Annotated in this window: 126 protein-coding genes (2 of these 126 only partly in view); 108 read left to right on the top strand and 18 right to left on the bottom strand. The window is 31.5% G+C overall.

Annotation, left to right across the window (positions count from 1 at the left end):
- Positions 1-1,386: the start of a SusC/RagA family TonB-linked outer membrane protein gene (locus SOM12_RS07915; RefSeq protein ID WP_320492997.1), read on the bottom strand. Its footprint begins 1,845 nt before the window's first position; only the first 1,386 of its 3,231 coding nucleotides appear in the window; the start codon lies at positions 1,384-1,386; its stop codon lies off the left edge, out of view.
- Between the two features lie 84 nt (positions 1,387-1,470).
- Complete coding sequence (locus SOM12_RS07920) at positions 1,471-3,168, bottom strand: hypothetical protein (protein WP_320492998.1); 1,698 nt, start codon at positions 3,166-3,168, stop codon at positions 1,471-1,473.
- A 182-nt stretch (positions 3,169-3,350) separates the two neighbouring features.
- Between SOM12_RS07920 and rpsL the strand changes: the two genes are divergently transcribed.
- The 37 genes from rpsL to ctlX all read left to right on the top strand — a co-directional run bounded on the left by rpsL (position 3,351) and on the right by ctlX (position 26,943).
- The gene (gene rpsL, locus SOM12_RS07925; RefSeq protein ID WP_007136570.1) at positions 3,351-3,734 is read left to right on the top strand and encodes a 30S ribosomal protein S12; all 384 of its coding nucleotides are present in this window, start codon (positions 3,351-3,353) and stop codon (positions 3,732-3,734) included.
- 24 nt (positions 3,735-3,758) lie between these two features.
- On the top strand, positions 3,759-4,235 hold the full coding sequence (gene rpsG, locus SOM12_RS07930; protein ID WP_017495022.1) for a 30S ribosomal protein S7: 477 nt from the start codon (positions 3,759-3,761) through the stop codon (positions 4,233-4,235).
- A gap of 11 nt (positions 4,236-4,246) precedes the next feature.
- Entirely contained in the window at positions 4,247-6,403 is a 2,157-nt protein-coding gene (fusA, locus tag SOM12_RS07935) for an elongation factor G (protein ID WP_095931501.1), read from the top strand.
- A gap of 10 nt (positions 6,404-6,413) precedes the next feature.
- Positions 6,414-6,719 carry a 30S ribosomal protein S10 gene (gene rpsJ / locus SOM12_RS07940; RefSeq protein ID WP_007803605.1) on the top strand — a complete coding sequence of 102 codons (306 nt, stop codon included), beginning with the start codon at positions 6,414-6,416 and terminating at the stop codon, positions 6,717-6,719.
- 404 nt (positions 6,720-7,123) lie between these two features.
- Positions 7,124-7,741 carry a 50S ribosomal protein L3 gene (gene rplC / locus SOM12_RS07945; RefSeq protein WP_095931500.1) on the top strand — a complete coding sequence of 206 codons (618 nt, stop codon included), beginning with the start codon at positions 7,124-7,126 and terminating at the stop codon, positions 7,739-7,741.
- Positions 7,741-8,370: a 50S ribosomal protein L4 gene (gene rplD / locus SOM12_RS07950; protein ID WP_111379744.1), complete on the top strand. Its 630-nt coding sequence runs from the start codon at positions 7,741-7,743 to the stop codon at positions 8,368-8,370. The genes rplC and rplD overlap by 1 nt, the downstream gene beginning before the upstream one ends.
- Positions 8,371-8,377: 7 nt before the next feature.
- On the top strand, positions 8,378-8,668 hold the full coding sequence (gene rplW, locus SOM12_RS07955) for a 50S ribosomal protein L23 (RefSeq protein WP_008464286.1): 291 nt from the start codon (positions 8,378-8,380) through the stop codon (positions 8,666-8,668).
- Between the two features lie 9 nt (positions 8,669-8,677).
- A complete protein-coding gene (gene rplB, locus SOM12_RS07960; RefSeq protein ID WP_008464287.1) occupies positions 8,678-9,502 on the top strand; it encodes a 50S ribosomal protein L2 in 825 nt (274 codons plus the stop codon).
- Positions 9,503-9,508: 6 nt separating this feature from the next.
- Positions 9,509-9,787, top strand: coding sequence for a 30S ribosomal protein S19 (rpsS, locus tag SOM12_RS07965; RefSeq protein WP_008464288.1), 279 nt, complete (start codon positions 9,509-9,511; stop codon positions 9,785-9,787).
- A gap of 8 nt (positions 9,788-9,795) precedes the next feature.
- Positions 9,796-10,209 carry a 50S ribosomal protein L22 gene (gene rplV / locus SOM12_RS07970; RefSeq protein WP_007803631.1) on the top strand — a complete coding sequence of 138 codons (414 nt, stop codon included), beginning with the start codon at positions 9,796-9,798 and terminating at the stop codon, positions 10,207-10,209.
- A 5-nt stretch (positions 10,210-10,214) separates the two neighbouring features.
- Positions 10,215-10,973 carry a 30S ribosomal protein S3 gene (rpsC, locus tag SOM12_RS07975; RefSeq protein ID WP_008464292.1) on the top strand — a complete coding sequence of 253 codons (759 nt, stop codon included), beginning with the start codon at positions 10,215-10,217 and terminating at the stop codon, positions 10,971-10,973.
- A 19-nt stretch (positions 10,974-10,992) separates the two neighbouring features.
- Positions 10,993-11,418, top strand: coding sequence for a 50S ribosomal protein L16 (rplP, locus tag SOM12_RS07980; RefSeq protein ID WP_008464295.1), 426 nt, complete (start codon positions 10,993-10,995; stop codon positions 11,416-11,418).
- Between the two features lie 12 nt (positions 11,419-11,430).
- Positions 11,431-11,622, top strand: a complete 192-nt coding sequence (gene rpmC / locus SOM12_RS07985) for a 50S ribosomal protein L29 (protein ID WP_008464297.1) — start codon at positions 11,431-11,433, stop codon at positions 11,620-11,622.
- Positions 11,623-11,639: 17 nt separating this feature from the next.
- Positions 11,640-11,900, top strand: a complete 261-nt coding sequence (gene rpsQ, locus SOM12_RS07990) for a 30S ribosomal protein S17 (protein WP_012022485.1) — start codon at positions 11,640-11,642, stop codon at positions 11,898-11,900.
- 2 nt (positions 11,901-11,902) lie between these two features.
- Positions 11,903-12,271: a 50S ribosomal protein L14 gene (rplN, locus tag SOM12_RS07995; protein ID WP_007803649.1), complete on the top strand. Its 369-nt coding sequence runs from the start codon at positions 11,903-11,905 to the stop codon at positions 12,269-12,271.
- A gap of 11 nt (positions 12,272-12,282) precedes the next feature.
- Positions 12,283-12,597, top strand: coding sequence for a 50S ribosomal protein L24 (gene rplX, locus SOM12_RS08000; RefSeq protein WP_026727873.1), 315 nt, complete (start codon positions 12,283-12,285; stop codon positions 12,595-12,597).
- 2 nt (positions 12,598-12,599) lie between these two features.
- Positions 12,600-13,151 (top strand): 50S ribosomal protein L5, encoded by a 552-nt coding sequence (gene rplE / locus SOM12_RS08005; RefSeq protein ID WP_012022484.1) that lies wholly within the window; start codon positions 12,600-12,602, stop codon positions 13,149-13,151.
- A 3-nt stretch (positions 13,152-13,154) separates the two neighbouring features.
- Positions 13,155-13,424: a 30S ribosomal protein S14 gene (gene rpsN, locus SOM12_RS08010; RefSeq protein WP_008464305.1), complete on the top strand. Its 270-nt coding sequence runs from the start codon at positions 13,155-13,157 to the stop codon at positions 13,422-13,424.
- Positions 13,425-13,529: 105 nt separating this feature from the next.
- On the top strand, positions 13,530-13,928 hold the full coding sequence (gene rpsH / locus SOM12_RS08015; protein ID WP_008464306.1) for a 30S ribosomal protein S8: 399 nt from the start codon (positions 13,530-13,532) through the stop codon (positions 13,926-13,928).
- Between the two features lie 19 nt (positions 13,929-13,947).
- Positions 13,948-14,490 carry a 50S ribosomal protein L6 gene (gene rplF / locus SOM12_RS08020; RefSeq protein ID WP_248728271.1) on the top strand — a complete coding sequence of 181 codons (543 nt, stop codon included), beginning with the start codon at positions 13,948-13,950 and terminating at the stop codon, positions 14,488-14,490.
- An 11-nt stretch (positions 14,491-14,501) separates the two neighbouring features.
- Complete coding sequence (gene rplR / locus SOM12_RS08025; RefSeq protein WP_035650451.1) at positions 14,502-14,852, top strand: 50S ribosomal protein L18; 351 nt, start codon at positions 14,502-14,504, stop codon at positions 14,850-14,852.
- Positions 14,853-14,855: 3 nt separating this feature from the next.
- Positions 14,856-15,380, top strand: a complete 525-nt coding sequence (rpsE, locus tag SOM12_RS08030; protein WP_085949269.1) for a 30S ribosomal protein S5 — start codon at positions 14,856-14,858, stop codon at positions 15,378-15,380.
- 11 nt (positions 15,381-15,391) lie between these two features.
- Entirely contained in the window at positions 15,392-15,574 is a 183-nt protein-coding gene (gene rpmD, locus SOM12_RS08035) for a 50S ribosomal protein L30 (RefSeq protein ID WP_008464315.1), read from the top strand.
- 11 nt (positions 15,575-15,585) lie between these two features.
- A complete protein-coding gene (gene rplO, locus SOM12_RS08040) occupies positions 15,586-16,038 on the top strand; it encodes a 50S ribosomal protein L15 (RefSeq protein ID WP_095931496.1) in 453 nt (150 codons plus the stop codon).
- 13 nt (positions 16,039-16,051) lie between these two features.
- Positions 16,052-17,398: a preprotein translocase subunit SecY gene (gene secY, locus SOM12_RS08045; protein WP_007803669.1), complete on the top strand. Its 1,347-nt coding sequence runs from the start codon at positions 16,052-16,054 to the stop codon at positions 17,396-17,398.
- 7 nt (positions 17,399-17,405) lie between these two features.
- On the top strand, positions 17,406-17,621 hold the full coding sequence (gene infA, locus SOM12_RS08050) for a translation initiation factor IF-1 (RefSeq protein WP_007136545.1): 216 nt from the start codon (positions 17,406-17,408) through the stop codon (positions 17,619-17,621).
- Positions 17,622-17,633: 12 nt separating this feature from the next.
- Positions 17,634-17,750: a type B 50S ribosomal protein L36 gene (gene ykgO / locus SOM12_RS08055; RefSeq protein WP_002987490.1), complete on the top strand. Its 117-nt coding sequence runs from the start codon at positions 17,634-17,636 to the stop codon at positions 17,748-17,750.
- A gap of 2 nt (positions 17,751-17,752) precedes the next feature.
- Positions 17,753-18,127, top strand: a complete 375-nt coding sequence (rpsM, locus tag SOM12_RS08060) for a 30S ribosomal protein S13 (RefSeq protein ID WP_008464322.1) — start codon at positions 17,753-17,755, stop codon at positions 18,125-18,127.
- 8 nt (positions 18,128-18,135) lie between these two features.
- Entirely contained in the window at positions 18,136-18,519 is a 384-nt protein-coding gene (rpsK, locus tag SOM12_RS08065; protein ID WP_026727866.1) for a 30S ribosomal protein S11, read from the top strand.
- Between the two features lie 91 nt (positions 18,520-18,610).
- Positions 18,611-19,216 carry a 30S ribosomal protein S4 gene (gene rpsD, locus SOM12_RS08070; protein ID WP_095931494.1) on the top strand — a complete coding sequence of 202 codons (606 nt, stop codon included), beginning with the start codon at positions 18,611-18,613 and terminating at the stop codon, positions 19,214-19,216.
- Between the two features lie 21 nt (positions 19,217-19,237).
- Positions 19,238-20,230 (top strand): DNA-directed RNA polymerase subunit alpha, encoded by a 993-nt coding sequence (locus SOM12_RS08075; RefSeq protein WP_008464329.1) that lies wholly within the window; start codon positions 19,238-19,240, stop codon positions 20,228-20,230.
- A 62-nt stretch (positions 20,231-20,292) separates the two neighbouring features.
- Complete coding sequence (gene rplQ, locus SOM12_RS08080) at positions 20,293-20,781, top strand: 50S ribosomal protein L17 (RefSeq protein ID WP_017495007.1); 489 nt, start codon at positions 20,293-20,295, stop codon at positions 20,779-20,781.
- 240 nt (positions 20,782-21,021) lie between these two features.
- A complete protein-coding gene (gene carA, locus SOM12_RS08085) occupies positions 21,022-22,131 on the top strand; it encodes a glutamine-hydrolyzing carbamoyl-phosphate synthase small subunit (RefSeq protein ID WP_320493016.1) in 1,110 nt (369 codons plus the stop codon).
- A 111-nt stretch (positions 22,132-22,242) separates the two neighbouring features.
- Positions 22,243-23,535, top strand: a complete 1,293-nt coding sequence (gene eno / locus SOM12_RS08090; protein WP_095931491.1) for a phosphopyruvate hydratase — start codon at positions 22,243-22,245, stop codon at positions 23,533-23,535.
- A gap of 153 nt (positions 23,536-23,688) precedes the next feature.
- Positions 23,689-24,966, top strand: coding sequence for a citrate synthase (locus SOM12_RS08095; RefSeq protein ID WP_095931490.1), 1,278 nt, complete (start codon positions 23,689-23,691; stop codon positions 24,964-24,966).
- A gap of 62 nt (positions 24,967-25,028) precedes the next feature.
- The gene (locus SOM12_RS08100) at positions 25,029-25,943 is read left to right on the top strand and encodes a dimethylarginine dimethylaminohydrolase family protein (RefSeq protein ID WP_320493018.1); all 915 of its coding nucleotides are present in this window, start codon (positions 25,029-25,031) and stop codon (positions 25,941-25,943) included.
- A 64-nt stretch (positions 25,944-26,007) separates the two neighbouring features.
- A complete protein-coding gene (ctlX, locus tag SOM12_RS08105) occupies positions 26,008-26,943 on the top strand; it encodes a citrulline utilization hydrolase CtlX (RefSeq protein ID WP_320493019.1) in 936 nt (311 codons plus the stop codon).
- Between the two features lie 75 nt (positions 26,944-27,018).
- Here ctlX and SOM12_RS08110 read toward each other — a convergent pair whose 3' ends face one another.
- Complete coding sequence (locus SOM12_RS08110; RefSeq protein ID WP_095931487.1) at positions 27,019-27,645, bottom strand: MarC family NAAT transporter; 627 nt, start codon at positions 27,643-27,645, stop codon at positions 27,019-27,021.
- Between the two features lie 152 nt (positions 27,646-27,797).
- Between SOM12_RS08110 and SOM12_RS08115 the strand changes: the two genes are divergently transcribed.
- The 60 genes from SOM12_RS08115 to SOM12_RS08410 all read left to right on the top strand — a co-directional run bounded on the left by SOM12_RS08115 (position 27,798) and on the right by SOM12_RS08410 (position 91,570).
- Complete coding sequence (locus SOM12_RS08115) at positions 27,798-28,163, top strand: CoA-binding protein (RefSeq protein WP_095931486.1); 366 nt, start codon at positions 27,798-27,800, stop codon at positions 28,161-28,163.
- 130 nt (positions 28,164-28,293) lie between these two features.
- A complete protein-coding gene (gene recR / locus SOM12_RS08120; protein WP_095931485.1) occupies positions 28,294-28,914 on the top strand; it encodes a recombination mediator RecR in 621 nt (206 codons plus the stop codon).
- A gap of 70 nt (positions 28,915-28,984) precedes the next feature.
- Complete coding sequence (locus SOM12_RS08125; RefSeq protein ID WP_095931484.1) at positions 28,985-29,776, top strand: polysaccharide biosynthesis/export family protein; 792 nt, start codon at positions 28,985-28,987, stop codon at positions 29,774-29,776.
- Between the two features lie 16 nt (positions 29,777-29,792).
- Positions 29,793-32,240: a polysaccharide biosynthesis tyrosine autokinase gene (locus SOM12_RS08130; RefSeq protein ID WP_320493020.1), complete on the top strand. Its 2,448-nt coding sequence runs from the start codon at positions 29,793-29,795 to the stop codon at positions 32,238-32,240.
- A gap of 10 nt (positions 32,241-32,250) precedes the next feature.
- Complete coding sequence (locus tag SOM12_RS08135; RefSeq protein ID WP_095931482.1) at positions 32,251-33,234, top strand: SDR family oxidoreductase; 984 nt, start codon at positions 32,251-32,253, stop codon at positions 33,232-33,234.
- A gap of 27 nt (positions 33,235-33,261) precedes the next feature.
- Positions 33,262-34,653: a UDP-glucose 6-dehydrogenase gene (locus SOM12_RS08140; RefSeq protein ID WP_095931481.1), complete on the top strand. Its 1,392-nt coding sequence runs from the start codon at positions 33,262-33,264 to the stop codon at positions 34,651-34,653.
- Positions 34,654-34,717: 64 nt separating this feature from the next.
- Complete coding sequence (locus SOM12_RS08145) at positions 34,718-35,182, top strand: UpxY family transcription antiterminator (protein WP_095931480.1); 465 nt, start codon at positions 34,718-34,720, stop codon at positions 35,180-35,182.
- A gap of 283 nt (positions 35,183-35,465) precedes the next feature.
- Positions 35,466-36,755: a nucleotide sugar dehydrogenase gene (locus tag SOM12_RS08150; RefSeq protein WP_172426951.1), complete on the top strand. Its 1,290-nt coding sequence runs from the start codon at positions 35,466-35,468 to the stop codon at positions 36,753-36,755.
- A gap of 24 nt (positions 36,756-36,779) precedes the next feature.
- On the top strand, positions 36,780-37,787 hold the full coding sequence (locus tag SOM12_RS08155) for a mannose-1-phosphate guanylyltransferase (protein WP_095931479.1): 1,008 nt from the start codon (positions 36,780-36,782) through the stop codon (positions 37,785-37,787).
- A gap of 15 nt (positions 37,788-37,802) precedes the next feature.
- Positions 37,803-38,849 carry a dTDP-glucose 4,6-dehydratase gene (gene rfbB, locus SOM12_RS08160; protein ID WP_095931478.1) on the top strand — a complete coding sequence of 349 codons (1,047 nt, stop codon included), beginning with the start codon at positions 37,803-37,805 and terminating at the stop codon, positions 38,847-38,849.
- A gap of 48 nt (positions 38,850-38,897) precedes the next feature.
- The gene (locus tag SOM12_RS08165; RefSeq protein ID WP_320493021.1) at positions 38,898-41,375 is read left to right on the top strand and encodes an SLBB domain-containing protein; all 2,478 of its coding nucleotides are present in this window, start codon (positions 38,898-38,900) and stop codon (positions 41,373-41,375) included.
- A gap of 6 nt (positions 41,376-41,381) precedes the next feature.
- Entirely contained in the window at positions 41,382-42,458 is a 1,077-nt protein-coding gene (locus SOM12_RS08170; protein ID WP_095931476.1) for a Wzz/FepE/Etk N-terminal domain-containing protein, read from the top strand.
- A 15-nt stretch (positions 42,459-42,473) separates the two neighbouring features.
- Positions 42,474-42,875 (top strand): sugar 3,4-ketoisomerase, encoded by a 402-nt coding sequence (locus SOM12_RS08175; protein ID WP_095931475.1) that lies wholly within the window; start codon positions 42,474-42,476, stop codon positions 42,873-42,875.
- Complete coding sequence (locus SOM12_RS08180) at positions 42,868-43,290, top strand: sugar 3,4-ketoisomerase (protein WP_095931474.1); 423 nt, start codon at positions 42,868-42,870, stop codon at positions 43,288-43,290. Before SOM12_RS08175 ends, SOM12_RS08180 begins: the two co-directional genes overlap by 8 nt.
- Positions 43,271-43,813 (top strand): acyltransferase, encoded by a 543-nt coding sequence (locus SOM12_RS08185; protein WP_172426950.1) that lies wholly within the window; start codon positions 43,271-43,273, stop codon positions 43,811-43,813. The genes SOM12_RS08180 and SOM12_RS08185 overlap by 20 nt, the downstream gene beginning before the upstream one ends.
- Positions 43,810-44,919, top strand: a complete 1,110-nt coding sequence (locus SOM12_RS08190) for a DegT/DnrJ/EryC1/StrS family aminotransferase (protein ID WP_095931472.1) — start codon at positions 43,810-43,812, stop codon at positions 44,917-44,919. Before SOM12_RS08185 ends, SOM12_RS08190 begins: the two co-directional genes overlap by 4 nt.
- Before the next feature lie 83 nt (positions 44,920-45,002).
- The gene (locus SOM12_RS08195; protein ID WP_095931471.1) at positions 45,003-45,596 is read left to right on the top strand and encodes an acyltransferase; all 594 of its coding nucleotides are present in this window, start codon (positions 45,003-45,005) and stop codon (positions 45,594-45,596) included.
- Positions 45,597-45,685: 89 nt separating this feature from the next.
- Positions 45,686-47,167, top strand: a complete 1,482-nt coding sequence (locus tag SOM12_RS08200; protein ID WP_095931470.1) for an oligosaccharide flippase family protein — start codon at positions 45,686-45,688, stop codon at positions 47,165-47,167.
- The gene (locus SOM12_RS08205; RefSeq protein ID WP_095931469.1) at positions 47,167-48,120 is read left to right on the top strand and encodes a glycosyltransferase family 2 protein; all 954 of its coding nucleotides are present in this window, start codon (positions 47,167-47,169) and stop codon (positions 48,118-48,120) included. The genes SOM12_RS08200 and SOM12_RS08205 overlap by 1 nt, the downstream gene beginning before the upstream one ends.
- Before the next feature lies 1 nt (position 48,121).
- Positions 48,122-49,252, top strand: coding sequence for a glycosyltransferase family 4 protein (locus SOM12_RS08210; protein WP_095931468.1), 1,131 nt, complete (start codon positions 48,122-48,124; stop codon positions 49,250-49,252).
- A 10-nt stretch (positions 49,253-49,262) separates the two neighbouring features.
- Positions 49,263-50,153, top strand: a complete 891-nt coding sequence (locus SOM12_RS08215) for a glycosyltransferase family 2 protein (protein ID WP_095931467.1) — start codon at positions 49,263-49,265, stop codon at positions 50,151-50,153.
- A gap of 77 nt (positions 50,154-50,230) precedes the next feature.
- On the top strand, positions 50,231-51,313 hold the full coding sequence (locus tag SOM12_RS08220; protein WP_172426949.1) for an EpsG family protein: 1,083 nt from the start codon (positions 50,231-50,233) through the stop codon (positions 51,311-51,313).
- A gap of 15 nt (positions 51,314-51,328) precedes the next feature.
- A complete protein-coding gene (locus SOM12_RS08225) occupies positions 51,329-52,498 on the top strand; it encodes a hypothetical protein (protein WP_095931465.1) in 1,170 nt (389 codons plus the stop codon).
- Positions 52,495-53,286 (top strand): glycosyltransferase family 2 protein, encoded by a 792-nt coding sequence (locus tag SOM12_RS08230; protein WP_095931464.1) that lies wholly within the window; start codon positions 52,495-52,497, stop codon positions 53,284-53,286. The genes SOM12_RS08225 and SOM12_RS08230 overlap by 4 nt, the downstream gene beginning before the upstream one ends.
- Positions 53,283-54,647: a hypothetical protein gene (locus SOM12_RS08235; RefSeq protein ID WP_095931463.1), complete on the top strand. Its 1,365-nt coding sequence runs from the start codon at positions 53,283-53,285 to the stop codon at positions 54,645-54,647. Before SOM12_RS08230 ends, SOM12_RS08235 begins: the two co-directional genes overlap by 4 nt.
- A 117-nt stretch (positions 54,648-54,764) precedes the next feature.
- Positions 54,765-55,871, top strand: coding sequence for a glycosyltransferase (locus SOM12_RS08240; protein WP_095931462.1), 1,107 nt, complete (start codon positions 54,765-54,767; stop codon positions 55,869-55,871).
- Complete coding sequence (locus SOM12_RS08245; RefSeq protein WP_095931461.1) at positions 55,864-56,763, top strand: NAD-dependent epimerase/dehydratase family protein; 900 nt, start codon at positions 55,864-55,866, stop codon at positions 56,761-56,763. Before SOM12_RS08240 ends, SOM12_RS08245 begins: the two co-directional genes overlap by 8 nt.
- 3 nt (positions 56,764-56,766) lie before the next feature.
- Entirely contained in the window at positions 56,767-57,717 is a 951-nt protein-coding gene (locus tag SOM12_RS08250; RefSeq protein ID WP_320493022.1) for a glycosyltransferase family 4 protein, read from the top strand.
- 9 nt (positions 57,718-57,726) lie between these two features.
- The gene (locus tag SOM12_RS08255) at positions 57,727-58,158 is read left to right on the top strand and encodes a WxcM-like domain-containing protein (RefSeq protein WP_095931459.1); all 432 of its coding nucleotides are present in this window, start codon (positions 57,727-57,729) and stop codon (positions 58,156-58,158) included.
- A complete protein-coding gene (locus SOM12_RS08260) occupies positions 58,148-59,275 on the top strand; it encodes a DegT/DnrJ/EryC1/StrS family aminotransferase (RefSeq protein ID WP_095931458.1) in 1,128 nt (375 codons plus the stop codon). The genes SOM12_RS08255 and SOM12_RS08260 overlap by 11 nt, the downstream gene beginning before the upstream one ends.
- A gap of 14 nt (positions 59,276-59,289) precedes the next feature.
- Positions 59,290-59,838, top strand: coding sequence for a dTDP-4-dehydrorhamnose 3,5-epimerase (rfbC, locus tag SOM12_RS08265; RefSeq protein ID WP_095931457.1), 549 nt, complete (start codon positions 59,290-59,292; stop codon positions 59,836-59,838).
- The gene (gene rfbD, locus SOM12_RS08270; protein ID WP_320493023.1) at positions 59,838-60,683 is read left to right on the top strand and encodes a dTDP-4-dehydrorhamnose reductase; all 846 of its coding nucleotides are present in this window, start codon (positions 59,838-59,840) and stop codon (positions 60,681-60,683) included. Before rfbC ends, rfbD begins: the two co-directional genes overlap by 1 nt.
- 97 nt (positions 60,684-60,780) lie before the next feature.
- On the top strand, positions 60,781-61,665 hold the full coding sequence (gene rfbA / locus SOM12_RS08275) for a glucose-1-phosphate thymidylyltransferase RfbA (protein ID WP_320493024.1): 885 nt from the start codon (positions 60,781-60,783) through the stop codon (positions 61,663-61,665).
- Positions 61,666-61,749: 84 nt separating this feature from the next.
- Positions 61,750-63,717 carry a nucleoside-diphosphate sugar epimerase/dehydratase gene (locus SOM12_RS08280; protein ID WP_320493025.1) on the top strand — a complete coding sequence of 656 codons (1,968 nt, stop codon included), beginning with the start codon at positions 61,750-61,752 and terminating at the stop codon, positions 63,715-63,717.
- Positions 63,718-63,848: 131 nt separating this feature from the next.
- The gene (locus SOM12_RS08285; protein ID WP_320493026.1) at positions 63,849-64,712 is read left to right on the top strand and encodes an ABC transporter permease; all 864 of its coding nucleotides are present in this window, start codon (positions 63,849-63,851) and stop codon (positions 64,710-64,712) included.
- Entirely contained in the window at positions 64,713-65,993 is a 1,281-nt protein-coding gene (locus tag SOM12_RS08290; RefSeq protein ID WP_320493027.1) for an ABC transporter ATP-binding protein, read from the top strand.
- A gap of 2 nt (positions 65,994-65,995) precedes the next feature.
- Positions 65,996-66,802: a class I SAM-dependent methyltransferase gene (locus SOM12_RS08295; protein ID WP_320493028.1), complete on the top strand. Its 807-nt coding sequence runs from the start codon at positions 65,996-65,998 to the stop codon at positions 66,800-66,802.
- Between the two features lie 14 nt (positions 66,803-66,816).
- On the top strand, positions 66,817-67,740 hold the full coding sequence (locus tag SOM12_RS08300) for a glycosyltransferase family 2 protein (protein WP_320493030.1): 924 nt from the start codon (positions 66,817-66,819) through the stop codon (positions 67,738-67,740).
- Positions 67,741-67,743: 3 nt separating this feature from the next.
- Entirely contained in the window at positions 67,744-68,565 is an 822-nt protein-coding gene (locus tag SOM12_RS08305) for a hypothetical protein (RefSeq protein ID WP_320493031.1), read from the top strand.
- Between the two features lie 9 nt (positions 68,566-68,574).
- On the top strand, positions 68,575-69,468 hold the full coding sequence (locus tag SOM12_RS08310) for a glycosyltransferase family 2 protein (protein WP_320493032.1): 894 nt from the start codon (positions 68,575-68,577) through the stop codon (positions 69,466-69,468).
- Positions 69,469-69,683: 215 nt separating this feature from the next.
- Positions 69,684-70,706, top strand: coding sequence for a glycosyltransferase family A protein (locus SOM12_RS08315; protein ID WP_320493033.1), 1,023 nt, complete (start codon positions 69,684-69,686; stop codon positions 70,704-70,706).
- Positions 70,703-71,503 (top strand): hypothetical protein, encoded by an 801-nt coding sequence (locus tag SOM12_RS08320; RefSeq protein ID WP_320493034.1) that lies wholly within the window; start codon positions 70,703-70,705, stop codon positions 71,501-71,503. Before SOM12_RS08315 ends, SOM12_RS08320 begins: the two co-directional genes overlap by 4 nt.
- Complete coding sequence (locus SOM12_RS08325; RefSeq protein WP_320493035.1) at positions 71,455-72,576, top strand: glycosyltransferase family A protein; 1,122 nt, start codon at positions 71,455-71,457, stop codon at positions 72,574-72,576. The genes SOM12_RS08320 and SOM12_RS08325 overlap by 49 nt, the downstream gene beginning before the upstream one ends.
- A 29-nt stretch (positions 72,577-72,605) precedes the next feature.
- Entirely contained in the window at positions 72,606-73,700 is a 1,095-nt protein-coding gene (locus SOM12_RS08330; RefSeq protein WP_320493036.1) for a glycosyltransferase family 4 protein, read from the top strand.
- Positions 73,700-74,371, top strand: coding sequence for an acylneuraminate cytidylyltransferase family protein (locus tag SOM12_RS08335; protein ID WP_320493037.1), 672 nt, complete (start codon positions 73,700-73,702; stop codon positions 74,369-74,371). Before SOM12_RS08330 ends, SOM12_RS08335 begins: the two co-directional genes overlap by 1 nt.
- Complete coding sequence (locus SOM12_RS08340) at positions 74,355-75,455, top strand: acyltransferase (protein WP_320493038.1); 1,101 nt, start codon at positions 74,355-74,357, stop codon at positions 75,453-75,455. Before SOM12_RS08335 ends, SOM12_RS08340 begins: the two co-directional genes overlap by 17 nt.
- A gap of 24 nt (positions 75,456-75,479) precedes the next feature.
- Positions 75,480-76,520, top strand: coding sequence for an N-acetylneuraminate synthase (gene neuB / locus SOM12_RS08345; RefSeq protein WP_320493039.1), 1,041 nt, complete (start codon positions 75,480-75,482; stop codon positions 76,518-76,520).
- Positions 76,520-77,179 (top strand): TylF/MycF/NovP-related O-methyltransferase, encoded by a 660-nt coding sequence (locus SOM12_RS08350; protein WP_320493040.1) that lies wholly within the window; start codon positions 76,520-76,522, stop codon positions 77,177-77,179. The genes neuB and SOM12_RS08350 overlap by 1 nt, the downstream gene beginning before the upstream one ends.
- Entirely contained in the window at positions 77,176-78,297 is a 1,122-nt protein-coding gene (gene neuC / locus SOM12_RS08355; RefSeq protein WP_320493041.1) for a UDP-N-acetylglucosamine 2-epimerase, read from the top strand. The genes SOM12_RS08350 and neuC overlap by 4 nt, the downstream gene beginning before the upstream one ends.
- On the top strand, positions 78,297-79,691 hold the full coding sequence (locus tag SOM12_RS08360) for a UDP-glycosyltransferase (protein WP_320493042.1): 1,395 nt from the start codon (positions 78,297-78,299) through the stop codon (positions 79,689-79,691). The genes neuC and SOM12_RS08360 overlap by 1 nt, the downstream gene beginning before the upstream one ends.
- A 24-nt stretch (positions 79,692-79,715) precedes the next feature.
- Complete coding sequence (locus SOM12_RS08365) at positions 79,716-81,149, top strand: MBOAT family O-acyltransferase (RefSeq protein ID WP_320493043.1); 1,434 nt, start codon at positions 79,716-79,718, stop codon at positions 81,147-81,149.
- Positions 81,149-82,030 (top strand): hypothetical protein, encoded by an 882-nt coding sequence (locus SOM12_RS08370; protein ID WP_320493044.1) that lies wholly within the window; start codon positions 81,149-81,151, stop codon positions 82,028-82,030. The genes SOM12_RS08365 and SOM12_RS08370 overlap by 1 nt, the downstream gene beginning before the upstream one ends.
- Before the next feature lie 2 nt (positions 82,031-82,032).
- The gene (locus tag SOM12_RS08375) at positions 82,033-83,196 is read left to right on the top strand and encodes a glycosyltransferase family 4 protein (RefSeq protein WP_320493045.1); all 1,164 of its coding nucleotides are present in this window, start codon (positions 82,033-82,035) and stop codon (positions 83,194-83,196) included.
- Positions 83,193-84,737 carry a glycosyltransferase family 2 protein gene (locus tag SOM12_RS08380; protein ID WP_320493047.1) on the top strand — a complete coding sequence of 515 codons (1,545 nt, stop codon included), beginning with the start codon at positions 83,193-83,195 and terminating at the stop codon, positions 84,735-84,737. The genes SOM12_RS08375 and SOM12_RS08380 overlap by 4 nt, the downstream gene beginning before the upstream one ends.
- Positions 84,734-85,738 carry a glycosyltransferase family 2 protein gene (locus tag SOM12_RS08385; protein WP_320493048.1) on the top strand — a complete coding sequence of 335 codons (1,005 nt, stop codon included), beginning with the start codon at positions 84,734-84,736 and terminating at the stop codon, positions 85,736-85,738. Before SOM12_RS08380 ends, SOM12_RS08385 begins: the two co-directional genes overlap by 4 nt.
- 5 nt (positions 85,739-85,743) lie before the next feature.
- Entirely contained in the window at positions 85,744-86,541 is a 798-nt protein-coding gene (locus SOM12_RS08390) for a hypothetical protein (protein ID WP_320493049.1), read from the top strand.
- Positions 86,542-86,556: 15 nt separating this feature from the next.
- Positions 86,557-87,675: a glycosyltransferase gene (locus SOM12_RS08395; protein WP_320493050.1), complete on the top strand. Its 1,119-nt coding sequence runs from the start codon at positions 86,557-86,559 to the stop codon at positions 87,673-87,675.
- A complete protein-coding gene (locus SOM12_RS08400; RefSeq protein ID WP_320493051.1) occupies positions 87,672-88,760 on the top strand; it encodes a glycosyltransferase in 1,089 nt (362 codons plus the stop codon). Before SOM12_RS08395 ends, SOM12_RS08400 begins: the two co-directional genes overlap by 4 nt.
- 10 nt (positions 88,761-88,770) lie before the next feature.
- Complete coding sequence (locus tag SOM12_RS08405) at positions 88,771-90,111, top strand: O-antigen ligase family protein (RefSeq protein ID WP_320493052.1); 1,341 nt, start codon at positions 88,771-88,773, stop codon at positions 90,109-90,111.
- Positions 90,112-90,175: 64 nt separating this feature from the next.
- Complete coding sequence (locus SOM12_RS08410; RefSeq protein WP_320493313.1) at positions 90,176-91,570, top strand: sugar transferase; 1,395 nt, start codon at positions 90,176-90,178, stop codon at positions 91,568-91,570.
- A gap of 6 nt (positions 91,571-91,576) precedes the next feature.
- Here the strand turns inward: SOM12_RS08410 and SOM12_RS08415 are convergent, their stop codons facing one another.
- A complete protein-coding gene (locus SOM12_RS08415) occupies positions 91,577-92,713 on the bottom strand; it encodes a DUF4105 domain-containing protein (protein WP_095929364.1) in 1,137 nt (378 codons plus the stop codon).
- Positions 92,714-92,748: 35 nt separating this feature from the next.
- Positions 92,749-93,732: a PorV/PorQ family protein gene (locus SOM12_RS08420; protein ID WP_095929557.1), complete on the bottom strand. Its 984-nt coding sequence runs from the start codon at positions 93,730-93,732 to the stop codon at positions 92,749-92,751.
- 276 nt (positions 93,733-94,008) lie between these two features.
- Here SOM12_RS08420 and SOM12_RS08425 point away from each other — a divergent pair, with 276 nt between their 5' ends.
- On the top strand, positions 94,009-94,725 hold the full coding sequence (locus SOM12_RS08425; protein WP_095929365.1) for a CDP-alcohol phosphatidyltransferase family protein: 717 nt from the start codon (positions 94,009-94,011) through the stop codon (positions 94,723-94,725).
- 9 nt (positions 94,726-94,734) lie between these two features.
- Positions 94,735-95,589 (top strand): glycoside hydrolase family 25 protein, encoded by an 855-nt coding sequence (locus tag SOM12_RS08430; protein WP_095929366.1) that lies wholly within the window; start codon positions 94,735-94,737, stop codon positions 95,587-95,589.
- Positions 95,590-95,686: 97 nt separating this feature from the next.
- Here SOM12_RS08430 and SOM12_RS08435 read toward each other — a convergent pair whose 3' ends face one another.
- From SOM12_RS08435 to SOM12_RS08455, 5 genes are all read right to left on the bottom strand, one after another.
- Positions 95,687-95,908 (bottom strand): DUF5808 domain-containing protein, encoded by a 222-nt coding sequence (locus tag SOM12_RS08435; protein WP_095929367.1) that lies wholly within the window; start codon positions 95,906-95,908, stop codon positions 95,687-95,689.
- Positions 95,909-95,993: 85 nt separating this feature from the next.
- Positions 95,994-96,734 (bottom strand): LPS export ABC transporter ATP-binding protein, encoded by a 741-nt coding sequence (gene lptB / locus SOM12_RS08440; protein WP_029272155.1) that lies wholly within the window; start codon positions 96,732-96,734, stop codon positions 95,994-95,996.
- Positions 96,735-96,873: 139 nt separating this feature from the next.
- A complete protein-coding gene (locus SOM12_RS08445; RefSeq protein WP_320493054.1) occupies positions 96,874-97,224 on the bottom strand; it encodes a carboxymuconolactone decarboxylase family protein in 351 nt (116 codons plus the stop codon).
- A complete protein-coding gene (gene tatC / locus SOM12_RS08450; protein ID WP_095929369.1) occupies positions 97,217-98,032 on the bottom strand; it encodes a twin-arginine translocase subunit TatC in 816 nt (271 codons plus the stop codon). The genes SOM12_RS08445 and tatC overlap by 8 nt, the downstream gene beginning before the upstream one ends.
- The gene (locus SOM12_RS08455) at positions 98,032-98,997 is read right to left on the bottom strand and encodes a KpsF/GutQ family sugar-phosphate isomerase (protein ID WP_320493055.1); all 966 of its coding nucleotides are present in this window, start codon (positions 98,995-98,997) and stop codon (positions 98,032-98,034) included. Before SOM12_RS08455 ends, tatC begins: the two co-directional genes overlap by 1 nt.
- An 86-nt stretch (positions 98,998-99,083) precedes the next feature.
- Here SOM12_RS08455 and SOM12_RS08460 point away from each other — a divergent pair, with 86 nt between their 5' ends.
- The gene (locus SOM12_RS08460) at positions 99,084-101,279 is read left to right on the top strand and encodes an ATP-dependent DNA helicase RecQ (protein WP_320493056.1); all 2,196 of its coding nucleotides are present in this window, start codon (positions 99,084-99,086) and stop codon (positions 101,277-101,279) included.
- Positions 101,280-101,392: 113 nt separating this feature from the next.
- Here the strand turns inward: SOM12_RS08460 and SOM12_RS08465 are convergent, their stop codons facing one another.
- Positions 101,393-101,632: a hypothetical protein gene (locus SOM12_RS08465; protein WP_095929371.1), complete on the bottom strand. Its 240-nt coding sequence runs from the start codon at positions 101,630-101,632 to the stop codon at positions 101,393-101,395.
- Positions 101,633-101,876: 244 nt separating this feature from the next.
- On the opposite strand from SOM12_RS08465, the gene SOM12_RS08470 reads away from it, so the two are divergent.
- From SOM12_RS08470 to SOM12_RS08485, 4 genes are all read left to right on the top strand, one after another.
- Complete coding sequence (locus SOM12_RS08470) at positions 101,877-102,302, top strand: hypothetical protein (protein WP_320493057.1); 426 nt, start codon at positions 101,877-101,879, stop codon at positions 102,300-102,302.
- A gap of 25 nt (positions 102,303-102,327) precedes the next feature.
- Positions 102,328-103,887, top strand: a complete 1,560-nt coding sequence (locus tag SOM12_RS08475; protein ID WP_320493059.1) for an NAD(P)/FAD-dependent oxidoreductase — start codon at positions 102,328-102,330, stop codon at positions 103,885-103,887.
- A gap of 74 nt (positions 103,888-103,961) precedes the next feature.
- Positions 103,962-104,663 (top strand): SMI1/KNR4 family protein, encoded by a 702-nt coding sequence (locus SOM12_RS08480; RefSeq protein WP_320493060.1) that lies wholly within the window; start codon positions 103,962-103,964, stop codon positions 104,661-104,663.
- 20 nt (positions 104,664-104,683) lie between these two features.
- Entirely contained in the window at positions 104,684-105,769 is a 1,086-nt protein-coding gene (locus SOM12_RS08485; protein ID WP_320493061.1) for a DUF6630 family protein, read from the top strand.
- 132 nt (positions 105,770-105,901) lie between these two features.
- Here the strand turns inward: SOM12_RS08485 and SOM12_RS08490 are convergent, their stop codons facing one another.
- Positions 105,902-106,861, bottom strand: coding sequence for a quinone oxidoreductase (locus SOM12_RS08490; RefSeq protein WP_320493062.1), 960 nt, complete (start codon positions 106,859-106,861; stop codon positions 105,902-105,904).
- 176 nt (positions 106,862-107,037) lie between these two features.
- Entirely contained in the window at positions 107,038-108,450 is a 1,413-nt protein-coding gene (locus SOM12_RS08495) for an aminopeptidase P N-terminal domain-containing protein (RefSeq protein WP_320493063.1), read from the bottom strand.
- A gap of 261 nt (positions 108,451-108,711) precedes the next feature.
- On the opposite strand from SOM12_RS08495, the gene SOM12_RS08500 reads away from it, so the two are divergent.
- Positions 108,712-109,149 (top strand): META domain-containing protein, encoded by a 438-nt coding sequence (locus tag SOM12_RS08500; RefSeq protein WP_320493064.1) that lies wholly within the window; start codon positions 108,712-108,714, stop codon positions 109,147-109,149.
- 60 nt (positions 109,150-109,209) lie between these two features.
- On the opposite strand, the gene SOM12_RS08505 is transcribed toward SOM12_RS08500, so the two are convergent.
- The 5 genes from SOM12_RS08505 to msrB form a co-directional block, all read right to left on the bottom strand.
- A complete protein-coding gene (locus SOM12_RS08505) occupies positions 109,210-110,460 on the bottom strand; it encodes an RNA polymerase sigma factor (protein WP_320493065.1) in 1,251 nt (416 codons plus the stop codon).
- 63 nt (positions 110,461-110,523) lie between these two features.
- On the bottom strand, positions 110,524-110,862 hold the full coding sequence (locus SOM12_RS08510) for a YciI family protein (RefSeq protein WP_073408983.1): 339 nt from the start codon (positions 110,860-110,862) through the stop codon (positions 110,524-110,526).
- Positions 110,863-110,943: 81 nt separating this feature from the next.
- Positions 110,944-111,396 (bottom strand): carboxymuconolactone decarboxylase family protein, encoded by a 453-nt coding sequence (locus tag SOM12_RS08515; protein ID WP_095929380.1) that lies wholly within the window; start codon positions 111,394-111,396, stop codon positions 110,944-110,946.
- Between the two features lie 183 nt (positions 111,397-111,579).
- Positions 111,580-112,185, bottom strand: a complete 606-nt coding sequence (gene msrA, locus SOM12_RS08520; RefSeq protein ID WP_320493069.1) for a peptide-methionine (S)-S-oxide reductase MsrA — start codon at positions 112,183-112,185, stop codon at positions 111,580-111,582.
- Between the two features lie 7 nt (positions 112,186-112,192).
- The gene (msrB, locus tag SOM12_RS08525; RefSeq protein ID WP_320493070.1) at positions 112,193-112,747 is read right to left on the bottom strand and encodes a peptide-methionine (R)-S-oxide reductase MsrB; all 555 of its coding nucleotides are present in this window, start codon (positions 112,745-112,747) and stop codon (positions 112,193-112,195) included.
- A gap of 295 nt (positions 112,748-113,042) precedes the next feature.
- On the opposite strand from msrB, the gene idi reads away from it, so the two are divergent.
- The 3 genes in view from idi to SOM12_RS08540 are tightly spaced (at most 20 nt apart) and all read left to right on the top strand, a layout consistent with a single transcriptional unit that may run on beyond the window.
- On the top strand, positions 113,043-113,570 hold the full coding sequence (idi, locus tag SOM12_RS08530; protein WP_073408979.1) for an isopentenyl-diphosphate Delta-isomerase: 528 nt from the start codon (positions 113,043-113,045) through the stop codon (positions 113,568-113,570).
- 20 nt (positions 113,571-113,590) lie between these two features.
- Entirely contained in the window at positions 113,591-114,001 is a 411-nt protein-coding gene (locus SOM12_RS08535; RefSeq protein ID WP_066033610.1) for a 6-carboxytetrahydropterin synthase, read from the top strand.
- 3 nt (positions 114,002-114,004) lie between these two features.
- Positions 114,005-114,211 carry the start of a peroxiredoxin gene (locus tag SOM12_RS08540; RefSeq protein ID WP_250837373.1) on the top strand. 252 nt of this gene lie beyond the right edge of the window, so only the first 207 of its 459 coding nucleotides appear in the window; its start codon is at positions 114,005-114,007; its stop codon lies beyond the right edge, outside the window.

The raw sequence follows: 114,211 nt of genomic DNA on the forward strand, positions 1-114,211 counted from the left end.
TTGTCCGTTTACGTTGTATGCGTCTTTTAAGTCTCTAACGTCAACGTTAGTTTGCCACCATTGTCTGAAACCAGTTAAGATGTTATCTCCATAACCTGTACTGTTTCTACCTACTGTAGATTGGTCAGAGAATGTGAAGAATGCAGTTGTTTTAATTTTATCTGATAAGTTTCTTGAGAAACTACCATTGATAATATTTCTGTTTAATCTACTGTTTGGTAAAATTCCAGATTCATTGTTGTTAGTGTAGCTAAAGTTGTAAGATCCTTTTTCGTCTCCACCACTTAAACCAATGTTGTTAACTGTGCTGAAAGATTTTTGGAAGAATTTACCAGGATCATTAGCAGCAGCAACCCATGGAGTAGCTTTACCATAATTAGCGTTACCTGGAGCAAAAGCAGTCCATTGGAACACGTTTAAACTTGGGTCGAAAGCATTACCGAAAGATGAATCGGCAGTCATATCAACAACTTGATCAGGAATACCGTCTCCGTTAGCATCTGCTGTGTAGAAACTATCGTTTGGTCCTGAATAACCATTAGCTCCGTAACCTTTTTGGTACTTAATGAAAGTATCTTTGTCATAAGAACCCATAGAAGTTGTAGAACTGAAACTTACTCCTAAAGCGCTGTTTTTCTTACCTTTTTTAGTAGTAATCATAATCGCACCATTCGCAGCCTGGCTACCATATAATGCAGTTGCAGCAGCACCTTTAAGTACTGTAATAGATTCAATGTTGTTTGGGTCAATATCAGAAGCAGAGTTACCAAAGTCAAAACCTTGTCTTCCGCTTTTTGCTGATGCTGAGTTTAAGTTATCATTGCTAATAGCAACACCATCAACAACCATTAATGCTTGGTTGTTTCCAGTTAAACTTTTTGATCCACGAAGTACGATGTTAGTAGATCCACCAAAGTTAGAGTTAGTTTTAACCTCTAAACCTGCAACTTTACCTGATAAGTTGTTTAGGAAGTTGTTTGTTGGTGTTGAGTTAACTGTTTTTTCATCAAGTTTTTGTGATGAGTAACCTAAAGATTTTTTCTCTCTTTTGATACCTAAAGCTGTTGTTACTACAACTGCTTCAAGTTCTTGTGCATCACCTGATAATTTAACATTAACTACAGATGAGCTTGCAGCTACTTCTTGGGTTTTCATTCCAATGTAGCTAAATACCAAAACTTGGCTTGAAGATGCTTTAATAGAATATTTTCCATCAAAATCAGTTTGTGTTCCAGTTTTGCTTCCTTTCACTAATACACTTACCCCCGGTAAAGGCATACCTGTATTATCGGAAACTGTTCCTGAAACAGCTCTTTCTTGCGCAAATGTCAATTGCGCAACTAGTGCTAATAAAAGCACTAAGAATCCATTGAACTTTAGTTTCATTTTTAAATATTTTGAATTAGTATCGCAAAACTCTTAATAATTTGTTAACTTTCCTAATAAAAAAAAATTTTTTTTTGGTAAACCCTAAAATTTAACATTATAACATATGTTTACGATAGTGTTATATAATTGTATTTCCTGCTGATTTTGCTGTCCATTCGTGAGAATAATTCGTAAAATTCCATTTTTTGTTTCTATTCCCACACCTATGCCGATTCCTATTAAATTCTTAATTTTTTTAGGATTTGAAATATTGGTTAAGTCTTGATATATAGCATAATCAGCTATAGAATGGATGTATGCGCTTTTTGAAAACATATATCTGTATTCTGTAAGAAATGCAGAATAAAAATTTGCCTGTAAACTGTTTTCTGAAAATCCTCTTATTGAATTCATTCCTCCAAATCGAAATAATTCATTAGTAATATAATTTTTACTGTCTAAATAGCCGCTTTGAGAATTTATGTTAATGAAATTCTTGTTATTAAGTTCGAAATTGTACGCGGCATTTACATTTATATAAAATTGTTTGCTAGGATCTGCTGTTTCAAGATCATTATTTGTTTCTCTTTTTCCAAGGCCTAGTATCGAACTTAAAAATGCTTTTCCAGGCATGAGGCTATTGGAGTCTGTTTTTTTGTATTCGTATGTTGAAGTAAAGTAGGAATTGTTGAAATCACTAATAGTAGAATTATTGATGTTTTGAATATCGCTTGATTCGGTAGATTGGTAGCCAAGGTAGATCTTAGAATTGTAATTTAAATAGTAGCCAAGATTGATGTCTGTTTTAGTGTTCTGAAATGTGCTGTCTTGCTTGAAGATGTTTAATTGCGCTTTTATTCCGAGAGGTAATTGAAATAGATAGGGGATTTCAAGTTTTGTGTTGAAGGTTTTTTGTTGGTTTCCGTCGCTTTTCCAATAAAGAGAAAATTTTTCGCCAGCTCGTAATATGTTTGTTAGTGAAATGTCTAAATAGCCATTTAGAATTAACTTTTTGTTTTCATCATTTGAGAAGCCAATATATCCATCAAAGTTATTGGCTTTTCTTTTGTCAAGATAAGTGTATATTTTGGTCGAATCTGAAGTGAATAAGATTTCGGGATACTTGGGCTGTGAAACAAATTCAAAACTATTAATATCGTCATAAAGTTTTTTGACGGTTTCTTGATTAAAAGTTTTGTTTAGGTATTTTTTGTTTAATTGTTTAAGTGCTCCTTTTGGAAAATAGTCTTTTAAAGAAGGATTCGTGTAATTTACAATAATGGAATTTAAGGTTCTTTTTTTTTCGGAATCAAAATTTAAGTCGGCGTAAATTATTGAATTCTTTTTTTTGATGTTTTCAAGTTTGATTTTAGAAAATGCAAATCCTGCCTTTTCGTTGTCTGATATTTCTTGGTTTAAGAAATTTTCAAGTTCTGTATAGGGTATGATTATGGTATCTTTTGCTGTTTTTTTTGAGTTATAAAAAAAACTATTTATACCTATATATATATGTATCTCTTTTATTCTAGTTTGCAAGTCCATTAAAACAGTGTAAGTGCTATCATTTACTTTTTTATTTTCTAATGTTTTAGCGCTTATATAACCTTGTTTTGCGAGTCTGTTTGTTACTGTTGAAATCTCGTTGTTTAGTGATTTTATATTTGGATGTTTTTTTGTGTAGAGTATGGAGTCAATAGTTTGGCTTTGTTTTTTGTTTATTCCATTTATATTAAGGTAGAAAGATTGCGCAAAACAATTTGATGATAGGAGTAAAATGAGTATGTAATATAATTGTTTCAAAAGCAATTGTTTTGTTAGTTAAATGTAAAGCAAATATCTAATGTTTCTTTGTGAAATCATAGATATAAATAATGTTGTTGAAAATTAATGATTTAACGTTTGTATAGTGAAAATTATTTTATACATTTGCAACCCCGTAAAAAGCGGGAATTTAATAAACATAATAATTTTTAGTATTAATTATGCCAACAATTCAACAATTAGTAAGAACAGGAAGAACTCAGATCACTAAGAAGAGTAAATCGGTTGCTTTAGATTCTTGTCCTCAAAGAAGAGGGGTTTGTACGCGTGTTTACACTACTACACCAAAAAAACCAAACTCTGCAATGCGTAAAGTTGCGCGTGTACGTTTGACAAATGGTAATGAGGTGAATGCTTACATCCCAGGAGAAGGACATAATCTACAAGAGCACTCGATAGTATTAGTGCGAGGTGGAAGGGTAAAAGATTTACCAGGTGTTAGATATCATATCGTTCGCGGAGCTCTTGATACGTCAGGTGTTGCAGGAAGAACGCAAAGAAGATCTAAGTACGGTGCTAAACGCCCAAAAGAAGCAAAAAAGTAATTTAAAAACTTTTAAGAAAAAGACATGAGAAAAAGAGCGGCAAAGAAAAGACCACTTTTACCGGATCCAAGGTTTAATGACCAATTAGTAACACGTTTTGTGAATAACTTAATGTGGGATGGTAAGAAATCTACAGCTTTTAAAGTATTTTATGATGCTATTGATATCATCGAATCTAAAAAGCAAAATGATGAGAAAACTTCATTAGAGATCTGGAAAGATGCTTTAACAAACGTTATGCCTCACGTAGAAGTACGTAGCCGTAGAGTTGGTGGAGCTACATTCCAAATCCCAATGCAAATTCGTCCAGACAGAAAAATTTCTATGGCAATGAAGTGGTTAATACTTTATTCAAGAAGAAGAAATGAAAAATCTATGGCACAACGTTTAGCTTCAGAGTGTTTAGCTGCTGCTAAAGAAGAAGGTGCTGCAGTTAAGAAAAGAATGGATACTCACAAAATGGCAGAAGCTAACAAAGCATTCTCTCATTTTAGATTTTAATTCGTAAAGAAATGGCTAGAGATTTAAAATATACAAGAAATATCGGAATCGCTGCTCACATTGATGCTGGTAAAACAACAACAACTGAGCGTATTCTTTTTTATACTGGAAAGTCACACAAAATTGGTGAGGTGCACGATGGTGCTGCAACAATGGACTGGATGGCTCAAGAGCAAGAAAGAGGTATTACAATTACTTCTGCTGCTACAACTTGTACTTGGAATTTTCCAACTGTACAAGGTAAAGTTATTCCAGAATCATTACCATACCACTTTAATATTATTGATACTCCTGGACACGTTGACTTTACTGTAGAGGTAAACCGTTCTTTGCGTGTACTTGATGGTTTGGTTTTCTTATTTAGTGCTGTTGATGGTGTTGAGCCTCAATCAGAAACTAACTGGAGACTTGCTGATCAGTATAGAGTTCCTCGTATGGGATTCGTAAATAAAATGGACCGTCAAGGTGCTAACTTTTTAGCTGTATGCGGACAGGTTAAAGATATGTTGAAATCGAATGCGGTTGCAATTACTTTGCCTATTGGTGATGAAGCAGATTTTAAAGGTATTGTTGACTTAGTTAAAAATCAAGCTATCGTATGGCATGATGAAACTCAAGGAGCTACTTTTGATATCGTTGATATCCCAGCTGATATGGTTGACGAAGTAAGACAATATCGTTCTATTCTTATCGAAGAGATTGCAACTTATGATGAAAATCTTTTGGATAAATACATGGAAGATGAAAACTCTATTACAGAGGAAGAAATCAACAATGCATTAAGAGCGGCTACTATTGATATGGCAATCATTCCTATGCTTGCTGGTTCTTCTTTCAAAAATAAAGGAGTTCAGTTCATGTTAGATGCTGTTTGTAAATATTTACCGTCTCCATTAGATAAAGAAGGTATTGAGGGAATTCATCCTGATGACGCTGATTTATTAGAGGAAGATCAAACGAAAATTTTACGTAAGCCAGATGTTAAAGAGCCATTCGCTGCTTTAGCATTTAAAATTGCTACTGATCCATTCGTTGGACGTTTAGCTTTCTTCCGTGCATATTCTGGGCGTTTAGATGCTGGTTCTTATGTTTTAAATACTCGTTCTGGTAATAAAGAAAGAATTTCTCGTATTTACCAAATGCACGCTAATAAACAAAATCCAATCGAATTTATTGAGGCTGGAGATATTGGTGCTGCTGTTGGATTTAAAGATATTAAAACAGGAGATACTCTTTGTGATGAAAAGAATCCAATTGTATTGGAGTCTATGAAATTCCCTGATCCAGTAATTGGTATTGCTATTGAGCCAAAAACAAAAGCTGACGTTGATAAAATGGGTATGGCTTTAGCTAAATTAGCTGAAGAGGATCCAACATTTACAGTTAGAACTGATGAGGCTTCTGGTCAAACTATTATTTCGGGTATGGGTGAGCTTCACTTAGATATCTTAGTAGATCGTATGAAACGTGAATTTAAAGTTGAAGTGAACCAAGGTGAGCCTCAAGTTGAATACAAAGAAGCGTTTACAAGATCTGCAACACATAGAGAGACTTACAAGAAGCAATCTGGAGGTCGTGGTAAATTCGGTGATATCGTATTTACAATCGAGCCTGCTGATGAAGTTGATGGTAAAGTTCCAGTTGGATTACAATTTATCAATGCTGTAAAAGGTGGTAACGTTCCTAAAGAATATATCCCTGCTGTTGAAAAAGGATTTAGAGAAGCTATGAAAACTGGTCCATTAGCGGGTTATGCTGTGGATAGTTTAAAAGTTACTTTAACTGATGGATCTTTCCACCCTGTGGATTCTGATGCATTATCTTTTGAATTAGCTGCAAGAATGGGTTATAAAGAATCTGGACGTGCTGCTGGAGCTGTTATTCTTGAGCCAATCATGAAAATCGAAGTTATTACTCCAGAAGAAAACATGGGTGATATCGTAGGTGACTTGAACCGTCGTAGAGGTCAGGTTAATGATATGGGTGATAGAAATGGTGCTAAAACGATTAAAGCTGATGTGCCTTTATCAGAAATGTTTGGTTATGTAACTACATTGAGAACATTATCTTCTGGTAGAGCAACTTCAACAATGGAGTTTTCTCACTATGCAGAAACACCTTCTAATATTTCAGAAGAGGTAATCAAAAAAGCAAAAGGTAACGCTTAATTTTAAGAAAATGAGTCAAAAAATCAGAATAAAACTAAAATCTTACGATCACATGTTAGTAGATAAATCTGCTGAAAAGATCGTAAAAACAGTAAAAACTACTGGAGCGGTTGTAACAGGTCCAATTCCGTTGCCAACTCACAAAAAACTTTTCACTGTGTTGCGTTCTCCGCACGTTAACAAAAAAGCGAGAGAGCAATTTGAAGTAATGTCATACAAGAGATTGATTGATATTTATTCATCTTCATCTAAAACTATTGATGCTTTAATGAAACTTGAATTGCCAAGTGGAGTTGAAGTAGAGATTAAAGTATAATTTTTTTATATTTTTTTATATAAAAAGCGAGGCATTTTTTGTCTCGCTTTTTTTGTTTTAAAAAGTTGTTTTTAGGTTGTGAAATTTATTTATTTTTTATTTATAAAAATTTTTACTTTTTTGTAAAAGCCTTTGTTTTAAAGGGGTGCGAGTTTTTTTTGTTGTGATTTTATTAATTAATTGTTATGATTGGGTTGCTTGAAGATTGAAAAAATAGACTCAAATTTTGTTATAATTAAGGTCGGTTTTGGTATTGTTTTGGAGCTTGGATTTTGATTATGAGCGATTTAATTTTTACAACTGTTTGGTATATTCGTTTTTAATGTCTACTTTTGCACTCCCTGTTTGGAAATTTCTGTTATTTTCAAATTGAAGGGAATTTTAGTAATTAATAATTAATATTTATGTCTGGGTTAATTGGTAAGAAAATCGGCATGACTAGTATCTTTGATGAAAACGGGAAAAATATTCCTTGTACAGTAATCGAAGCTGGCCCATGCGTTGTTACCCAAGTCAGAACCAAAGAGGTTGACGGGTATGAAGCGTTGCAACTTGGTTTCGATGACAAAAACGAGAAACATTCTACTAAAGCTGCTTTAGGGCACTTTAAAAAAGCTGGAACTGTTGCTAAGAAAAAAGTCGTTGAATTTCAGGATTTTGCAACTGAACAAAAATTAGGAGATCTTGTAGATGTTACTATTTTTGCAGAAGGAGAATTTGTGGATGTACAAGGTGTGTCTAAAGGTAAAGGTTTCCAAGGTGTTGTTAAACGTCACGGTTTTGGTGGTGTTGGACAAGCTACTCATGGTCAGCACAACCGTTTAAGAGCGCCAGGTTCTGTAGGAGCTTCTTCTTATCCATCTAGAGTATTCAAAGGAATGCGTATGGCTGGAAGAATGGGAGGAGAAAATGTAAAAATTCAAAACCTTAGAGTTTTAAAAGTAGTTGCTGATAAGAATCTACTTGTTGTTAAAGGATGCGTTCCTGGGCACAAAAACTCTTATGTAATCATTCAGAAGTAATGGAAGTAAAAGTATTAGATTTCAACGGAAAAGATACTGGTAGAAAAGTTCAACTTTCTGATTCAGTATTCGCAATTGAGCCAAACAATCACGCAGTATATCTTGATGTTAAGCAATATCTTGCTAATCAAAGACAAGGCACTCATAAAGCTAAAGAAAGAGCTGAAGTAACTGGAAGTACGCGTAAGATTAAAAAACAAAAAGGAACTGGTACTGCGCGTGCAGGAAGTGTTAAGAATCCATTGTTTAAAGGTGGTGGAACAGTTTTCGGACCAAGACCAAGAAGTTATTCATTCAAATTGAATAAAGGCTTAAAGAGATTGGCTAGAAAATCAGCTTTCTCAATCAAAGCAAAAGAGTCAAATATCGTAGTTTTAGAAGACTTTAATTTTGAAGCGCCAAACACTAAAAATTTCATTAACGTTTTGAAAGCTTTAGGGTTAGAGAATAAAAAATCTTTATTTGTGTTGGGTGAGTCAAATAAAAATGTATATTTGTCGTCACGTAATTTAAAGGCTTCAAACGTCGTAACTAGCTCAGAATTAAGCACTTACGCAATATTAAACGCTAATAATTTAGTGCTTTTGGAAGGTTCTTTAGAGTTAATTGAAGAAAATTTAAGTAAATAATAGGAATATGAGCATTATTATTAGACCTATAGTAACGGAAAAAGTAACCAAAGAAAGTGAAGTTCTAAACCGCTTTGGATTCGTTGTTAACAAAAAAGCAAACAAAGTTGAGATTAAGAAAGCTGTTGAAGCTGCTTATGGAGTAACTATCGTTTCTGTTAACACAATGAATGTGAGACCAGATAGATCTACTAAATACACTAAAAGTGGTTTAATCAGTGGAAAGACAAATGCTTATAAAAAAGCAATTGTACAAGTACAAGAAGGAGAAACAATTGATTTTTACAACAATATCTAAGATAGAAAAATGTCAGTAAGAAAATTAAAACCTATTACCCCGGGTCAGCGATTTAGAGTTGTGAATGGTTATGACGCTATTACAACTGATAAGCCGGAACGCTCATTGATAGCGCCGATAAAAAACTCAGGAGGTAGAAATAGTCAAGGAAAGATGACCATGCGTTATACGGGTGGTGGTCACAAGCAGAGATATCGTATTATTGATTTCAAAAGAACTAAAGATGGAATTCCAGCTACAGTGAAATCAATTGAATATGATCCAAATCGTACTGCATTTATCGCTTTATTAGCTTACGCTGATGGAGAGAAAACTTATATTATCGCACAAAATGGATTGAAAGTTGGTCAGAAATTAGTTTCTGGACCAGAGTCTCAACCAGAAATCGGTAATACATTACCTTTAAGCAGAATTCCTCTTGGAACTGTTATATCTTGTATTGAGTTACGTCCAGGACAAGGAGCGGTTATCGCTCGTTCAGCTGGAACTTTTGCTCAGTTAATGGCAAGAGACGGGAAATATGCAACAATTAAAATGCCTTCTGGTGAGACAAGATTAATCTTGTTAACTTGTTCGGCTACAATTGGAGCTGTTTCTAACTCTGATCACCAATTAGTTGTATCTGGAAAAGCAGGTAGAACAAGATGGTTAGGAAGAAGACCTAGAACTAGACCAGTAGCGATGAACCCAGTTGATCACCCTATGGGAGGTGGTGAAGGACGTTCTTCTGGAGGGCACCCACGTTCAAGAAACGGATTGCCAGCTAAAGGTTACAGAACTCGTTCTAAGAAAAACCCGAGTAACAAGTATATCGTAGAACGTAGAAAGAAATAATAAGATATGGCACGTTCATTAAAAAAAGGACCTTTCGTTCATTATAAATTAGACAAGAAAGTTCAAGAAAACGTAGAAAGTGGTAAAAATGCAGTTGTTAAGACTTGGTCTAGAGCTTCAATGATTACTCCAGATTTCGTTGGACAAACTATCGCAGTTCATAACGGTCGTCAATTTGTACCAGTTTACGTAACAGAAAACATGGTAGGTCACAAATTAGGAGAGTTTTCGCCAACTAGATCTTTTAGAGGTCATGCTGGAGCAAAAAATAAAGGTAAAAAATAAAAGAAGCAATGGGAGTTCGTAAAAGAGAAACAGCAGATGCGAGAAAAGAGGCTAATAAGTCTATCGCTTTCGCAAAATTGAATAACTGCCCTACTTCACCTAGAAAAATGCGCTTAGTAGCGGACTTGGTAAGAGGTCAGAAGGTAGAAAGAGCACTTAACATTTTAAGATTCAGTTCTAAAGAAGCTTCAAGAAAATTAGAAAAACTATTATTGTCTGCAATCAATAACTGGGAGCAAAAAAATAGTGAAGGTAATTTAGAAGAGGCTGGATTATTTGTTAAAGAGATCAGAGTAGATGGTGGAATGATGTTAAAAAGACTTCGTCCAGCTCCACAAGGTCGTGCACACAGAATAAGAAAACGTTCTAATCACGTAACAATCGTGCTTGGAGCTATCAATAACACACAAAGCAATTCTTAAGCAGCATGGGACAAAAGACAAATCCAATTGGAAATAGACTTGGTATCATCAGAGGATGGGACTCAAACTGGTATGGTGGAAATGATTACGGTGATAAACTTGCCGAAGATCACAAAATCAGAAAGTATATCCACGCTCGTTTATCAAAAGCTAGTGTATCAAAAGTAATCATCGAGAGAACTTTGAAACTTGTAACCGTTACTATCACTACTGCTAGACCTGGTATCATTATCGGAAAAGGTGGGCAAGAGGTAGACAAGTTAAAAGAAGAACTTAAGAAAGTTACTGACAAAGAGGTTCAAATCAACATCTTTGAAATCAAAAGACCTGAGTTAGATGCTTATCTTGTGGCGACAAGCATCGCTCGTCAAATCGAAAGCCGTATTTCTTACAGACGTGCAATCAAAATGGCTATTGCTGCTTCTATGCGTATGAACGCTGAAGGTATCAAAGTTTTGATTTCTGGTCGTTTGAATGGTGCTGAGATGGCGCGTTCGGAAGGTTTCAAAGAAGGTAGAATTCCTCTATCAACTTTCAGAGCTGACATTGATTATGCACTTGCTGAAGCTCACACTACTTACGGTAGAATGGGGATCAAAGTGTGGATCATGAAAGGTGAAGTTTACGGTAAGAGAGAACTTTCTCCACTTGCTGGAATGGACAAAAAACAATCTGGTACAGGTGGTGGAAAAGGTGGAGATGCTCCTAGAGGCAAATCTAACTTTAACAAAGGTGGAAAACCAGACGCTCGTAAAAGAAAGTAAATTTTTAAACTAAAGAAAAATGTTACAGCCTAAAAGAACAAAATACCGTAAGGTACAAAAAGGTAGAATGAAAGGTAACTCTCAAAGAGGGCATGAACTTTCAAATGGAATGTTTGGTATTAAATCTGTACATGAAGATGGAATGTTCTTAACTTCTCGTCAAATCGAAGCTGCACGTATCGCTGCAACTCGTTACATGAAAAGAGAGGGACAATTATGGATTAAAATTTTCCCAGACAAACCTATTACTAAGAAACCTCTTGAAGTACGTATGGGTAAAGGTAAAGGAGCAGTTGAGTATTGGGCTGCTGTTGTTAAACCAGGAAGAATTATGTTTGAAGTTGGAGGAGTTCCATTGTCAGTTGCAAAAGAGGCTTTACGTCTTGCAGCTCAAAAACTTCCAGTAAAAACTAAGTTCGTCGTTGCTAGAGATTTCGAAGCATAATTTATATTTATTATGAAACAATCAGAAATAAAAGATCTTTCTGCAGCGGAGTTGCAAGAAAAGCTTAGTCAAACTAAGAAAGTATATGCTGACCTAAAAATGGCTCACGCAATCTCTCCAATTGCTAACCCACTTCAAATTAGAAGCGTTAGAAGAACAGTTGCAAGATTAGCTACAGAGTTAACTAAAAGAGAGTTACAATAATTGTATTCTGCTGAAAGATGGAAGAAAAAAGAAATTTAAGAAAAGAAAGAATAGGTGTTGTTACTTCAAATAAGATGGATAAATCTATCGTTATTTCGGAAGTAAGAAAAGTAAAACACCCATTATACGGTAAGTTCGTGTTGAAAACTAAGAAATATGTTGCACACGACGAAACAAACGACTGTAACATTGGAGATACTGTAAGAATTAGCGAAACGCGTCCTTTAAGTAAAACAAAATGTTGGAGATTAGTTGAAATCTTAGAAAGAGCTAAATAATTATGGTACAACAAGAATCAAGACTAAAAGTAGCAGATAACACGGGAGCTAAAGAAGTTTTAACTATTCGTGTTTTAGGAGGTACTAAAAGAAGATATGCCTCTGTTGGTGACAAAATTGTAGTTTCTATCAAAGATGCAACTCCAAACGGAAACGTGAAAAAAGGAGCTGTTTCAACTGCAGTTGTTGTGCGTACTAAAAAAGAAGTGAGAAGAGCTGATGGTTCTTATATCCGTTTCGATGACAATGCATGTGTTCTTTTGAACGCTGCAGGGGAAATGAGAGGAACTCGTGTTTTTGGTCCGGTAGCAAGAGAACTTCGTGAAAAACAATTCATGAAAATTGTATCATTAGCACCAGAAGTGCTTTAATTCGTTTTAAGATGATAAAGCTAAAAATAAAATCAGGAGATATCGTAAGAGTTATTGCTGGAGACCATAAAGGGGCTGAAGGTAAAGTTTTACGTGTTTACCGTGAAAAAAACAAAGCGATCGTTGAAGGTGTAAACATGGTTTCTAAACATACTAAACCAAGTGCTAAAAACCCTCAAGGTGGTATCGTTAAGAAAGAAGCTTCTATTCAAATTTCTAACATTGCTTTAATTGATCCTAAAACTAAGGAGACAACTAGAGTAGGTATTAGAGTAGAAGGAGATAAGAAAGTAAGATTTTCAAAAAAATCTAATCAAGTACTATAGTAATGGCATATACACCTAGACTAAAAGAAGAATATAAGAGTAGAGTAATCTCTGCTCTTAAAGAAGAGTTCGGATATACAAACGTGATGCAAGTTCCTAAACTTGAGAAAATCGTTTTGAGCCGTGGAGTTGGTGCAGCTGTATCTGATAAAAAACTTATTGACTATGCAGTTGATGAGTTAACAAAGATCACTGGACAAAAAGCAGTTTCTACAATCTCTAAGAAAGACGTTGCGTCTTTCAAATTGAGAAAAGGAATGCCTATTGGAGCAAAAGTTACTTTACGTGGAGAAAGAATGTATGAGTTTTTAGATAGACTTATCACTTCTGCTTTACCACGTGTTAGAGATTTTGGTGGTATTAAAGCTACTGGATTCGACGGAAGAGGTAACTACAATCTTGGAGTTTTAGAGCAAATCATTTTCCCAGAAATTGATATTGACAAAGTAAACAAAATTTCAGGAATGGATATTACTTTTGTTACTACTGCAAAAACAGACAAGGAAGCAAAGTCATTATTGGCTGAATTAGGATTACCTTTTAAAAAGAATTAAGACATGGCTAAAGAATCAATGAAAGCCCGCGAGGTGAAAAGAGAGAAAACGGTAGCTAAGTATGCTGAAAAGAGAAAAGCTTTATTAGAAGCTGGAGACTATGAAGGTTTACAAAGATTACCTAAAAATGCTTCACCAGTTCGTTTACACAACCGTTGTAAGTTAACAGGTAGACCTAGAGGTTACATCCGTCAATTCGGTATTTCACGTGTAACTTTCCGTGAAATGGCTAACAATGGATTAATTCCTGGTGTTAAAAAAGCATCTTGGTAATTTGGCAATAAGTTATTACTTTTGCAAACCAAAAAATAATTTTTAATTGATTAAAGGTTCGGGAGATGAGTATCTCCCGAAAACCATAATCGCAATCAAATACATATGTATACAGATCCTATTGCAGATTATTTGACTAGAGTTCGTAACGCTGTGGCTGCAAACCACAAAGTTGTTGAAATTCCAGCATCTAATCTTAAAAAAGAGATAACTAAGATCTTATTTGATCAAGGTTATATCTTAAGTTACAAATTTGAGCAGAACACAGTTCAAGGTTCTATCAAAATTGCTTTGAAGTATGATAAAGATACTAAAGAGCCTGTAATCAAAGATATCCAAAGAATTAGTAAACCTGGTTTACGTAAGTACGCAGGTGCTGCCAAATTACCTAGAATCCTTAACGGATTAGGAATTGCTATTGTTTCTACATCAAAAGGTTTGATGACAGGAAAACAAGCTAAGCAATTAAATGTAGGTGGTGAAGTAATTTGTTACGTATACTAATTTTAAACACTAGATAAAGATGTCAAGAATAGGTAAAAGCCCAATTGTAATCCCTGCTGGTGTAACTGTTGAAGTTAAAGACGGTATAATTACAGTAAAAGGAAAAAGAGGTCAACTAGTACAAGAGTTTTCGGACGTAAATGTAACTGTTGAAGGCGATCAAGTTTTAGTTGAAAGATCGTCTGATCATAAAGACCATAGAGCAAAACACGGATTATTTAGATCTTTGATCAATAATATGATTGTTGGTGTATCTGAAGGTTTCACAAAAGAACTAGAATTAGTTGGAGTAGGTTATAGAGCTTCAAACCAAGGTCAAAAATTAGATTTAGCTCTTGGATATTCTCACAATATTGTTTTAGAAATTGCTCCAGAAGTATCTTTAGAAACAGTATCTGAAAAAGGTAAGAACCCTATCGTAAAATTAACATCGTTTGATAAACAACTTTTAGGTCAAGTAGCTGCGAAAATCAGAGGTTTCCGTAAGCCTGAACCATACAAAGGAAAAGGTGTTAAATTTGTGGGTGAAGTATTAAGAAGAAAAGCAGGTAAATCAGCTTAAAATATAAGATTATGTCATTAACAAAATCTGAAAGAAGACAGAGAATTAAATTCAGAATTAGAAAATCGGTTAGTGGTTCTGCTGCAAGACCTAGACTTTCTGTTTTTAGAAGTAATAAAGAAATTTACGCTCAAATTATTGATGATGTAAATGGAGTTACTATCTTAGCTGCATCTTCTAGAGAAAAAGAAATAGGAAAAGGTACTAACGTTGAAGTAGCTGCTGCTGTGGGAAAACTAGTTGCAGAGAAAGCGTTAAAAGCTGGGATTGATACCATCACTTTTGATAGAGGTGGATATTTATATCACGGGCGTATTAAATCATTAGCAGAAGGCGCAAGAGCCGCTGGACTTAAATTCTAATATATTATGTCTAAATACAAAAATGTAGAATTGGTAAAACCTAGTGGTCTTGAATTAAAAGATCGTCTAGTTAGTGTTAATCGTGTTACTAAAGTTACAAAAGGTGGTAGAGCTTTCGGTTTTTCTGCTATTGTAGTTGTAGGTGATGAAAATGGAGTAGTTGGTCATGGATTAGGAAAATCTAAAGACGTTTCTGAAGCAATTGCGAAAGCAGTAGAAGATGCTAAGAAAAATTTAGTTAGAATTCCTTTGAATGGACAATCTGTTCCTCACGAACAAAAAGGTAAATTTGGTGGTGCACGCGTATTCTTAATTCCAGCGTCTCATGGTACTGGAGTTATTGCTGGTGGAGCTGTTCGTTCAGTTCTTGAGTCAGTAGGTATTCACGATGTATTGTCTAAATCTCAAGGATCATCAAATCCACATAACGTAGTAAAAGCAACTTTTGATGCTTTATTGCAAATGAGAAGCGCTCATACTGTTGCAAAACAAAGAGGTGTTTCTTTAGAGAAAGTTTTTAAAGGTTAATTCAGGAAATTATGGCTAAATTATTAGTAAAACAAGTAAGAAGCAAAATCAACTGTCCTCTTTCTCAAAAGAGAGGGTTGGAAGCTTTAGGTCTACGTAAAATTGGACAAGTTGTGGAGCATGAGTCAAATCCTGCTATCCTTGGGATGATAAACAAAGTTAAACACTTAGTTTCTGTTGAAGAAGCTAAATAACAAATACTGTTATGAATTTAAGTAACTTACAACCTGCTGAGGGATCTACACACAATCAAAATAAAAGATTAGGTAGAGGAGAAGGTTCTGGAAAAGGTGGTACCGCTGCACGTGGACACAAAGGAGCAAAATCTCGTTCTGGTTATTCTAAAAAGATTGGTTTTGAAGGAGGGCAAATGCCACTTCAAAGACGTGTACCTAAGTTTGGTTTCAAAAACATCAATCGTAAAGAATACGAAGGTGTTAATTTAGATACTCTTCAATTATTAGTTGATAACGGTGCAATTACTGATTCTGTTTCTATGACAGAGTTCGTAGCAAATCGTCTAGCTACTAAAAATGAAATCGTTAAGATTTTAGGTAGAGGAGAATTGAAAGCAAAATTAAAAGTAACTGCCCACAAATTTACTGCTACTGCAAAAGCTGCTATCGAAGCTGCTGGTGGAGAAGCTGTAACTATATAACTTATCTATTAAGATGAAGAAATTTATTGAATCAATAAGTAATGTTTGGAAAATCGAAGAACTAAAGAATAGAATCTTAATTACATTAGGATTGCTTTTAGTATATCGTTTTGGAGCACACGTTACGCTTCCTGGAATTGACGCAACGCAATTGACTGGTTTAGCGGGACAAACTAAAAATGGTCTAGGATCTATTCTAGACATGTTCACCGGGGGTGCTTTCTCTAAGGCTTCAGTTTTTGCCTTAGGTATCATGCCTTATATTTCTGCGTCTATTGTTGTTCAGTTGATGGGGATTGCGATTCCATATTTACAAAAACTTCAAAATGATGGGGAAAGTGGTAGAAAAAAGATTAATCAAATCACTCGTTGGTTGACAATCGCTATCACATTGGTTCAAGGTCCAACTTATATCTATAATTTATACAGAACATTGCCTAGTAATGCATTTTTGCTAGGCTTTAATTCTCCTGAATTTTTGTTCTCGTCTGTTATCATTTTAGTTACTGGTACAATTTTTGCTATGTGGCTGGGTGAGAAAATTACAGATAAAGGTATTGGAAATGGTATTTCATTGTTAATTATGGTTGGTATTTTAGCTCGTTTACCGCAAGCTTTTATCCAAGAGTTTACAACTCGTGTTACCAATAACAATGGAGGTCCAATGTTATTAGTTATTGAAATTATTGTGTGGTTATTAGTTATCATTTCTTGTGTATTGCTTACAATGGCAGTACGTAGAATCCCTGTTCAGTATGCTCGTCGTACGACTACAGGAGATTACGAGCAAGATTTGGCAGGAGGTAATAGACAATGGATTCCTCTTAAGCTTAATGCTTCAGGAGTTATGCCAATTATTTTTGCTCAGGCAATTATGTTTATTCCTGCGGCTGTAGCTGGATTGTCTAAATCAGATACATCACAATCTATTGTTGGTGCATTTAGTAATATGTTTGGTTTCTGGTATAATTTTGTTTTTGCAACTTTAATTATTGTATTTACATTCTTTTATACTGCGATCACTGTACCTACTAACAAAATGGCTGATGATTTAAAGAGAAGCGGTGGTTTTATTCCTGGAGTTCGTCCAGGAGCAGAAACTTCTGATTTCCTTGATAAAGTGATGTCTTTAATAACTTTCCCAGGATCTTTATTCCTTGCTTTGATTGCTGTGTTCCCAGCTATTGTTGTAAGTATTATGGATGTACAACAATCTTGGGCAATGTTTTTTGGAGGTACCTCATTAATAATTATGGTTGGAGTTGCAATAGATACTATTCAACAAATCAATTCATACTTGTTAAACAAACATTATGATGGTTTAATGAAGACTGGTAAAAATAGAAAAGCGGTAGCTTAATATATTTATGGCAAAACAATCAGCAATAGAACAAGACGGATCAATCATTGAAGCATTATCAAATGCGATGTTCCGTGTAGAGTTAGAAAATGGACATATTGTAATTGCTCATATTTCTGGTAAAATGCGAATGCATTACATCAAATTATTACCTGGTGATAAAGTGAAACTAGAAATGAGTCCTTACGATTTGTCAAAAGCAAGAATTACTTATCGATATTAAAGGATATTCACTATGAAAGTTAGAGCATCAGTAAAAAAGAGAAGTGCCGAGTGCATTATCGTGCGTAGAAAAGGGAGACTGTACGTAATAAACAAAAAGAATCCTAGATTTAAACAAAGACAAGGATAATTATGGCAAGAATAGCAGGGGTAGATATCCCAAAAAACAAAAGAGGTGTTATTGCACTTACCTACATCTTCGGATTAGGAAAAAGTAGAGCTATCGAGATTTTGGAAAAAGCTCAAGTTAGCCAAGATAAAAAAGTTCAAGATTGGAATGATGATGAAATCGGAGCAATTCGTGAAGCTGTTTCATTTTACAAAATTGAAGGAGAATTACGTTCTGAAATTTCTTTAAACATTAAACGTTTAATGGATATCGGATGTTACAGAGGTATTCGTCATAGATCTGGTCTTCCATTAAGAGGACAAAGAACTAAAAACAACTCAAGAACAAGAAAAGGTAAAAGAAAAACTGTTGCTAACAAGAAAAAAGCAACTAAATAATAAGTAATATGGCTAAAGCAACTGCAAAAAAACGTAAAGTTATCGTTGAATCAACGGGTGAGGCTCATATTTCTGCCACTTTTAATAACATTATTATTTCTTTGACTAATAAGAAAGGTGAAGTTATCTCTTGGTCTTCAGCTGGTAAAATGGGTTTCAGAGGTTCTAAAAAGAACACTCCTTATGCAGCTCAAATGGCAGCAGAAGATTGCGCTAAAGTAGCACTTGAGGCAGGACTTAAAAAAGTGAAAGTTTATGTAAAAGGACCAGGTAACGGACGTGAGTCTGCTATCCGTTCTATTCATAACGGTGGAATTGAAGTTACAGAGATTATTGATGTTACTCCAATGCCACACAACGGATGTCGTCCTCCAAAAAGACGTAGAGTTTAATTTTTTATTTTTATAGTATAAACAAGGTAGAACATAGATTATCGAAGGATTAGACCTGAATTCATAATTTCTACCTTAAATTTTTTTTAAAATGGCAAGATATACTGGTCCTAAAACCAAAATCGCTCGTAAATTTGGCGAGGCAATCTTCGGAGATGATAAATCTTTCGAAAAAAGAAATTACCCACCTGGACAACACGGGATGGCTAAAAAAAGAGGAAAAAAATCTGAGTACGCTGTTCAGTTAATGGAAAAGCAAAAAGCTAAATATTCTTATGGAATTTTAGAAAAACAATTCAGAAATTTATTCGAAAAAGCATCAGCGACTAAAGGAGTAACTGGTGAAGTTTTATTACAATTATGTGAAGCAAGATTAGATAATGTTGTTTTTAGAATGGGAATTGCTCCATCTAGAAGAGGTGCGCGTCAAATCGTTTCTCACAGACACGTTACTGTAAATGGAGAGGTTGTTAATATTCCTTCTTACCACCTTAAGCCTGGTGATAAAGTTGCAGTTCGTGAAAAATCTAAATCTTTAGAAGCTATCGAACGTTCTTTATCAAATTCAAGTCATGTTTATGAATGGATTACTTGGAACAATGATCTTAAAGAAGGAACTTTCGTTTCTGTACCTGCGAGACTTCAAATTCCAGAAAACATTAAAGAACAATTAATCGTAGAGTTGTACAACAAATAATAATTGACTTAGTCGAAATTTATGGCAATATTTAATTTTCAAAAGCCCGATAAAGTTATCATGATCGATTCAACCGATTTTGAAGGTAAATTTGAGTTTAGACCTTTAGAACCTGGTTACGGATTGACAGTTGGTAATGCACTTAGAAGAGTTTTGCTTTCAGCGTTAGAAGGTTATGCAATTACATCTGTTCGTATCGAAGGTGTAGATCATGAGTTTTCTACTATTTCAGGTGTTGTTGAGGATGTTACCGAAATTATCCTTAATCTAAAACAAGTACGTTTCAAACGTCAGATTGAAGATATCGATAATGAATCAGTTACTATTTCTGTTTCTGGTAAAGATCAATTGACAGCAGGTGATTTTCAAAAATTTATCTCAGGTTTTCAAGTTTTGAATCCAGACCTTGTTATCTGTAATTTAGATTCTAAAATCAAATTGAACTTCGATTTAACAATCGAAAAAGGTAGAGGATACGTTCCTGCTGAAGAGAACAAAAAACAGAATGCTGCAATTGGAACAATTTTTACAGATTCTATTTTTACTCCGGTAAAAAATGTAAAATATGCAATCGAAAATTTCCGTGTAGAGCAAAAAACAGATTACGAAAAATTAGTTTTTGAAATTAAAACTGATGGATCTATTAATCCAAAAGATGCTCTTACTGAAGCTGCTAAAGTTTTAATTCACCATTTCATGTTGTTTTCTGATGAAAGAATTACACTTGAGGCTGACGAAATTGCACAAACAGAATCGTATGATGAAGAGTCATTGCATATGAGACAATTGCTTAAAACTAAGCTTGTTGATATGGATTTATCTGTGAGAGCATTAAATTGCTTGAAAGCGGCTGAAGTTGATACACTTGGTGATTTAGTATCGTTCAATAAAAATGACCTAATGAAATTCCGTAATTTTGGTAAAAAATCTTTAACTGAACTTGATGAACTTGTTGCAGTGAAGAATTTAACTTTCGGAATGGATTTAGCTAAATACAAATTAGATAAAGAATAATTTACTTCATATTTTGCTCTCCATAGTGGATTGTAGCAAGATGAAGATAAAAAAAACACGTCATGAGACACGGAAAAAAATTCAACCACTTAAGCAGACAGACTGGACATAGAAAAGCTATGTTGGCTAATATGGCTTGTTCTCTTATTGAGCACAAACGTATTAACACTACTGTTGCTAAAGCTAAAGCGCTTAAACAATTCGTTGAGCCTTTAATCACTAAATCAAAAGAAGATACGACTCACAATCGTCGTATTGTTTTTGCATACTTACGTAGCAAATATGCTGTAACTGATTTGTTCAGAGATGTGGCTGCTAAAGTTGGAGACCGTCCAGGTGGATACACTCGTATCATTAAAGTTGGAAATCGTTTGGGAGATAATGCTGATATGGCAATGATCGAACTTGTAGATTTCAATGAACTTTACAATGGAGGTAAAAAAGAAGTTAAAAAAGCAAAAAGCCGTCGTGGTGGTAAAGCTAAAAAAGCTGAGGGTACTCCTGAGGCTCCTGCTGCTGAATCAGAAACGACTACTGAAGCTTCTGAATAATTATGAAAGTAATGATTCTATAGAAATCAAGGATAAGCTAATTTTTAGTTTATCCTTTTTTTTTGATTTTTTTTAAAGAGTAAAATTTAACTTATTTCAACGCCTTGGTTTTATTTTTATGAATGAAATTTTTAAAATATCTTGGCAGCGCTCTTTTAAAGAAGTAAATTTGCAAAATATCTAATTACAAATGAAATATTAAAGTTTCATAAGACGATTAAAAACAATACAAATTAAAGAATGAAATACACAACACGACAAAGCGCCATTTTATTACTTAGCGATGGAACTATTTTTCATGGTAAATCTATTGGTATCAGCGGTAAAACTTTTGGTGAAGTTTGTTTTAATACTGGAATGACTGGATATCAGGAGATTTTTACAGATCCTTCTTATTTTGGTCAAATTATGGTTGCGACTAATCCGCATATTGGTAATTATGGTGTTAATGATTTAGAAGTTGAATCAGACAGCATTAAAATTGCAGGTTTGGTTTGTAAAAACTTTAGCTTTAATTATTCAAGAGAAGGAGCTTCTGGAAGTTTAGAAGATTACTTTATTAAGCAAAACCTAATTTGTATTTCGGATGTTGATACAAGAGCTCTTGTAAGTTACATTCGTGATAATGGGGCAATGAATGCAGTAATTTGTACAGATGGAACTTCAATTGAAGATTTGAAAAAGGAATTAGCCGATGTTCCAAATATGGAAGGTTTAGAGCTTGCTTCTAAAGTATCTACAACTGAGCCGTATTTTGTTGGAGATGAAAATGCAACTTATAAAATTTCGGCACTTGATCTTGGAATTAAAAAGAATATTTTAAGAAATCTTGCTAAGAGAGATTGCTACATTAAAGTTTTTCCGTACAACTCAACTTATGAGGATTTAAATTCGTTTAATCCAGATGGGTTTTTCTTGTCAAATGGACCTGGGGATCCAGATCCTTTATTTGGTGCGATAGAAGTAGCAAAGAAAATTCTTGCTGAAGATAGACCTTTATTCGGGATCTGTTTGGGGCATCAAGTAATTGGTTTGGCTAATGGAGTTGAAACTTATAAGATGTTTAATGGACACCGAGGGATTAACCACCCAGTAAAAAATCTTATTACAGGTAAAGGTGAAATAACATCTCAAAACCACGGTTTTGCTGTTAAGAGAGAGCAATTGGAAAATCATCCAGAATTACAAATTACTCATGTTCACTTGAATGATGGTACTGTGGCAGGAATGAGGATGAAGAATAAAAATTGTTTCTCAGTTCAGTATCACCCAGAAGCTAGTCCAGGACCACACGATTCGTCATATTTGTTTGACCAATTTGTAGAGAATATTAAAAGCGACAAAGCCTAAAACGATGTAGTTAATAAATAAAGGTGTTTAATGACTACAATGCGTTTATAGTATTAAATATTTTTATAATTTCGAAAAAAAAATATAATTTATTAATAAAAAACAAAAATAATGAGTATTATAATTAAAGTTCACGCAAGACAAATTCTTGATTCTAGAGGTAATCCTACTATTGAAGTAGATGTAGTAACTGAAAATGGAGTTTTAGGTAGAGCTGCTGTTCCATCTGGAGCATCAACTGGAGAACACGAAGCTGTTGAATTACGTGATGGAGGTAAAGCTTATCTAGGTAAAGGTGTTTTGAATGCAGTGAACAATGTAAATACTGTTATTGCTGAAGAATTAGTGGGAACTTCTGTTTTCGAACAAAACACAATTGACCAATTAATGATTGATTTAGATGGAACTCCAAATAAATCTAAATTAGGAGCTAATGCTATTTTAGGAGTTTCTTTAGCTGCGGCAAAAGCTGCTGCTAATGAACTTGGATTGCCATTATACAGATACGTAGGTGGTGTTTCTGCTAATACGTTACCAGTTCCAATGATGAACATCATCAACGGTGGTTCTCACTCTGATGCGCCTATCGCGTTCCAAGAGTTTATGATTTTCCCAGTAAAAGCAACTTCTTTTACGCATTCTATGCAAATGGGAACTGAAATTTTCCACAGTTTGAAGAAAGTTTTACACGATAGAGGTTTGAGTACTGCTGTAGGTGACGAAGGTGGTTTTGCTCCAAACTTAGCTGGTGGTACTGAAGATGCATTAGATACAATTAAATTGGCTGTTGAAAAAGCAGGTTATTCTTTCGGTGACGAAATTATGATCGCTCTTGACTGTGCTGCTTCTGAGTTTTATGTAAACGGTAAATACGATTATACTAAATTTGAAGGTGAAACTGGAAAAATCAGAACTTCTGAGGAGCAGGCTGATTACTTAGCTGAACTTGCTGCTAAATATCCAATTATTTCTATCGAAGATGGTATGTACGAAGATGATTGGAATGGATGGAAATATTTGACTGAAAAAATTGGTGACAAAGTGCAATTAGTAGGTGATGATTTGTTTGTTACTAATGTTGAGCGTTTGTCTACAGGAATCCAAAAAGGAATTGCTAACTCTATCTTGGTAAAAGTAAACCAAATTGGAACTTTAACTGAAACTATTGCAGCTGTAAACATGGCGAAAAATGCTGGTTACACATCTGTAATGTCTCACCGTTCTGGAGAAACTGAAGATAACACAATTGCTGACTTAGCTGTTGCTTTAAACTGTGGTCAAATTAAAACTGGTTCTGCTTCTCGTTCAGATCGTATGGCAAAATACAATCAATTATTACGAATTGAAGAAGAATTAGGAAGCACTGCTTATTTTCCAGGTTTAAATGCTTTCAAGATTAAATAATCATAAGAGATATATTAAGATAAACCATTCATTTTTTAATGAATGGTTTTTTTTTGGAGTTTTAACAAATTCATAGCAGTATTCTTTTTTTAATTAGTCTTAAATTCATTAGATTTGATAAATTATTATTTAAAGAATTATTTCCAGTATATTATGTCAAAAATAGCTACATTAGAAATAGATGGTAAAAAGATTGAGCTTCCAGTAATCACAGGAAGCGAAAACGAATCAGCTATCGATATTAACAAATTACGTGATTTAACAGGTTTTATTACCCTTGATCCAGGTTATAAAAATTCAGGGTCTTGTACAAGCGAAATCACTTTCCTAGATGGAGAAGAAGGAATTTTGCGTTACAGAGGATACTCGATCGAAGATCTTGCAGAAAAAGCTAATTTCTTAGAAGTATCTTATCTTTTGATTTTTGGTGAATTGCCTACAGCTTCACAATTAGAAGATTTTGAAAATGGTATAAAAAAGCATTCTTTGGTAAACGAAGAAATGAAAAATATCATTGATGGTTTTCCTAAAACGGCTCACCCAATGGGAGTGCTATCTGCTTTGACTAGTGCTTTAACGGCATTCAATCCTAAAGCAGTTAATGTTGATAATGAAAAAGAAATGTACGAGGCTATTTGTAAAACAATGGCAAAATTTCTTGTAATTGCTACATGGACTTATAGAAAATCTATGGGTTATCCTTTAAACTATTACGATAATACAAAAGGATATGTAGAAAGCTTTATGCAATTAATGTTTAAATTGCCTACTGGTCCTTATGCTGCAAATCCAGTAATCGTAAATGCTTTAGATAAATTATTTATTCTTCACGCAGATCATGAGCAAAACTGTTCTACATCTACTGTTAGAATGGTAGGTTCTTCTCACGCAGGTTTATTTGCTTCAGTTTCTGCAGGAGTTTCTGCTTTATGGGGGCCACTTCACGGTGGAGCAAACCAGGCTGTACTTGAAATGCTTGAAGAAATTAATAAAGATGGCGGAGATACAGATAAATTCTTAGCAAAAGCAAAAGACAAAAATGATCCTTTCCGTTTAATGGGATTCGGACACAGAGTTTATAAAAACTTTGATCCAAGAGCTAAAATTATCAAAAAAGCAGCAACAGAAGTACTAGAGACTTTAGGTGTTGAAGATCCGATTTTAGATATCGCAAGAAAATTAGAAAAAGCTGCTCTTGAAGATGAATACTTCAAAGCAAGAAACTTATATCCAAACGTTGATTTCTACTCTGGAATTATCTACAGAGCTCTAGGAATTCCAACAGATATGTTTACTGTTATGTTTGCAATTGGAAGACTACCAGGTTGGATTGCGCAATGGAAAGAAATGCGTGAAAACAAAGAACCAATTGGAAGACCAAGACAAATTTATACAGGACATCCTTTACGAGAGTTTAAGTCTAATAAATAAAAAACGAAAGCTTCACTTAACTGTGAAGCTTTTTTTATATTTGCTCAAAATACAATAGAGTTATGTTGCAATTAAATGTAAAGAACGAAACGTCTCGACTTCGTGCTGTAGTTTTGGGTTCTGCTGTTCATAATGGACCAACTCCAACTATAGAAGAGGCTTATGATCCTAAATCATTGGAACATATTAAGGCGGGAACTTATCCTTTAGAAAAAGATATGGTTGCTGAAATGGATGCTTTTAATGCTGTTTTTCAGAAATATGATGTTACAGTTTATCGTCCGGAAATGATTGAAAACTACAATCAGATTTTTGCACGAGATATTGGATTCGTAATTGATGATATCTTTGTGAAATCGAATATTCTTCCAGATAGAGAACGCGAATTAGATGCTATTCAATATGTAATTGATCAGATAGATCCATTAAAAGTAGTTCGCCCTCCAGAAGAAGTTCATATTGAAGGAGGAGATGTGATGCTTTGGAATGATCATATTTTTATCGGAACTTATAAAGGAAGTGATTATAAAGACTACATTACAGCAAGAACCAATATGCATGGTGTAAGCTATATCAAATCGTTATTTCCTAATAAGATTGTAAAAGAATTTGATTTGGTAAAATCTAAATTAGAAGCAAGAGATAATGCGCTGCATTTAGATTGTTGTTTTCAGCCTGTTGGAAAAAATAAAGGTATTATTTATAAAAGAGGTTTTCGAGAGGAGGCAGATTATCTTTATTTAGTAAAGCTTTTCGGAAAAGAAAATCTATTTCATATTGAAAGAAACGAAATGTATAATATGTTTTCGAATGTATTTTCAATTGATGAAAATGTGGTGGTTTCTGAAAAGAATTTTACGAGATTGAATAATTGGCTTCGTGAAAATGGTTTTACTGTTGAAGAAATTCCATATGCTGAAATTTCAAAGCAAGAAGGTTTGTTGAGATGTTCAACGCTTCCATTAATAAGAGACTAAAAAAAAACAATTTTAAATTTCAGTCTTCTAGAAAAACTTGAAACTTGAAACAAAAAAATAAAGAATGATACAGACTACTAATGCTATCGTGATGATTCGCCCAGTTGCATTCAGGATGAATGAACAGACGGCTGTAAATAATTATTATCAAAAAGTATTAGACGGACTTTTACCAAGTACCGTTAATGCTAAAGCGCAACAGGAGTTTGATGCTTTTGTTGAAAAATTAAGAACGGTTGGGGTAGATGTTACTGTTGTTGATGACAATTTAGAGACTGATACTCCTGATAGTATTTTTCCAAACAATTGGGTTTCATTTCATGAAAATGGAGATGTGGCCCTTTATCCGATGTTTGCTGAAAATCGTCGTCAAGAACGTCGTGAAGATATTTTGGATACTTTGGAAGAAAAAGGATTCGAAATTTCTAATATCATGGATTATACTTCAGCAGAAGAAGATGGCATTTTCTTAGAAGGAACAGGAAGTTTGTTGTTAGATAGAGCTAATGGAAAAGCATATTGCGCGTTATCTCCAAGAGCAGACGAAGAATTGTTTATAGAGTTCTGTGAAGATTTTGATTATGCTCCTGTTATTTTTGAAGCTTTTCAAACGGTTGATGGCGAGCGTAAACTAATTTATCATACTAATGTAATGATGTGTTTAGGTGAAACTTTTGCTGTTATTTGTGCAGATTCTATCGATGATAAGAAAGAACGAAAAATGGTTCTGGATAATCTTAAACAAGATCAAAAGGAAGTTATTTTAATAACAGAAGACCAAGTGAATAATTTTGCAGGAAATATGTTAGAAGTTCGCGGAAAAGATGATAAGAGATATATTGTTATGAGTGCTTCTGCACACCAGATCTTAACTCCAAAACAGATTGCTCAATTGGAAAATCATGCAGAAATCTTAAGCTCAAGCCTTGATACAATTGAAGCTTGTGGCGGAGGAAGTGCAAGATGTATGATGGCTGAAGTTTTCTTGCCGAGAAGTTAAAATAAAAGATCTAATAAAAGAAAGGGATAAAATCATACTTGATTTTATCCCTTTCTTTTTAAAAACATTTTGGAGTTAAAAATTTCCTTTTATAATATTTACTATAGCACTTACTATGTATTGAATTCCGATAGAAATAACGATAAAACCAACAATTCTTGAAATAGCGACAATTCCAGATGCTCCTAAAATTCTAGCTAAATAATGAGCGCTTTTTAAAATAGCAAAAATCGCTACAGCAATTGCTAGAATCGCTAATGATGAAATTATAATTTCGTTTATTTCATGATGCTCTTGATAAAAAGCAATTAAAAGAGACATCGATCCAGGGCCAGCAAGCATTGGTATTGCTAAAGGTGTTAATGCAATATCATTTCTGTGTTGCGCTTCATTTTCAATTTTTTTATTGATTCCTCGTTTCTTGTTGAATTTTCCAGAAAGTAAAGAAAAACCAGAATTTACAATTACAATTCCGCCCGCAATTCTTAAGGCGTCTATGCTGATTCCGAAAAAAGTTAAAACATATTGGCCAATGAAATAAGAAACCAATAATATGATGAAAACATTGATTGCGGTCCAAAGAGAGATTCGTGATCTTTCTTTTTGAGAGTCGTGTTGTGTTAATCCGACAAAAATAGGTACAGTTCCAATTGGGTTTAGCACTGAGAACAAGGCAGCAAATAAGTAAATAAATAATTCCATATTATATTGATTGGTTGAAGTAAATGTAATTATTTTTTGATGTTTTTATGTGAAATTATGTTATAATAATGTTTTTATTGCTGTTTATTCTGAATCAAAGACATGAAGTTAAATCGTTCTTTTTGATTACTTTTGCAGTCTAAACAAAAACAATGAAAAATAAAAAAACATTAGTCATAGGAGCATCTACAAATCCAGAACGTTATTCTTATAGAGCAGTAAATATGCTGGCAGGAAAAGGACATTCTGTTTTAGCAATCGGACAAAAAGCAGGAGAAGTTGCTGGAGTAAAAATTCAAACTAAAGCGATACCAGTTAAAAATATTGATACCATCACTTTGTATTTAAATCCTATTCGTCAGAGAGATTATTATAATTATATTATTGAGTCACATCCTAAACGAGTGATTTTTAATCCAGGAACAGAAAACCCAGAGTTGTACCAATTACTAGAATTAAATGATATTCAAGTAGAGGTAGCTTGTACATTAGTTTTGTTGGCTACAAATCAATACTAAAATATTATTTGTCACTTTCATTTTAACATTGAAAAGAAAGGTGTTTCGTAATAAATTCTCGTTAGTGTTAAGCTTTGAATTTAATGGCTGTAATGTAGGCTAAACCATTAAAAGTATTACTTTTGTCGTCATGGAATTTTCATCAAAATTAATTGAAAAAGCGGTAAACGAAATGTCGCAATTACCTGGTATAGGTAAGCGTACGGCACTTCGATTAGTTCTTCATTTATTAAAACAACCTAAAGAACAAACAGCTTTTTTGTCTCAAGCATTATTGAAAATGCGTGAGGATATTAAGTTTTGTGAAAGTTGCCATAATATTTCTGATACTAAAATGTGCGAGATTTGCGCTAATCCAGTTAGAAATCATGAAACAATATGTATTGTAGAAGATATTAGAGATGTTATGGCAATAGAAAATACAGGGCAATTTAGAGGAATATATCATGTGCTTGGAGGTAAAATTTCACCTATTGAAGGAGTAGGCCCAAATCAGTTAAATATTTCTAGCTTAGTAACAAAAGTAAAATCTGGAAATGTAGCGGAGATTATTTTTGCGTTAAGCTCAACTATGGAAGGAGATACAACGAATTTTTATATCTATAAACAAATTGCAGATTCTGATATTATAATTTCGACAATTGCGAGAGGAATATCGGTTGGAGATGAATTAGAATATGCAGACGAAATAACACTTGGACGAAGCATCTTGCATAGAGTTCCTTTTGAAAAAACATTTAAAAACAATTAACTAAACCCCAAATAGCGATTATGTTTTTCTTGATATTAAAGGAAAAGATCTTTGCGAAAACATTGAACGAATGACAAAAAACAGTTTTTTTCTATTTTTATTAATCTCTACATTATTTACCTCGTGCATTCCAATCAAAGATTTGGTTTACCTTCAGGATAAAAATGATTCAGGAGAACAAGCAGCGATTGTAGCAGTAGAATCAAAACCATATAGATTGCAAGTGCATGATGTTTTAAAAGTTAATATAAAGGCAATAGACTCAAAATTAGTCTCTATTTTTAATACAACTGAAGGCGAAACTGGTCAGGCAGGCAAGAGCGAAGCTAGTTTGTACTTTGATGGATTTACAGTTGACGATCACGGAAATATAAGAATGCCAATTCTTGGAGAAATTAATGTAATTGGATATACTCTTGAAGAGACAAGAATAAAAATCGAAAAGAAATTACTGGAAGAATATTTTAAAAGCGAAGCAAATATTTTTGTAACAGTAAAACTAGCGGGTTTTAGATATACAATTAATGGAGAGGTTGGAAGTACAGGTACAAAAACATTATTTAAAGATAATGTAAATATTTTAGAAGCTGTTGCAAATGCTGGAGATATTACAACAGTCGGTAATAGAAAAGAAGTAACCATAATTCGTCAGAGTCCAACTGGTGTTCAACTGCATGAGATTGATCTTACAGATGTGAACGTAATGAAATCACCTTATTATTATTTACAGCCAAATGATTATATCTATGTAAAACCATTGAGGCAAAAAACATGGGGAACGGGTCAAACGGGGATACAGTCAATAGGAACAATAATCACATTATTGTCTTTGGCAACAACAGTTTATTTAATTATAAAGTAAAAAATAGGTTTTTAAAATGTTAGACATTAAAGATTTTGCCATTTTTGAAAATCATTCTCATTTTGATTTTAAAGGGTTTCTGTTGAAAATTGCAAGTTACTGGAAATGGTTTCTTGTAAGTTTGATTATTACATTCACTATTGCTTACCAGATAAATATTCGTAAAGAAAAAATTTACGGAATGCAAACCATGATTTCTATTAAAGAAGAAAGCAATCCTTTTTTTACATCAAACACCAGTTTGGTATTCAATTGGGGAGGAGTTTCGGATCAGGTAAATGGTATTTCTACAATTTTGCAATCAAGATCTCATAATGAACTAGTCGTAGATAAACTTCAATTTTATATTAATTACTTAGAGCAGGGGAAATACAATTTAATTGATTCTTATGGAGCGGTACCATTCTACGTCGATATTGACAAAACAAAGGGACAGCTTGCAAATACATTAATTAATATAAAATTTTTAAGCGAAAATGAGTATCAAATTCAGATACCATTTGAAGTTAATTCTGTTTCGTTAATTACTTATAGCAATAATTCTTATGGCAAGACGTCAGTACAACCCACAACTTTTATTAAAAAATACAAAGTAGGAGAACGTGTTAATCTTCCATTTTTAGATTGGAAACTTCAAATAGTAGATAATCCAGGTTTTTATAAAGGTAAAGAATACTTTGTAAGATTTAATGATTTTGATGGAACTGTATCTCAATACAAAGGCATAAATGTAGATGCTGGAAAAAGTGCGGGGTCGTTGTTGACTTTGTCAATGCAAGGAACAAATAAAGCAAGAATGGTTGATTATTTGAATGCTACCGTAAGGATGCTTATGAAATTGCAATTAGATGGTAAAAACCAATTTGCAACAAACACTATTAGATTTATTGATAGTACTCTTGTTGCAATGGAATCTCAGCTTAAAGAGACTGGTAACGAATTAAAATCTTTTCAAAAAGATAAAAATATTTACCAAATAGAAGATGGTGGCTCAAGGGTTTCAGAAAAGATAATGAATTTTGATGTTGAAAAAGATCAAGTTACTAGAAAAATAGCTTATTATAATTCGTTAAGATCATATTTAAATAGTAGCGACGACTATTCTAGGTTACCAGCACCTTCTGTTGCTGGAATTGAAGATCCTAATGTTGTTGCTAATGTTTCCAAACTTATAGCTCTTTCTACTCAAAGATCAGAAATGGCTTATGCTGTGAAAAGTGAAAAAATATTTAAAGATTTTGATAATCAAATGGCTGCGGTAAAAAATGTTCTTCAAGAAAATATTGTTACGGCTAAGTCTTCTTTAGTTTATGATTTATCTTTGTTAAATGCCAAAATTGGCCAAGCAGAAAGCACTGTTAAAAAACTTCCTGCTGAACAACAGGAATTACTGAAGATTAAAAGAAAATATGATTTGAACGACAATATCTATACAGAGTTTCTTCAAAAGAGAAATGAAGCAGAAATTGTAAGAGCATCTAACCTATCAGATATTCATTTTATTGATCCTGCAAAGGATATTGGTGGAGGTTTAATTGGGCCTAAGACTTCTGTAAACTATGTAATGGCTTTGTTCTTAGGGATTTTAATTCCTTTGTTGTTTGTTTTGTTAATCTTCTTTATTAATAATTCAATTCAGAATGGTGATGACATTAGTAAACTAACTCAAATCCCATTGCTCGGAGTGATTGGTATTAATAAAGACTCAGGAAGCTTAGCGGTTTTTGATAAACCAAAATCTGCTCTTTCAGAATCATTTAGGGGCTTACGTTCTTCACTTCAGTTTTTATATAAAAAACAAAAAGTTGACGGATCAAAAACCTTAATGATTACTTCTTCAATTAGTGGAGAAGGAAAAACATTCTGTTCTATAAATATTGCTACAGTTTTTGCTTTAAGCGAGAAAAAAACAGTAATAGTTGGTTTGGATTTAAGAAAACCAAGATTGGCAGATGAATTTCAATTAAAATCATCTCTAGGAGTTGTCAATTATTTAATAAGACAAAATAATTTAGAAGAAATTACTAATCAGACGCCAATCCCTAATTTAGATATAATACTTTCAGGGCCAATTCCCCCAAATCCTTCTGAGTTAATTTTAAGTGATGCGATGAAAGAATTGATTGATGAACTTAAGCAAAAATATGATTATATAGTTTTGGATACTCCACCAGTTGGTTTAGTAGCAGATTCATTGGAATTAGTTCAGTTTGCAGATGTAGTATTGTATATTGTAAGACAAAATTATACTAAGAAAGATATGATAACGTTGTTGAATACTAGGCTTAAACGTGGAGAGTTGAGCAACGTGAGTATTGTATTAAATGGTTATGAAAATAAAGCAAAATACGGTAGTGGCTACGGATATGGTTACGGATATGGAGCTTATTCGAATGGTTATCATGAAGAGGATGTTAAAGATGGATTTTGGAAAGCATTTTTAAACCGAATTAGAAAAAAATAAACTTTGACAAATGGAAAGCAGGGTAAAGAATACAATTTTGATTACAGGAGGAGCTGGATTTATAGGTTCAAATTTGACTGAGTATTTTTTAGGCTTAGGCTATAAGATCGTTTGTATGGATAATTTTTCTACAGGCCATCGTTATAATTTAAAAGATTTTTTAAATAATCCTGATTTTAAGTTAATCGAAGGCGATATCCGAAATTTAACTGATTGTAGTTTAGCTGTTGAAGGAGTAGATTATGTTTTACATCAAGCTGCTTTAGGTTCTGTTCCTAGGTCGATAAAAGATCCAATTACGACTAATGATGTAAATGTTTCGGGTTTTTTAAATATGCTTACAGCAGCACGCGATGCTAAAGTAAAACGATTTGTTTATGCTGCGAGTTCTTCTACTTATGGAGACTCTCAAGGATTACCCAAAGTAGAAGATGTTATAGGAAAACCATTGTCTCCTTATGCAATTACAAAATATGTGAATGAGCTTTATGCGGAAATTTTTAGCAAGACATATGGATTAGAAACAATCGGACTTCGTTATTTTAATGTTTTTGGAAGAAAGCAAGACCCTAATGGAGCTTATGCGGCTGTAATTCCAAAGTTTGTAAAGCAATTTATGAGCCACGAGAGTCCAATAATTAATGGAGACGGAAATTATTCTCGTGATTTTACTTACATAGACAATGTAATTCAAATGAATGAGTTGGCTATGACTTGTCAAAATTTAGAAGCAATTAATACTATTTATAATACTGCATTTGGAGACAGAAATACTTTAAATGACTTAGTTGGATATTTAAAAGAATATTTATCAGACTTTGATCCAAAAATAAAGGATGTTCCAGTTATTTATGGCGAAAATCGAGCAGGAGACATTCCGCATTCTCTAGCAAGTATCGAAAAAGCAAAAAGAAATCTCGGTTATAATCCAAAGTATTCTTTGCAAGACGGGTTAAAAGAAGCTGTTGAATGGTATTGGAATAATTTAAAATAAATTTAAGATCAAGATAAAATAGATCAAATGAAAATTACAAAAATTTGCTGCATTGGTGCAGGATATGTTGGAGGGCCAACAATGGCAGTGATTGCTCAAAAATGTCCTCATATTCAGGTTACGGTTGTTGATTTAAATGAACAAAGAATAGCAGATTGGAATGATCCGAATCCTGAAAATATTCCAATATATGAACCTGGACTTTCTGAAATTGTAGCAGAAGCAAGAAGCAGAAATTTGTTTTTTTCTACAGATGTAGATAAAGCGATAGATGAAGCTCAAATGATATTTATTTCTGTAAATACACCAACCAAGACTTATGGAAAAGGAAAAGGAATGGCAGCAGATTTAAAATATATCGAATTATGTGCTAGACAAATTGCAAGGGTTGCAAAACAAAATAAAATTGTAGTCGAGAAGTCAACTTTACCAGTGAGAACCGCTGAGGCCATTAAAAGTATATTGGATAATACAGGAAATGGTGTTCAATTTCAAATTTTATCTAATCCAGAGTTTTTAGCAGAAGGAACTGCAGTTACAGATTTATTAAACCCTGATCGAATTTTGATTGGTGGAGATAAAACTCAAGAAGGTGAAGAGGCAATTAATTCCTTAGTAGAAGTTTATTCAAATTGGGTAAGCAAAGATCGAATTTTGACAACAAATGTTTGGTCGTCTGAATTGTCTAAACTAACCGCAAATGCATTTTTAGCACAACGTATTTCTTCAATAAACGCGATGTCGGAACTTTGCGAGAAAACGGGAGCAAATGTAAATGAGGTAGCTAAAGCGATCGGTATGGATAGTAGAATTGGTCCTAAATTTTTGAAAGCTTCTGTAGGATTTGGAGGTTCTTGTTTCCAAAAAGACATATTGAATTTAGTATATATAGCAAAATCATACGGATTAAATGAGGTTGCAGATTATTGGGAGCAAGTGATTATTATGAATGATCATCAAAAAAGAAGATTTTCAAATAAAATTGTTCAGACTTTATATAATACAGTAGCCGATAAAAAAATTACTTTTTTAGGTTGGGCTTTTAAAAAAGACACAAATGATACAAGAGAGTCTGCAGCAATTTATGTTGCTGATGATTTAATAAATGAACAAGCCAAAATCTCCGTTTTTGATCCGAAGGTTTCTAAAACTAAAATGCTAAGTGACTTAGATTATTTAGAAACGAGAGCAAGTGAAAATAATCTTGACGCACTAAGTGTTTTTGATAATGCTTATGAGGCATGTAAAGACGCACATGCGATTGCAATTTTAACAGAGTGGGATGAGTTTACAACTTATGATTGGAAAAGGATTTACGATTCTATGCATAAGCCAGCTTTTATATTTGATGGAAGAAATATTTTAAATGCCAAACAATTAGAATCAATTGGATTCGTTTATAATGGTATTGGAGCATAAATTGGTTTTGTATTTGTAGAATTAAATGGAGTGGAATATGTTGCTTCATCCTAAATAAAAAAAAATGAATTGGTATGTTGTTTATACAAAACCGAAATGGGAAAAGAAAGTAGCAGATAAACTTAATCAGCTTGGAATAGAATGTTATTGTCCATTGATTACTCAAATAAAACAGTGGTCAGACAGGAAGAAGAAAATTGAAACGCCTCTTTTTAATTCCTACGTTTTTGTTCAGTTATCCGATTCAGATCGTAACTTAGTTTTTCAAGTACAAGGAGTAGTTAGGTATTTGTTTTGGTTAGGAAAGCCAGCAATTGTAAAAGATCAAGAAATTGAAATTATTAGAACAAGTTTAAAATCCCCGAATCTAAAGGATGTTTCAGTTTCGACTATTCAGGTTGGAGATAAAATTAAATTAGAGTCCGGTGCGTTTATCAATCAAGATGCAATTGTTCAGGAAGTTTCTAATAATTATTATGTGCTGGTGCTTGAAGCTTTAGGGTGTGTCTTGAAAATAAAATATAAATAACAGCGTTATCCAATAAAAAGTTAACAGAAGAGAAGTCTTTTTTTAGATTTTTTTCTTCTGTTTTTTTTATAAAGTAATTATTTACAGCCTGATTAATAACACATTGTGGGTAAGCGTTTTTTTATTAACAATTTGTTTTTGAGTATTACGGGAAACCGTATTGATTAACTAGAGTTATTATACTATATTTGCGCGAAAATGATTAATTTAGGCATCTGAGTCAGATATTGTGACTTGGAACGGCGAAGCCGTGAATTTTTAAAAGCCTAAAGAAATTAAAAAGATGGAGCTAGAAAAAAATATTAAAATTGCAGTTATTGGTTTGGGCTATGTCGGTTTGCCACTGGCTCGATTGTTTGCAACAAAATATTCTGTAATTGGTTTTGATATAAATGAATCGAGGGTTAGTTCTCTGAAATCAGGAACAGATACAACATTAGAAGTAGAGGATGATGTTTTACAAAGCGTTTTAATAAATAAAACCGATGAAAAAGAAGGACTATATTGTACTACCTCTATAGCGGATATTGCTGAATGTAATTATTATATAGTAACAGTTCCTACACCAGTAGACAAAAACAATAGACCAGATTTAACTCCTCTTTATAAGTCGAGCGAAACAGTTGGTAAAGTTTTAAAAAAAGGAGATATAGTTATTTACGAATCAACTGTCTATCCAGGAGTAACAGAAGAACAATGTGTGCCAGTTTTAGAACAGGTGTCTGGTTTAAAGTTTAATGAAGATTTTTTTGCAGGATATTCTCCAGAAAGAATTAATCCTGGAGACAAGGAACATACAGTTGAAAAAATTTTAAAAGTAACATCAGGCTCAACACCAGAAATAGGTTTAAAAGTTGATGCTTTATATAAGTCTGTAATTACTGCTGGAACCCATTTAGCTCCAACAATAAAAGTAGCGGAAGCGGCTAAAGTTATTGAAAACTCTCAGCGAGACATTAACATTGCTTTTGTTAACGAATTAGCTAAGATATTCAACTTAATGAATATCGATACTCAAGAAGTATTAGAAGCGGCATCTACAAAATGGAATTTTTTGCCATTTAAACCAGGACTTGTCGGCGGACATTGTATTGGTGTAGATCCTTATTACTTAGCACAAAGAGCACAGGAGTTTGGTTATCATCCTGAAATAATTTTGGCAGGAAGACGCTTGAACGATAGCATGGGCGAATATGTGGCTTCACAAATAGTGAAGTTAATGATAAAAAAAGGTATTTCGGTTAATGGAGCTGAGCTGTTAATGCTTGGTATTACTTTCAAAGAAAATTGCCCAGACGTTAGAAATACAAAAATTGTCGATGTTATAAAAGCATTAAAAGATTACGGAATAGTGGTTACTATTTTTGATCCTTTAGCTAATAATGACGAAGTTAATAAAGAATATAAGCTGGAGACTATTAACTCTCTGCCTGAAAAAGAATTTGATGCATTAGTATTAGGAGTAGCTCATTCAGAGTTTCTTCAAATAGATTTTTCAAGTTTGCAAAAAGAAAAAAGTTTAATTTATGATGTAAAAGGAGTTTTAGGATCTTTGGCAGACAACAGACTTTAGATCTCCTTTTTTATTTAAGAGTATATGAGTTCAGATAAAACGATAACGCACGTAATACTTACTGGAGGAGTTGGAAGTAGACTTTGGCCACTTTCTCGTAAAAGTAGACCAAAACAATATCTTGAAATATTTGATGGTAAATCTTTATTTGAAATGACAGTTAAACGAAACAGTCATTTAGCAAATAAAGTAATGGTAGTTGGGAATGTTGATAATCATCATTTGAGTGGCAAAGTGATGGAAAAAACAAGTACTTCTTACATAAATATTATTGAGGCAACGCCAAGAAATACGGCTGCGGCGATAGCTTTTGCTGCATTTGCATCTGAACCTAATGATATTTTAATAATTACTCCGTCAGATCACATAATAGATCAGATGGAGAATTATAATCAGGCTATCAACGAGGCGGTTACAAAAGCTAATGATGGTTTTATTGTAACTTTTGGGGTTATTCCAACTAAACCAGAAACAGGTTATGGTTATATAGAAGCAGAGGGGGACAATGTAATTTCTTTCCGTGAAAAGCCAAATGAAACTACAGCAAAGGAGTTTATTGCAAAAGGCAATTTTTTATGGAATAGTGGAATGTTTTGTTTTAAAGCAAGTGTGCTTTTAGAGGAGTTGAAAAAATTCCAGCCCGATGTTTATGAAAAATCAAAAACAGTATGGGAGGGAAGTAATGATGGATTTTTAAATTTTGACTTATCTATGGAAATTCCTTCTATCAGTATTGATTATGCAGTAATGGAGCGTAGTAAAAAGATTAAAGTTGTTCCTGCTTCGTTTTCATGGTCAGATTTAGGCTCATTTGAATCAGTATATGATTATTTATATTCTAAAGGACATTCAACAGATTCTAACGGCAACATGGTTATTGGATGTGATAAGCATACCACTTTTCTTGGTTTGAAAAATACTATTTTTGTCTATACAGAAACGGCTAATTTAATTTTGCAAAAAGAAAATTCACAAGATGTAAAAGATATATATAACGAATTGGAAAAACAAAATTCCGATTTATTAAATTAATAAAAAGCATTTAAAATGAAAAAAATTTTAATAACTGGCGGTGCTGGATTTATTGGTTCTCATGTAGTAAGACGTTTTGTAAACAAATATCCGGAATATCAAATTTTTAATTTGGATGCTTTAACCTACGCAGGAAATCTGGAGAACATAAAAGACATTGAGGATAAACCAAATTATACCTTTATTAAAGGAGATATAGTTGATGAAAGTTTTATAAATGACCTTTTTAAAAAACATGAATTTGAAGGAGTTTTACATTTAGCTGCTGAATCACATGTTGATCGCTCGATAGAAGACCCATTAGCATTTGTAAAAACTAATGTTATCGGAACTATGAATTTATTAAATGCGGCTAAAAATCAGTGGAAGGGCAATAATGAAGGAAAAAGATTTTATCATATCAGTACAGATGAAGTGTATGGTTCATTAGGAGCTGAAGGTTTATTTAAAGAAACTACTTCTTATGATCCAAACTCCCCTTATTCCGCCTCAAAGGCTAGTTCAGACCATTTTGTAAGAGCGTATGGAGAAACTTACGGACTTCCATATGTTTTAACTAACTGTTCGAATAATTACGGTTCATTTCATTTCCCCGAAAAGTTAATCCCATTATTTATAAACAATATAATTAATAGTAAACCTCTTCCTGTATATGGAGACGGAAATTACACTCGTGATTGGCTTTTTGTGGAGGATCATGCCATTGCCATAGATTTAGTTTTTCACGAAGGAAAAAATCATGAGACCTATAATATTGGAGGTTTTAATGAATGGAAAAATATTGATTTAGTAAAGCTTCTTTGTAAAATTATGGATCAAAAATTGGGTCGTGAAGCTGGAGATTCTGAAAACTTGATTACTTATGTAAAAGACAGGCCGGGTCATGATTTAAGATATGCAATCGATGCATCTAAAATCAATACAGAATTAGGATGGAAACCTTCGGTTACTTTTGAAGAAGGATTAGAAAAAACTATAAATTGGTATCTTAATAATAAAGAATGGCTTCAAAATGTTACTTCAGGAGCCTATAAAGAGTATTATCAAAAACAATATTCATAAAAAGTATACTTACAATAAATATATCGAAGATAATTTTTCCTGTAAATTATGAAAAAAATAATATACGTTCTTACATTTTCTTTTGCATTAATAACATTTAATGCAACTGCACAAGATTTAATGAAATCCAAAGATTTAAGTTCTGTAAGAGTAGATTACTTATCAGATGATGATTTGACAAAAATTAGCGCTCAGTTAAAAAGTAATAACACAACTATTGAGCAAGTTGAATCAATGGCACTTTCAAAAGGTATGAACCAAGCAGAGTTTAATAAACTTAAGATTAAGCTTAATGATTATGAAAAGAAAAATTCAAAAGATGGTGGAAAAGATAAAAATAAGGATAGTAAATTAAAAGCAGGTGATAAGGATTCAGAGTTTGGCAGAAAACAGGAAAAAATTAAAAATGAGAAGATAAAAGATTCTTTGAATGCATTAATTTTTGGATCAGAACTCTTTGATAATCCTACTTTAAATTTTGAACCAGATTTGAATTTGGCAACTCCTATGAATTACATTCTCGGTCCTGGTGATGAATTGCAAATAAGCGTTTATGGTGTTCAAGAATATAATGCTAATGTACCAGTAAGTGTTGAAGGCAAAATAAATATTGATTATGTTGGGCAAATTTCAGTTTCAGGAATGTCTATAGAAGCGGCAACACAAAAAATAAAAGCGGCTGTTGCTAGAGTTTACAGTACCGTTCGCTCTGGGCAATCTCAAGTTAGCATTAGTTTAGGAAAAATACGGACTATAAAAGTTACCATTGTTGGAGGTAAACAGCCAGGGAATTATTCTATTTCTTCGCTAGCAACTGTTTATAATGCTTTACATTTAGCTGGTGGGCCAGGAAAGAATGGGAGTTATAGAAATATTGAATTGATACGAAACAATAAGGTTTACAGGAATATTGACATTTATAGATTTTTAGTTAAAGGAGATCAATCTGATAATGTTACCTTAAAAGAAAATGATGTAATTAGAATTCCTGCATATACACAAAGAGTAACTGTAGAAGGTGAAGTAAAAAGACCAGGGATTTTTGAAATGAAAAATGGCGAAAAATTCTCAGACTTATTGAATTTTGCATCTGGCTTTAATGAATTTGCTTATACTGCTTCAGTAAATGTATTGCAAAAGACAGGAAAAGAATTTAAAGTCCACGATATAAATGAAAGTGAATATAATTCCTATCAACCTCAATCCGGAGATGTTTTTAGAATTACTAAGATTATAAATCGATTTGAAAATCGTATCAAGATTGAAGGGGCTGTTTTTAGACCAGATTATTATTCTTTTACAGAAGGGATGAGGATTTCAGATCTTGTGACAAGAGCAGAAGGATTAAAAGAAGATGCTTATAGTAAAAGAGCAAGAATTATTCGTTTAAGAACAGATTTAACAACAGAAATTGTTAATTTAGATTTAGGAGCCGCTTTGTCAGGTGATTTAAATGAAGATATTGAACTAAAAAGAGAAGATATAGTGACGGTATATTCTATATTAGATTTTAGAGAAGAATATAAAGTAACTATAGATGGGGAAGTAAAAAATCCTGGAGAGTATGAATATTTTGAAAATTTAACTTTAAATGATTTAGTGGTTCAAGTAGGTGGCTTAACTGGTTCTGCTTCAAAAAGAGTTGAAATTGCTAGAATGATTAAGTCTGATGCTATTGATGATGCTGACCCTAAACGTGTAGAATTAGTGGAACTGGAAATAACCGCAGACAATAATGAACAAGTTAAAAATTTTGTTTTAAAACCTTTTGATGTTATTAATATTCGTAGAATGGCAGTTTATGAAAAACCCGAAATGGTTAAAGTTAGTGGGGCTGTTACTTATCCTGGTAAATATGTATTGGCTAATAAAAAAGAGAAGGTTTACAATGTGGTGATGAGAGCAGGAGGTTTAACATCAATTGCAAATTTAGATGGTATGAAAATCAAAAGGCCAATCAAGGAAGAACAGATTGAGCAACTAGAAAGTATAAATCTTAACTACGATAAGAAAGAAACTTCTGAAGAGGGAGTTGATTTAAAGACAAAAGATACTCTCAAGTCTAGATTGTCAAAAAGACTTAGAGATGATTTAAAATATACTACAATTCCTGTAAATTGGGTGAAAATCGTTAAAGATAAAAATCATTATTCTAATGTTACATTATTTCCTGGAGATGAAATAGAAGTTGCTGTCTATAATGAAGGAGTAAAAGTTACAGGAAATGTATTATTGACATCTGAAATTCCATATAGAAATGGAAAAGGATTTAAATATTATATAAATTCTGTTGGGGGAGTAGATAGTAAAGGATGGAAAAGAAAGGCATATATAATATATCCCAACGGAAAAGCAGCAGTGACAAGTTCTTTTTTATTTTTTAGGTCTTATCCGAAAGTAGAGCCAGATTCGCAAATTGTTGTACCAGAAAAGCCTGAAAAGAGAAAGATGAGTGCAGGTGAATGGGCTGGTCTTGGGACAGCATTTGCCAGCTTGGCATTATTAATTGTAACTGCTTTTAAATAAATTTTGATGGAAAATACGGCGACAGAAAGTGATGAGCTCTTGTTTAAGGATGTGTTAGAAAAAGTGAAACAACTTATAGTTTATTTTTTTAATCATTGGAAAATAATTTTTATTGCAGGCTTTATAGGAGGGGGACTAGGGATAGTCTACTCATATATTAAAAAGCCTATTTATACGGCAACATTATCTTATGTTTTAGAGGATGAAAACTCAAATGGCGGGTTAGGTGGTGCATTAAGTTTGGCAGGAACTTTAGGTTTAGGCGTTGGAAGTAATGGAGGAGGAGGAGTTTTTTCAGGATCAAACTTAACAGAATTATTTAAATCTCGTAATATGGTTGAAAAAACCTTATTAATGCCAGTCAAAGTGGAAGGGAAAGAAATTTCGTTAGCTGAGATGTATATTCAAATTAATAAATGGCGTGATGTTTGGAATACACAGCCTAAGTATAAAACTATTCAGTTTCTACCAACTAGTGATCGCAAAAAATTTACAAGAGTTCAGGATAGTATCTTGGGAGTAATTTATAGCAATTTATCAAAAAGTTCTTTATCAATAGAGCAAAAAGATAAAAAAACTGCAATTACATCCATTGAAGTTGCTTCTGGAAATGAATTATTTTCCTTTTACTTTTGTGAAGCACTTGCTAAACAGGTTGGTAAATTTTACATTGAGACCAAGAGCAAAAAAGCTCGTACCAATATGGAGATTTTATATCGGCAAACTGATTCTATTAGAAGAGAATTAAATGGCGCGATACATGGTATGGCTGTAGCCAATGATAATACATTTATGTTAAATCCTGCACATAATGTTCAACGTGCACCATCTTCTCGCAGACAGGTAGATATTCAGACTAACACAGCAATTCTTGCTGAGTTAGTAAAACAATCGGAATTAGCTAAAATTACGCTGAGAAAAGAAACACCTTTAATCCAGGTAATCGATAGACCAATTTTGCCTTTACCCAAAGAAAAATTTGGGAAAACAAAGGGATTGCTAATTGGTGGATTTTTAGCTGTATTTATTAGTTTAATTTTTTTATTATTTAAGAAACTATTTTCTGAAGGGACTTTCAAGTAGCCCCATGCTTATATTATGAAACCATTTATTATTGATTTTCCTAAGATACATGACCCAAGAGGAAATCTTACCTTTCTACAAGGATTGCAACAGATTCCATTTGAGATCAAAAGAACATTTTGGACATATGATGTTCCTGGTGGCGAAGTACGAGGCGGTCATGCATATAATTCTCAAAAAGAAGTGATTATTGCTTTAAGTGGAAGTTTCGATGTTATAATTACTAACAAGGATGGTATAACGGAAAAGTTTTCTCTTAATAGAAGTTATTATGGCTTGTATTTACCAGCAAAAACATGGAGGCATATTGAAAATTTTTCAACAAACTCGCTTGCATTACATATTTCTAGCGAATCATTTTCAAAAGAAGATTATATTAGAGATTTTGAAGAATTTAAAATTTTGAAAGATGTATAATGTATCAGATTGTAAAATAATTGATTTGTCTCAAGTACATAACGACGCTGGTAATATTACAGTTTTAGAGAACAATATAAATATTCCTTTTGCTATAAAGAGAATTTATTATTTATATGATGTCCCTAAAAAGGCAGACAGAGGTGGACACGGACATTATGAGTTGCAACAATATATTGTTGCAGCAAGTGGTTCATTTACATTCGTGCTAGATGATGGTGTCAGTAAGAAAGATTTTTTTTTAAATGATCCATCAAAAGCATTGCATATCCAGCCTGGAATTTGGAGAGAGATTAAAGATTTTTCTAGTGGTTCAATATGTTTAGTTCTAGCTTCACATGAGTATAGTGAATCTGATTATATAAGAGATTACAAAGAATATTTAAAATATAGAAATGATACACCCATTATCTGATGTTAAGTCTACCAACATAGGTATTGATACTGACATATGGCAATTTGTAATTGTGTTAAAAGAAGCTGTAATTGGCAGTAGATGTAATATAAATTGCAATGTTTTGATTGAAAATGACGTATTTATTGGAGATGATGTTACAGTAAAACCAGGAGTGCAAATTTGGGATGGTATCTATATCGGTAATAAAGTAATGATAGGGCCTAATGTAACTTTTACAAATGACAGAATTCCAATTTCAAAAAATAAAAATTACAAAAATGAGAAAACAATAGTTGAAGATTATGTTTCAATTGGTGCAAATTCAACAATTTTATGTGGTATTAAAATAGGTTATAAAACTTTAATAGGGGCGGGAAGTGTATTAACAAAAAGTACTTCTCCATATACTGTATGGTACGGAAATCCAGCAAAGCATACAGGTTATATTACAGACGATTCAATTTTACTAAATTTGAACTTAGTAGATCGCTGTACTGGTGAAGAATATTATTTAGATGGATTTAGACCAATTAGAAAATGATTAAATTTTTAGATTTACAAAAAGTTAATGCCCAATATAGTGATGAACTAAAATCTGTTGCGGCTGAGGTAATTGATAGTGGATGGTATTTATTAGGCGACAGAGTACAAGAATTTGAAAATTCTTTAAAAGATTTTCAAGATGGAGGAAATGTAGTTGCTGTTGCAAATGGTTTAGATGCATTACGTCTTATTTTCAAAGCCTATATAGAATTAGGTATTATGAATGAAGGAGACGAAGTAATTGTTCCTGCAAATACCTACATTGCTTCAGTACTAGCGATTACTGATAATAATTTGGTTCCTGTTTTAGTTGAGCCAAATTTGGAAACCTATAATTTAGATATAGATTTAGTAGAAAGTAAAATTACTTCAAAAACTAAAGCTATTATGGTTGTTCATCTGTATGGAAGGGTTTGTTGGAGTACGGAATTAGAAAATATAGCTAAAAAATATAGCATAAAAATTATTGAAGACAATGCTCAGGCAATTGGTGCAAAATGGAATGGTATAAAAACTGGGAATTTAGGGGATGCTGCTGGATTTAGCTTTTACCCAGGCAAAAATTTGGGTGCATTGGGAGATTCGGGTGCAGTTACGACTAAAAATCCTGAGTTAGCTGAAGTGATACGTACATTGGCGAATTATGGTTCTGCACAAAAATATGTAAATCAGTATCAAGGATTAAACAGTCGTATGGATGAAATACAAGCTGCTTTTTTAACTGTTAAGTTAAAACATTTAGAAAATGAAGCTAAAATTCGTAGAGAAGTGGCATTTGAATATATTAGAAACATTGATAATAAAAGTGTAATTTTGCCAAATTATAATGAATATGAAGAACATGTATGGCATCTTTTTGTTATTCGTGTAAAAAATAGAGATGAACTGTATTCGTATTTGACTGAAAACGGTGTTCAAACATTAATTCATTATCCTATCCCAATTTATAAACAAGAGTGTTACAATTACATGTCGAATATTTCTTTACCAATAACAGAAATTATTCATAATGAAGTTTTGAGCTTACCTATTAGTTCTGTTATTACAAAACAAGAAATTTCAAAAATTGTAGAGCTTTTAAATTCTTATAATAGAATACCTTGATTAAGAAACTTAAAATAATTTTATCAAATCCTTTTTTGATATGTAGATTTATTATATGTAAAATAAAATCTATTTACTATTCTATGTATATAGATGAAGGTAGTAAGGGAAAAATTATTATAAATAATCCTCATATCTCTTTAAAAATTAAAAAAAGTCAAGGATCGAAATTAATATTAAATGGTGATGTTTTTATTAATTCTCACATTGGTGGCACAAATCCAATTATTATCACTTTAGGAGTTAATTCAACTTTAAAGATTGATGGTGATTTTATAATTGGAAATGGTGTCAAATTGATTTTAAGTGATGAGGCCTTTTTATATTTGGGAGGTAAAGATATTGAGTCAGGTTCTGGAATAACAGCAGATTCCGTAATAATGTGTTATAAAGATATTAGAATAGGTAAAGATTTTTTATGTGCTTGGAATGTCTTCATCACCGATTCTGATTGGCATACAATAGAAAATAAACAACATTATGAAAATGTGACTATTGGTAATCATGTTTGGATCGCGAATAATAGTAGTGTTTTAAAAGGCTCTACAATTTGTGATAATTCAATAGTTGCAAGTTTAACCAAAATTAGTAATAAATCATATCCTCCTAATTCAATGTTAGCAGGAATACCTGCTAATATTGTAAAATCAAACATATCTTGGTCAAGAGATATTTGATATATATCACAAATGAGGAATTTGTATTGCAAAACTTACGACCAATGCAAATCATTTTGAAAGCAAAGAAATTCAGTTTGAGTTTTTAGATGAATAATAAAGAAGAAGAAAAGGATGCCCTTAAAGCGACAGGGACAGTTGGAGGAGCTCAAGTTATTAATATATTGATTTCTCTTTTGAGAACTAAAGTCATTGCCTTAATTTTAGGCACTTTTGGAGTTGGGGTAGTTGGAATATTAACTACAGCGACAGACATGATAAGAAACTTTGCAAGTCTAGGTCTTCCATTCAGTGGTGTAAGAGATATTTCAATAGCAAATGCCAAAAAAGATGATTTAGAAATTTCAAGGATTGTTAAAGTATTCAATAAATGGATTTTTATTTCAGCCCTTGTTGGAAGTATTATTACTGTAATATTTTGTCTGCCATTAAGCAGGTTCTTATTTAATAATGATATTTATACTGTTGGAATAGGGTTTTTATCGGTTTCAGTTTTTTTTTCTACATTGGCTGCAGGTTATCAGTCGGTTATGCAAGGTAAAAGAGCTGTTTTATTGATGTCTAAAGCGACTATTGTCGCGAATTTTTTTGGCTCTTTGGTCTCGGTATTATTTTATCTTGTTTTAAAAGATAAAGGAATAGTTCCTTCACTTATCTTAATGGCATTAGTTAATTTTTTAGTTATCTATTTCTTTTATAAAAAATTACGAATTCCAAAATATAAAAAGATTTCAGTTATAGAATCATGGAGTACTGCAAAAGTGATGATTCGGATAGGATTTTTTACTATAATAGTCAGTATTGTTGAGCAATTTGTAAGTCTAGGCTTAAGAGCTTTTTTGTCTAATAAATCGGGAATAGACGGGGTTGGACTTTTTACAGCTGCAAATACAATTGCAACAATGTATCTGTCAATTGTGTTAAACTCTATGGCGAGTGATTACTACCCAAAATTATCTTCAATACATGATGATAATCATAAGTTAGGCGCAACTGTTAACAATCAACTTTATATTGTTCTATTATTGGCATCACCTATTATTATTGGTATGGTTGGGTTTGCGGAAGTAGCGATTAAGATTTTATATTCAAGTAAATTTTTAGGAGCTGTTTCAGTACTAAAATGGCAGATAATTGGAGATTTCTTTAAAATTATTGCTTGGCCATTTGGATTTGTTTTTTTAGCAAAAGGCCTAGGTAAACTCTTTGTTTTTAGTAATGTTTCTTATACGATTATTTATATTGCAAGTGTATATTTAAGTTGGGACAAATTTGGGTTTTTATCAATAGGATTATCTTTTTTCATTGCTCAGTTTTTTTTGATGGTTTTTATATGTCTATATAGTAATTTTCGATTTGGTATAAATATTTCTTCTAAAAACATAAAAGTTGTAATTGTAATGTTTTTTCTTTTAGCAGTTTCCTTTTGTTCTCATGAATATTTTACAGGACCTTTACGTTTAATGATTTCTGTTATTGCATTGATTTTTTCTATTATCTACTCTATATATAATTTAAGTTTAATAATGGATGTAAAAATGCTTATAAGCAGAATAATAAGAAGAAAATAATGTCAACAAAACCTCTTATATCAGTTGTTATACTTTGTTATAACCAAGAAGCTACAATAGCACGTACAATTGAAAGCGTATTACAGCAAGAAACAAACTATAGCTTTGAAATAATTATTGGAGAAGATGCATCCCCAAATGATAACACACGACTAATTTGTAAACAATATGCGGAAAAGTATCCTGATATTATTCACCTTATGGATAAACAACCAAATAAAGGTCTGTTGAAAAATTATATTGATTGCATACAGAAGAGTAGGGGTAGATATTTAGGAGTTTGCGCTGGTGACGATTGGTGGCATAATCCTCATAAACTGGAAATGCAGGTTCAATTTTTAGAAAAAGACAATAGTTTTGGATTAGTTTTTACTGATTATAGAATAGTGAATGTAAATAATAATGTTGAAGTTTTTACAAGTTCAAAGCCAATTATTGTTGACGAAAAAAAGATGTATTTAAATTTACTAAAAGGTAATTTTATTTCAGCGGGAACAGTAATTTTTAGAAAAGAAATTTTCTCTAAATATATAAACTTTGATAAGTTTATATCACTTGGTTTTGTAATGGAAGATTATCCTATGTGGTTAGAGATGATACAACATACAAAGTTCAAATATATACCTGTAGAAACCATAACTTATACTGTAGCAGAAGGATCTCTAAGCAACAATAAAAGCAACTACGAGAAAACTGAAAAATTTGAGAATGCAGTGTTCGATATAAAAAAGCACTTTTTAAGCAAATATTCAACTAATGATATTACTGTTAAAAAACTTCAAGAATTGCACCATAATTTTTTAGCAACTAATTTTATTAAGGAAGGACATTTTGAGAGAGCTAAATATCATTCGAATTTCTTAGTTAGAACAGGACTCAAGGGGTTTGTGAAATTTTTAATATGTAATACTCCTTTCGTCAAATTGTATTCAAATTATCTTAATAAAAGTTAAAATGGATAGAGATATTAGATTTTTGACCATTTTTACTCCTTGCGAAAATATCCATCTAATTAAAGACATTGGTATGATTCCATATGTTCTTTATAAAGAATTTAATTATAATTCTACTGTAGCAAGTTATAATAACGGTGAGTATCCATACCTACAAACAGATGTTAAAGGATTAAAACAAGTCTTTATAAAAAAAGTTTTTAAGAGTGAGTTCCTAAATTCGTTAAATTTCATACTTTTTAACTTTAGAAAATTTGATATTTTACAGGTTTATCATTTTTCACTAAAACATGTCTTATTGTTGTATGCGTTTAAGATTCTCAATTTTAGAAATAAAAAAGCGAGAGTTTTTCTGAAGATGGATGTGAATGATTCAATTAAAGATTGGAAATTTACTTTTATAAAAAGAAAAATTTATAAATTTCTTCTAGAAAAAATTGATTTACTTAGTTTAGAAAGTAAGAAACTTAATGATTTTGCTTTAAACAATAATATTTTTGGGAACAAAATTAAATATATCCCTAACGGCTTTTATGATTATGGAATAAGGAAAGATATCAAATATGCCAATAAGGAGAATTTAATTATAACAGTTGGTCGTATTGGATCATTTGAAAAAAATAATGAAGTGCTTCTTGAAGGTTTCAAAGAATTTTCTAAATTAAATGATAAATGGAAACTTGAAATTATAGGTCCAATTGAGGAAAGTTTTATAGCTTATATTAATAGTTTCATGAAAAATAATCCAAGTCTAAAAGATAAAGTTTCGTTCACAGGAGCGATTTCTGATCGAAAAGCTTTAGATGATAAATATAAAAAAGCAAAGATCTTTGTATTGACATCAATCTCGGAAGGTTTTCCATTAGTATTTCTTGAAGCTATTAAGTCTGGATGCATAATTGTATCTACTGATTTAAATACTGCTCACGATGTTACTGATGATGGAAGATTAGGTAGTATTTTTCCCATTGGTGATCATGTTGAGTTATCGAAAATTCTAAATGAAAAGGCATGTGACGAACAAAAGTTGTCTGAAGATTGCTTATCCATTCAAAACTTTGCTTACGAAAATTTTTATTGGAAAAATATTTGTCATAATATAATCACATTAATGCATTGCAAAACTAATTAAGAAATTGTAAATGAATGTTTCAATTATAATAGTAAATTATAATACTAAGGATTTGTTATCTAATTGTATTGGATCAATTTACAGTAATACAAAAGATGTCGACTTTGAAATCATCATTGTCGATAATGCTTCAATAGATGGCTCACAGGAGCTTATAAAAGAAAAATTTCCTGAAGTTGTTCTTATTGAGTCAGAAGTAAATTTAGGCTTTGGAAAAGCTAATAATTTAGGAGCAGAATTTGCTAAGGGTGATTACTTATTTCTTTTGAATTCCGACACTATTTTGCAAAATAATGCAGTTTTTTACTTTTTAGATTTTTATAAAAAAAATAATAATTTAAATATAGGATGTCTGGGAGGTATGTTAGTTGATGAAAATGGAGAAATTATTCATTCAGCAGAGCAGTTCCCTTTAAAAAGGACGGTAATATTTAAGATAATAAATAATTATTTATCTAAATTATTTAAATATCCATATAAATTGGATATTATAAAATTTGATAATAATCGATATGTTGAAGTAGATTACATCACTGGAGCTGACCTTTTTTTGACAAAGGAACTATTTTTAAAAGCCGGAAAATTCGATCCAGTTTTTTTTATGTACTTTGAAGAAACAGATTTGCAACTACAGATACATAAATTAGGATTAAAGCGTTATTTAATTAAAGAGCCCAAGATAATACATCTCGAAGGAGCAAGTGTTGCTGAAGAAGATTTTTCAGCAAAGAAAAGAATGATGATCAACGATGGGATGTTTAAATACTTCAAAAAGAATTCTTTTATCTTAAGTTATTATTTATTTAGGTTTGTCTATTTAATTGTGAGGTTACCTATTTTATTAGATAAGAGATTAACACTAAAAGAAAAATCGCAGTTTTTTTTCTCATTGGTTAGTTAAATTACGTAAACTGATTTAACTAAATATTGTTTGAAGTTTAAAATAATTAAGCATTGGGGATCTACATAATTTTATTTTTGATACTAGTCACTCTAAGTTTTACTGATTACGTTCGCTTTGATAAAAACCAAAGGAAAATATTTTTGGTAACAGGGGCGTGTGTATTTTTCCTAATTTTCTGGGCATTTGCCAGTTTAAGATGGGAATGCGGTACAGATTGGGAATCTTATTTTGATACATTCTATTATTTTTCTGATGCCCATACTGTAAATTTTGAACCAGGCTATATTGTTTTAGCGGGTCAAATTAGGCAATACACATCAAATTACACTGTTTTTCTTACTATTTTTTCCTTTTTATGTTTGACTTTTAAATTTTCCTATTTCTATAAATTTCATAAAGAGTTCTTTTTTACACTTATTTTATTATATTTTTGCTATTACTTTGCTGATATATTTGCAGTACGTCAAAATTTGGCAATTTCTTTGACATTATTTAGTACCATTTTTATTATAAGAAGACAACCTTTTTATTTTGCTTTATTTGTAATATTAGCATCATCAATTCACTATTCTTCAATACTATATTTTTTGGCTTATTATATTTATTGGACTAAAATCAGTGACAAAACTTTTTATTACTTAGTAGCATTTTGTGTAGCATTAGGATTAATTGGAATAGGCACATTAATTTTAGACTTAGTGTTAAGAGTTTTAGGAATTGATGGTTTTATAGGAGCAAAAATAAATAATTATCTTAATGAAGATAGTGAAGTATTGAATACAACTAATAATCCAATTGTAATGTATTTACTTGGTGTCACAAAGAGACTCTTATTTATACCTTTTTTTATTTTCGTAAAAAATAGATCCAAAGGCAACTTTTTGTACTTTCAAGGTTATTTTAACCTTTATATGATAGGGAATTTGACATATTTTGTTTTTGCAAAAGATTTGGCTGTATTTGCAAGAGCATCTGTTCCTTTTCTTTTCTTTGAAATTTTTTTAATAGGATATTCGCTGTCTTTCTTTAAAACTAGAAAAATGATGTTATTAACGGTATTTGCCGTAGTTATTTTTTTCTCTTGGACTAGATTTAATGCTTTAGTTAATTCCTATTACAATCTTTATGTGCCTTATAATTCAATTTTTAATAAATAAGCAAACTATTTTTCAATGAAAAATACAATAATAATAAGTGAAGTGTCTCATATAGGAGAGATTCATTTTCAGGTAAATAGTTGTTTTATTGAAATGATTACGAAAAGTAATCCATCAAGTAAGGTTATGTTTGTTGCCGAAAAAAAGCATGTTAGTGCGGTAAGATTTAATTTGGAATTATCGAATATACAAAATTTGGAATATTTACCATTTGAAGGATTTTATAATGAAGAAAAATTTAAGTGGAGATCCAGAATTATTGGAGAATGTAAACAAATCCTGAAAATTTTTAAACTCGCAGCATTACATAAAAATGAGTTATTTATATGGACATGTTTGTTTCCAACAGGACACCTTTTTTTAAATATTCTTCTACTTTTTAAAAAAAACACCAAACACATTATAATTTTGCATGGTGAGCTAGAATTATTGAAAGGAAAAAGAAAATCTGAAATTTTCTTAGGTATTATTCTTAAACTAGCATTTTTCTTAAGCAGTAAAAAAAATAAATACATAGTACTTGGAGATAATATTAAAAAAAGTTTAAAGGGCTTATTAAGTAATTCCACATTAGATAAAACATATTCTATATTACATCCATATAATTTTTGTGTAAATAAAGAAAATCTGATTAATAAAGAAGATTATAATGGATTAAACATCGGCGCGATTGGAACACAAATGTTATCAAAAAATTCTAATTGCATTTATGATTTAGGAGAATATTTTAAAAGTGAAGTTATTAATAATAAAATTAATTTGCTCACAATTGGAAAAGTACTTCCTGAACTAAAAAAATATCAAAATGGCTTTGTTAGAAATTTATATTCAGATTCTTTCGTTTCACAGCAAAAGTTTGAATTAGAAATATCAAAACTAGATTTTGTAATTTTTTTCTATGACAATAATTCTTACAAACTGTGCGCAAGCGGAGCCATTTTTGAAGCAATTAGGTTGGAAGTGCCAATAATATCTATCAAGAATGACTTTTTTGTGTGGTTATTTGAGAGTTTCGGCGAATTTGGGTTTCTATGCGATGATCTGAATGAGATCAAGCATGTTATTAGTGAATTGAATCATCAAAATTATAAGAAAAAAAATGAAGAATTTAAGAATAATATGAGACAATTTAAGATTGATAATAATTTAAGTAAGATCTCTTTAAAGCTTGAAGCAATTTTATGAAAAATATTGTCACAATTTCTGCTGTCGTTCCTATTTATAATTCACAGAAAACGATTGCTAAATGTTTAGAATCTATCTTAAGCCAAACAGAAAATGTTAACGAAATTATTATTGTTGATGATGGCAGTGTGGATAGATCTGTAGCTATTGCTAACGAAGTGTTAAAATCTGTACATGGTATAATGATAGTTTTAGTAGAACAAGAAAATGCCGGGCCTTCAGCAGCTAGAAATAAAGGTGTTTCATTGGCGACTAGTAGTCATATTGCTTTTTTGGATAGTGATGATATATGGTCACCTGATCATATTAGAAATGTTAAAGAATTTTTTCAAGAAAATGATAGTTTCAAAATCGTGGCAACAAAATATTTAGGCGCGCCGATAAGTTATGTAGGTGAAATTTTTTTGAAAAAAATGCTTTATAAAAACTATTTCCTAACTCCTTGTGTTGTTTTAAAAAAAGATGTATTTTTTGAAGTAGGCGGCTTTAATGAAGAAATGAGTTTTGCTGAGGATTATTTTTTGTGGCTCAGTATAATTTCTAATAATAGAGGTTATTTATTAGATTATGTTGGAGCAGCAAATGTTGATGATAAAAAGGTTTTTGGACAGAATGGATTATCATCAAACTTGCGACTAATGCATGAAGGGGTTTTACAATGTTATAAAAATCTCTATTCAAATAAATTAATAAACTATAAAACTTATATAAAAATTATTTTTTTTGAAAAAATTAAATACTTGAGAAGAATTATTATAAGTTGTGTTGTTAAAAATGAGTTATCATGAATATTAGACTTTTTATATTATTTGGTTTATTATGCTCATCGATTTTAATATTTAGTTTTACATCTCAAAAGGATGTTTTTTTTGAGGATAAAATATCTGTACTTGATTTTGGTGCGCGAGGTGATGGAATGACAGATGACTCAGATGCTTTTGAAAATGCAATTATATATTGTATTAAAAATCAAAAAACATTATATATCCCAAAGACTCAACAAACCTATAATTTGAATAAAACTATTCGAGTGGAGTTACTAAAAGGTGAAAAAATTAAAATTATATCAAATAAAGCAACAATTACTCCAAAAATCACTGATACAAGGAGTGCGTATAAATTAACTCCTTTTAAAGAACATGTTTTTATTTCTATAGGAAGGAAAATAAATTCAATCTATAAACCTGAAGAGCCTACTGAAAATATAGGGACACAAATATTCATTTCAGGATTAGTAATAGACGGAATTCAACAGGAAGTTACTAAAAATGTACACTCATTTGATGATGATATATATATTGCGGCACAATTTGTATCTGAAAAAGTAATTGTGGAAAATTGTGTTTTTAGAAATATAAATGGTTATGGTTTGAGAATTCATGATGTTTTAAATAGCAATATTAAAAACTGCAAATTCATAAATGTTGGAGGTAGAGGTTATACCCAATTCGCAAATAAAGTTGATATGGACGGATTTGGAGACGCCATTTATCATGCAAAAGTTAATTCGAATGCGAAAATAGTAATTAAGGATTGTTTTTTCGAAGGGAAAATTACTAATAATAAAAGGAGTAGATCGGCGTTGACATTCGAGTATTCGACTTTTCCATATGACGTTTCTATTAGTAACGTAAATATTTCGGGCTATGCAAAGTGTCTCCATATCGAAGAAACTGCTAAAACAATTTTTAGATTAAAGAATGTAAAATTTGAAGACTTTAATTTTGCTATCGCAAATGTTCTTAATGACTCTTCAATAATTTATTTACAGAATGCAATTGTAAAAGTAGGATTTAACGATGGCAATGATAATGGTGATGCGTTAGCATTTTTAAATTATCATAGCACTGCTAAAATATATGTAAGTGATTCTGAATTAGATTTTAACGGAAGAGAAAAAGCATATCAGAGTGCAGTTGGATTAGTGAAAGTTGAAAGATCAACAATTAATGGCAACAATACTAATTTTTTCTTTGCTGACGGCAATACTATTTTCTCATATTGTAAATTTATAAATTTTGGCGGGCACGAAATGTCTTTTTTTTCTAATGATAAAAGCTTAAAATATAAAATTGAAAATTCAAAGTTTATAGGGAACTCGAGAAAAGATATAAGTGCAAAATATGTTAAATTAGAAATTAATAATTAATTTTATTCTAAAAAGCATTTTTTTAAATAAATATTGGAATTTTAAAATAATCTTTTAATAAGTAAATTGCTAGAACTATAAATACTAGCAGACATTTTATACAACTTAGTTTAATTTATGAAAATTCTCCAAATTGTAAAATATTATGATCCATGTCAAGGAGGTATGGAAAGTGTAGTTAAAAATTTAGTTGAAGGTGTAGTTGATTGTTCCGACGAAATTAATTTTACAGTTTACTCGAATAATCATGTGAAAAGTTTTACTCGAGTAAAAAAAATATTCGGTAAAATCATTGTTCTTAAAGAAATAACACCTCTTTTTCTTAAAAGTCAACCTCTGAATTTGAGATATCCAGCATTAAAGAAACTAATAGCAGAAAATGATATCATTCATCATCATTACCCATTTCCTACTATGGAAGTAAGCTTATTAAGATATCTTAAGAAGTGCCAAAATAAAAAATTAATCATTACTTGGCATGCCAATATAAAAAATTCTCGGTGGAGCTGGATCGAGAAATTTTACAACCCTATGATTAAAAAAATATTGGATAGGGCAGATTGTATTATTGTAACTTCTCCACAACTTTTTGAAGCTTCTAATATTTTAAAAGATTATAAAGATAAAATAAAGGTCATTCCTTTGAGTTTTGACCCAAAGTATAAGATTTCAGCTGGTAAAAAAATGCCTGAAAATAGAAATTTCGAACTACTTTTTGTTGGTAAGTTGAGAAAGTATAAAGGGGTTGAATATTTGATTGAAGCTATTCAAAATTTGCCTGTAGGACTCACCATTGTAGGGAATGGTGAAGAACTAGAAATTTTGAAAGAAAAAGTAAATTCTGTGAGCTTACAGGATAAGGTTCGTTTTATTACTAATGCTTCTGATGAAGAATTGTCACAAATTTATCAAGCTTCGGATTTATTTGTTCTCCCATCAATTAATGAAGCAGAAGCATTTGGAGTTGTACAATTGGAAGCTATGGCAAATGGTCTTCCTGTTATAAATACAAATTTAAATTCAGGAGTGCCTTTCGTATCATTAAATGATTTTTCGGGTATTACAGTAGAACCAAAATGTTCTAAAAGTTTAAAATGTGCGATTGAGAGAATAATAGTTAATAAAGAATTATATGAGCTTTTTTCTTCAAATGCAATTCAAAGAGTAGGATTGTTTACGCGTAAAAAAATGTCTGAATCATATTTAGAGGTGTACAATGCTTAGAGTCATAATTACTGGTAAATCGGGGTTTGTAGCGCAGAATCTCTCTAGTTATTTTTCAACCATTCCATTTTCTACCTCTTTTATTTCATTAAGAAATTCTAAATGGAAAAATAATCTTTCTGGTGATGTAATTATACATTTAGCAGGAAAAGCCCACGATCTTAAAAATGTCAGGAATGCTTCAGAATATTTTGAGGTTAATACTTATTTAACCCACAAATTATTTGACTTTTTTATAGAAAGTGAAATTAAGGATTTTATTTATTTTAGTAGTGTAAAGGCTGTTGCCGATCAAGTTTCGGAAACTTTGTATGAAGATGTTTTGGCAAAACCAAAAACCCCGTATGGACAGTCAAAATTAAAAGCAGAAGAATATATTTTATCGAAACAAATTCCAGAAGGGAAAAGAGTTTTTATAATAAGGCCTTGCATGATTCACGGACCAGGAAATAAAGGGAATTTGAATCTTTTATACAATTTTGTAAAAAAAAGAATTCCATATCCTTTAGCAGCTTTTCATAACGAAAGATCTTTTTTAGGAATAGATAATCTTAATTTTTTAATTAAAGAAATTATCCAAAACAAACAGATTTCTTCAGGAGTTTATAATTTTTCGGATGATGAGGTTTTATCTACAAATGAGCTTATTGAAATTGTTTCAAGGGTTTTGAACAAAAAAACACTTTCAATAGCAATTCCTAAAGCTTTAATTAAGGGGATAGGTAAAATCGGAGATGTAATTAAATTACCTTTAAACTCTGATAAAATTCAAAAATTAACTGAAAATTATAGGGTTTCAAATCAAAAAATAAAAGATGCTGTCGGAATTGATAAAATGCCATACACAGCTAAAGAGGGACTTGAAAGAACAATAAAAAGTTTTATAAATTAGATAATGCAATATACAATTTTAGGAATTATTTTAATGATTATTATGTTGCTCTATTTTAAAGTAGCAGATCATTTTAATATAATTGACAAACCAAATCAAAGAAGTTCGCATACAGAAATTACTTTGCGAGGAGGTGGAATCATTTTTTGGTTTGCAGCATTGTTATATTTTGCTCAAAACATTGAAACTAATTTCTTTTTTTTTACAGGAATTACTTTAGTCAGTTTAGTCAGTTTTTGGGACGATATTCAAAGTTTATCAAATAAAATCCGAATTTCAATTCATTTCCTTTCCATCACGTTAATTTTTTTTGATTTAAACTTATTTACTTTCGTCCCAATTTGGATAGTTTTAGTAAGTTACGTATTAGCAATAGGGCTCATTAATGCCTATAATTTCATGGATGGAATTAATGGTATTACAGGGCTTTATACTTTAGTAGTAATGGGGTCACTGTTGTATGTAAATACAAAAATCCAGCTTTTTACTGATGGTGTTTTTATAATATATGCAATGATTGCGAGCTTAGTTTTTCTGTTTTTTAATTATAGAAAAAAAGCAAAATGTTTTGCAGGCGATGTCGGAAGTATTGCTATAGCTTTTTGGGTAATTTATCTGGTGTTAGGACTAATTCTAAAAACAGAATCACTTATATGGTTATTATTTTTGGCAGTTTATGGAGTTGATACAGTTTGTACAATTCTACACAGACTTTATCTTAAACAGAATATTTTTGAAGCGCATAGATTGCATTTATATCAGGTTCTTAGTAATGAATATAAAATACAACATAGGTTGGTATCTCTTCTTTATGCTTTAGCCCAGACAGGAATTTCTTTAATAGTTATTTTTCTTTATCAAAAAGTTCAGGATGCAATTATATTCGTAATTGTAATTTTGCCTTTATTATTCCTTTATTCATCAAAATTTTATTTATTAAAAAAAGTAATTTAAGATTGAATCATGGAACCTAAAATAATTCAAGGAGGAAAATTTTCAGATCATCGAGGAAGTATATCTTATGTAAACGATTTTAGTTTTACAGATATTGAAAGATTTTATATTATAAGTAATTCTAAAGAAAATCCAATTCGTGCGTGGCAAGGACATAAATTAGACGCAAAGAATTTTTATTGCCTTTCAGGCTCTTTTAAAATTCATTTTATAAAAATTGATAATTGGGAGAATCCTTCAAAGGACTTGGCTATTGAGACTTTTTTAGTTTCGGAATCTGACAGCAAAATTGTTCACATACCAGCTGGTTATGCAAATGCAGTTGAGTCTCTTGAAGAAAACTCAAAATTGATATCGTTTTCTACATTATCATTAAGTAATGTTAATGAAGATGATGTTCGTTATCCGTCAGATTATTGGCATATTAATAATGGACAATAAGAGAATTTATTTGTCATTATCTCAAGAAAGCGGATTTGAGCAAGAGTATATTCAGAATGCATTAAAGTCAAATTGGATTACTTCTAGTGGCCCAAATGTTGATGAATTTGAATATAGAATCCAAAATTTTTTTAAAAATGAAAATTTTGTTACGGCGACAAATTCGGGAACGTCTGCTATACATTTAGCATTAATTTTATTAGGTGTTAAAAGTGGAGATGAAGTGATCTGTCAAACTATGACTTTTGTAGCTTCTGCAAATCCAATTTTGTACCAAAATGCATACCCGATATTTGTAGATAGTGAAGTAGATACTTGGAATATCTGTCCGAAAAATCTTGAAATTGCAATAAAAGATAGGATAAGAAAAGGAAAAAAACCAAAAGCAATTATAGCAGTACATTTATATGGAATGCCTTATAAAATTGATGAGGTTCATTCAATTGCTGATAGATACGGCATACCAATTATTGAAGATGGTGCCGAAGCTCTTGGGAGTACTTATAAAGAAAAAAAATGTGGTAGTTTTGGGACTTTTGGGATTTTGTCTTTTAATGGTAATAAAATCATTACCACTTCAAGTGGAGGAGCATTAATTTCGAATTCAAAAAGCATAAAAGAAAAAGCTATTTTTTATGCAACCCAATCAAAAGATTCAGCTGTACATTATCAGCATAGTGAAATAGGATATAACTATAGAATGAGTAATATCTGTGCCGGAATTGGTCTTGGACAAATTAAAGTTTTAGAACTGAATATTCGTCTTAGACGAGATAATCATTTATTCTATGAAGAAATTTTTAAAGACATTCAAAACGTACAACTATTCGATAATCCAAGCGGTGACTTTTTTTCTAATTTTTGGCTAAATACAATATTACTTGAAACAAAGATAGAAAGAGAAAGGTTGAGACTTGCTTTTGAAGAAGCTAATATAGAGAGTAGACCATTATGGAAGCCAATGCATTTACAGCCAGTTTTTGAAAAGTATTCCTATTACGGTAATAAAGTTGCTGAAGAATTGTTTGAAAAAGGCTTATGCTTGCCATCAGGATCAAATTTAAGTGCTAAAGATAGAAGTAGAATAAAAGATGTTATTATAAATTTCTTTAAGTGAATAAAAAAATTAAAATGAAAATCGAAGAAACGTTTATAAAAGATTTGATAATAATTGAACCAACAGTATTTGGAGACGAAAGAGGGTATTTTTTTGAGTCTTATAGTAAAACTAAATTTGAAGATTTAGGGATTAATATTGAATTTGTTCAGGATAATCAGTCATTTTCAAAGAAAGGGACTTTAAGAGGTTTACATTATCAAAATCCTCCTTTTGCCCAGACAAAACTAGTTCGTGTTTTAGAAGGTGAAATTATTGATGTTGCAGTAGATTTAAGAAAAGATTCTCCTACTTATGGAAAAGCATTTAGTATTCTATTGTCAGCAGAGAATAAAAAGCAGTTATTAGTGCCACAAGGATTTGCGCATGGATTTTCAGTTATTAGTGACACTGCTTCAGTAATGTATAAATGTGATCAATTTTATAATAAAGCCTCTGAGGGCGGAATTAAATACGATGATCCGTCTTTGAGCATTGATTGGGGAATGAATCTGGATGAAGCAATAGTTTCAGAAAAAGATCAAATTCTTCCTTTTATTGAAAATTGTAATAGTTTATTTTAATGAAAAAAATTTTAGTAACTGGTGCAACAGGACAATTAGGATCAGAACTTTCAGTTTTAGCGCCTTCTTATCCTCAATATGATTGGGTATTTGCAGATAGAACTCAAATTACATTAGATAACTTGGAAATGCTTCAATCCCAATTAGAGGCAATTTGTCCTGATGTTATATTTAATTGTGGAGCTTATACAGCAGTTGATAAAGCTGAATCAGAAAAAGATTTAGTTTTTACAGTAAATCATTTAGCAGTAGAATTAATCGCAAAATATGCACGAGAAAAGAACGTTAGATTAATTCACGTTTCAACTGATTACGTATTTGATGGAACTTCGTCAATTGCTTTGGATGAAAAAGCTGAAACTAAACCTATAAATGTTTATGGAGAAAGTAAATTGGCTGGAGAAATTGATTGTTTAAAAGAAAACCCAGAATCCATTATTATTAGGACTTCGTGGGTTTATAGCAAGTTTGGAAATAATTTTGTAAAAACAATGCAGCGATTGATGCAGGAAAGAGAGGAAATTAATGTGGTTAATGACCAAATAGGTTCTCCCACTTACGCTGCTGACTTGGCTAAAGCAATGATTGATATCATCGAATCCTCAAAATGGATCCCCGGAATTTACAATTATTCGAATGAAGGCGAAATAAGCTGGCATGAATTTGCTTTAGGCATTAAAGAGCTTGGAGATTATAACTGTAAAGTTGTTGGAATTCCTTCATCAGCTTATCCAACCCCTGCAAAAAGACCAAGTTACTCACTGTTAGATAAGAAAAAGATAAAAACAGTTTATAATTTAGAAGTTCCAAATTATAAAGACAGTTTAAGAAAAATGTTTGCTTAAATTAAAAATGATTTGAAGATTTATACGACAGGATTTCAAAAAGAAATCTAAAATCTAAAATCTAAAATCTAAAATCTAAAATCTAAAATCAAAATATATGAAAGGAATTATATTAGCTGGAGGCTCTGGTACAAGATTACATCCATTAACATTAGCTGTAAGTAAGCAATTAATGCCAGTTTATGATAAACCTATGATTTATTATCCGTTATCCACATTAATGATGGCAGGAATTAATGAGATTTTAATTATATCTACTCCTCACGATTTACCACATTTTAAGAAACTTTTAGGGAATGGGAGTACAATAGGTTGTAAGTTTAGTTATGCAGAACAATCAAATCCGAATGGACTTGCTCAGGCTTTTGTAATTGGCGAAGATTTTATTGGTAATGATAAAGTAGCTTTAGTTTTAGGAGATAATATTTTCTTCGGTACTAATATGCAGCAATTGTTAAAAAACAATGCTGATCCTGAAGGTGGAGTTGTTTTTGCTTACCATGTTTCGGATCCGGAAAGGTATGGAGTGGTTGAATTTGATGAAAATAAAAATGCTATTTCTATTGAAGAGAAGCCTTTGGAGCCAAAATCTAACTATGCTGTCCCAGGTTTATATTTTTATGATAATTCAGTTGTTGAGATTGCTAAAAATATTAAACCAAGTGCCCGTGGTGAATATGAAATTACAGACGTTAATAAAGTGTATCTTGAAAAAGGGAAATTAAAAGTAGGTATCTTAAGTAGAGGAACAGCCTGGTTGGATACAGGAACTTTTAATAGTTTAATGCAAGCTGGGCAATTTGTACAAGTTCTGGAAGAAAGACAAGGTTTGAAAGTTGGTTGTATTGAAGAAATAGCATGGAGACAGGGATTTATTAACGATACTCAGCTTGAAGAATTAGCTCAGCCATTACTTAAATCTGGTTATGGAACTTATCTTTTGGAATTTTTAAAGCAAAAGAAAAAAGGTGTTAAAATTTAATTTGCACCAATAAGTAATTATTTAAAACCTTTAATTTGTATTTTTGTATAAAGTTCAAATTTTACTGACTTAAAAAATGCTAAATTGAATACAGAAAAACCAAATAATATAGCCTCTTTGTTATATAAAACCTTTTCTCCAAGAAACCTTAGAGCAAATATCAATAATTTGAGTTATTTACCTAGGTGGATTATTGTTGCTATTGATGTAATGGTTTTGTTTTTTTCATTTTCCTTTACTTATTTACTTTTTGATGGTACTGCAATTGGTTACATTATAACTTCTCATGATTTTTATTTTGTAGCCAGTTTAATAACAGTCAATATATTTTTCTTTTGGCTCTTTAGAACATATTCAGGAATTATTAGACACTCATCATATATTGATGCAATAAAACTGCTTTTCTCTCAAATGTCAGTTTTGGTTTTCTTTCTATTTATAAATCTAATATTTGAGTTATATACTGGACATAAGGCATTTTTAAATACAGCTCTTTTTATCAATTTAGTTTTATCGTTTTGCGGTTTATTTTTGTATCGCGTAATTGTGAAACAAACTTTTGAAATGTATTTTTCAGAGAAAACTACGACAAAACTTGTTAGAACAGTTATTTATGGTACAGATGCAAATGCAATTTCTGTTGCAAATGCTTTAAAATTTGAAACACCTTCTAGATTTAAAATTGTTGGATTCGTTGATAAAAATAATCAAAATGCATCTAAGCGTATGCTAGATTTGCCAATTTTAATTTTAAGAAAAAAACTTCCAGCATTAATGAGGTCCGTTGCTGCAGAAGGTGTTATTATTGCAGATAAAAGCTTGACTAAAGATGAGCAACTTATTATTGTTGATCAATGTTTAGAATTTAATTACAGAGTATATACTGTACCATTAATTTCAGATTGGGAAAATCAAAAAGAAATTTCTCAGAAAGTAAAAAATATACAGATTGAAGATTTATTAGAAAGAAAACCGATAGTCTTAGATAGTAAATCAATTTCGAAACAATTAAAAGATAAAACAATCTTAATAACAGGTGCGGCTGGTTCAATTGGAAGCGAGATTGTTAGGCAGGTTCTGAATTTTAATCCAAAAAATGTAATCGTTTTGGATCATGCAGAGACACCGTTACACAATTTATGCTTAGAAACTCAGGGAATGAATTTCAATACGAAAATTGTTGCAGTAATTGCTGATGTAAGAAGCAAAAAAGCTTTAGAAAAAGTTTTTAAAAATTATAATCCTCATGTTGTTTTTCATGCGGCAGCTTATAAGCATGTGCCTTTGATGGAAGAAAATCCATCTCAAGCAATTCAAACTAATATTAAAGGAACTAAAAATCTTGCCGATTTAGCTTGTAAATATCAGGTTAAGAAATTTGTAATGGTTTCTACAGATAAAGCTGTTAACCCAAGTAATGTAATGGGAGCTAGTAAACGTATTGCAGAAAAATATGTGCAGTCTTTATTCTTAAAAAACCAAAGAGAAAAGGTTGAAGGCGGGACAAAATTTATTACTACTCGTTTTGGAAACGTTTTAGGTTCAAATGGATCTGTTGTACCCTTATTTACTAAACAAATAGCAGAAGGAGGACCAGTAACAATTACACATCAGGATATTATTCGTTACTTTATGACTATCCCTGAGGCATGTCAACTGGTATTAGAAGCTGGAGCAATGGGGAATGGTGGTGAAATCTATATTTTTGACATGGGAAAACCAGTTAGAATTATTGATTTAGCACGAAAAATGATTAAGTTGGCTGGCTTCATTCCAGACAAAGAAATTAAAATTAAAATTGTTGGCTTAAGACCTGGAGAAAAACTCTACGAAGAATTATTAAATGATACTTCTAAGACTCTTCCAACACATCATAACAAGATTATGATTGCGCAAGAAATTCAAGATGAATACGAAAATCTTCATAATGAGGTTGATGAATTGATCGGAATTGCTGATTTTTACGAAAATGATGATATTGTTTCAAAAATGAAAAAGATAGTACCAGAATTTAAAAGCATGAATTCAACTTTTGAAGTTTTAGATAAATAAGATCGAACGAAAATAAATTCAAATATAGTCAAGAGGTGTTTTTTAAAACGCCTTTTGACATTTTTACACACAATTTAAAATGTTAAAAATCTTGTTAAAATTTTTAAATTAGATTTTTAAGCCCCCTTTAAATGGATTCTAAAAATACAAACGACTGGCTGTTTGAAATAACACCCAAGAATAAATTTTTCTCGCTTAATTTTAAAGAAATTTGGCAGTACCGAGATTTATTAATGCTCTTTGTAAAAAGAGATATTATCACAGTTTATAAGCAAACCGTTCTAGGTCCTCTCTGGTATTTAATACAACCTTTATTTACTTCTATTACCTTTACGATTATTTTTAATAACGTAGCTGGAATCAAAACAGGCTCTATACCACCATTTTTATTCAATCTTGCCGGAATAATGGTTTGGAATTATTTTACTGCTTGCTTAAATGGGACCTCCGATACTTTTAAATCCAATGCAGGAATATTTGGGAAAGTATATTTCCCTAGAATTATTACCCCTTTATCAATAGTGATTTCGAACTTAATAAAATTTGGAATTCAATTTGGGATATTTATTTTCTTTTACATTTTCTTTTATTTTCAAGGAGCAGATTTAAGCTTAAATGGATCAATACTATTTTTTCCAATCTTGATTTCGTTTATGGGAATTTTAGGATTAGGTTTGGGTATGATGATTTCTTCAATGGTTACAAAATATAGAGATTTAAATAATTTAGTTGGTTTTGGAGTACAATTACTAATGTATATATCTGCTGTAATGTATCCTATGGAATTGATAAAAGATAAACTTCCAAAATTTGGTTGGATTGTAGAGTACAACCCATTGGCTTATGTTGTAGAAACTTCTCGTTATATGCTTTTGAATATTGGAAGTATATCAATTTTGGGTTTAGTATATACAATGGTAGTTACAATTGTTGTTTTCTTCATTGGATTGTTAATTTTTAATAGAACAGAAAAAAGCTTTATAGATACTGTATAAATGAAAGACATCATATTAAAAGCCGAAAATATATCTAAACAATATCGTCTAGGACAGGTTGGAACAGGAACTTTAAGTCATGATTTAAATCGATGGTGGCATAAAATTTGTGGAAAAGAGAATCCTTATTTAAAAATCGGCGATACCAACGATCGCTCTACAAAAGGAACTTCAGATTATGTTTGGGCTTTACAGGATATAAATTTTGAGGTAAAAAGAGGTGAAGTTTTAGGCATTATTGGAAAGAACGGAGCAGGAAAATCGACACTTTTAAAAATTCTTTCAAAAGTAACGGCTCCGACAACGGGTAGTATAAAATCTCGAGGGCGTATAGCTTCTCTATTAGAAGTTGGTACAGGGTTTAATGGAGAAATGACTGGTAGAGAAAACATATTTCTTAACGGAGCCATTTTAGGAATGACCAAGAAAGAAATTATGTCGAAACTTGATGAAATTATTGAGTTCTCTGGCTGTGAACGCTACATTGATACGCCAGTGAAAAGATATAGTTCTGGAATGACAGTTCGTTTGGCATTTGCTGTTGCGGCTTTTCTAGAACCTGAAATTTTAGTAGTAGATGAGGTTTTGGCAGTTGGTGATGCTGAGTTTCAAAAAAAGGCAATTGGAAAAATGCAGGATATTTCTAAAGGTGAAGGAAGGACTGTTTTGTTTGTCAGTCATAATATGGCTGCTGTGAAGAGTCTCTGTACAAAAGGAATTGTTTTAGAACATGGAAAAGTAATTTTTGAAGGAAATGTTGAAGAAGCTGTTAATAAATATTTCGATGACGAAAAGCAATTTGCCCAAAAAGAGTGGAATATAGAATCAAGTCCAAAAACTAATTTTTTACGTTTACTAAATGCAAAAGTATTAAATGAAAAAGGGGAACTAGAATTAAACCATTCAATAACAAATTCAATAACAATACAATTTACATACGAAATTCTGGAGGAAGGGAATACTTTCACCCATGGGTTTAATTTATTCAATAATGAGAATGTTCATATTTTAAGTTCTCATGATAAAGATTCTTTAACCCTAGAGAAACCATTATCCAAAGGCGTTTATTCGAAAAAAATAATAATTCCGGGAAATCTTTTAGCAGAAGGAACTTATTCATGTAGTTTTGCGATCATGAAATATAATCCATTTGTGGTAGAATTTCATGAAATGGATATAGTAGGATTTAATATAGTTGATGAATTTGGTGGTAATGCAGCAAGAGGAAATTATAATGGTAATTTTCCAGGAATTGTTAGGCCAATTTTAAAATGGAAATAAATATGAAAAATTGGACTGGAGAGCGATTGGAAACATTTGTTTATAACAGGATTGCGATAGAGCACTTGCATAGGTATGCAATTACTAATAATTATATAAAAGGTAAAATTATTTTAGATATAGCCAGTGGGGAAGGTTATGGTGCTGCTTTAATGAGCAAGGAAGCTTCATTTGTGTACGGAGTAGATATTGACAAAGAAGCAATCTCTAAAGCTAAATTAAAATATACACAAAAAAATATTGAATTTTTAGAAGGTAGCACAAATGCAATACCCCTAGATGATAATACTATAGATGTAGTAATTAGCTTTGAAACAATTGAACATCATGATGAGCATGACAAAATGATGCTTGAAATAAAAAGAGTTTTAAAGCCTGATGGAATAGTAATAATATCTACTCCTGACAAATTGTATTATTCTGAAGAGCGAAATTTACTAAATGAATTTCATGTGAAAGAATTATACAAACATGAATTTAAAAACTTAATTAATAATTATTTTAATCATCAGCAATTATTAACACAATTATATAATAATGGAAATTCAATAATTCAGAATGATATAGAGAAAAATAATTTAATGTTGTATTATGGAAATTATCTTTCTATTAAAAATAGAGCAGTTAAGCCAATGTTTTTAATATCTATTGCATCGGATTTTGAATTTGAAAAACATGACTTATCTATTTTTGATGGAGGATATTTTGTTAAAAATGAATTAATGGCAGAATTTAGGGGTAGTAATACTTATAAAATTGGTCATTTAGTTTTGTTGCCGATAAAATATCTTAAAAGAATTTTTAAGTAATAGGGTAAGTAAAGATGGATATAAAAAAAAAAGTATTTATCATTATTGTAACTTATAATGGAATGCAATGGATCGAGAATTGTTTAAAAAGTGTCTTAAGCAGCTCGGTTACAGTGGAAATTATTATCGTTGATAATGGTAGCAATGATGGAACAGTTGAATTTATTAAGTCAAATTTTAAAGATGTTTTATTATTTGAACAAGATCAAAATTTAGGTTTCGGACAAGCTAATAATATTGGATTAGACATTGCTCTTAAAAATAATGGCGAATATTTTGTTTTATTAAATCAAGACGCTTACTTAGAAAAAGATACAATTAGTTTATTACTTCAAGAAATGATACTTAATCCAGAATATGGAATTCTAAGTCCGATTCATTTAAATGGAAAAGGGGATAAAATAGATTTATATTTTCAATTCTATATCTCACCAAATAATTGCCCAGATTTCTTTTCTGACCTTTTCTTAAATAAAGTAGTGAAGAATATTTACGATGTCAATTTTGTTAATGCAGCAATATGGATGTTGTCAAAAGAAACCTTAAAAAATGTTGGGGGTTTTAATCCTTATTTTTTTCATTATGCAGAAGATAATGACTATGTAAATAGATGTAATTTCAAAAAAAGGAATGTTGGAGTTGTTCCAAAAGCAATCGCATATCATGATAGAAATGTACCGAACAGGAAATTTGATCTAAAGACTTTTATCAATTTAAAAGATCTTGATCTTCTCAACCCGAATAGAGTATGTTCAGCTAAGAAAATGATAATTCAAACTATTAAGAAAAGTATTATTTCAATAATAAAACTTAAAAAAAGAGATGCTTTTTATAACTATCAGTATTTAAAGAAAATGATAAAGAATTATCATTTAATAAAAAGAATTCAGATTACAACGCGTGAAGATAATTATTCCTTTCTTACTTATAAAGATTAAATAATGAACAATAATTTATTAAAACTTTTAGTCGTATTAGTAAACTACGGTGATGAACAACTTATCTTTTTGAAAAAAGTTATTCAAGAGTTAAAAACGTTCAAAAAATTTGATGTTACAATTATTGTAAATTCAAATATCGAATTAAATATTGAAGGAATTAATTTAGTTAATGTCTTGACTTTACCAGATTATCAACTGTTGCCATTAACGTGTAGAAAAGTAATATGGGATAATAGAAATGATTATGATCTATTTATTTATGGAGAAAATGACCATTTATTTTTAGAAGAACATATTGAAAAACATATTGAATATTCTACGATACTTCCTAAAAATAGAATTTCAGGATTAATACAATACGAAGAAGATCTAACCGGTAAATACTATCCCGGGCTTCATGCAGATTTTGATTGGAATTATAAGTCAGTAGAATCGTACAGAGGGAAAAAATTTGCTCATTTTAATAATGTACATCAGGCGTCATTTATTTTGACACAAAAACAGTTGTTGCGTGTTGGCAAAAAAATTAATTTCTTAGAGTTGGTAAATGAGCAAACAATTACTTACCGAATAATTAAAAAAATAAGAAAGAAATTTGGTTTTAAATTGCCACGAGAAAATAAATATAGCGTTAAATGTAAAGTTAATACAGATGTTTATTTGTTTGGGGGCATGAAAAAAATGATCTGTATTTCAGAATTTCAGGACAATTTAATTCATCATCTCCCTAATTTATACATTGAAGGTAAAGCTGGGCGAAATAAATTGCGATCTGATTCTGTAAAAATGGACCAATCTGTGAACAAATTATTGAAGGGCTAAAATTTTTATATGCTTGCCATAATTATCCCATATTATAAATTGACTTTTTTTGAGCAGACATTAGAGTCGTTGAAAAATCAGACAGATCAAAGATTCAAAGTGTATATTGGCGATGATGCTAGTCCAGAAAGACCTATTACTTTATTAGAAAAGTATAAAGATAAGTTTAATTTTATCTACCATCGTTTTGAGAATAATCTTGGTGGAAGTTCACTTACTAAACAATGGGATCGTTGCATTGCCTTAACTGGGAAAGAGGAATGGATCATGATTTTAGGGGATGATGATGTTTTGGGAGAAAATACAGTTGAGCAATTTTATAAAAATTTACCTGAAATAAAAAGTAAGGAAATTAAAGTAGTCAGATATGCAACGCAAGTTCTTAATGAGAAAAGTAAAGTTAATTCAGAAATTTATTATCACCCAGAAAAAGAGAAATCTTTAGATTTTTTATTTAGAAAGAAAAGAAGTTCTTTAAGTGAATATATTTTTTTGAAGCAAAAAGTCCTAAAAATTGGATTTGTTGATTTTCAATTAGGTTGGTATTCTGATGTCTTGGGGGTTTTGGAATTTTCAGATTTTGGTACTGTTTTGACAATTAACGAAGCAGTAATTAAAATTAGAGTTTCTTCTGTAAGCATATCTGGAAACATCCTTTATTCAAAGAAAAAAAATAAGTCTAAATTTGATTTTTACTATTATCTTTTGTCAAATAAGAGAAGCTTTTTTTCAGAGATGCAGAAAAAAGAATTGTTTTGGGAAATCTCAAAGTGCTATATAAATGATAAAAAACGAATTTCATTTTTTTTTAAAATTTCATGGTTATATCTAAAAAACTTTTCTATCATCGGTTTTGTGAAATTTACGAGATTGATTTTGTTTTATACTTTTAAGAGAAAATGAAAAAAGATCACGATTTTATATCCATCTTTTTAGCTTCATTATATCAGTATATACTACAGAAAAATATATAGAGATTGAAGAGAAATTCTAAAAGCAATTTCAGATTTTAAATTTACTCGAAAAGCATCATTAAAGAACCCAAAAAATAGCGACCGAAAGATGGATAATTTTGAGATAAAATTGAAAGTTATAGAAATGTATAAAACTTTAATGAAATGAGATTAGGTTTTAATCCGAACAAAGATCAGGTAACGACTAGTTTGACATATTCTCATCAAATTATTATTCCAGTTTATATTCCAAACCAAAATGATTATTTTAAAAATAGTCTGGTTATTCTTAAGCTATGTTTAGAGTCATTATTTCTTACAATTCATAAAAATACTTTTATAACTGTTGTCAATAATGGAAGTTGCGACGAGGTGAAGAATTATCTGCAGGAACTGTATTTTGAGAAAAAAATCCATGAAATTTTAGAAACAACAAACATTGGAAAACTAAATGCTATTTTAAAAGGTATAGTTGGGCATAATTTCCCATTAATTACAATTACAGATTCAGACGTATTATTTCTAAATGGCTGGCAAAAAGCCACATATTCTATTTTTGAAAATTTTCCTAAAGCTGGAGTAGTTTGTCCAGTACCATCATCGCGATCATTAAGGACTTATACTTCTAATATATATTGGGATAATTTTTTTTCAAAAAAACTGGCTTTTTCAAAAGTTAAAAATCCTTCGGCTTTAAAAAACTTTGCAGTTAGTGTTGGAAATCCTGATTTTTACAATAAGAATCATTTAGAAAATTATTTCACAATTTCAAGTAACAACGAAAAAGCTGTTATTGGAGCGGGGCATTTTGTAGGAACATACAGAGGTGAGATTTTTAGTGCCTTAGAAATAAAATATTCTAATTATAAATTGGGAGGAAACAGCGAAAGTAAAATCCTTGATATTCCGGTGGTAAAAAAAGGTTTTTGGCGGTTATCTACAGAAGATAATTATGCTTATCATATGGGTAATGTGGTAGAGCAATGGATGTATGATGAAATATCGAAATCAGAAAAAGATAACACAGAAATTGATTTTAAATTGAAATCAATAAAGACTAGCTCAAAATGGTTTTACATTTTTAAAAGTAAAGTATTTGGCAAATTTATTTTAAATAAAAAAATAATGAAATACTTCTTAATCTTCAAAGGATTGCCATCGAAAGATGCTGAAAATTATTTAATATGATTGATAAAAAGAAGATTGCTATTCTTACTACTGTTGCAAATTTTGAATTGTATAAAAAAACGGCAACAATTTTTCCGGAAAACATTGATAAGATAGTTATTGATGGTACTACTGGATTGTATGGTCTAAACAGTATTGATTTTATGTTTCAAAAACTTAAAAATAAAAAATACGAATGGATTATAATGGTAGATGAAGATGTGTTCTTTTACGATTCAAATATTGTTTTTGATTTAATTGATCATATGGATAAAAATGATTATCAGATATGTGGCGTTAGGGACGGAGGAGTAATTAAACATAGATTTCATAATCCTGAAGCGATTAATACTTTTTTCTCCATAATAAATTTAAAAAAATTGGCTAAAGAGTATAATTTTGATTTGGTTAAAGGACATCAAAAATTTATTCCTGAAATTTATAATAATAAGGATTATTCTTTTTTAAAATATAATTACGACATACGAAGTCTTAAAGAACCATATTATTGCTTTTATTTTTGGGCTCTTCTAAATAATTTTAAAATTCTATATCTCGATACTATAAATCCAGTTAAAGATGATCAGACTGGAAACATAATTCTTGATGTGAATGGAAACAAAATTGCTTTTCATAGTTGGTATGCTCGAGCTTATCAAGTTTATGAGGATCAAACAATAAGGATAGATTCTTTTTTAAATGAATTTCAGATCCAAGCCGCATCTCTAAACATGACAAATGTGATTGTTTTTAAGAAAAGATTTTTCAATTGGAAGAAAAGACTTTTGGGAATTATCAAAAAAAGTATCAAAAAATGATAACCATAATTTTTCCTTATCGAGACAGAGACCTTATTAGAATTAAAAAATCATTAGACTCTTTGAAAAATCAAACAAATCAAAACTTTAAGGTGTTGTTTGTTGATTACGGATCTAAAATTCAATTTTCAAATCAGGTTCGTAGTTTAGTTGATTCATATAGTTTTACAGAATACTTTTATAGTTACAATAGTAAACAGCCTTGGTCTCGTTCTAAAGCAATAAATGTAGGTTTAAAATTGATTCAGACTCCTTTTGTATTTATTGCGGATATCGATCTTATTTTTAGAAATGATTTTATAGATATTCTTTTCAAATTGCAGAATCCTAAAAAAGCTTATTATTTTAAGGTAGGTTTTCTAAGTGAAGAAGAGACAGATCTTACTAAGGATTTTTTAGATTACCAAATTTCATTTTCTAGTGGGGTTGGAGCTCAAGGATTATCAATGTTTCCAATGAAAGAGATAAATGATGTTCAAGCCTTTGATGAGTTTTTGCATTTTTGGGGAGCAGAAGACAATGATATTCATTGCAGATTAATAAGAGCTGGAATTGAAAGTGTTTTTTATGATAAGGAGATCATGCTTTTACATCAATGGCATGAAAGTTATCGAAAAAGTGAAAGAAATACTTTAACAAAAGAACTTCAACTGAAAGGAGTTGTCAAATTAAACCAACAGCATTTAATTGACAGCCGAAATAATGAAGTGATTAAAGTTAATAGTGAAAATTGGGGGATGCCTATTTCAGAAAAAGATTATTATGAATTAGAAAACTATGACTCTTCAATAATTCTGACTAATAAGATAGAAGTGGTTAATCATTTTTTATTTGTAGAATTACCTAGATATGAAAAAAGAATCTTGTCAATTCAATTTGTAGAAGACCCATTTCAAAGTACCTTAAAATATAAAGTAAAAAAAATAGTAGGTAAAACAGTTCCTAAATACTATTCTTTAAAAGAAATTAACGATAAATTGTTGCTTCATATCATTTCCTTCTATCATGTTTTTCCTTATTCTTATGAAATAAGTGGTGATTTAAAAAGCATTAATTTCAGAATCAAAAAGTAAAAGATTTATAATTACTCAAATCCCACTAAATGTCTAAAGTTATTCTAATCTCGCAAATACCTTTACCGTATTCAGGTATAGGAAGTTGGACGACACTATATCATAACTATTTAAGTGATGATCATAAAGTGGATTATATAATTTGCGGGAAGCCAGAAATGACTTATCCTCAAATAGAATATGGAATTGTTATGAATACTAATTGGTTAAAATTTCAAAAGAAAGTTTTAAAAAATAAGTATATCAGCTTTTTTAATGTACTTAAAAAGATTCTTGAAAAAGACGAAAAATTTATAATTCAAATCATCGATAATTTCGGAATTGTAAAACCATTAATTGAGTTTTTAGAAAAACAAAAGAAAAGAGAGAAGTGCTATCTTCAGTTTTTTTATCATGGTTTTTCTCCTTTTCATGAAAATTTTTACGGTAGATGGTTTTTTGAGGGCATAGATGAAATGGTTTTATTGACTAATGACTCCTACAAAGCGCATAAAGAATATTATACAATTCTACCAACAAAGTTTTCAGTTTTACATAATGGAATTGACACTTCTAAATTTCATAAAGTTACTTTAGAAGAAAAAGAAAATATAAAGAAACAGCTAGGCATTACAAACAAAAAAGTATTTATCTGGTGTTCTCAGGATCGTCCTAAAAAAGGATTAGATTTTATTTTAAACGTCTGGAAAAGAATTAAAGCGATCGAGAATGACGCCATTCTTTTAGTAATCGGCGCAAATCGGGATATAAAATTAGAGGGCGTGTCTTTTTTAGGAAGAATACCCAATAATGATTTACCAAAGTATTATCAAATGGCAGATTGTTATTTGTTTCCAACACTTTGGCATGAAGGTTTCGGATTGAGTTTAATTGAAGCGCTACATTGTGGCTGTTATTGCATTGCTTCTGCAAATGGAGGAGTTCCAGAAGTTTTACAATACGGAAAACTAGGTAAACTGATTGAAAACCCCAACTTTATTGAAGATTGGGTAAAGGCTATTGAATTATTTCTGGATGAAAAAGAAACTCACAATATTTTGATTCCTGAAAATTTATACTCTACAAAAAGCTGGAATGAAGGAATGAATACCATTATTGAAAACGCAAAATTGAATTTTAGTTAATGAAAACTATTGCAATAATTCCTGCGAGAGGAGGCTCTAAACGATTGCCAGAAAAAAACACCAAATTACTTGGTGAAATTCCTCTTTTGGCTCATTCAATTTTGTATGCAAAACAAAATAACGCAATAATTGATGAAATTTATGTTTCGACAAACGATGATAAAATCAAGAAAATTGCTTTAGAATATGGTGCAAAAGTAATCGATCGCCCAGAATCATTATCAGGAGATTTGGAACCAACAGTGACAGCATTAAAACATGTGTTAGAATCAATCGAGTATGATGTCGACAATGTGATTTTATTGCAACCTACAAATCCGTTGCGTCCAGAAAACTTACTTAAAGATGGGTTTTATTTTTATTTAAAAGGAAATCACGATAGCTTATTTACAGTTTCTCGAAATCATCAAAAATTTGGAAAAATAACCGATGGTAAGTTCGTGCCATTTAATTATGAAATAGGACAAAGAAGCCAAGAGCTTGAGCCTCTTTTCTTTGAAAATGGTTTACTTTATATTACAAAATCTGAAAAAATTTTAAGTGATATAATTATATCAAAAGATGCTTGCCCATTTGAGATAAATCATATTTTTGCGAGTCTTGATATTGATACGCAAGAAGATTTTGATTATGCACAATATTTATATTTATTAAATGACAAAAAACAATAATTTTTTTTCTAATTTGAATGGCGTTCGATTTATAGCCGCGGCTATGGTAATAATTAGCCATATAGAGTTAGGCAAGTCTTATTTCGGAATTGAAAATGAATTTAGTAATCTGAAACAATTAGGAGTATTAGGAGTATCTTTATTTTTTGTTTTGAGTGGGTTTTTAATAACTTTTTTACTTTTAGAAGAGAAAAATAAAAACGGTCAAGTTAATCTTAAGTTTTTTTATTTAAGAAGAATATTAAGAATTTGGCCTCTCTATTTTCTAATTGTGATTCTTTCTGTTTTTATACTGCCTCATATAGAGATGTTTAATATTCCTAATATGACTTTAAAGTTTGACTATAATTCAGAATTTATAAAAGTCATTGTTTTATTTCTTTTTTTTCTAACGAACATTCTAATTTCAATAAAATTGGTTCCTTTTGCGACTCAAACATGGTCAATTGGAACAGAAGAACAATTTTATCTAATATGGCCGTTAGTCATAAACAAGACAAAAGAATTGGAGAAGTTGTTTATTGTGATAATTGTACTTTATAATATTCTCCTTATTTTATTAAAAAGCAATATTCTGCCAGAGATCAAATATTCAAATATATTTCAAGCCTACATTAGGTTAATTCAACTAGATTCACTTGCTTTTGGAGCACTAGGGGCATGTTTTCTTTATAAAAGAAGTAATATTCTCTCTAAAATAGTAAATAATTTTTCTTTTGGTATATCACTTATTACTTTAATTTTTGTAGTTGTATTTCATTCAGATATCATATATTTTAAATCTTCATTTGTTGCAATTTGTTTTATCGTTATTATATTAAATTTGGTTCATAATAAAACACTTCATAATATACTTGAAAATAAATTCTTTTTCAAGATGGGAGAAATTTCATATGGTTTATACATGTATCATCAAATGGTAATTGCATTTTGCATTAATTGTTTACTAAAGTATAGTAGTTTTAATAATACTGTCTTGTACATTTTTACATTTGTAGTAACTATCCTAATTTCAATTGCATCATACAAATTCTTAGAAAAACCTTTCATCTTAAAGAAAGATAAATACTCATTTAGAAATTAAACAGTTAATAGAATTTAAAACATAATGAATCCATACATAGAAATAGCAGGCCGCAAAATTGGCCTAGATTACCCGCCATTAGTGATTGCCGAAATAGGAATTAATCACGAAGGATCTCTTCAAGTTGCAAAAGAAATGGTAGATGCTGCTTATAGAGCAGGTATAGAAGTTGTAAAACATCAAACGCATATTGTTGAAGATGAAATGACTGGTGCTGCCAAAAAAGTTATTCCAGGAAATGCAGATGTTTCAATATATGAAATTATGGAACGCTGTTCGCTTAACGAAGCAGATGAATTAGAACTTAAAAATTATGTAGAAAGCAAAGGCATGATTTTTATTTCAACGCCATTTTCTCGTGCGGCAGCTGAAAGGTTAAAAAAGTTTGATATTCCTGCTTACAAAATAGGATCTGGGGAATGTAATAATTATCCGCTTTTAGAGCATATTGCTTCTTTTGGAAAACCTGTTATTTTGAGTACAGGAATGAATACGATTGAAAGTATTCAAAAAGCAGTAGCGGTATTTGATAAATATAATGTTCCAGTTGCTTTATTGCATACTACAAATTTATATCCAACACCAATTCACTTAGTTCGTTTTGGTGCGATGGTCGAATTGAATCAGGCTTTTCCAAACAAAGTTTTTGGATTAAGTGATCACACTTTAAATAATAATGCTTGTTTAGGAGCCGTAGCTTTAGGTGCCAGTATTTTAGAAAGACATTTTACAGATCATATGCAGCGTACAGGTCCGGATATTATATGCAGTATGGATGAAAGTGCCTGTCGTGAATTAATTATTTCAAGCGCAGAAATGGCTCAAATGCGTGGAGGATCAAAAAAACCGGCAGATGAAGAACAAGTCACAATTGATTTTGCTTTTGCAACAGTTTGTTCGATAGCATCAATTAAAAAAGGAGAAATCTTTACCAAAGATAATATTTGGGTGAAACGCCCTGGTACTGGAAAAATTTTAGCTGAAAATTTTAATGATATCTTGGGAAAAACTGCTACAAGAGATATTGAAAACGATGAACAATTAGATTATAACGATTTAAACTAATGGATAAATTATACGATTTAGATAAAAAATTTGCATACGAAAACGGATTTTATGCTACAGCAGATCCGTCAAGATTTAGTAAGTTTATCACTCATTTAGAATTTTTTAAGCAAACTTCCAATGTTCGTGGAGAAATAGTAGAGTTTGGTATTTTCAAAGGAAATTCTTTTTTCCGATGGATAAAATTTCGTGATTTACTTGAGCAGACGAATAGTCGAAAAGTAATCGGATTTGATATTTTTGGTGATTTTCCAGAAGCAAATTTTGAAGAAGACAAAGAAAAACGAGATGCATTTGTTCAGGAAACAAATGGAGGAAAAAGTATATCACTGGAAGAAATTAACGAACTCCTACAAAAGCAGGGTTTGCATAAAAATGTAGATATTATTAAAGGCGATATTTTAGTGACATTAGATGAATATTTGGAGAAAAATCCACATCTTAAAATTTCACTTTTACATATTGATGTTGATTTATATGAGCCGACAAAACATATTCTGGAAAAGCTTTATCAAAGAGTTACTACAGGAGGAATAATCATATTGGATGATTATGGAGCTTTTGCAGGAACAAATAAAGCAGTAGACGATTTTTTTCAAAACAATGCTGAAATTAAGAAACTTCCTTTTTCTCACGCTATTTCTTATATTGTTAAATGAGAAAAATCCTCTTTTTAACAGGTACAAGAGCCGATTTTGGGAAGATAAAATCATTAATTGCAATTCTCGAAAAACAGAAAGAATTTGAGATTTTTGTTTTTGTGACTGGTATGCATTTACAGAAAGAATATGGCTATACCTTAATTGAAATTGAACGATGCAATTTTAAAAACATCCATACTTTTGTGAATCATACTCATGAAACCACAATGGATCTCACTCTTGCAAAAACGATCCAAGGATTTTCAAGTTATTGTAATACAATAAAACCAGACATGATCGTCGTTCACGGAGACCGTGTAGAAACTCTGGCTGGTGCAATAGTTGGTTCTCTTAATAATATTCTCGTAGCGCATATTGAAGGAGGTGAAGTTTCAGGAACTGTAGATGAACTGATAAGACATAGTGTAAGCAAACTAAGTCATATACATTTTGCATCTAATGCTGAAGCTGAAAAAAGACTTATTCAAATGGGTGAGATAAAAGAATCAGTGTTTACAATTGGTTCTCCGGATATTGATATTATGTTTTCTGAACAACTGCCAGATTTGGCTACAGTAAAAGATTATTATAATATTCCATATGCTGATTTTTCAATTGTAATGTTTCATCCGGTTACAACAGAAGTAAATGCAATGAAACAATATGCAGAAAATTTTGTTTCTGCATTGCTTAACGATAATCACAATTATGTAGTTATTTATCCGAACAATGATTTAGGAAGTCAATTTATTTTGGATAGCTATGAAAAGTTAAAAAATAATGAAAGATTTAAAATTTTTCCTTCGCTTCGGTTTGAATATTTTTTAACTCTTTTAAAAAACAGCAAATTCATCATTGGAAATAGTAGTGCCGGTATTCGCGAAGCGCCTTATTATGGTATTCCGATTATCAATATTGGTACTAGACAACAAAACAGAGCTGTACATGCCGATATAATAAATATTGATTATTGTGAAAAAGAAATCGAAGCAGCTCTTTCTGTTATAGACTCTCATATAGTACAAAAATCTGATAATGATTTTGGACAAGGAAATAGTGCAGAATTATTTCTTAATTGTCTTCAGAAATCGGATATTTGGCAACTTAATCACCAAAAACAATTCAGAGACAGTTAATGCCTAAAAAGATTTTTATTCTTCTTCCAGACGGAGTTGGACTCCGAAATTTTGCTTTCTCTAATTTTTATAAAACAGGATTAGAAAAGAAATTTGATATAACATACTGGAATAATACTCCATTTGATTTACTTAGTTTAGGTTTTAAGGAGATTAAAATAAATAATGCTAAATCAAGCCCTTTAACTGATAGTTATAAAAACGCTAGGAAACATATAGAGCTAAATCTCAATATAAGAAGAGAGAACGATAAAGTTTATGACACATATCGATTTCCTTTTGCCTATAAAAGTGTAAAAGGGGCTTTTAAAAGTTATTTTGCCAGATTTTTGATTTCATTATACAACTCAGACAGAGGATTAATAAAAGTTAAATCAAAAATAAAAAGTATAGAAAAGAAAACCGATTTCTATAAACAATGTCTGCAGACACTCGAAAGAGAACGACCAAACTTTGTTTTCTGTACAAATCAAAGACCAGTATTGGCTATTGCTCCATTATTAGCGGCAAAAGAACTAAAAATCCCAACAGGAACATTTATCTTTTCTTGGGATAATTTGCCTAAAGCAACAATGGTGGTTGAAACTGATTACTATTTTGTTTGGAGTGAACACATGAAATCAGAACTCCTTAAATACTATCCAGATATAAAGGAAAAACAGATTTTTGTTGTAGGAACACCTCAATTTGAAAGTCATTTTGACGAAAAAAATCTTATTGATAAGGTCCAGTTTTTCAATCATTATAAATTAGATTTAAACAAAAAATATATCTGTTATTCAGGAGATGATATCACAACTTGTCCAGATGATCCGCAATACCTATCTGATGTAGCAGATGCAGTAAGAAAGATAAATGAACAAGATAATAAATCACTTGGATTAATATTCAGACGCTGTCCTGTAGATTTTTCAAACAGATTTGATGAGGTTTTGGCCAGAAATAAAGATCTAATAGTTCCAATTAGTCCCATTTGGGAAAAAATAGGTGAACAATGGAATACTATCTTACCAACGAAAGAAGATGTTAAATTACATGCGAGTACAATTTTTCATACAGAGATGGTGGTTAACCTCGGTTCTTCAATGGTGTTTGATTATGCGTGTTTTAAAAAACCATGTGCTTACATAAATTATGATGTCCCGAATAGAGTTAGTGAAAAATGGTCGGTTTCAAAAATTTATAACTATATGCATTTTCGTTCGATGCCAAGTAAAAAAGCAGTTATTTGGTTGAATTCTGTTGATGAAATTGCAGATAAAATTAGGTTAGGACTAGAAGGCAACAATGAAACAATTGAACATGCTCAACAATGGTTTGAAATTATAAACCAGAGCTCTCCTACAAAAGCCTCAAATAGAATATGGGAAGCAATAGAATTAATTGCTGACTAATTTATTATAAAATCATTTTAAGTTATGTTTTTTAACTCTTTGGCTTTTGCCATATTTTTACCTATCGTTTTTTTCTTGTATTGGTTTGTCTTCAATAAAACGAAAAGCACACAAAATGCTTTGTTGATTGTTGCCAGTTATTATTTTTATTCTTGCTGGGATTGGAGATTTCTGTTTCTGCTGGTTTTTTCTACATTTTTAGATTATTTTACAGGAATTCAAATTGAGAAAAGCAACTCAGAAAAGGGACGGAAATTTTGGTTTTGGCTTAGTATTTTAGTGAATTTAGGATTTTTAGGAATTTTTAAATACTATAACTTCTTTGCGGCTTCATTTGCAGAAATGTTTACTTCTTTAGGCTTTAAGGTAAGTCCAATGCTACTGAATGTAATTTTACCTGTTGGAATTTCTTTCTACACTTTCCATGGATTATCTTATGTAATTGATATTTACTATAAAAGAATTAAAGCAGAATATAATTTTGTAGACTATTCGCTTTTCGTGAGTTATTTTCCTCTTTTGGTAGCAGGACCAATAGAAAGAGCGACGCATTTATTGCCTGAGTTAAAAGAAAAGCGCGAGTTTAATTTTGAAAAAGCAAAAGAAGGAGTTTGTCAAATTGTTTGGGGATTAGTCAAAAAAGTAGTTATTGCAGATACCTGTGCCGTTTATGCAAACGCCATTTTTGATCATTATCCGTCAATGAATTCTTTTTCATTGATTTTAGGAGCAGTTTATTTTGCTTTTCAGATTTATGGAGATTTTTCTGGATATTCAGACATAGCACTGGGAGTTTCTAAATTATTTGGTTTAGAGTTATTGAGGAATTTTAATTACCCTTATTTTTCAAGAGATATTGCAGAGTTTTGGCGCCGTTGGCATATTTCGCTTTCTTCTTGGTTTCGAGATTATTTATATATTCCGTTAGGAGGAAGCAAAGGTGGCCTTTGGATGAAAATTAGAAATACATTTATCATTTTTATTGTTAGCGGATTTTGGCATGGTGCCAACTGGACATACATTGTTTGGGGATTTATAAATGCTCTTTATTTCCTTCCTTTATTATTGTCCAATAGTAATAGAAATAATATGGATTCTATTACTTTAAAATGGAACTTTGATTCTGTTAGAATCCTATTTAGCATTTTAACCACTTTTTTATTGACTTGTGTAGCTTGGGTATTTTTTAGAGCAAAAACAATCACGGATGCCTTTTTATATCTAAAAAAAATATTTACGAATGGAGAGTTTAGTGCTCAGTATTTAGATAATGAACGATACAATTATGAATTATTATTAATGATTGGTTTGTTCGTTCTGGTTGAATGGAACAATAAAACCAAAGTAGAGCCAATTTCAGGAAAAAGGAGTATGCTTAAAATGGCTTTAGCTATTATCGCTATTATCGCTTTTGGAACTTACTCAGATTACAAAGAATTTATTTATTTCCAATTTTAATGAAGAAGTTTTTATTATACATATTAGGAATTTTTATTTTAACAGTTTCTTTAGCAACTATTTTGGACGGATTATATACTTATGTTTTTATGCAGTCAAGAAACCGCGGAAAAATCGAAACCGTTTTTAACTCTAAAGCAAAAAAGTATGATGTCGTGATTTTGGGTTCTTCAAGAGCGAATAATCATTTTGTATCGCAAATGTTTGAAGACAAAGGGTTAAAAACATTCAACTATGGAATGAGTGGTGGGCATTTGTTTGAAGCTTCCTTAATGTTGAAATTGATGATTGAAAGAAAATATGAAATCAAAAATGTAATTCTGGAAGCAGATCTAAATCTTTCTAGCGATCATCAAGCTGAAGGAATTGCAGCTCTGTTTTTGCCTTACATTCATAATTCTGAAATAATAAGAGAGCGCTATAAGAATGAAAAAAAATTCAATGAATTATATTATATTCCGTTTTATCGATATTTAAAATATGATAATAAAATTGGTTTTAGGGAAACATTTTTTACAGCTATACACAAGAAAACAAATTCTTTAGAAAATTTAGGATATCACCCATTAGAAAAACATAAAATTGGCAATATGAAAAATAATATTGCCAATCTGAATCCACTACAGCATAATAAATACTACGAGGAAATTAAAGATATATGCAAAAAGAACAACATCAATTTTATTGCTGTTATGACGCCCTTATGCGAGAATGTTGTGGGAATGAATTATTTTGACAAAGTAAAAAAAGCATATCCAGAGATTCATAATTACGAAAATACAGTTATTGAAAACAAATACTTTTCTTCTTGTGGACACATGACAGATGAGGGAGCCAGATTATTTACAGCAAAAATTTTAAAAGATTTTTTTAATAAATAATTATGCATATAGCATTTCTAACTCCCGAATACTCTCACCCTAGTATTACACAAACAGCAGGAATAGGGACAAGTATTAAAAATCTGGCGACATCACTGTATAATTCAGGAAACAACATTAGTATTTTTATTTATAATCAGCCTGTACAAGAAATTATAGATGCCAATGGGATCAAAATTTATCGGATAAAAAAAATAAAATATAAATTTTTAGGATGGTATTTGTATCGTAAACATATTGAGAAATTCTGTAATCAAATTATAAAAAAAGAGAATATTGAAATAATTGAAGCCGCAGATTGGACTGGAATTACGGCATTTATGAATTTTAAAATTCCTTTAGTAATTCGTTTTCACGGAAGTGATACTTATTTCTGTCACTTAGAAAATAGAAAACAAAAACTTAAAAATTTTTGGTTTGAAAAATTGGCTATAAAGAATACTCAGGCATTTATATCGCCAACAACTTTTGCTGGAGAAGTTTCAAAAAAGCTTTTTAAGATAAAAGGGAAAAAAATCCAGACCATTCATAATGGTTTAGATATTAATGAATTTGAAAATACGGAGCCAGAAAAATTTGAAAAGCACACAATTCTTTACATTGGTACTCTAATTAGAAAAAAAGGTGTGTTAGAACTGCCAGAAATTTTTAGCAAAGTGCGAAATGTTTTTCCAGAAACAAAACTTCTTCTAATAGGAAGTGATTCTTTCGATATAAAAACCAACTCTAAATCAACTTGGGAATTAATGAAAAAGTTGTTTGCTAAGGGGGATTTAAATAATGTCGAATATCTAGGGAAAATCCCATACAATGAGATTCAGGAGCATATAAAAAAAGCAAATGTATGCGTGTTTCCAACTTATGCTGAGACTTTAGGTATGGTTACAATAGAAGCTATGGCTATGCAGAAAGCAATTGTAAACAGCAATATTGGCTGGTCTCAAGAACTTATAAGAGACAAGGAAAGCGGTTACCTTGTGCATCCTTCAAATCACAATTTGTATGCTGAAAGAATTACGCAATTATTTAAAGATGATTCTTTGGTCTTACAACTAGGAAAAAAAGCTAGAGAACGAGCTGAAGAAAAATTTAATATAAATAAGCTTGCTCTTGAAAACATTAGTTTTTATCAAAATATTATAAACTCCAATAAAAAGACAACGTGATCATTGTTTATCATCAAAATAACAAAATAGTTAAAGTTGGAGCAAAAACAAAAAATGTTTACTCTGAAAACAAAAGTATTGCTAAAAATCTAATTGAAATTGCAGAGCGATTTCCGCAAGATTTAATTATTTGGTGTCATATCTCATTAGAATTGCATCTGAATTTTGAGAAAATTGATGAGATTTTTCATCAAGAAAAGATAATGGCTTCCTATAATTTATCTCCAAATAATTTTATTTCTAATAATATTGGATATGTAGATTCGTCACCTTTTTTAAAAATAAATAAAGAAGTAAGTTACCCCACTTGGATGATGAGTAGCAATGTAGGAGGAATTCATTCTTCTATTTTATTGCTCTTAAAGAATCAGATAAAGGTAGATGCAGATTTTGACTATTTTTTAAACTCAATAGCAAGATTAGGAATGTCAAAAGGGTTATTATGTTATTCTGCCCCTAAATTATTAAAAGACTGCTCGAAAATTTTTCCAAAGCATAAAGAGAATAGAAGCCTACTTTTTAGATTTGTAAAACAACATTATAAAACACGTTGGATATTTTTACTTTTTTTAGATCTGTTTCTTTATAAAAGAACATTGGCTATTTTTCCCTTTTTAATGTCTTTTTTTTACAAGAAAAGAGGTCTGAAAATAGATACATTCCATGAAATTAAAGCCGAATCTAAAAATAAAGCAATTGAAAAAGGAACTTTAGACGTAATCATTCCAACAATTGGACGAAAAAAATATTTATATGACACTCTAAAAGATCTTTCCTTGCAAACAATTTTGCCTGCGCGTATTGTTATTGTGGAGCAAAATCCTGTTCAAGACAGTATTACAGAACTTGACTATATTTTGAGTGAAGATTGGCCATTCCAAATTAAACATATTTTTACGCAGCAAACTGGAGCATGTAATGCAAGAAATTTGGCCCTGAAAGAAGTGAAAAGCGAATGGGTATTTATGGCAGATGATGATATTCGAATAGAAGCCGACTTTTTGGAAGAAACATTTCAGGTAATTAAAAAAGAGGGAATCGAACAAATTACTTTAGGATGCTATCAACCAGATTACCCCTTAAATAAAAAAATAAAACAGAAATTTCAATGGGGCAGTTTTGGTTCAGGCTGTAGTATCGTAAAGGCAGAGAATATAAAAACACTTTCTTATAATATGAGTTTTGAATTTGGTTATGGAGAAGACAGTGATTTCGGAATGCAACTAAGAAATTTAGGGCATGATATTCTCTATTCTCCAAAACCAGAAATTCTTCATCTAAAGGCGCCAATCGGTGGTTTTAGAACAAAACATATTTTGGCTTGGGCAGATGAGAAAATTCAGCCAAAACCTTCTCCGACAGTAATGCTAAATAAGATTTTAAATCTTACTAAAGAACAGATTGAGGGGTATCGAACTATTTTATTCTTTAAATATTATAAAGTTCAAAAAATTAGAAACCCATTGCTATATTATTCTAGTTACAAAAAGCAATGGTCAAAAAGCCAATATTGGGCTAATAAATTAAATGTTGAAAAATGAAATTTTCACTGATTATTTGTACATATATGCGTCCTGAGCCATTAGTTAAGCTATTAAACTCAGTAAATATTCAAAGTAAATATCCAGATGAAATTTTAATCATTGATGGATCATTAGATAAAGAAACAAAAAAAGCTCTAGACAAAAATAATTTTAAGAATTTAAAATATTTTTTAGTTTCTGATAGAGATAGGGGCTTAACAAGACAACGCAATTTTGGTATTTCTAAGGTTGCAAGTGATTCTGAAATTGTTTGTTTTTTAGATGATGATATTGTCTTAGAAACTGATTACTTTGAAAATTTATTAAATACCTACAACCTTTTTCCTTCTGCACTTGGAGCTGCAGGATATATCATAAATAATAATGCCGCGTGGAGTTTAAATTTAGAAAACGAACCTCTTCAATATAATCATTTTTATTATGATGGTTGGAAACGAAAGTATTCTCAAAGGTATGTATTGCGAAAAAAAATGGGATTGTTAGACGATTGCCCTCCAGGATTTATGCCTGAGTCAGGTAATGCTAAAGCTCTGAGTTTTTTTCCTCCAACTAACAAAATCTATCCAACGGAATCTTTTTCTGGAGGTGTTTCATCTTTTAGAAAGGAAATTTTAGATAAAATTAAATTTTCAGAATATTTCGAAGGTTATGGTCTTTATGAAGATACTGATTTCACATTCAGACTTTCTAAATTAGGAAATATATATGTTAATACAAGCGCAAAACTCTACCATTATCATGATGAGGCTGGACGACCAAATAAATTTGAATATGGAAAAATGGTTCTGAGAAATGGATGGTATGTTTGGCGAGTTGCTTTTCCAAAGCCAAGATTTAAATCTAGAATAGAATGGAATTTGATAGCTTGGCTATTAATTATAATTAGAGCAAGTAATATTGTTAGCACAAAGAAAAAGAAAGAAGCTATTACAGAAACATTAGGAAGAATATATGGTTGGTTTTCAATTATAATTAATCCTCCTAAAGAAAAAAAATAATATTTATGAATTTATTCTCACTTTTTCGAAAGAGAAATTATATTTATTTCTATCATATTGTTAAACCTTACACAAGTTCGGTTATTAAAAGAAAGAGCGAATATGATAATTACGATTCCTTAACTTCTATTTGTGATTACTTTCAAATCGAGCAGTATAAAAAAATTGCTGTTGTTGCAAGTGGACCAAGTGCCACGAAATTAAATTTAGATGATGAGACTCTTTATTTTTGTTGTAACGATTCTATAAATATTGTGAACTCAAAACCACACATTTATATAGTGCATGATAAATTTTATCTAGTTAAATATTTGAAATCTTTTAAAGGAACTGAAAAATGGAAAGGAACAATATTTTGGATTTTCAACAATAATTCGCAAACGAACTATATTTCATTTAAAAAAGTTTATAATTATATAACTAATAGATCTCGCTTAAAAAGAGAATTTTTAATCACAAATTTCAATTTTTGTAAAAGTTCCGAATCACTTAATGCAGAGCTCTTTTCAACTCTTCAAAAAGAATTTGATTTTACATATAAAAGTATTAACTCTGGTTTTAATACATTGCTAATAGCTTCTATTTTGGCTTTTAAAGCAAATAAACCGCTCGAAGTTTATGGATTTGACATGGGAGAAGGAGGAGATCAATATTACAACAAAAGTGCTTTTATTGGAAAAAGTATAAAAGGAGAGGGAAATAAAAAAATTGTGAGTGAATTTCTTAGCAACTTGTACCTTAAAGAGATGAAAATTAATAATGAATCTAATTTTATGACTTTTAAGTCAAAGCAATTAGATTAGTTTTTCTAGATTTAAATGAAGTTTGTCATAATTAGCCATGTTAGGCATTTAAAAAATAATAATAAATATTTCGGTTATGCCCCATATGTTCGCGAAATGAACATTTGGCTGAAATATGCAGATAAAATTATAGTAGTTGCTCCTTTATCGGAAGGAGACCCAACAGCTATAGATCTTGCCTACACTCATTTTAATATTAGTTTTAAAAAGACTCTAAGCTTTAATTTAACAGGTGTGGGAGAAGTTGTTTTAACGATATTAAAGCTACCATTAATTTTTTGGAAGATCTTTTGGGCAATGAAAACAGCAGATCATATTCATTTAAGATGCCCAGGAAACATGGGTCTAATTGGTTGCTTTGTTCAGGTTCTTTTTCCAAATAAAATTAAAACAGCTAAATATGCTGGGAATTGGGATTCTAAAAGTAAACAGTCTTGGAGCTATCGTTTGCAAAAATGGATACTTAGTAATACATTTCTAACAAGAAATATGCAGGTTTTAGTGTATGGAGACTGGGGAAATCAATCAAAGAATATAAAGTCATTTTTTACAGCTACTTATTCAGAATCTGAAAAAATCAGCTTTGACAAAGCTGATTTTAAGAACGGAATAAAGTTTGTTTTTGTTGGAAGTTTAGTGGCTGGTAAAAAAACATTATATGCTGTTAAATTAATTATGGCATTGCTAAAGAATGGACATAATGTAACATTAGATTTGTATGGTGAGGGTGTAGAAAGAGATTCTCTAGAAAATTATATTCAGAGGAATAAATTGGAGAAGTATGTCATTTTAAAAGGAAATCAGAACAAAGAAACGTTGAAAGCAGCTTATCAAAAGAGTCATTTTGTAATTTTACCTTCAAAAAGTGAAGGATGGCCAAAAGCCATTGCAGAAGGAATGTTCTGGGGGTGCGTTCCAATTGCTACAAAAGTTTCATGTGTTCCATATATGCTAGATTCCGATAAACGCGGGGTTTTACTTGAAATGGATTTGAATAAAGATATAGAACAGATAGAGAATTTAATAATTAATCAAAATTCCTTTTTAAAGAAAAGCCAACTAGCTACAGAATGGTCTCGCAATTTTACTACAGATGTTTTTGAAAATGAAATTGCAAAATTGATAATAAAATGAGAATTGTACAGATTATAGATTCTTTAGAGGTTGGTGGCGCAGAACGTATGGCTGTAAATTATGCAAATTCACTTGCTAATAAAATAGAGTTTTCAGGATTAATATCAACACGAAATGAAGGTTTACTTTTAGAGCATGTGGATCCAAAAGTTAAATATTTATTCTTGAAAAAAAAATCTGCTATAGATTTAAGAGCAATTTTTAGATTAAGAAATTATGTCAAAAGAAATAAAGTTGGTTTTATTCATGCGCATAGTTCTTCTTTTTTTATTGCAGTTTTAGTAAAAATAACAATGCCATGGATTAAAATAATCTGGCATGACCATTATGGAATTTCGCAAAATCTTTCATTACGAAAAAATTTGACATTAAAATTTTCATCTTTTCTCTTTTTAGGAATTATCTCTGTAAACGATTCTCTACAAAAATGGGCTCAGAATTATTTGAATTGTAAAAACCTTATTTATTTTCCAAACTTTATAATCAAACCAACTGTTTTTTTTGATAGTTTTCAGTTAAAAGGAATAGACGGCAAAAGAATAATCTGTGTTGCAAATTTACGCCCTCAAAAGAATCATGAGTTATTGATTAAAGGAGCAAAGGAAATTCATGAAAAATTTCCAGAATGGACATTTCATTTAGTGGGAAAGGATTTTAATGATTCCTATAGTGCTAATTTATTAGAACTGGTTAAAGAAAAAGGGCTTTCTGAAAATGTATTTTTTTATGGAGCAGTAAATAACGTCCAGCAATTGTTAAAACAAAACGAAATAGCAGTTTTAACTTCCCTTTCAGAAGGGCTTCCTTTGGCTGTTTTAGAATATGGACTAGCTAATTTACCTGTTGTAGCAACCAATGTTGGTGAAATTTCAAAAGTTATTCCTTCCTCTAAAGAAGGGGTGATAATAGATTCTAATAATTTAAGTCAATTTGTAGATTCAATTCAAATATTGATTGAGAATCAACACATCCGTAGGTCATTAGGAAACCAGTTAAATTTTTATGTAAATGAAAATTTTGGTGAAGAATCAATTTTAAAAGAGTACCTCATATGGTTAAAATCTTTAACTGCTATTACGAAGTAAATACTTTACAATGAAAAACACAAAACTTAGTTATTTAGCCGTAATCATTTTTCATGCATTATTAGCATTAATTATTTTTGTTATTCCCTTTTTTTCAAAAATATATGCTTTGTTAATTGTTTTAATAGGCGTTATTTTAATCATTAGAAACAAAAACAGGAACAATGAAGTGCTTTTTGTTAGTGCATATCTGGTGGGAGCTGAGGTTTTCCTTCGAATGACGGGAGGGAATTTTAATAATGAATACGCAAAATTTTGTGTTATTGGTTTTATGTTTATTGGTTTGATATATAGTAATTTCTCCAAAAGTGCATTAATTTACTTGTTTTTTTTGACACTCCTAATTCCTTCTATTCTAATTACTGCCAATTATCAAGATACACAAATAGATATTAAAAGAGTTTTATTTTTTAATTTATCAGGACCACTTTGTTTAGCAATATGTTCAATATATGTATTTGGAAGGAAAATTACTCTCGATGATCTCCAAAAGCTATTATTAGTTATGGGATTTCCTATTATTTCTACAACTGTATATTTGTTTCTATATACTCCTAATATACAGGATGTTGTAGTAGGAACTCAATCAAATTTTGAGACTTCAGGTGGTTTTGGACCAAATCAAGTGTCAACTATATTAGGGTTAGGAATGTTTATTTTCTTTACACAAATGATTTTGTTTTCAAAAACTAAAATAGAATTGCTAATAAATGGAGGGTTATTTGTTTTTATAAGCTATAGAGGGATTGTCACCTTTTCTAGAGGAGGAATTATTACTGGTGTAGTAATGATTATTTGTCTGTTGTTTTTATTGTATTATTTTTCAAATGCAAAAGGTAGAAGAAAATTTACTTTAGTTTTTACTTTAACAATTGCTTTAGGAATAGGTATTTGGATTTATAGCTCTTTTCAAACAAGAGGTCTTATAGAGAAAAGATATGCTAATAAAGATATGCTAGGAAGAGAAAAGAAAGATAGACTAGGAGGTAGAGAGCAAATAATGGATGCTGATATTGCACTTTTTTTAGATAATCCCATTTTTGGTGTTGGTGCTGGACTTAGTAAAGAAAAAAGAGCAGATCAACTTGGAGTAGCAATTGCTTCACATAACGAAGTAACTAGACTTTTTTCTGAACATGGATTAATGGGTATTTTTGCACTATTAATAATTGGAGTTACTCCCTTTGTTTTGTATATAGAAAATAAGCAGCATTTATATTTTTTATCATTTTATTTTTTTTGGTTGCTAACAATAAATCATGCGGCAATGCGAACAGCAGCCCCTGCATTTATATATGCATTATCGCTTCTTTTTGTGCAAGTGAAAATTCCTGAAGAAACAGAAAATTAATAAATTAGTTATATTTTTTTGCGATACATTTGCTTTGCCCTAACCCAATTAAAACCTACAAATGATGTTCTCAAAAAAGAAAATGCATTTTGAAATTTCGGAGAGGAAGATATTGCTTCTTTCTTTTGATGCTATTTTTATTTTATCCGCGTTATATCTATTAAGTTCAGTATTTGACTATCATTATTTTGAATTTGATATTCACAGCTCGTTGAGTATTCTTTTACTAATTGCCTATCTTTATATTTTCGGAGTAATTTTTGAAATTTATAATTTACAAGTGGCAAGCAATCAGCTTCAGATTCTGCAGAATGTCATTTTTACTGTCACTGCTACTGTTCTCGCTTATTTGTTTACACCAATTCTTTCTCCTGTATTGCCTAAACAGAGGCTCGTTATATTAATATTTTATTTTACAATATTAATTACGCTGTTGGTATGGCGTTTGTTTTACTGTTACTTTCTAGCCTCTCATCGTTTTTCTCAAAGTGTAGTTTTGATTTGTGACCAAAGCGAAGTTGAAGAATTAGTTTTAGGATTAGAGAATGTCGATCCGCATTATAAAATTATTGGTTTTGTAAACTCCGATTCTATTGCAGATGAAAATCTAGATTTTCATTACGTAAAAGAAATAAAGAAGGATGCTCTAGAACATTTTGTATTGACACATCATGTTTCAGAAATCATAATTGCTTCTCAAAATACAGATGGCATCACTCCAGATTTATATCAGCAACTGCTTCATTTATTAGAAAAGGGAGCTATTATACGAGAATATACTCAGGTTTACGAAAGTAAAACACAACGAATCCCAGTTCATCATATAGAAAAAGATTTTTATAGATTTTTTCCTTTTAGCAGAAGTAATAGCAATAAACTTTATTTGTCTTTTGTTCGGCTTATAGAAATCATGTTTTCTATGTTGGGACTATTAATTTCCCTAGTTTTTATACCAATAATTTTTATTTGCAACATCTTTGCAAATAAAGGAAGTCTTTTTTATACTCAAGAAAGAGTAGGGAAAAATGGTGATATTTTCAAGATTTATAAATTTAGAACCATGACAGAGAATTCAGAAACCAATGGAGCTGTTTTTGCTGTTCATAATGATAAAAGGGTTACTCCGTTTGGTAAATTTATGCGAAAGTCAAGAATCGATGAACTGCCTCAATTTATTAACGTTTTAAAAGGAGACATGGGCGTAATTGGTCCAAGGCCTGAGCGTCCTTTTTTTGTTGAAGAAATCGCGGCTGTAATGCCTTTTTATGAAACACGCCATGTAATTAAGCCTGGACTTACAGGATGGGCGCAGGTTAATTATTCTTATGGAGAATCTATAGATGAGAGTTTGATTAAACTTCAATACGATCTATACTACATAAAGCACAGAAGTGTTTTTCTTGATTTGAGTATCACTTTCAAAACCATTACTACGGTTTTGTTCTACAGAGGTCAATAATATTTTTTAGATTATAATCGGAATTGGTTTTTTGTTGCGAATAGCTGTTCGCACTAAAACCACTCCGCTTGTAACGATTAACGGTAAAGTGATGAAGAAATGTGCTTTGTTAATCAAAAACAAAAAGTAAATCACTAAAAGGACAAAGTTGATTAACGAAAAGCGATAAGTCCATAATTTGTTTTTGAAAATAGAAAACAATACTAAAAGCAATAAAAGCGGACTGAATAATAATACATTATAATTCATTGCTAGTTCTTGGTGAAAAGAATAAAATCCCATAATAACAAAGAATATTCCAATAAGAGATAAAATCAAAAAGTAGATTTTATCAACTGTTTTGTTTCTGGCGAAGATTACAAAAAGTAAGATAAAAAGATACGTATAGATGTTATTCCACAAAGATTTTGGAGTCTCTTTTGTAAATTCTAATAACGTTTTGCTTTTGGCAGCGAGAGGCTTATTTTGGAAAGTAGTTTTGTCCAAACTGTTTTTCAATTCAAATGGAAGAAAAATTCTTGTTCCCATTTGATCTACTTTCGTTCCAAAAATAATACTTGTTCCCAACTGATCATAAAAATGACCATCAAAGTAAGGAAACAGAATAGAGCGATAGGTTTTGTCTGTGTCTTCTGTTTTAGCAATTACATTTCCGCCTAAAGTTTTATTTACCACATCAACAACCATCGAAGTGCAGTTTTTGTCGATAAATTTGTAAGTATAATAACGCTCGTCAGAAGCTAAAACTGCATTTAATTGGTCGAAAAGTTTTTGTTTTAAATCTTGAGAAATCAGTAATTCCTGCTCATAAATACTTCTTTTTTCATAAGTGTATTCATTAAAAAAATCTGCATAAGAGTGTACTGTTGCAAAATATTGGAGATCTCCTTTTGCGAACTTTAGAACAAAATTTGGAGTTCTAAAATCAAAAGTTCCGTAATTGTAAACAACGTCAAAATTGTTTCCAGGATCTAAAACTCTAATTCCTGTATGTCCGAAATAAGAATACGTTTCGTTTCCAAGTCCACAAGTCAGAATGCTAATTTTAGCGTCTTTAGATAAAGCTAAACTTTGGCTGAAACCAATAAAACTGGATAAGAATAATAAAATAAAAAGTGCTTTTTTGGACATGACAGTTTTCATGATTTAAAATTTTAATGTTTTTTGGTTTCTAATTATTATCTAAAGATACCTAAATCTACTTTCAGCGAAAAAATATTAGAATACAACGCAGTGCTTTGATTTCCTAAATCAGTTAAGGCATAATCAATTTGTATGCCTTTATATCGAAATCCTAAACCGATATTAGGCTGAAAGTTTACTTTTTCAGTATTGTCCAATTGTGTTACATTCTGAAAATTTCCTGCACCAGCTCGAACAAAAACCAAATCGGTATAGCCAAACTCAAACCCTAGAGCTGGGTCTATACTTATAGGTTTTGAAGAAATGATATCGTTTGTCTGTTCGAATCGCATATTTAAATTCGCAGAAGTCACAAGACTGCATTCGTTATGAAAATCAAATCTTTTTGAAACTCCCAATTGTGCTTTTGGTAGTGTTATTTCTGTGCTTTCTGGTAATTCTTTATTTTCTCCTGGAATTGCATTAGCGATTTTGGCATATTCTTCTTCATCAATATTCCAAATGTTGTAAGTTGTGGTAATGTCTCGAAGCATTAAACCAAATTTCCAATCGTTTCTTTCAAACTGAAGTCCAATATCAAATCCAAATCCCCACGAATTAGCAAATTTTCCAATTACTCTTCGAATTACTTTTGCGTTTACACCATATTGAAATCCGTCAACAGGCAGTTTTCGAGCATAAGAAAAAGTAAAACCATAATCTGCAGTAGAGAAAAGGCTAATTCTATTATAGTCTATATTTCCTTGATTATCTATTAATTGTGTGGTATCCATGATATCGTCGACTCCAAAACGGATCAGCGAAATTCCCCAAGCACTTCTGTCGTCAATGGGGCTTGCGTAGCCTATGTAATCGTATTGCGCAATATTCGCAAAATAGCTGGCGTGCATTAAGCTAATTTGATGATCTTCAAGATGCGTTAAACCTGCAGGATTCCAGTAAACAGAATTTACATCATTGCTAGAAGCAGTTACAGCACTTGCCATTCCAAGAGCCGCGGCATCGACACCAATATTCATAAATTCATTCGAATATTTTCGAACAGTTTGTGCATACTGAAAAGTACAACTCCAAAGTAATAAAAACACTAAATATTTCTTCAACGTATATGTTTTTGCAGATCGAGGCCTGTTTTTAAATTTTTATCAAAAATATAATATTTTACTCATCTAATAAGTTCCTTTAGTTAAATATTCCGAAAGTCATACTTTGAAATAAAAAACTCTCGAAAAAACTCGTTTTGCATCGAGTTATTATACTAAATTTGTTCTCTTCCATTATCAAAACTTTAAGCTATGAATATTAAAAAGCATATACCAAATCTAATTACATTAATCAATCTTTTCTGTGGCTGTGTCGCAGTTGTTTTTGTCTCTAAAGGAGATTTTTTAATGGCTTTTTACATGGTTTGCTTAGGAATCTTTTTTGATTTCTTCGATGGTTTTTTTGCCAGATTATTTAAAGTTTCAAGTCCGCTTGGGTTACAGTTGGATTCTTTAGCAGATATGGTGACAAGTGGCGTTGTACCAGGTTACGTCATGTACAGTATGTTTGCTAGAGGCGGTGATCAACTAGGAAATCAAGCAATTGTTCCTTTTTTAGGATTTATTATAACTTTAGGCGCCTGCTACAGATTAGCCAACTTTAATATAGACACGCGTCAGACAGATTCGTTTATTGGCTTGCCAACTCCTGCAAATGCCATTTTTATTATTAGTTTGCAAATAGTTCTGGATATGTATGCAGATTCGTCTCTTGTAATTCTTGAATTATTAACAAATCAGTGGGTTTTATTACTTGTTACTTTGGGTAGCGCTTACATTATGAATGCTGAAATTCCATTATTTTCTTTAAAAATTAAAAAATTCAGCTTAAAAGACAATGCACTTCAAATCGTGTTTTTGATTGTTTCAGTATTGTTAGGGGTATTACTTCATTACATCGCAATTCCGCTGATTATTGTTTTCTACGTTTTACTGTCTATTATCAATAATCTATTTCTGAAAAAGTAATTCTGTTTAATGGCAAGAAAAACGACTTATCGTAAAACATATTCAAGAAAACCAGCTGGAAGATCTTTTCTGAGCAGACTTTTTCGAGGACTTTTATTGATTTTTTTCGGACTTTTATTCATTGGGATAATTTATCATTATCGCAAAGGACTTGCTTATTATTTAGGTTTTAAAACAGAAAAGGTTTTAGATGAAGATGCGGTTGATAAACACCTTTCTGATGTTAGAAATATTCGTGTTCTTGAAAATCATAAAGGAAAAGTAATTGGAATCGACGTGTCCGAATTTCAGGGAAAAGTCGATTGGGAAGAAGTCGAAATTTTAGATGAGAAATACCCGGTTCAATTTGTTTTTATTCGTGCAACTGCAGGGAATGATCGTGTAGATAGACAATTCAAAAGAAATTGGGAAGGAGCAAAAGAAAATAAAATCATGCGTGGCGCATATCATTATTATCGTCCTAACGAAAATTCTATAGAACAAGCAGATCTTTTTATCAAAACAGTAAAATTACAAAAGGGAGATCTTCCGCCAGTTTTAGATATCGAAAAATTACCTAAAAATCAGCCTTTAGATAGTTTGAAAAAAGGGCTGAAACGTTGGTTGAATAAAGTCGAAAAACACTATCAGGTTCGTCCAATAATTTATTCAGGTGAACGATATTATTCTGATTTTTTAAAAGAAGAGTTTAGCGAATATCTTTTCTGGATTGCCAATTATAATTTCTACAGAGAGAAAATCGAAGATGATTGGCTGTTTTGGCAGTTTACAGAAAAAGCTTCTCTGCCAGGAATCAAACACCGAGTTGATGTTAATATCTACAATGGCGATTTAGAACAATTGCATTTTATTACGGTTGAGTAATAGTGATCAGTTTTTAGATTTTTAGTTTTCAGTATTTTATCAAAAAAAAAGTTTTTTAGTCTCAGCCCAAAACTGACCACTGAATACTTTTTTAAATTTATTTCAATAAAACTAAAATAACAATTATTATAAAAGGTAATAGAAGCATTACAGAATATGGATTGGCAAAATTTATAGTATAACCCATCCATTGAATCTTTTTGGGAGGAAGCAATCTTTTGTCTTTCGGATTATAATAACAGGTGTTGAAGAAATACCAATTCTTTGGATCTTTATGCCAATTATCGTAATCTTCCTGAGTTGGTTTTTCTGATTTCATCCGTAACTTTTTTAAGAAGCTTAGATTAAAAAAAATGGTAAAAAGCTATTTACATTTCACTTTTTACCATTCATTTATAACTTTCTTAAAACTCTAATTTCTTTTTACGAAGCTCGAAGTTTTGTCCAAGATAAACGCGGCGAACCATTTCATCTTCTACCAATTCTTCTGGAACTCCTGCCTTAAGAATTCCTCCTTCAAACATTAAGTATGTTTTGTCGGTAATCGCTAATGTTTCCTGAACGTTGTGATCGGTAATTAAGATTCCAATGTTTTTATTTTTCAATTGCGCCACAATTCGCTGAATATCTTCAACTGCAACTGGGTCAACTCCTGCAAAAGGCTCATCCAATAAAATAAATTTAGGATCGGTTGCCAATGCACGGGCAATCTCTGTACGACGACGCTCACCTCCAGAAAGTAAATCGCCTCGGTTGGTGCGAATGTGTTCTAAACTGAATTCTTCGATTAAACTTTCCATTTTAGCAATCTGTTCTTCTTTAGAAAGTTTAGTCAATTGTAAAACGCTCAAGATATTATCTTCAATGCTTAATTTTCTAAATACGGAAGCTTCTTGTGCCAAATAACCAATTCCTTGCTGTGCACGTTTGTACATTGGGTAATCAGTAATGTTCAAATCGTCAAGATAGATGTTTCCTTGATTTGGTTTTACCAATCCCACAATCATGTAAAAAGACGTTGTTTTTCCAGCTCCATTCGGACCCAAAAGCCCTACGATTTCTCCTTGATTTACTTCAACAGAAATCCCTTTTACAACACTACGTCCTTTATAGGTTTTGATTAAATTATCGGCTCTTAGCTTCATTTTTTTTAATTAGATAATGTGTCAATTTGATAATGAGATAATTATTATCTCTGTTGGCAAAATAAAATAAAATAAACTAATCAATTAAAATAATTAACATATCGTATAAAATTATCTAATTGACTAATTATCAGATTATCTAATTGCCACTTTCTTCAAGAGCTTCCCAGAATTCATAAGCTCTTCTTAAATGAGGAATCACAATTGTTCCTCCAACTAGAGTTGCGATTCCCATTGCTTCCATCATTTCTTCTTTAGAAACGCCTTCTTTATAGCTGGTTTCTAAATGGTATTTTACGCAGTCATCACATCTTAAAACAGTTGATGCTACTAGACCCAAAAGTTCTTTTGTTTTTACATCAAGAGCGCCTTCAGCATAAGCGTTAGTGTCAAGATTAAAAATTCGCTTTACAATTTTATTATTGTCGGCAAGCAGTTTTTCGTTCATTTTAGAACGATAGTCGTTAAATTCTTGAATGATATCAGACATTTTCTTTTAATTTATTTCTGTAAACAACTTTCGAAATCAAAATACTTACTTCGTAAATAATCAACATCGGAATTGCTACAATGGTTTGACTTACTACATCTGGAGGTGTAACAATAGCTGCGATAACCAAAATAAGGACTACAGCATATTTCCAATACTTTCTTAAGAATTCAGGAGTTACTAATCCTAATTTTGTTAAGAAATAAATAGCAATTGGAAGTTCAAAAAAGATTGCGCTTCCAAGAATACTCGTTTTAACCATTCCCATATAAGATTCTAGAGTAAATTGGTTTTTTACCACATCACTTATGGAGAAAGTAGCAACGAAGTTTACCGACATCGGAATTACAACAAAATACCCAAATAATACTCCTAAAAAGAAAAGTAGTGAAGAGACAAAAATGAATAATTTTGCATTTTTTCTTTCTTTCTCATAAAGAGCTGGACTGATAAATTTCCAGATTTCCCATAAAATATAAGGGAAACTCAAGATGAAACCGGCCAGAAGACACATCCATACAAAGATGTTAACCTGACCTTCCATTTCGGTATTTTGAATAATAAAATTCAGTTCGGTGATGCAAATGCTGTCAGCAAAACCTAGCTGATGCGATAAGTCGCAAAACCAAACATAGGTAAAGAATGTAGGTCTTATCGGACCTAAAATAATTTGATCAAATAAATAATCACTAATAAAATAAGTAACAAATGCCATGATGCATGTTGCAAGTGTACTTCTAACCAATAACCATCTTAGTTCTTCAAGATGATCCAAAAATGACATTTCGCCAAGATTTTTTTTTGCCATTATACGATTCCTTCTTTTAAAATGTCATGTAAATGTAAAACGCCTTTGTACGTTCCTTCGTCAGAAACAATTAGCTGTGTAATAGAGTAGTCTTCTAAAATATTTAAAGCTTCGACAGCCATAGTTTCAGACGAAACTACTTTTGGATTTTTAGACATAATATCCCTTGCAGTTAAGTCCGCAATAGTATCTACGTCGTTTAGCATTCTTCGGATGTCTCCATCGGTAATAATTCCAACAATTTTATTGTCTTCAATTACTGCAGTAACTCCTAATCTTTTTTCAGAGATTTCAAAAATCACTTTTTTGACAGATGTATCAGGAGCTACAGCTGGTTTTAGTGAGTTTTCTATCATATCTTTTACGCGAAGCAATAGTTTTTTTCCTAAAGCACCTCCTGGATGATAAACTGCAAAATCTTCTGGTTTAAAATCACGCATCTCCATTAAACAAACGGCTAAAGCATCACCCATTACAAGCTGTGCTGTTGTGCTATTTGTCGGAGCTAAATTGATAGGGCAGGCCTCTGTGTCAACAGTTGTGTTTAAAACCAAATCTGAACCTTTTGCTAAAAATGAAGTTGTGTTTCCTGTAATAGCAATTAAGGTGTTTCCAAATCTTTTTAATAAAGGAACAAGGACTTTGATTTCGGGACTATTTCCGCTTTTAGAAATGCAAATAATGACGTCGTCGTTTTGAATCATTCCTAAATCGCCGTGAATTGCTTCTGCGGCATGTAAAAACATAGAAGGAGTTCCGGTTGAATTAAAAGTAGCCACCATTTTTTGTGCAATGATCGCGCTTTTTCCAATCCCCGTCACGATCAAACGGCCTTTGGTTTCGTATATGCGTTGGACAGCTTCGTAAAAATTTTCGTCCAAAAAATCAATTAGTTTTGTAATTGCTTCACTTTCAGAGAGTATTGTTTTCTTGGCAATCGCCAATATATTTTCTTTTGTGATCAAAACAGAATATTTAAAATTTGTATGTATAAAAGAAAGTTGTATCTTTATGTGTTGCAAATTTATACAAAATACCATTAATATAGAGAATGAATTCAAATGAAATTGAAATACATAAAGAATTAAAGAAGTATTTCGGCTTTAGCCAATTTAAAGGCTTGCAAGAGCAAGTCATTACGAGTATCCTAGACAGAAAGAATACGTTCGTAATAATGCCGACTGGTGGTGGAAAGTCTCTTTGCTATCAACTGCCAGCTTTAATTCAAGAAGGAACAGCAATTGTTGTTTCTCCTTTAATTGCTTTGATGAAAAATCAGGTTGACGCAATTCGAAGTCTTTCGTCTGAGAATGGAATTGCACATGTATTAAATTCGTCCCTAACTAAAACAGAAATTGCTCAAGTCAAAAAAGATATTACGTCTGGATTGACCAAACTTTTGTATGTCGCCCCCGAATCATTAACAAAAGAAGAATATGTAGCCTTTTTACAAAGCGTACCTATTTCTTTTGTTGCTATCGATGAAGCACACTGTATCTCAGAATGGGGACATGACTTTAGGCCAGAGTACAGAAATCTGAGAAATATAATTAAGCAGCTGGGGAAAGTGCCTATTATTGGACTTACTGCAACTGCAACACCAAAGGTTCAGGAAGATATTCTGAAAAACCTTGATATGGTAGACGCTAATACTTTTAAAGCGTCTTTCAACAGACCGAACTTATATTATGAAGTTCGCACAAAAACAAAAAATATCGAATCGGATATTATTCGATTTATCAAACAGCATAAAGGCAAATCTGGAATTATTTACTGCTTAAGCCGTAAAAAAGTAGAATCGATTGCCGAAGTTTTACAAGTGAACGGAATCAGTGCTGTTCCTTATCACGCAGGTTTGGATGCAAAAACGCGGGCTAAACATCAGGATATGTTCTTAATGGAAGATGTCGATGTCGTTGTAGCAACAATCGCATTCGGAATGGGAATTGATAAACCAGATGTTCGTTTTGTAATTCACCACGACATTCCAAAATCATTAGAAAGTTACTATCAGGAAACGGGTCGTGCAGGACGTGATGGCGGAGAAGGACATTGTTTGGCTTATTACTCGTATAAAGATGTAGAAAAGCTAGAAAAATTTATGTCTGGAAAACCAGTTGCTGAACAAGAGATTGGTTTTGCACTTTTACAGGAAGTTGTGGCTTACGCCGAAACTTCAATGTCGCGTAGAAAATTCCTTCTTCATTATTTCGGTGAAGAATTTGACAGCGAAACAGGCGAAGGAGCCGATATGGACGACAACGTTCGTAATCCAAAACATAAAGTAGAAGCCAAAGAAGAAGTGGTTAAGCTGCTGGAAGTTGTTCGCGATACGAAACATATTTACAAGTCAAAAGAAATTGTCTTTACTTTAATAGGGCGTATTAATGCTGTTATTAAAGCGCACAAAACAGATACGCAACCTTATTTTGGTTCTGGTTCAGGCCACGACGAAAAATATTGGATGGCTTTATTGAGACAAGTTTTGGTAACAGGACTTTTGTCAAAAGATATTGAAACTTATGGCGTAATAAAAATTACGCAAGAAGGTCTTGACTTTATCAAAAAGCCAGTTTCATTTATGATGTCTGAAGATCATGAATACACCGAAGCCGATGATGAAACTATTGTAACTGGAGGAAAATCTTCTGGTACTGCAGACGAAGTTTTAACTGGAATGCTTCGTGAACTTCGTAAAAAAGTAGCCAAAAAACTTGGAGTTCCTCCATTTGTAGTTTTCCAAGATCCTTCGATTGAAGATATGGCTTTAAAATATCCGATAACAATTCAAGAATTATACAATATTCATGGTGTTGGTGAAGGAAAAGCTAAAAAATATGGAAGCGAATTTGTTGCTTTAATTAGCCGTTATGTTGAGGACAATGATATTATTCGCCCAGACGATTTGGTAGTAAAATCTACAGGAGTAAATTCTGCTAATAAATTATATATCATTCAGAATATTGATAGAAAACTTTCATTAAATGATATCGCTTCCGCGAAAGGACTTTCGATGGATGCACTGATTAAAGAAATGGAGCAAATTGTTTATTCTGGAACCAAACTAAATATTAAATATTGGATTGATGATATGCTTGATGATGATCAGCAGGAAGAAATCCACGATTATTTCATGGAATCTGAATCTGATAAAATCGAAGATGCCTTAAAAGAATTTGATGGCGATTACGATATTGACGAATTACGTTTAATGCGTATTAAGTTTATTAGCGAGGTGGCTAATTAAATTCCAATTTTAGAAATTCCAAATTCCAAAAATAATAAAACATTAAAAAAATACAAATTCCAAATTCCAAGCAATCTAAAGCATTGGAATTTGGAATTTTCTTTTTTGGAATTTTATTCACTATAAACTTCCCCACGATGTGGTTTCAAAGCATCTCTTACTTTGATCATATTTTCATCGGTTACAACCATAAAAGCTATGGCGTACATGTCGTCTATGATTTTAAATCCTGTAATATTTAAAGGTAGCTTTTCAATTACTATATATTCTTTCAAATGGATCTCGTGATGTTCTGCTGTTTTTGCAGAAGCTGGTCCGCGGAAATCCCAGATTAGTTTTATTTTTCTAGACATTTTTTTTAGGTGCAAAGGTTGAGAATTGCAAAGGTACAAAGTCTCTTTTGAAAATTGATTTTTATCTTTTTCTCAATTGTCAGTTCGAGCGGAGTCGAGAACTAGGTATGTATTTCGAATTCGCTTACTGTGATAAAACGGGATTTAGAATTGGATAAAATTTACAATTGATAATATCTCATTTCAAAGTGCTATTTTTGCAGAATAATTTCGGTTTATCAAATCATAAAAAAAATAATTATAAATGAAGGATGATTCAGTTTCAGAGGAGTTGTTTTTAAGTGAAGCAGCAAAAGCGCATTTACAGACAGCAGGAAAATGGGTTTATGTAATGTCTAGCTTTGGATTGTTAATAATAGCTTTTTTTATTCTTCGTTTGCTTTATGATTATATGTCGTTATCTAATTGGGATGATGTTCCAACAGGAGGAGGAGTTGGGTATATAATGATTATGAGTTTATTGCCTATTTTTATCATAGCCTTTTTGATAATTCTTTTTCCACTTTATTATTTATATAAATTTTCTTTAAATGTCAAAATAGCATTTAGAGATGATGATTCAGAAGCATTAGAAATTTCGTTTAGATATTTAAAAATGCATTATATGGCTTTAGGAATTGGAATACTTGCATATGTTGGTTTGTATTTTTTAATGTCTAAATTCTTTTAATAATATTAATTACCTTTTTATAAAAATGCCTAAAGAACTTTTACTTCAAGTAACACCAGAAATTGCTGCAAACGAATCATTGCTAAAAGACCATTTGTCTAAGCAGATTAAAGTTTCTGCTCAAGAAATTCAGCACGTTTCAATTTTAAAACGCTCTATTGATGCTCGTCAGAAAGCGATTAAAATTAATTTAAAAGTTCTTATTTATTTAAAAGGTGAACCTTTTCAGGAAACTAAAATCGAACTTCCTATATATAAGGATGTCTCCAAAGCACAAGAAGTTATTGTGGTTGGCGCTGGTCCGGCTGGGCTTTTTGCGGCACTGCAATTAATTGAATTAGGTTTAAAGCCAATTGTATTGGAACGCGGAAAAGACGTTCGAGGCCGTCGTCGCGACTTAAAAGCGATAAATCGCGAACACATCGTTAACGAAGATTCTAATTATTGTTTTGGCGAAGGCGGAGCAGGAACGTATTCTGATGGGAAATTATATACGCGTTCTAAAAAACGAGGCGATGTAACTAGAATTTTAGAACTTCTAGTAGCTTTTGGAGCTTCTGAAGACATTTTGGTAGAAGCGCATCCGCACATTGGAACTAATAAATTGCCTAAAATTATTGAAGATATCCGAAATAAAATTAGAGAATTTGGTGGTCAGGTTTTATTTGAAACTCGTGTAGACGATATTTTAGTAAAGAACAATGAAGTTGAAGGAATCGTAACGCAAAACGGAGATAAAATTCACGCCAATAAATTAATCTTGGCAACAGGACATTCGGCGCGTGATATATTTGAATTATTAGACAAAAAGAAAATCTTAATAGAAGCAAAACCTTTTGCTTTGGGAGTTCGTGCAGAACATGCACAAGAATTAATCGACAGTATTCAATACAGCTGTGATTTCCGTGGCGAACATTTACCCCCAGCACCTTATTCTATTGTAAAACAAGTTAACGGACGCGGAATGTACTCGTTCTGTATGTGTCCAGGTGGAGTAATTGCACCATGTGCTACAAGTCCTGGAGAAGTGGTTACAAATGGGTGGTCACCTTCTAAACGTGATCAGTCAACAGCAAATTCTGGAATTGTAGTCGAATTGAAATTAGAAGATTTCAAACCTTTTGCCAAATTCGGCGCTTTGGCTGGAATGGAATTTCAAAAAAGTATCGAACAAAAAGCTTGGCATTTGGCTGGACAAACTCAAAAAGTACCAGCGCAAAGAATGATTGATTTTACACAAAGTAAAGTTTCAACTGATATTCCGAAAACGTCTTATGTGCCAGGAACTACTTCGGTAGAATTGGGACAGGTTTTTCCAGGATTTCTAACTCAGATTATGCGTCAGGGATTTCAGGATTTTGGAAAATCGATGCGAGGTTATTTAACTAACGAAGCCATTTTACATGCGCCAGAAAGCAGAACGTCATCTCCAGTGAGAATTCCGAGAGATCCTATGACTTTGGAGCATTTGCAAATCAAAGGTTTATATCCTTGCGGAGAAGGTGCAGGTTATGCAGGCGGAATTATTTCTGCAGCAATTGATGGCGAAAAATGTGCCCTAATGATTGCGGAATCCTTGAAATAATTGGCTTCGCACTTTTCATGTAGGAAAAGATTGTTATCTTAGTATTCTGATTTTAATAGAATATTCCCCCAAAGATGACAATACAAGAAATCGAAAAAAAATACGGATTTGAATTTCCGCTCTTATACAAACAGTTAGACGCAGACGGCATGCTTGATGTCGGAGAATATGGTCCAAATTGGTATACAGAGGTTTATCCTACTTTAAAAGAGAATCCGCCTTTGCTTTTACATTCGTATGATTTTGAATCATTGAATTTAAAATCGGTTGCCGAAGAAATAGAAGAACTTCAAGATCCAGAAGATTATCGAAATATAAATCCAGAATTTAAATTTATTCCGTTTGCTAAAAGTGGCGGTGGCGATCATTATTGTTTCTTTTTAAACGAAGAAAATAATGGAGATGTGCCGATCGTTTTTGTTTGGCATGATATGAACGAAGTGAATTATCTGGCAAAAAATCTTCAGGACTTTATCTTCAAAGTTTTATTGATCGATATGTCGAAACAAGATGTTTACAATGAACTTACTGATGAAGAATTTAGAAACGACATTGAATCGGTTTTTAAATCGCACAAAAAGTATTTGACAGAACAGCAAAATACAATTTTGTCTGCTATTTTAGAACGCGATATTATTGATTATGAAATACATGTTTCTCCAAAAATCGTAGAATCGGCTAGAGGATTATTAACAGATTTCGAATTAGAATCGATTGTCAATGAAGTGATTCCTTTTGATAAAATGAATCAGAGTTTTAAATATTTAAACGATTAGTTTTTATACAAGATATTTTTATGAGCTTTTTCTCCAATCTATTTAATAGAAATAACGATCCAAAATCGATCATTTCTTTTGATGTTGTCGATCCCATTTATTCGTATTTATATAACCAAGAATCTAGCCTTGAATTTAAAGTAAAAGGAATTCAGGAAGATGTTATGGTAAATTTATTTTTCTTTCCAAGTTCTTTTGATCATGAAGAAGGAAAAGAAGAAATTAAAAAAGCAGGTTTCCATAATTCGTATGAAGTGCTAAACGAGCTTTATAAAAAAGTGAATATTGGAGTTCTTTCAGACGAAGCCATACAAGAAGGTTTAGAATATGATTTTATACATATTCAGTTTTATTCGGAGCCAACCGCAGAAGAAAAAAAGTTTTTTAAACGTTCGATAAAAAACTTTGTAATCTTTTTTTGCTGCACCAATAGTTTAGAAGTAAACGATTTTAAAATATTGTATTCAGGGAAACATTTCTTCGATTATACAAAGGGATTGTTGGAAAGCGAACTTTTGGATGTAAATAATCCGAAGAATGAAAGTGAAGCAATTGGAATTAGAGATTTTAAATTGGTTTTACAGGGAATCTGTCAGTATTTAAATATTGAAATTCCAGAAACGGTCGAACTTCCTTCGTCTGAAAATTTAGTAGAAAGTGAACAAGCTACTATAGAAACTTTTGAAGAATTTATCAAATTAGTTTCAAGAGAAAATATCGAAGAAAAAGCACTAAAAAAACAATCTAAAAAGCTCTTTAAAGACTATCAAAAAGGAACAAATGAATATCACGATATTGTTGATGGTCATTTTGATTTCTTTGAGATTATTGATGCCTGGAACAGCGACTGGAAATTTGATCCTGAAGATGCTGAGTATTTCATTTCTGAAATGATTGGCGAAGATCTTAATTTCGAATATCCGGAAGAAACCTATAGTCATGATTTGTTTCCTTATATTCAATCAGCTTTAGAAAAACGCGGTTTCGAATTAATGAGTTACAATACAAATGGAGATAATTACTTGTTTTTTGTAGCCAATAAAGAAGATGTTGGCAGAATTTTAGAATTATCTGAAATTACTAAAATTGAGATTGATCAATTGTAGGTTTGTTAACGTATCGTTTGTCATCCTGACGTAGGAAGGATCACGCTAGTAATTCGGCAAAGATTGGAGATATTCTTTGTGGAGCTCCGTGTGTGATCCTTCCTCCGTCAGGATGACAGAAAAGACGATATGCTATGGTATCAAAATAATTTTTCCAGTGCTTTTTCTGCTTTCTAGAAAATCATGAGCCAATTTTCCTTCTGATAATTTAAAAGAAGTTGGTTCAGAAAGTTTGATCTTTCCTTCTATAATCCAATCGAATAACTGAGTTGCTCGCTTAATTCGTTCTTCTTTAGAATTCAAATAACTCCATAAATCGCCTCCGGTTAAAGTTTTAGAACCGTCCATTAGCATTCTAGGATCTACAGGTGCTGGATCTCCGCCCGCCATTCCGAAGAAAACGACTTGTCCGCATTCTTTAGTAACTTCAAAACTTTCCATTAAAGTACTTCCAATACTGTCATAAACGGCATCGACACCATTTGGAACGACTTTAAAAACTTGTGATTTCCAATCTTCATTGTAAAGAAAAACATGGTCTGCGCCTTGTTCAAATCCGATCTTCGCTTTTTCTGCAGATGAGGTTAAACCGATAACAGTTGCACCCAAAAGTTTACTGATTTGAGTTAATATCTGCCCAACTCCGCCAGCAACCGCATGTATTAAAACAGTTTCTCCTTTTTGGGTTTTGTGACTGTCTGTAGCAAGATAATGAGCGGTTAAGCCTTGAAGCAAAACAGAAGCTGAAGTTTCAAAAGAAATATTCTCAGATAATGGAATAATATGATTTACATTTACGGCCACCAATTCTGCATTTGCAAAAGGAGAGTCGGCAAAAGCCACACGATCACCAACTTTGTATTCTGAATGATTGTTGGTATCGACCACAATTCCTGCGCCCTCATAACCTGCAATAAAAGGCGGATTTCCTTTTAAATGATAATTCCCTTTTCGGCGGTAAACATCGGCAAAATTTAGTCCGATGGCTTTCATTTCGACTAAAATTTCATCTTTTTTTAATTGTGGATTAGGGATTTCTATATATTCTAAAACATCTGATTCTCCAAAAGAAGAAAAGGTAAGTGCTTTCATTTTTGAGTAATTTAAGAATGTAAAGTTCGGGAAAATTCAAAAGAAAAAGCCTCAAAATAATTGAGGCTTTGGTTTATTTTTTTTGTACTCCCAATAACTATCGGGATAAAAGGATTATTAGATTTTTTAAATAAAAAATAATCTGTGGAATCCTTTTAATCTGTGAAAAAAAAAAATTAAATTTTAGGAAACTTCATATCGTTAAAAGTGCTTTTTTGTTTGGCTAAAGCTTCTATATCTTGCCATTTTCTAGGAGAATCTGCAGACAGGTTTTCGTACGAATCTTTAAGCATTAAAATATCATCTTCGATACGAACGCCGATATTCCACCATTTTTTATCGCATTTGCTGTTTGCTGGAATATAAATTCCAGGTTCAACAGTAAGAATCATGTTTTCTTTTATAAGAGTCTGCGGGCCGTTGTAAGTTCCTTTGTCATGGACATCTAAGCCCAGAAAGTGTGAACAGCTGTGAGGATAATATAATCTTACATCTTTTGGATCTGTAATAATTCCTAATTTAATCAAACCTTTGGCTATAACGTCTTTTGCGGTTTCGTTTAAAGCCACTAGCGGAGTTCCTTCTTTGCAGATTTTAAAAACAGCTTCTTGAGCGTCATATACGATTTGATAAATCGCTTTTTGTTCTTCAGTAAATTTTCCGTTTGCTGGAATTGTTCTAGTAACGTCTGCAGAGTAACCGTGATACTCAGAACCAACATCCATTAATAATAATTGATTGTCAATTTTTGTGGCGTTGTTTTCCCAATAATGCAAGATACATCCGTTTGCTCCAGCGCCTACAATTGGCCCATAACCTTCGGCTTCTGCACCGTAATGTTTATGAATGTAAGCATGAATTCCGTCAACTTCATTTTCGCTCATATCTGGACCCACGGCTTTCATAACTTCGTTATGTGCAATGCACGAAAGTTTTACCGTTTTGCGCATCAAGACAAGTTCTTCTGGCGTTTTTATTTCACGAAGAGAACTGGTAATTTTAGAGAATAAATTTGTTGAATCTTCATTTGCTTTCGTAATTCCTGCTTTAGATTTAAATGATTTCAGCAAGACGTATAAATTGTCAGGATGGTCGCTTTCTTTTGCATCTGTAGGGAATTCGTCGTAAATAACTTTATCGAATTTTGAGAAATCGATGGCAAACGCGTTAAAATCTTTTCCGTTATAAACAGTGGTAAAGCCAAGCTTTGATTTGGCGCCTTCAATTCCTAAACGTCTTCCTGTCCACATTTCACGAGTTGCATTTTTTTCTCTAACAAAAAGAACTTCATTATACTTTTCGGTGCCTTGTGCTTCTTTAAAAATTAATAAAATAGCATCTGGTTCTTTGTATCCTGATAAATAATACATGTCAGGATTTGCGTGGTAATTGTAATCGATATCTCTAGAAAAAACTCTTTCGGGATAAGAAAAAACAACTGCGACAGAATTGGCAGGCATTAAAGCTCTAAAAGCTTCGCGTCGTCCTTGATGAAATTCTTTTGTGAGATAATCTGTTGGAAGGTTTTCTTGCGATTGAACAAGCGAAGTGGTCAATGCAAATACAAACATAAATAGGAATTGTTTCATTTTTTGGTTTTTTATTGATGATTTTGGTCTTTTTGATTGATGCAAATTACAAAAAAAATAGTGTCACTTGTTTTATTTTAAACATCTGGACTATAAAACTTTAAATAATTTGTAGTAACTTAGAGACAGAAAATAACGGCTTTGGATAAAATTTAAACTTAAGAAAAGCGGTAACTGGGCATGAATATTGAGAATAGGATTTTATAGAATTATTTTAGTTCAAAAAATAAAACAAATTATAAATCTTTAAAAAACATTTTTATGAAAAAATACACATTTGCAGTCCTTTCAGTTTTAACTTTATTATTTGCTTCATGTACAGCATCAAAATCTGCTTCTAATGAAGGTGATTTATTTGGCACGACGTGGGAGTTAGAATATATCTCAGGACCAAGAATTGCTTTTGAAGGATTATATCCGAATAAAAAACCACAGCTTACTTTTGATCAGAAAGAAACAAAAGTTTATGGAAATAACGGATGTAATGGTTACAGTGCATCTTATACCTTAAAAGGAAAGTCTTTGACTTTTGGAGAAGAGGGGCCAACTACAATGATGTTTTGTGAAGGTGGTGGTGAACAAGTATTTCTAAAACAAATTAGACAAATTACAAGTTATTCTATTGATAAAGACGGAAAACTAAATTTGATTCAAGGAGATATTCCAATGATGAGATTTAAAAAAGTAGCTAAGCAATAGTTTTAAAAGTCACTATAAAAAAAGGGATATGATTTTTCATATCCCTTTTTTGTTTTTATTCTAAAGCTGATTTATTTTCAATTTCAATTGCTCGATATTTTTACTGATAATGTTTTTGTCAGTAGTAGTTTTGGCTAAACTCATTGCGGTTTCGAAATGCTGTAACGATTTTTTTGTATTAACTTCAGAATAAAGATTTCCAAGTAAAGAATAATAAAAATGATTATCGGTTAAATTTAGTTTTTCGGCTTCTTTGATGGCTTCTTTTTTGCCTTTTACTTTAGATAAGGCGTAAGTTCTGTTTAAAGCCACAATTGGCGAATATTCTAAAATGATCAGATTGTTGTAGAGTTCCAGAATATTTTCCCATTTCTCGATTGTTTCTTTTTTAATAGTATGCCAATACGCAATTCCAGCTTCTAAGTGGTATTTTGAAAGTGTGTTTCCGGTTGAAGACTGACTTAGAAAATAAGCTCCTTTATCTATTAATTCTTGATTCCAAAGCGATTGATCCTGATCTTCGTATAAAATAATTTCACCGTTTAAACCCGTTCGGGCATCAAATCTTGACGAATGAAAACACATCAAAGCCATTAAAGCATTGGTTTGCGGGAGATTTGTGCTTTCGTTCTGAATCAATAAATAAGTCAGACGCATGGCTTCAGTGCAAAGGTCTTTTCGTAAAGTAGTATTTTGCGAAATAGAGTAGTAGCCTTCAGAATAAAGCAGGTAAATAGTTTTGAGAACGGTTTGTATTCTGTCTTTTATTTCAGCGTTATTCGGATGCTGAATTTTTATATTTTCTTCCTTCAGTTTTTCTTTGGCGCGATTTATCCTTTTGTAAATAACTTCTTTATTAGATAAAAATGCATCAGAGATTTCATTAATTCCAAAACCGCATAATAGATTTAAAGCAAGGGCAATTTGAGCTTCCTCAGAATTGCAGGGATTGCAGACTGTAAAAATCATTGCCAGCTGACTATCAGCAATATTTTGATCAGATAAATCAAGGTCGATTTCAGGATTGTTTAATGGAGTATTGTATTTTATTTCGGTAACTATTTTGGTTTCAAAAACGTTATTTCTTTTCAGGTAGTTTTTGGTTTTGTTTTTAGCAACGGTATACAGCCAAGCAGTCGGATTTTCTGGTATTCCTTTAATAGCCCAAGTTTCTGAAGCGGTTAGAAAAGTGTCGCTTACAATATCTTCTGCAATTTCGATATGCTGAATTCCAAATAAGCTGCAGAGAACTGAAACTATTTTTTGATATTCGGTTCTGAATAAATTGGGAATAAGTTCTTTGTGCTCCATATTTTAAGGAAAAATGCCTAAGTAAAGATACAAAGGCATTTTTATATAAGTTAGTTCAAAAATCTAAACCGCCATTCTAATTTCGACATTTCCACCAAAATTTAAAACGGGACATCCTTGCGCGATTTCGGCAGCTTCATCGTAATCTTTGGCTTTAATAATGATTAGTCCGCCAATAGATTCTTTGATTTCAACAAAAGGTCCGTCGGTAATCCCTTTATTTGAGTTTACAAGTTTTCCTTGTCCGTCCCAGCGTTGTAAGGGTCTTGCAAGTTTATCTTGCGCGGCTAAACTTCCAAACCAGTTTTGCCATTGCTGTAAATGCTGTTGCAATTCTTCCGGCGACGGCTGGGTTTCTTTTGTTTTAAAATCTCTTCTGAAAATCAATAAAAACTCATTCATTTTTTTATATTTTATAATTGAATAATCTGCTTTTAAGTTTTATAAAGTTAATTGTTTTTAGAGAATAAAGTCAATTAGGATTTACCCGAATTGTCCTACTCTGTAAGTTCCTGGGGTATTAGCAAAAGTAATGTTTAGGCGATTCCAAGCGTTAATTGCAGCAACGGCAAGCGTAAGATCGATTAATTCTTGTTCTGTAAATTCAGCTTTTGCAATTTCGTAGATTTCGTCTGGAACATCACAGGCATTCACCGCTTCTGCCAAAGCAAGAGCAACTCTTTCTCTTTTTGTGTAATAAGGGGCTTCTCTCCAAACACTTAATCCAAATAAACGTTGTGTTGTTTCTCCAGCGGCTAAAGCTTCTTTAGAATGCATGTCTAAACAATAGCCGCAGTTGTTGATTTGAGAGATTCTGAAATTGATTAATTCCATAAGAGATGCTTCGATTGCTCCTTTTTTCAAGTAACCGCTAATTCCAAATAATGTGCTAACTGCTTTTTGACCTTGTTCGAATAAATTAAGTCTAGTTTCCATGATGTATATTTTTTAATTGTTTATACCCTAATAACAATCAAACTTTCAGGATTGGACAAAAAAGATAAAAAAAAATAGAATTATTTTTCGATTAAGAGAAAATGCCTGTTTTTATGCGGGTTTATGAAATAAAAAAACCGTCCATTTTTTTGGACGGTTTTAGAATAATATCATTTTTAAGCTTTATTTCTTTTTAAGTTTGTCTTTAAAAACCTTTTCAAACTTTTCTATTTTAGGCTGAATTACCATTTTGCAATACGGCTGGTTCTTATTGTTTGCATAATAATTTTGATGATAATCTTCGGCTTTATAAAAAGCTTTGAAAGGTTCTACTTTTGTCACAATTGGATTGTTGTACACTTTAGCTTTGTTGAGGTCGGCAATAATGCTTTGGGCAGCTTTTTTCTGTTCTTCATTTTTATAGAAAATAACAGAACGGTATTGTGTTCCAACATCTGCTCCCTGACGATTTAAAGTGGTAGGATCGTGAACGGTAAAAAAGACCTTGAAGATTTCGTTAATATCAGTAACATTTTTGTCGTAAGTAATCTGCACAACTTCGGCGTGACCTGTCTCTCCTGTACAAACTTCTTCGTAAGTCGGATTTGCGACTTTTCCGCCAGAAAACCCAGAAACAACAGATTTTACTCCGTCCAGATTTTCGTAAACAGCTTCAACGCACCAGTAACAGCCTCCGCCGAGTGTAATAGTTTCCAGATTCGCCTTTTTATTTTGCGAAATGCCATTCAGCGAAAGCGCTAAAAGACATATTAAAAGTATATTTTTCATTTGTAGATTATTTATTATCCGGAACAAAATCAAGAGCAATCGAATTCATGCAGTAGCGTTTTCCGGTTGGTTCTGGACCATCGTCAAAGATGTGTCCTAAATGTCCGCCGCAGCGTCCGCAAAGAGTTTCGGTTCTTTCCATTCCAAGAGAATTATCTTCTTTAAAAACGATGCTTTTTTTGTTTTCCTGTTCAAAGAAACTTGGCCATCCGCAAGTGCTCGAAAATTTGGCGGTCGATCTAAAAAGCAAGTTACCGCATGAAGCACAGTAATAGGTTCCTTTTTCGTCAGTATTCCAATATTTACCTGTAAAAGGTCTTTCGGTATCGGCTTCACGCATTACGGCATACACATCTGCTGGAAGAACCTTTTTCCATTCGGCATTGCTTACGTTAAGTTTTGTGGTGTCGGTATTTGAATAATAAGGATTTCCGGGCTTACTGATTTTATTTTCCATAACGGCTGTTTTTGCAGTTTGTTTTTTTGTGTTTTGTCCGCATGCCTGAAAAATAAATAGCGGAATCAAAAAACAAAGGCTGAAAATTAGGTTTTTAGATTTCATAAGTTCTTAGGTAGATTAATCTGTATATCAAAGATACGTTGAGAATTAGCTTCAAATTACAGTGTTTATTATTATTGAGATTTTTTTAAGTGTGTTTTAACTTTTTATTAGTTACGTAAAAGAAGACAATGTAGTTTTTATGTCTTAATTTTAACAGCTTTTAAATTTTTAGGATAAATTATAATATTGTAAATCAGTAAAATAGAAATTTGGTCTGAGGCTTGCTTTTAGACAAGCTGAATTAGCATTTTTAAGCCATTTCTTTTTTCGTATTTTTGTTTGCTTAAGAAGCCTTATGACAGAAGAAAACGTAATACTAGTTAATCAAAACGATGAACAGATTGGCTTAATGCCAAAATTAGAAGCACATGAAAAAGCGCTTTTGCACCGTGCCTTTTCGGTTTTTATTTTGAATAGTAAAAACGAAATTATGCTGCAACAGCGTGCTCATCATAAATACCACTCTCCGTTGCTTTGGACAAACACTTGCTGCAGTCATCAGAGAGAAGGAGAAACCAACATCGAAGCGGGAAGCCGAAGATTGTTTGAAGAAATGGGTTTTAAAGCCGAATTAAAAGAGTTGTTTCATTTTATATACAAAGCACCTTTTGATAACGGTTTGACAGAACATGAACTGGACCATGTTATGATTGGTTATTATAATGAGGAACCAAACATAAATCCAGACGAAGTAGAAGACTGGAAATGGATGAGTATTGAAGATGTTAAAGCAGATATTGAAAAACAGCCCGAAATTTATACCGTATGGTTTAAGATAATTTTTGATGAATTTGATCATTATCTAGAAGACCATAAATTATAGCCAACTAACCAGAAACATAAATGAGAGTAACCATATCAAGAAAAGCGCATTTTAATGCGGCACATCGATTGCATCGAAAGGATTGGTCATTTGAAAAAAACGATGCCGTTTTTGGAAAATGCAATAACCCGAACTTTCATGGTCATAATTATGGTTTAACAGTAAGTGTTACAGGAAAAATTGACCCGGAAACTGGTTTTGTTTTAGATGTGAAAGTATTGGCGGATATTATACGAGAAGAAGTAGAAATTCCGTTTGATCACAAAAATCTGAATTTGGATGTTCCTGAATTTGCAGATTTGAATCCGACCGCAGAGAATATTGCTGTTGTGATATGGAATAAAATTAGACAACGAATTCATGCCGACTTTGATCTTGAAGTGGTACTGAACGAAACGGAACGAAATTTTGTAACTTATAAAGGAGAATAAAAAATGTCATTAAAAATAGGAGATATAGTTCCGAATTTTACTGCGAAAGACAACAATGGAGAACTTTTTGAAAGCCAAAGCGTTTTAGGAAGAAAGCCAGTGGTCATTTACTTTTATCCAAAAGATAATACGCCTGGTTGTACAACTGAAGCTTGCAGTTTTCGGGATCAATACGAAGATTTTAAAGATTTAGGAGCTGAGGTAATTGGT

Source organism: Flavobacterium sp. CFBP9031, from assembly GCF_034044945.1.
Classification (GTDB): Bacteria; Bacteroidota; Bacteroidia; order Flavobacteriales; family Flavobacteriaceae; genus Flavobacterium.

What these genes read in the sequence shown, in the direction of transcription:
- rfbD (WP_320493023.1), top strand. Translation starts at nt 59,838, where the DNA reads ATGAAAAAAATTTTAGTAACTGGTGCAACAGGACAATTAGGATCAGAA.
- SOM12_RS08310 (WP_320493032.1), top strand. Translation starts at nt 68,575, where the DNA reads ATGCTTGCCATAATTATCCCATATTATAAATTGACTTTTTTTGAGCAG.
- SOM12_RS08150 (WP_172426951.1), top strand. Translation starts at nt 35,466, where the DNA reads ATGGAGCTAGAAAAAAATATTAAAATTGCAGTTATTGGTTTGGGCTAT.
- SOM12_RS08175 (WP_095931475.1), top strand. Translation starts at nt 42,474, where the DNA reads ATGAAACCATTTATTATTGATTTTCCTAAGATACATGACCCAAGAGGA.
- ctlX (WP_320493019.1), top strand. Translation starts at nt 26,008, where the DNA reads ATGATACAGACTACTAATGCTATCGTGATGATTCGCCCAGTTGCATTC.
- SOM12_RS08460 (WP_320493056.1), top strand. Translation starts at nt 99,084, where the DNA reads ATGAATTCAAATGAAATTGAAATACATAAAGAATTAAAGAAGTATTTC.
- SOM12_RS08410 (WP_320493313.1), top strand. Translation starts at nt 90,176, where the DNA reads ATGTTCTCAAAAAAGAAAATGCATTTTGAAATTTCGGAGAGGAAGATA.
- SOM12_RS08200 (WP_095931470.1), top strand. Translation starts at nt 45,686, where the DNA reads ATGAATAATAAAGAAGAAGAAAAGGATGCCCTTAAAGCGACAGGGACA.
- neuC (WP_320493041.1), top strand. Translation starts at nt 77,176, where the DNA reads ATGAGAAAAATCCTCTTTTTAACAGGTACAAGAGCCGATTTTGGGAAG.
- SOM12_RS08125 (WP_095931484.1), top strand. Translation starts at nt 28,985, where the DNA reads ATGACAAAAAACAGTTTTTTTCTATTTTTATTAATCTCTACATTATTT.
- SOM12_RS08190 (WP_095931472.1), top strand. Translation starts at nt 43,810, where the DNA reads ATGATTAAATTTTTAGATTTACAAAAAGTTAATGCCCAATATAGTGAT.
- SOM12_RS08495 (WP_320493063.1), bottom strand. Translation starts at nt 108,450, where the DNA reads ATGAAACAATTCCTATTTATGTTTGTATTTGCATTGACCACTTCGCTT.
- SOM12_RS08370 (WP_320493044.1), top strand. Translation starts at nt 81,149, where the DNA reads ATGAAGAAGTTTTTATTATACATATTAGGAATTTTTATTTTAACAGTT.
- idi (WP_073408979.1), top strand. Translation starts at nt 113,043, where the DNA reads ATGACAGAAGAAAACGTAATACTAGTTAATCAAAACGATGAACAGATT.
- rpsH (WP_008464306.1), top strand. Translation starts at nt 13,530, where the DNA reads ATGTATACAGATCCTATTGCAGATTATTTGACTAGAGTTCGTAACGCT.
- SOM12_RS08290 (WP_320493027.1), top strand. Translation starts at nt 64,713, where the DNA reads ATGAAAGACATCATATTAAAAGCCGAAAATATATCTAAACAATATCGT.
- rpsC (WP_008464292.1), top strand. Translation starts at nt 10,215, where the DNA reads ATGGGACAAAAGACAAATCCAATTGGAAATAGACTTGGTATCATCAGA.
- rfbC (WP_095931457.1), top strand. Translation starts at nt 59,290, where the DNA reads ATGAAAATCGAAGAAACGTTTATAAAAGATTTGATAATAATTGAACCA.
- SOM12_RS08300 (WP_320493030.1), top strand. Translation starts at nt 66,817, where the DNA reads ATGGATATAAAAAAAAAAGTATTTATCATTATTGTAACTTATAATGGA.
- SOM12_RS08315 (WP_320493033.1), top strand. Translation starts at nt 69,684, where the DNA reads ATGAGATTAGGTTTTAATCCGAACAAAGATCAGGTAACGACTAGTTTG.
- rpsQ (WP_012022485.1), top strand. Translation starts at nt 11,640, where the DNA reads ATGGAAGAAAAAAGAAATTTAAGAAAAGAAAGAATAGGTGTTGTTACT.
- rplP (WP_008464295.1), top strand. Translation starts at nt 10,993, where the DNA reads ATGTTACAGCCTAAAAGAACAAAATACCGTAAGGTACAAAAAGGTAGA.
- SOM12_RS08095 (WP_095931490.1), top strand. Translation starts at nt 23,689, where the DNA reads ATGTCAAAAATAGCTACATTAGAAATAGATGGTAAAAAGATTGAGCTT.
- rpsD (WP_095931494.1), top strand. Translation starts at nt 18,611, where the DNA reads ATGGCAAGATATACTGGTCCTAAAACCAAAATCGCTCGTAAATTTGGC.
- SOM12_RS08415 (WP_095929364.1), bottom strand. Translation starts at nt 92,713, where the DNA reads ATGAAAACTGTCATGTCCAAAAAAGCACTTTTTATTTTATTATTCTTA.
- rplQ (WP_017495007.1), top strand. Translation starts at nt 20,293, where the DNA reads ATGAGACACGGAAAAAAATTCAACCACTTAAGCAGACAGACTGGACAT.
- SOM12_RS08390 (WP_320493049.1), top strand. Translation starts at nt 85,744, where the DNA reads ATGAATTTATTCTCACTTTTTCGAAAGAGAAATTATATTTATTTCTAT.
- SOM12_RS08360 (WP_320493042.1), top strand. Translation starts at nt 78,297, where the DNA reads ATGCCTAAAAAGATTTTTATTCTTCTTCCAGACGGAGTTGGACTCCGA.
- SOM12_RS08185 (WP_172426950.1), top strand. Translation starts at nt 43,271, where the DNA reads ATGATACACCCATTATCTGATGTTAAGTCTACCAACATAGGTATTGAT.
- SOM12_RS08490 (WP_320493062.1), bottom strand. Translation starts at nt 106,861, where the DNA reads ATGAAAGCACTTACCTTTTCTTCTTTTGGAGAATCAGATGTTTTAGAA.
- SOM12_RS08500 (WP_320493064.1), top strand. Translation starts at nt 108,712, where the DNA reads ATGAAAAAATACACATTTGCAGTCCTTTCAGTTTTAACTTTATTATTT.
- infA (WP_007136545.1), top strand. Translation starts at nt 17,406, where the DNA reads ATGGCAAAACAATCAGCAATAGAACAAGACGGATCAATCATTGAAGCA.
- rfbB (WP_095931478.1), top strand. Translation starts at nt 37,803, where the DNA reads ATGAAAAAAATTTTAATAACTGGCGGTGCTGGATTTATTGGTTCTCAT.
- SOM12_RS08335 (WP_320493037.1), top strand. Translation starts at nt 73,700, where the DNA reads ATGAAAACTATTGCAATAATTCCTGCGAGAGGAGGCTCTAAACGATTG.
- lptB (WP_029272155.1), bottom strand. Translation starts at nt 96,734, where the DNA reads ATGAAGCTAAGAGCCGATAATTTAATCAAAACCTATAAAGGACGTAGT.
- rplN (WP_007803649.1), top strand. Translation starts at nt 11,903, where the DNA reads ATGGTACAACAAGAATCAAGACTAAAAGTAGCAGATAACACGGGAGCT.
- SOM12_RS08515 (WP_095929380.1), bottom strand. Translation starts at nt 111,396, where the DNA reads ATGGAAACTAGACTTAATTTATTCGAACAAGGTCAAAAAGCAGTTAGC.
- SOM12_RS08205 (WP_095931469.1), top strand. Translation starts at nt 47,167, where the DNA reads ATGTCAACAAAACCTCTTATATCAGTTGTTATACTTTGTTATAACCAA.
- SOM12_RS08470 (WP_320493057.1), top strand. Translation starts at nt 101,877, where the DNA reads ATGAAGGATGATTCAGTTTCAGAGGAGTTGTTTTTAAGTGAAGCAGCA.
- carA (WP_320493016.1), top strand. Translation starts at nt 21,022, where the DNA reads ATGAAATACACAACACGACAAAGCGCCATTTTATTACTTAGCGATGGA.
- SOM12_RS08385 (WP_320493048.1), top strand. Translation starts at nt 84,734, where the DNA reads ATGAAATTTTCACTGATTATTTGTACATATATGCGTCCTGAGCCATTA.
- SOM12_RS08075 (WP_008464329.1), top strand. Translation starts at nt 19,238, where the DNA reads ATGGCAATATTTAATTTTCAAAAGCCCGATAAAGTTATCATGATCGAT.
- ykgO (WP_002987490.1), top strand. Translation starts at nt 17,634, where the DNA reads ATGAAAGTTAGAGCATCAGTAAAAAAGAGAAGTGCCGAGTGCATTATC.
- SOM12_RS08240 (WP_095931462.1), top strand. Translation starts at nt 54,765, where the DNA reads ATGAAAATTCTCCAAATTGTAAAATATTATGATCCATGTCAAGGAGGT.
- SOM12_RS08475 (WP_320493059.1), top strand. Translation starts at nt 102,328, where the DNA reads ATGCCTAAAGAACTTTTACTTCAAGTAACACCAGAAATTGCTGCAAAC.
- SOM12_RS08145 (WP_095931480.1), top strand. Translation starts at nt 34,718, where the DNA reads ATGAATTGGTATGTTGTTTATACAAAACCGAAATGGGAAAAGAAAGTA.
- SOM12_RS08260 (WP_095931458.1), top strand. Translation starts at nt 58,148, where the DNA reads ATGGACAATAAGAGAATTTATTTGTCATTATCTCAAGAAAGCGGATTT.
- SOM12_RS08535 (WP_066033610.1), top strand. Translation starts at nt 113,591, where the DNA reads ATGAGAGTAACCATATCAAGAAAAGCGCATTTTAATGCGGCACATCGA.
- SOM12_RS08100 (WP_320493018.1), top strand. Translation starts at nt 25,029, where the DNA reads ATGTTGCAATTAAATGTAAAGAACGAAACGTCTCGACTTCGTGCTGTA.
- tatC (WP_095929369.1), bottom strand. Translation starts at nt 98,032, where the DNA reads ATGGCAAAAAAAAATCTTGGCGAAATGTCATTTTTGGATCATCTTGAA.
- rpsG (WP_017495022.1), top strand. Translation starts at nt 3,759, where the DNA reads ATGAGAAAAAGAGCGGCAAAGAAAAGACCACTTTTACCGGATCCAAGG.
- SOM12_RS08430 (WP_095929366.1), top strand. Translation starts at nt 94,735, where the DNA reads ATGGCAAGAAAAACGACTTATCGTAAAACATATTCAAGAAAACCAGCT.
- rpmC (WP_008464297.1), top strand. Translation starts at nt 11,431, where the DNA reads ATGAAACAATCAGAAATAAAAGATCTTTCTGCAGCGGAGTTGCAAGAA.
- SOM12_RS08435 (WP_095929367.1), bottom strand. Translation starts at nt 95,908, where the DNA reads ATGAAATCAGAAAAACCAACTCAGGAAGATTACGATAATTGGCATAAA.
- SOM12_RS08155 (WP_095931479.1), top strand. Translation starts at nt 36,780, where the DNA reads ATGAGTTCAGATAAAACGATAACGCACGTAATACTTACTGGAGGAGTT.
- SOM12_RS08165 (WP_320493021.1), top strand. Translation starts at nt 38,898, where the DNA reads ATGAAAAAAATAATATACGTTCTTACATTTTCTTTTGCATTAATAACA.
- fusA (WP_095931501.1), top strand. Translation starts at nt 4,247, where the DNA reads ATGGCTAGAGATTTAAAATATACAAGAAATATCGGAATCGCTGCTCAC.
- SOM12_RS08110 (WP_095931487.1), bottom strand. Translation starts at nt 27,645, where the DNA reads ATGGAATTATTTATTTACTTATTTGCTGCCTTGTTCTCAGTGCTAAAC.
- SOM12_RS08350 (WP_320493040.1), top strand. Translation starts at nt 76,520, where the DNA reads ATGGATAAATTATACGATTTAGATAAAAAATTTGCATACGAAAACGGA.
- rpsS (WP_008464288.1), top strand. Translation starts at nt 9,509, where the DNA reads ATGGCACGTTCATTAAAAAAAGGACCTTTCGTTCATTATAAATTAGAC.
- SOM12_RS08170 (WP_095931476.1), top strand. Translation starts at nt 41,382, where the DNA reads ATGGAAAATACGGCGACAGAAAGTGATGAGCTCTTGTTTAAGGATGTG.
- SOM12_RS08130 (WP_320493020.1), top strand. Translation starts at nt 29,793, where the DNA reads ATGTTAGACATTAAAGATTTTGCCATTTTTGAAAATCATTCTCATTTT.
- recR (WP_095931485.1), top strand. Translation starts at nt 28,294, where the DNA reads ATGGAATTTTCATCAAAATTAATTGAAAAAGCGGTAAACGAAATGTCG.
- SOM12_RS08180 (WP_095931474.1), top strand. Translation starts at nt 42,868, where the DNA reads ATGTATAATGTATCAGATTGTAAAATAATTGATTTGTCTCAAGTACAT.
- SOM12_RS08465 (WP_095929371.1), bottom strand. Translation starts at nt 101,632, where the DNA reads ATGTCTAGAAAAATAAAACTAATCTGGGATTTCCGCGGACCAGCTTCT.
- SOM12_RS08210 (WP_095931468.1), top strand. Translation starts at nt 48,122, where the DNA reads ATGGATAGAGATATTAGATTTTTGACCATTTTTACTCCTTGCGAAAAT.
- SOM12_RS08250 (WP_320493022.1), top strand. Translation starts at nt 56,767, where the DNA reads ATGCAATATACAATTTTAGGAATTATTTTAATGATTATTATGTTGCTC.
- eno (WP_095931491.1), top strand. Translation starts at nt 22,243, where the DNA reads ATGAGTATTATAATTAAAGTTCACGCAAGACAAATTCTTGATTCTAGA.
- msrB (WP_320493070.1), bottom strand. Translation starts at nt 112,747, where the DNA reads ATGAAATCTAAAAACCTAATTTTCAGCCTTTGTTTTTTGATTCCGCTA.
- rpsL (WP_007136570.1), top strand. Translation starts at nt 3,351, where the DNA reads ATGCCAACAATTCAACAATTAGTAAGAACAGGAAGAACTCAGATCACT.
- rplV (WP_007803631.1), top strand. Translation starts at nt 9,796, where the DNA reads ATGGGAGTTCGTAAAAGAGAAACAGCAGATGCGAGAAAAGAGGCTAAT.
- SOM12_RS08340 (WP_320493038.1), top strand. Translation starts at nt 74,355, where the DNA reads ATGACAAAAAACAATAATTTTTTTTCTAATTTGAATGGCGTTCGATTT.
- rplO (WP_095931496.1), top strand. Translation starts at nt 15,586, where the DNA reads ATGAATTTAAGTAACTTACAACCTGCTGAGGGATCTACACACAATCAA.
- rpsM (WP_008464322.1), top strand. Translation starts at nt 17,753, where the DNA reads ATGGCAAGAATAGCAGGGGTAGATATCCCAAAAAACAAAAGAGGTGTT.
- SOM12_RS08230 (WP_095931464.1), top strand. Translation starts at nt 52,495, where the DNA reads ATGAAAAATATTGTCACAATTTCTGCTGTCGTTCCTATTTATAATTCA.
- SOM12_RS08365 (WP_320493043.1), top strand. Translation starts at nt 79,716, where the DNA reads ATGTTTTTTAACTCTTTGGCTTTTGCCATATTTTTACCTATCGTTTTT.
- SOM12_RS08225 (WP_095931465.1), top strand. Translation starts at nt 51,329, where the DNA reads ATGAAAAATACAATAATAATAAGTGAAGTGTCTCATATAGGAGAGATT.
- SOM12_RS08135 (WP_095931482.1), top strand. Translation starts at nt 32,251, where the DNA reads ATGGAAAGCAGGGTAAAGAATACAATTTTGATTACAGGAGGAGCTGGA.
- rfbA (WP_320493024.1), top strand. Translation starts at nt 60,781, where the DNA reads ATGAAAGGAATTATATTAGCTGGAGGCTCTGGTACAAGATTACATCCA.
- SOM12_RS08395 (WP_320493050.1), top strand. Translation starts at nt 86,557, where the DNA reads ATGAAGTTTGTCATAATTAGCCATGTTAGGCATTTAAAAAATAATAAT.
- SOM12_RS08235 (WP_095931463.1), top strand. Translation starts at nt 53,283, where the DNA reads ATGAATATTAGACTTTTTATATTATTTGGTTTATTATGCTCATCGATT.
- SOM12_RS08245 (WP_095931461.1), top strand. Translation starts at nt 55,864, where the DNA reads ATGCTTAGAGTCATAATTACTGGTAAATCGGGGTTTGTAGCGCAGAAT.
- rplB (WP_008464287.1), top strand. Translation starts at nt 8,678, where the DNA reads ATGTCAGTAAGAAAATTAAAACCTATTACCCCGGGTCAGCGATTTAGA.
- rplE (WP_012022484.1), top strand. Translation starts at nt 12,600, where the DNA reads ATGGCATATACACCTAGACTAAAAGAAGAATATAAGAGTAGAGTAATC.
- rplR (WP_035650451.1), top strand. Translation starts at nt 14,502, where the DNA reads ATGTCATTAACAAAATCTGAAAGAAGACAGAGAATTAAATTCAGAATT.
- rplC (WP_095931500.1), top strand. Translation starts at nt 7,124, where the DNA reads ATGTCTGGGTTAATTGGTAAGAAAATCGGCATGACTAGTATCTTTGAT.
- SOM12_RS08255 (WP_095931459.1), top strand. Translation starts at nt 57,727, where the DNA reads ATGGAACCTAAAATAATTCAAGGAGGAAAATTTTCAGATCATCGAGGA.
- SOM12_RS08420 (WP_095929557.1), bottom strand. Translation starts at nt 93,732, where the DNA reads ATGAATATTGGTGTCGATGCCGCGGCTCTTGGAATGGCAAGTGCTGTA.
- neuB (WP_320493039.1), top strand. Translation starts at nt 75,480, where the DNA reads ATGAATCCATACATAGAAATAGCAGGCCGCAAAATTGGCCTAGATTAC.
- SOM12_RS08480 (WP_320493060.1), top strand. Translation starts at nt 103,962, where the DNA reads ATGACAATACAAGAAATCGAAAAAAAATACGGATTTGAATTTCCGCTC.
- rplF (WP_248728271.1), top strand. Translation starts at nt 13,948, where the DNA reads ATGTCAAGAATAGGTAAAAGCCCAATTGTAATCCCTGCTGGTGTAACT.
- SOM12_RS08195 (WP_095931471.1), top strand. Translation starts at nt 45,003, where the DNA reads ATGTATATAGATGAAGGTAGTAAGGGAAAAATTATTATAAATAATCCT.
- msrA (WP_320493069.1), bottom strand. Translation starts at nt 112,185, where the DNA reads ATGAAAAATATACTTTTAATATGTCTTTTAGCGCTTTCGCTGAATGGC.
- rpsN (WP_008464305.1), top strand. Translation starts at nt 13,155, where the DNA reads ATGGCTAAAGAATCAATGAAAGCCCGCGAGGTGAAAAGAGAGAAAACG.
- rplW (WP_008464286.1), top strand. Translation starts at nt 8,378, where the DNA reads ATGAGCATTATTATTAGACCTATAGTAACGGAAAAAGTAACCAAAGAA.
- SOM12_RS08400 (WP_320493051.1), top strand. Translation starts at nt 87,672, where the DNA reads ATGAGAATTGTACAGATTATAGATTCTTTAGAGGTTGGTGGCGCAGAA.
- rplD (WP_111379744.1), top strand. Translation starts at nt 7,741, where the DNA reads ATGGAAGTAAAAGTATTAGATTTCAACGGAAAAGATACTGGTAGAAAA.
- rpmD (WP_008464315.1), top strand. Translation starts at nt 15,392, where the DNA reads ATGGCTAAATTATTAGTAAAACAAGTAAGAAGCAAAATCAACTGTCCT.
- SOM12_RS08485 (WP_320493061.1), top strand. Translation starts at nt 104,684, where the DNA reads ATGAGCTTTTTCTCCAATCTATTTAATAGAAATAACGATCCAAAATCG.
- SOM12_RS08445 (WP_320493054.1), bottom strand. Translation starts at nt 97,224, where the DNA reads ATGTCTGATATCATTCAAGAATTTAACGACTATCGTTCTAAAATGAAC.
- SOM12_RS08510 (WP_073408983.1), bottom strand. Translation starts at nt 110,862, where the DNA reads ATGAATGAGTTTTTATTGATTTTCAGAAGAGATTTTAAAACAAAAGAA.
- SOM12_RS08425 (WP_095929365.1), top strand. Translation starts at nt 94,009, where the DNA reads ATGAATATTAAAAAGCATATACCAAATCTAATTACATTAATCAATCTT.
- SOM12_RS08295 (WP_320493028.1), top strand. Translation starts at nt 65,996, where the DNA reads ATGAAAAATTGGACTGGAGAGCGATTGGAAACATTTGTTTATAACAGG.
- SOM12_RS08320 (WP_320493034.1), top strand. Translation starts at nt 70,703, where the DNA reads ATGATTGATAAAAAGAAGATTGCTATTCTTACTACTGTTGCAAATTTT.
- SOM12_RS08505 (WP_320493065.1), bottom strand. Translation starts at nt 110,460, where the DNA reads ATGGAGCACAAAGAACTTATTCCCAATTTATTCAGAACCGAATATCAA.
- SOM12_RS08305 (WP_320493031.1), top strand. Translation starts at nt 67,744, where the DNA reads ATGAACAATAATTTATTAAAACTTTTAGTCGTATTAGTAAACTACGGT.
- rpsJ (WP_007803605.1), top strand. Translation starts at nt 6,414, where the DNA reads ATGAGTCAAAAAATCAGAATAAAACTAAAATCTTACGATCACATGTTA.
- SOM12_RS08140 (WP_095931481.1), top strand. Translation starts at nt 33,262, where the DNA reads ATGAAAATTACAAAAATTTGCTGCATTGGTGCAGGATATGTTGGAGGG.
- secY (WP_007803669.1), top strand. Translation starts at nt 16,052, where the DNA reads ATGAAGAAATTTATTGAATCAATAAGTAATGTTTGGAAAATCGAAGAA.
- rpsK (WP_026727866.1), top strand. Translation starts at nt 18,136, where the DNA reads ATGGCTAAAGCAACTGCAAAAAAACGTAAAGTTATCGTTGAATCAACG.
- rplX (WP_026727873.1), top strand. Translation starts at nt 12,283, where the DNA reads ATGATAAAGCTAAAAATAAAATCAGGAGATATCGTAAGAGTTATTGCT.
- SOM12_RS08375 (WP_320493045.1), top strand. Translation starts at nt 82,033, where the DNA reads ATGCATATAGCATTTCTAACTCCCGAATACTCTCACCCTAGTATTACA.
- SOM12_RS08115 (WP_095931486.1), top strand. Translation starts at nt 27,798, where the DNA reads ATGAAAAATAAAAAAACATTAGTCATAGGAGCATCTACAAATCCAGAA.
- SOM12_RS08285 (WP_320493026.1), top strand. Translation starts at nt 63,849, where the DNA reads ATGGATTCTAAAAATACAAACGACTGGCTGTTTGAAATAACACCCAAG.
- SOM12_RS08215 (WP_095931467.1), top strand. Translation starts at nt 49,263, where the DNA reads ATGAATGTTTCAATTATAATAGTAAATTATAATACTAAGGATTTGTTA.
- SOM12_RS08405 (WP_320493052.1), top strand. Translation starts at nt 88,771, where the DNA reads ATGAAAAACACAAAACTTAGTTATTTAGCCGTAATCATTTTTCATGCA.
- SOM12_RS08330 (WP_320493036.1), top strand. Translation starts at nt 72,606, where the DNA reads ATGTCTAAAGTTATTCTAATCTCGCAAATACCTTTACCGTATTCAGGT.